Origin of the sequence: Enterobacter sp. WCHEn090032 (genome assembly GCF_003986875.1) — a bacterium.
GTDB lineage: Bacteria > Pseudomonadota > Gammaproteobacteria > Enterobacterales > Enterobacteriaceae > Enterobacter > Enterobacter sichuanensis.
Window position 1 is genome coordinate 1 of sequence record NZ_RXRN01000017.1, and the last position, 89,433, is coordinate 89,433.

Sequence of the window (89,433 nt, forward strand, 5' to 3'; positions counted from 1 at the left end):
CGTGGGAGAGGGCCGGGGTGAGGGCACCTAGCCGCACCCCATCATGCTATGCTGTTGACCGAATTAACGACAACATAGCAGGGGAGAACATGGGTTCCACACGTAAAGGGATGTTAAACGTCCTGATCGCCGCCGTTTTATGGGGCAGTTCAGGGGTGTGCGCGCAGTACATCATGGAGAAAAGCCAGATCTCTTCGCCTTACCTGACGATGATTCGCCTGCTGTTTACCGGCGTGATCCTGCTGACCCTCTCCTTCGTTCACGGCGACAAGATTTTCTCGGTCATCAAACATCGCAAAGACGCCCTCAGTCTGCTGTTTTTCTCGCTGGCTGGCGCCCTTACCGTACAGCTCACCTTCCTGCTGACGATTGAAAAATCCAACGCCGCTACGGCCACCGTGCTGCAATTTCTGTCGCCGACGATTATCGTCGCGTGGTTCGCGCTGGCACGCAAAAAGCGCCCCGGCGTGTTTGTCCTGTCCGCGATCGTGACCTCGCTTGTCGGCACGTTCCTGCTGGTGACCCACGGCGACCCCACTTCGCTTTCCATCTCCCCTGCAGCGCTGTTCTTTGGCATTGCCTCGGCCTTTGCCGCCGCGTTTTACACCACCTACCCGTCAACGCTGATTGCCCGCTACGGCACGCTGCCGATTGTCGGCTGGAGTATGTTGATTGCAGGGTTAATGCTGACGCCGTTTTATGCCGGACGCGGCACCACGTTTGTGATCGACAGCAGCCTGCTGCTGGCGTTTTTCTACCTGGTGGTGATCGGCACGGCGCTGACGTTCAGCCTGTATCTGAAAGGCGCGCAGATGATCGGCGGGCCGAAGGCGAGCATTCTGAGCTGCGCCGAGCCGCTGAGCAGCGCGTTACTGTCGGTGATGCTGCTGGGCGTGGCGTTCACCCTGCCCGACTGGCTGGGGACGCTGCTGATTGTGTCGTCGGTGGTGTTGATTTCGATGGATTCGAGAAGACGGGTTCAGACATCGACGTGACTTATGCGTAATAGTGATAGCGACACATCAGAATGGTGAGAGCGCTATCCGACACCCCGTAAACCAGACGGTCAGTGTCGTTGATCCGCCGGGACCAGTATCCGGAAAGGTTGCCTTTAAGGGGTTCCGGCTTACCCAGGCCATCGAAGGGCTGGCGCTTTGCATCCTCAATCAGTTTATTGATTCTGCGAAGCGTCTTCTTGTCCTGCTCCTGCCACCACAGGTAATCGTCCCAGCCGTTATCGGTCCAAATCAGTAGCCTGGTCATCTATCAGATCCCTCTGCGTGGTTTTTCCCGTGTTTGCCTGTTCGATTGACTCCATCAGTCGGCTGGCGTTGGCAGGCGAACTCATCAGATGGATGGTTTCCATCATTGAGTTGTAGTGCTGCAGAGACATCACTACCGCATCACCCCCGTTACGACGGCTGATGATGGTTGTCTCCACGTTGTCATTCACGTCGTCCAACACATCTTTGAGCCGGCTTCGTGCTTCGGTAAACGTCACAACCTGCATACTTCCTCCTGTACAAGTTACGGTACAAGTATATCGGCAAGATGATTATTTATCAATCAACGTGTCTTTACCTTCCCCGCCACCAGCAGGGCCGTCAGCAGCATCAGCGTGCCGGAAATCACCAGGGGTGACGTCAGCCCCAGATGGTCGAGCGCCACGCCGCCCACCGCCGCACCGCAGGTGTTCGCCAGCTGGATCACCGCCACCTGAATCGACCCGGCTTTCTCCGCCTGATCGGCCAGCGAGCGGGTGATCCACGTCGACCAGCCCACCGGCACCAGCGCAAAGGCAAAGCCCCAGATAATCGCAATCGTCGAGGCGACCCATTTGTCGCTACCCCACAGAATCAGCACCGCGGCACTGACAGCCAGCACCAGCGGCGCCCCCGCCAGCGCTACCTTCAGGGAGCGCTTCAGGAACTGGGACGACAGCGAGGTGCCGACAAAGCTGGCAATACCGAAGCTCAGGAGCACCAGCGTCAGGCCATCGACGTCAAAACCTGCCATAGTCATAAACACCGGGCGGATATAGGTAAAGAAGGCAAACTGCCCGGCAAAAGCCATAAAGATGGCGGTCATCCCCGCCAGCACGCCAGGGCGCTTCAGCAGCGCGAACATGTTCTGCTTATGGTGCGCCGCTTCGCCCGGCAGCGACGGCAGCGCTTTCCATACCCAAATGATGCAGAGCAGCCCCATTACCGCCGCCGCGTTAAAGACATTACGCCAGCCGATAATCCCACCGAGAAAACTGCCCAGCGGCGCAGCGATCACCAGCGCGATGGAGACCGCGCCAAAGATAACGGACAAGGCCTTCGGCACCGTACGCGCCGGCACCAGACGCATGGTGAGCGAGGCAGACATCGCCCAGAAACCGCCAAGCCCCAGGCCAAGACAGGCGCGCCCCAGCAGCAGCAGGGTGAAGCTTTCCGCGAAGGAAACCAGCAGGCAGGAGAGTGTCAGCAGGACGCTGAACAGAATGACCACTTTACGGCGGTCAATCGCGCCAATTACCTGCGTGATAAACAGGCTGGCGAACATTGCCACAAACGCGGTGACGGTAACGGACTGCCCTGCCACGCCTTCAGAAATGCCCAGGTCCTGCGCCATCGGCGTCAGCAGGCTAACCGGTAAAAACTCAACGGTAATCAGGCAGGCGACGCAGAACGCCACGGAAAAAACCGCCGACCAGTTGGGGCGAGTAACCTCTTTGGTCTGCGGTTTGGTCGAGGGCTGGATATGTTCTGTCATGGCGTCACCTGAAGATAAAAACGTGCGGAAAAGTCGCGCAGTTTATCATCAAAAGTGTGATGAATTTAACGTTTAGACAACTTTTGACGTTTTGACAGGGGATCAGTGCAGGTAAAACACCCCCTCTTCCGGCAGGAAGAGCTGGTTATAGCGTAGCTGGAAGGCATTCAGCTCCTGCGGGTCGGGCTCCATTTCGCGCATAAAGCCGAGCGTCAGGCGGATTTGTGCATCGGTGATTGGTGCCGCCAGGCGGGCTTTACGCAGCATGCGGTGCCAGGTATGCAGATTCTCTTCGCTGCCGTCGACGATGCAGACCTGCCAGATCAGCAGCACCTGTGCCGCGTTTTGCAGATGCGCCTCGTCAGGACGTTCAAGGTAGCGGATAAACTCATTGCCGGGCGTTTTACCGAACTGATCGATCATCGATTCTACCGGCATCGGGGTGATCCCCAGCCGTTCGCTCAAGCGTTTGATGGCGCGGCGGGAGTCAGAGGTCAGGACACGAAACCCAACCACAAACACCACGGCAAGCGTTGCCAGCATTATCCAGACCATGCGTTCTCCTTTGAATAGCCGCTCATCATAGCGGGAAACGCAGGGCGTCAACAGCGGGCGGTGCCATAATAGTGAACGGAAAAGACCTTGCAGAAGGGGGTATAAGGCATTAACGCTGGGGATGTTAATATAAAAAAGCCCGGCATCACACACCGGGCAAAGAAGTTACCTGCACACTCAGGCTATTTTTAATTTCTGCGCGCGATTTTCCCGGCGAATTTTACGTTCTTCCAGCACCGCAACCATCGCCATCAGGACGATACAGCCGATGGCTGCCGCATCCAGCGCGGCAAAGGTGCCCGCCCAGCCGGTGAGGCCGAAAATTGGCGTGCCGTCGGCGATCATGCCCAGACCCAGCTTGGCGAAGCTATCGCCGATCAGGTATGCGAAAGTGCCTTTAATCCCGTCGGCGGCGCCGATCGCTTTTTTCGGAACGAAGCCGACTGCCGCCACGCCGATCAGCAACTGGGGACCAAACACCAGGAAGCCGAGCGCGAACAGGGACGCCAGGTAAACGTACTGGTTACTGGCATGCTGGTAAACGCCCAGGGTAGCAATAATCAGCGCCAGCGCGATGCAGGCCACCAGTGCACGACGACCGTTGGCGAGATCCGAGAGCCAGCCCCAGAGCAGCGTGCCGACCAGCGCGCCCACTTCAAACAGGGTGAAGCCCTGAATCGCCACCTCTTTAGAAAGCTTCAGCTCCTGGAAGGCATACACGGTAGACCACTGGTCGATACCGATGCGCACCACGTACAGGAAGATATTCGAGAAGCAGAGCAGCCAGATCACTTTGTTTTTCAGCACGTACTCAACAAAGATCTGCCATTTGGTCATCTCGTTTTCTTCGGTCTCTTTGTCCTCTTCGCTGATCTCCTCGCCGAACAGCTCTTCGGCTTTGCCAAGGCCGTAAGATTCCGGTGAGTCACTGCCGAAGCGCAGGCCGATAAAGCCGACAATCAGGGCGATAATCGACGGGAAGATAAACATGCCGATCACGTGGCCGTCGAACAGGTAGTTTGCACCGAACAGCGCCACGCCAGCCGCACCTGCCCCGCCGAGGTTGTGGGAGATGTTCCACATGCCGAGGTACGAGCCACGCTTACGGCGCGGGGTCCATTTGGTGATGGTGGAGTAGCTGCACGACCCGCCGGTGCTCTGGAAGAAACCGCTCAGGGCGTAGAAGGCGATCATCAGGAACAGGCTGACGGAACCCGCGCCCATGCTGGCGCTGAAGCCGAGCATACAGATAGCGGAGAGGATCAGCATAAACGGCAGGAACTGCTTGGTGTTTTTGCCGTCGGCGTAGTAGGAAACAACGGTTTTCCCCACGCCGTAGGTGATGGAGAAGCCCAGACCGATCATCCCCAGCTGCGTCATGCTCAGCCCGTAGGTCGAAATCATGTCGTTCTGCGCGATGTTAAAGTTTTTGCGGATCAGGTACATGGTCAGGTAGCCGATGAAGACCACCAGATAGGACTGCATGAACGGTTTGAACCACATCTTGCGCCGCACGTCGAGCGGCAGATCCAGGGTCGGCTTGCGCACCTGATTGAGGAAGGCCAGCATGGTTTGCTCCTGAGCTGATTTTTACCTGCGAATGGCAGGCATTGTAAAAATCAGCCCGGAGAGACGCCTGAGACAGCGTCCAGGTAAAACCGGGAAAATTTCTTAGTTTTTCGCCACTCGGGGCGAAAAAGTGAGGCGCATCACGCTTCGCTCGCCTCACGCGGAGCCTGCGCGTGCAAAAACGGCAGCAGCAGCAGCGCAGAGATCCCTGCCGCGATAGCGATCACCGCGAAGAAACCGCTCCAGTGCCAGACGTCGATCACCCGCGCCAGCGGCCAGCCGGAGAGCGACGCGCCGAGGTAGGCAAACAGCCCGACAAAGCCCGTCGCCGCACCCGCCGCCTCTTTGTGCGAACACTCAGCCGCCGCCATGCCGATCAGCATCTGCGGGCCGAAGACGAAGAAACCGGTGGTGAAGAAGCACGCCGCCTGCATCACGTAGCTGGCGAACGGCATCAGCCACAGCGAGCCGACGGAGAGTAATATCCCGGCCGCGAAAATCAGGTTCATCGGGCCGCGGTTGCCGTTGAATAGCTTATCCGAGCCCCAGCCCGCCACCAGCGCGCCGATAAACCCGCCCAGTTCGAACATCGTCACCGCGGAGTTGGCAGTGACCAGGTCCACGCCGAGCGTCTCGGACATGTACAGATTGCCCCAGTCGTTGATGGCTGCACGCACCACGTAGACCAGCACGTAGCAGAGCGAGAGCAGCCAGATATAGGGGTTTAACAAGACGTATTTGGTGAGGATCTCTTTGCGCGTCAGCCCCGCCCCCTCCTGCTGTTGCGCCATTTCCATCTCGTCGTGCCGCCAGTCGCCCACCGCGGGCAGGCCGACGGTTTGCGGCCTGTCACGCAGCCGCCAGCAGAGGAACAGCCCGGCGACAATCGCCAGGCCACCGGCAATCATCATCCCCGCGCGCCAGCCGTAGTGTAGCGCCGCCGCGCCGACCACTATCGGGATCAGCGCCCCGCCGACGTTATGCGCGGTGTTCCAGACGGCCCACCAGCCGCCACGCTCGTTGCGGGAGTACCAGGCGGTGAGCAGACGGGCGCAGACCGGCGCGCCCCAGCCCTGGAAAAAGGCGTTCAGCGCCCACAGCAGGGCAAAGGCCCACAGCGAGGTGGAGAAGCCAAACAGGATATTCACTACGCCGGTCGCAATCAGCCCAACGCCCATGAAGTAGCGGGCGTTGGAGCGGTCGCTGACGATGCCGGAGAAGAACTTCGACAGGCCGTAGGTGATGTAAAACAGCGTCGCCAGCAGGCCGATATCGATGCGGGTCATTACGCCGCTGGCGAGGATCTCCGGCGCGGCGGCGTTGAAGCTTTTGCGGGTGAAGTAGAACAGCGCGTAGCCGAGCCAGATGGTGATCAGGATATGGCGACGCCAGTAGCGGTAGCGGGCGTCGATTTCCGCTTTGTTACCTATCGGCGCGGCGTTAGCCGGGGTTTTAAACATGGTGGTTCCTTAGCGGCAGGCTGACGCTGACGCGCGTCCCGTGGGTACAGGAGATGTTCATCGTGCCGCCCAGTGCCTTCACGCGCTCGCGCATACCCGCCAGGCCAAAGCCCTGCTGCCCGGAGCCCGGCGGCAGGCCGCAGCCGTCGTCTTCAATCACCAGCCTGATGTTCTCATCCTGCTGCCAGCCCTGCAGCGTCACCGCGCTGGCGTTGGCGTGTTTGACAATATTGTTCAGCCCTTCCTGACAGACGCGGAACAGCGTCACGCGCTGGCCTTCGCTCAGGGTGGCTTCATTGATGCGCCAGTCGAGATGGCTGACAATGCCGCGGCTTTCCAGCTCCATCTCACGCATCAGAGAGCGTACCGCCTGCTCCAGCGAGAGATCGTCGAGCTGGCGCGGACGCAGCCTGCCCAGCAGACGTCGCACCGAGTCGTACACGCCAAGAGAGAGCTGTTCGATATGCGCCCCGCCCTGCTTCACGCCTGCGTTTTCCGCCGCCAGACGCTGGACAATGCCCGCCTGGGTGCGGATGGCGGTGATGGTCTGGCCGATATCATCGTGCAGCTCGCGGGCAACCTCCTGCCGCACGCTCTCTTCCGTCTCCAGCAGGCGCTCCGCCAGACGCCGGTTGCGCGCCAGCTCGGTCTGCAGGGACTGGTTCAGCTCGCGCAGACGCTGAATGCCCGCCCCCAGCAGCAATCCGGTCAGGCTCTGGGCCAGCAGGGAGAGCAGCAGATCCACGGGATGATCGTGCCAGGTCTGGCTGGCAATCAGGGCGATGGCGTTCATCAGGGTCGCGATCAACGCCCCCTGCCAGCCGTAGTGCCAGGCCAGGGCGATGATCGGCAGCGCCAGGCAAAAAGGCGTAAAGCGTGAAAGTTCGGCGGGCAGGCCAAGCTGCAGCCACAGGCTCACCACAAACAGCAGCAGATACCAGATGAGATGCCGGGCGCGCCAGTTCACCGGTTGCGAAACCAGCGCCGGGCCAAGCGGTTGCCAGACGGTGCTGGTGAGGTAGTGCCAGATGACGAGGCAGGTCGGAGCAAGGGTCAGGCCACCGGTCAGGGTCAGCAGCAGCGCGTTAAGCATCTCCTTATCACCCGCCCACGGCAGGGACTGCAGCAGTGCGGCGGCAATCAGCGCCGCCCCCTGGCGCAGCAGGGTGCGCCAGTCGCGCTGGTGGCGATAGCGGGAGATAAGCGCAACCGGGAGGAGCGTGAGCAGGCTTCCGGTCATCAATAAGGGCAGATGCGCGAGGGAGACTTCCTGCGCCAGCCAGACCAGCATTAGCCACTCTGCGCCCAGCAGAACAGGCCAGTAGCCGCGCGGGCATTGCAGCATCAGCCCCAGACGCAGGCCAAAGGGAAAGAGCAGTACCGCCAGCTCCGGGCGTTCCACCAGATGCAGGCTGATGCTCCACAGGCAGAACCAGGCGGCGGAAAAGATAAAGAAGCTGGCAACGACGGCGATCAGCCGCGAAAAGACGGGACTCATTGCCAGCTGTCGAACATGCGGCGGGCCAGCTCAACGTCGTTGCTGACGTTGAGTTTTTCCATCAGGTTGGCGCGATGAACGTGAACGGTTTTCGGCGACAGATCCAGCTCGGCGGCAATCGCTTTCACCGACATGCCCTGGGCAAGCTTCTCCGCCACCTGACGTTCACGCCGGGTAAGCGGATCCTGACGCCCGGCCGCCAGCTTGATGGCGATATCCGGCGTCAGATAGCAGCCGCCGGTAGAGACGGTGCGCACGGCGGCAATCAGCTCGTCCGGGCTGCAGCGTTTAGAGAGGAATCCGCGCGCCCCCGCGTTAAGGGCCTGCTCCACCAGCGCCGGGCTGTCGTGGACCGAAAGCATGATCGTCGCCATCCCTTTCGGCAGCTGGCTTAACAGCTCAAGACCCGAGAGATCCGGCATCGAGATATCGCAGATGCATACCTGCACCCCGCGCCCCGGCAGGCCCGCCAGCGCTTCACGACCGGAACCAAACTCGGCCACGACCTGAAAATCCGGTTCGAGGTTTAAAAGCTGGGCAAATCCGGAGCGGACGATAAGGTGGTCGTCGATGAGAGCGATGGTGGTCATGTCTATTCCTGCGGTCTGAAAAGCCGGATGGCGCTGCGCTTATCCGGCCTACAAGAGCGAAAGACGCTTACCTTAAGCGATCTATTCGAAAAACACCGCAATTTTGTTAAACATGGTGGGATCGGACTGGTTGCGCGCCACTTTGGTGACGTCTTCCAGCTTGTCGATCTGCGCCATCATCTGCTCCAGACGCTGGTCGTCATTAACCAGTAGCCAGATGCGGCTGTGCTCGCTGCCCTGAATGGGCAGACAAAGAATGCCTTCCACGTTAAACGCCCGGCGGGCAAACAGCCCGCAGACGTGGGTCATGACGCCAGGGTGGTTGCGGACGGTGAGTTCCAGAATGACGTTTTCATGTTGTTTCTGCATGGCTTATTCCCCCACCATCTCAGTATTTGCCGCCCCTGGCGGCACCATCGGATACACTTTGTGTTCAGGGTCGATACGCACGTGGATCAGCGCCGGGCCCGGACGCGAAATCGCCTCCTGCAGCGCTACGTGGGCATCTTCTTCGGCGTTCAGATCGCAGGTGTGCAGGCCAAAACCGGCGGCAATCTGCATAAAGTTAATCATCCCCGGATAGGTCGCGGCAAACACGCCCTGCTTGTAGAACAGACTCTGCTGCTGGTGTACCAGCCCCAGCGCCTCGTTGTTCATCAGGATAATTTTCACGTCTAACTGGTTTTCGGCGGCGGTGGCCATCTCCTGAATGTTCATCATCAGGCTGCCGTCACCGGAGAAGCAGATGACCTTGCGGTCCGGATTTGCCAGCGCCGCCCCGACTGCCGCCGGCAGGCCGAACCCCATGGTGCCGAGGCCGCCGGAGGTCAGCCACTGGCGCGGACGGTTCAGCGGGTAAGCCTGCGCGGTCCACATCTGATGCTGGCCAACGTCGGTGGTAATAATTGCGCTGTCGTCCACGCAGGCGGCCACGGCGTTAATCAGCCCGTAGTGGCTCAGCGGGTCGCCTTCGGTTGGGATGGCACCCGGGAACTCGCGCTGCAAATCGGCCACCAGCTGACGCCAGTCGGCGCGGTCGGTTGCGTCCGTCTGCGGGATCAGCTGCGTCAGTACTTCCGCCACATCCCCCTGAATCGCCACGTGCGGCTGTTTGATTTTGCCGAGCTCAGCGCGGTCGATATCCACGTGGATAATTTTGGCATTCGGGCAGAACTCCTCGGTTTTGCCAATCGCCCGGTCATCAAAACGCGCGCCCATAACAATCAGTAAATCCGCCTCCTGCAGGATGTAGTTGGTGCTACGTGCGCCGTGCATCCCCAGCATGCCCAGGGACAGCGGGTGCGCTTTTGGCAGCATGCCGAGCGCCATCAGGGTCATGGTGGTGGGCAGGTTGGCTTTTTCAGCGAACTGACGGATTTCATCCGCGGCGTTGATTGCCCCGCCACCCAGATACAGCACCGGACGTTTGGCGGCATTGATCATGGCGGCGGCGTCGCGCACGCTCTCAGCGCTGAATTCCGGCGCGGGGGCACGCTCGCCCGGTTCCGGCAGAACGTCGATCTCAATCTCTGCGGTCTGGACATCCTTAGGAATGTCTATCCACACCGGGCCCGGGCGGCCGGACTGCGCAATGCGGAACGCATCGCTGATAACCTGAGGAAGCTCGGTGATGTCGCGAACTAAATAGTTATGTTTGGTGATGGGGATAGAGATGCCGTAGGTGTCCACTTCCTGGAACGCATCGGTACCGATCATCGAAGACGGCACCTGGCCGGTGATGCAGATCAGCGGAATGGAGTCGAGACGCGCGTCGGCGATGGCGGTCACCAGGTTAGTCGCCCCCGGGCCGCTGCAGGCCATACAGACTGCCGGTTTGCCCTGGGTCCGCGCCATCCCCTGAGCGATAAAGCCTGCGCCCTGCTCGTGGCGCGCCAGCACGTGGCGGATCTGCGTGCTTTGGCTTAACGCATCGTACAGCGGCAGCACCGTGCCGCCCGGGATGCCCGCAACCGTGGTGATGCCCTGCCGTTCCAGTAAGTGAACGATTAACTGCGCGCCAGTAAAACGCGTCCTGGTGGATGTTGTGCCCGAACTTGCCATGCTCCAGTCCTTTTCTTCTGGGCCGACGTTCCGGGGAGGGTCCTAAACGAAAAACCCCGCCCGGTTTGCGCCGGCGGGGTTTTGGATTCGTGTGTTGATCCAGTCCCTACGGCGCATTGCCGACGACCACCACCACACGCACGACGACCACTGCGGCTGGTTGCGCAGTTTTTAGTAGGGTCGCGGTGTTCATGGATGCAGTCATTGGGGACCTGTGTTTGGAATCATTGAGTGGATTTATACAAACACAGGTTTTTCAGCGTGACAATGGAAATATTTTCATCTGCGCAAAAATGCGTCAGGGATCACGTTTCAGTACGTTGCTCGCTCATTCCAGGTGTCACTATAGACGACATTCCCGTCGCAATGCTTCCAGGTGATTTTCTCATAGCGTATCAGAACCGTTTCAAGGTGTGTTCCGGTGTTTGCGCCGGGATACAGGTCTGGTGTGATTGAAGTTATTTTCACACTCTCAAGTTGTATATTAAAATATTCCTGTTCTAAACCAGCCTCGTTAATCTGATACATCTTAATGGTGGCTGACTGGAGCGTTCTTCCCGTACTCAGCGCGCGAAATAAAAGTGGGGTTACGCGATCAAATTCTTTCTGAAACATGATGGGCATGTGTATACGCGTGCCAGTCAATTTCCCGGTATTCCCGTCGACGGGGATGTTGACATTGTGAGTGAGTGATTTGAGTTCAATTGCACCTTCACGCCCTGAGACAAGGCAAGGGCCAACCACAGGTGAACCATTTTCATCTGTAAGAAATAAATAAGCCGGATTTGACATAAAAACTCCTTTTTAAAACGTTCAATCGTATTTATCAAAGCGGCCGAATATTATCGGATGGACAATGATAAATACTACTATAGCGATGAATGTGAGTAATACCCAGTGGTCAGGTATCAACCACAGAAACAAAGAGGCGCACGCAAAAATATAAACGGGAAATAAAATATCCGTAAATAGAATTGAGAGCAGACTCTTAAACATCTTATTAATCCTTTAAGTCGTTATAAATCGCATCGAAATCTTCATAGAACCCCATTTGCACCTTCTTAATGAGTTCAGACAGGAAAGGTTCAAAAAAGTAGTAAAGCATCTCCAGTTGTGCAGCATAGAGAGTGGCGTAATACTTAGGGTCCAGCGTTTTCAGGCGACGGGCAGCAAGCGCGCACTTCTGTTCCGTGCCAATCAGTTGAAATGCCATGACAATGTTAGGTACACGGCGTGCAAGCCGCTCGACGACGATTTCTGAAAGCATGCCAGATTCCGAAAGGTATTTAGCCAGCGCCCATGCTATCGCTAAACGCGCTGCCTTGCTTGTCGGGATGTTTTTAACTAATCCGGTTACTTTTGAGTCCGTCTCGCGAACGCGATTGTTCTCATTTCCATTTTCAGAGTCGGCGATAATAGTCTCAAAATAAAGATAAAGCATGTATGCTATTACATTGCGATAACGGTACAGCGAGAGAATTGAGAGGTACATCCTCTTTTCCTCTGAAAGAAGCTCATCGCATACATCGTGATAGCTGGGGATTAAGCATGATGAGTACCAACTTACACGCTCCATTCCCGAGTATATATCAGAACCTATCCCCTTTAATGCTTTCCATGTCCCGGCAACACCTTGCTGTCCATAAAGAGCCAACTGTCTGTCGCTCTGGAACTTCATCTTTAAATAATCAGCGGCCTGCATAATTTATCCATATCGTTTTTGTGGTTATAGCAATGTACATTGCAAGGCTGCGCAATTCAAACCAATGGAGTAATTTAAATATACATTCATGTAATAAATAAATCTTTTCACCGTTATTTATTACAGCAATAAATGATTCAATTTAAATTTTATGATGGGTATCAATACAACTCATTTATATTATTTTCGTATTTGGTGATGTTATCGTGCAAAATTTATCAGGTACTTCTCCTTAAAAAGGGATAGCCCAGAAAACAAAAAACCCCGCCGGAGCGAGGTTTTTATCAGGGTTTTGCGGTTGGTCGCCGCAGAACACACTGTGTTACGTCAACGCAAAAAGTATACGCGATCGAAAACGAACGCGCAATTGAGGCACGGATTTTGACGTTTTTGAGTATGGATCGCCTTCCAGATTTTGTCCACAAAATACTGTTCATACATACAGTATTTATCTATACTGAAGGTGTTCGCAGTGAGCGAGGGGGCCGCAGTTCTACCGGCGCAACGAAGTCCTGGCTGAAACGGGTGGTGCCGTCAGTGCCTTAACCCCTGAAGTGAGCACACTGTGTTACGTCAATCCAGGTGCTGGCCACAGGCGGCGGAAAGGTACGCCAGCATCGTGCTCCTTTTAACCAAAAGGAGACGCGTATGAGCGTAGTGGATATGGTGATACTTATCCTCAAACTCATTGTTGCAGTACTGCAACTGCTTGATGCTGTCCTGAAATACCTTCGGTGATTCAGGTTCAAGTCGCACCTGAGAGGGGCGGGCAACCGCCCCTCTTTAATAACGAGGGAATGCTATGTCGCGTCTGTTAATTGAGCCTGTTACCCCAGAAGAGCCGGGGTACATCGCCCTTAAGGCGGAGAGTATCGCACTGAATTTCAACATGCTGCGCAGGCTGGAAGAGAACTGGCAACGCGGCGAAAACCGCTTTAACGCGCCGGGTGAAAAGCTGCTGGGGGCGTTTCTTAACGGCAGGCTGGTGGGCGTATGCGGGCTTAACCGCGATCCGTTCAGCCAGCAGCCACGCGCCGGGCGTATTCGCCATCTCTACGTCAGTGAGAAGTGCCGCGGGATGGGCATTGGCAAACAGCTTTTAAGCGTGGTGATGGCCGATGCCAGCATCTGGTTTGATTTTCTCAATACCCATGCGCCGGACAGCGCGTATGGCTTCTATCACCAGGCGGGCTTCAGGCTGGTGTCTGATGAACCGCGGGTGACGCACCGTCTTTTCTGCGCGGTCTGAGCGGCTGGCAGCATCGGGTTGTGAATGTTACAGTTGAGTGACAATTCACCATCCGAGACGCCATGACCATCACCGTTTTCTGCATTTTACTCTTCGCCGCACTGCTGCATGCCAGCTGGAACGCCATCGTTAAAGCCGGAACGGACAAGCTCTATTCTGCGATCAGCGTCAGCGGCTCCGCCACGCTAATCGCTCTGGTATTACTGCCTTTCTCTCCTCAGCCCTCCGCCGCCAGCTGGCCGTTCCTGATCGTTTCCTGCGCCTTACAGGTGGTGTATACGGTTCTGGTCGCGAAGACCTATCAGGTCTCGGATATGAGCCAGACCTATCCGCTGATGCGCGGTACCGCACCGCTGCTGGTGGCGCTGGTAAGCGTACTGGTGCTCGGCGATAGTCTCTCGTGGCTTGCCTGGTCCGGCATCGGGGTGATCTGTCTGTCGATCCTGGCCATGGCGATGAACGGACGCATGCAGTCCCGAAAAGGGATTTGGCTGGCGCTGCTGAACGCCTGTTTTATCGCCGGGTATACGCTGGTAGATGGCACCGGTGTGCGTTTATCCGACACCGCGCTGGGCTACACGCTGTGGACCTTCTTTATGAACGGCTTCTGTCTGCTGTGCTGGGCGATGGTGGCGCGTCGGCGTGAAGCGTCCAGCTATCTCCGTCTGCACTGGAAAAAGGGGCTGCTCGGCGGCGTGGGGACCATGGGTTCTTATGGCCTGGCGCTATGGGCAATGACGCAGGCCCCGCTGGCAGTGGTCGCCGCGCTGCGTGAAACCTCCATTCTCTTTGGGGCGTTGATCGCGTTTGTGCTGTTAAAAGAGAAGGTTGCGGGTCTGCGCATTGCCGCGGCGCTGGGTATTGCGGGTGGCGCGATCCTGCTGCGCCTCGCGTAAATCACTGGCAACATTAGTTGCCGATCTTGTTTACAAATCCTGCCTTTTTCTGTTTCTCCATTCATCTCAGTAATGCTCAATTTGTCATCTCACTGTGGTAGATTCCTCGCGCATTTATGGGAATGCATAGTCACTTATTCTTCATTTTTCTCTTTTGGCAAAAGTATTCTGCGACATGAAAAAACAAAGGAACGTTAACTTATTGTTGATGCTGGTGTTACTGGTGGCCGTCGGTCAGATGGCGCAAACCATCTACATTCCGGCGATTGCCGACATGGCAAAGGAACTCAACGTCCGCGAGGGCGCAGTACAAAGCGTGATGGCGGCCTACCTGCTGACCTATGGCGTGTCGCAGTTATTCTACGGGCCGCTCTCAGACCGTATCGGCCGCCGCCCGGTCATTCTGACAGGCATGTGCATCTTCATGATCGCGACGGTGATTGCCATCACCACCCACAGCCTGACCGTATTGATTGCCGCCAGCGCCCTGCAGGGTGTTGGTACCGGCGTCGGTGGGGTGATGGCGCGAACTTTACCGCGTGACATGTATCAGGGCACCCAGCTCCGCCATGCCAACAGCCTGTTAAATATGGGTATTCTGGTCAGCCCGCTGCTGGCGCCGCTGATCGGCGGCCTGCTGGACACCATGTGGTCCTGGCGCGCCTGCTACGCCTTCCTGCTGGTGCTCTGTGTGATTGTCACCTTCAGCATGGCGCGCTGGATGCCGGAAACCCGCCCTCAGGACGCACCGCGCACCAAGCTCATCGCCAGCTATAAAACGCTGTTCGGCAACGGGTCGTTTACCTGTTACCTGCTGATGCTGATCGGCGGTCTGGCGGGCATTGCGGTGTTTGAAGCCTGCTCCGGCGTGCTGCTGGGCGCAGGTCTTGGCCTGAGCAGTATGGTGGTCAGTATTCTGTTTATTCTGCCGATACCGGCGGCATTCTTCGGGGCATGGTTCGCCGGACGTCAGAACAAGCGTTTCTCAACGCTGATGTGGCAGTCGGTGATCAGCTGCCTGCTGGCAGGCCTGATGATGTGGATCCCGGGGCTGTTCGGTGTGATGACCGTCTGGACGCTGCTGATCCCGGCGGCACTGTTCTTCTTCGGTGCAGGCATGCTGTTCCCGCTTGCCACCAGCGGCGCGATGGAGCCGTTCCCGTTCCTCGCAGGTACGGCGGGCGCGCTGGTAGGTGGTTTGCAGAATATCGGTTCCGGCGCGCTGGCCTGGCTCTCGGCGATGATGCCGCAGACCGGGCAGTCTAGTTTGGGCCTGCTGATGACGCTGATGGGGCTGCTGATTTTACTGTGCTGGCTGCCGCTGGCGTCGCGTGTTCCACATCACGAGCAGCCGGTTTAACTGCATGATGGCCCGGCTTCTCGCCGGGCTTTTCACAGACAGGGGCGATCATGGCCTGTAACAACGGCTCTGGCGCAGGCCGCCAGGCGCCCTCTTCTCCGTCGTAAAACTGGAAATCCGCGTTGATCGCGTACGGAATTTTCGCCTTTTGCAGCTCACAGGCCATAAAGGTAGCGAAGGCCATTTGCGAGGCGGTCGGTGTAAAGCGGTTTGACTCCCCAACGCCCCAGCCCCCCACCCAGCTGACGTGTCCGGTTTTTTGCTGCCAGCGCAGCGCCGTCGTAATGCGACTGTGAATAGCCGCTTTCTCCGCCGCCGTGCCGGACGTCCACGGGTATTTACCGTTATTTTTCAGCGGTCCCCATGGGAAAATATGCCATTCTGCCAGCAGGTAGTTCTGGCTATGGGCAGGCAGCTTCAGGCTGGTTAAATCCTCCGGCGCGGCGCGCAGGCGCGGTGCGATGAAGATCATGCGCTGCGGGTCGATGTCGTGGATTGCTTTGATGCTTTTTTCATAGACGTGGTTTAACGACGCCAGATTGTGATTAAGCTTGTCAGCCGGCTCATAAATAAGGTCAAACCCCAGCAGCGGGAAGCTCTGACCGAAATAGTGCGCCACAGCAATCCACCAGTTGATCGCCTCTTTCTCGTTGTCAGCTTTCGGGTCGTTTTTATACTCATCAGCCTGATAGGCGATAATCGGGATCACGCCATACTGTTCGCAGGCTTCGACCAGCTTACGCAGGTGGATCAGCCGCGCCTCTGTCGGTTCATCCGCCACGCGGATGCGCACGTGGGTAATGCCTTTAGCCCGAAAATCGCGGACCACCAGCGGGTCAAACTCGCGAATACCGCGCTCGGTGCGCGCCCAGTCCACATCCATCCCGACGCCCAGCTGTTGCGCATAACGGGCAGCTGTCAGCGGCGGCTCAGCGGCAATGGCCCAGCCGGAAGAGATCATTAACGCGGTAGCAATGAGAGGCTTTAACACGGTTTACCCTGGATAAATCGAAAGCATTACCTGTATTTAGCACGCTTTTTCACATTTGGTGTAGCGTCAAAGCGTAATAATTCTTCAGCTTACCCGCTCTCTCAGCCAGCCGATAAAGGCGTCAATTTTCGGCCACTGACGGCCAGGTAGCGTTGAGACGTAGTAATGCTGATGGCATTTGAGGGTCTTTTCGCCAAACGGTGCAATCAGCTCACCCCGCTCAAGCCGCTTTTGCACCAGCCGCTTTCTCCCCATCGCCACCCCCACGTCATTCATGGCCGCGATAATGGCCAGGTCCGAGCGATCGAAGCCAATACCCGATGATGGCGGCATCGTCACCGCGAAATGCTGCGCCCAGCTCAGCCACTCATCCGTGCCGGAATCATTGCTCCAGGCCTGACGGTCGTGGAGTAACGTACAATGGCTGAGATTATGGGGATTTTTCAGCAGCTCATGCTCGCGGGCATACGCTGGCGAACAGACGGGCAAAATCGCTTCATCCATCAGAAAGTGATGAGACAGGTGGTTTGATGGCGTATCGTCGAAATAGAGCGCCAGATCAATACCGGTTCGCTGCATGTTCACGTAATCATTGCCGGTCAGGATGGTGAGGGATATCGACGGGTAGCGGCGGGTAAAATCCCCCAGCATGGGCACCAGCCAGCACTGGGCGATTGACGGGCGGGAGTAGACCGTCAGCGTACCGGATAGCGCCTGATTTTTGATGTCCAGAATTTCCTGATTCAGGGTGTCGAGGGACGATTTAAGGGTCCAGTAAACCCGTTTTCCCTCCTGCGTCAGCTCCACTTTACGGTGCGAGCGGACAAACAGCTGAATGCCCAGCTCATCTTCCAGCAGGTTGATGCGGTGGCTCACCGCGCTGGGACTGAGCGAGAGTTCCGCCGCCGCCAGGGCGAAGGACTCATGCCGGGCGGCCACTTCAAAGGTGTACATTTTCGACAGCTGCCAGCCGTTTAACAGCCGGTTTCTGGCGTCATTCGCATCGGTCATCACAATTCTCACACGTTATTTCTGCCCTCAGCATACCGTGCGAGGGTGAATTTATGTGAACCAACGGCGAAATTTCTGCACTTTTTAGAGTTCAGTCACTCAGTTGGTTCAATCTGGCTCACCTGAACGCCAATTTATATCGTTTGTCAGCCCACGCCGTTTTTTCGTCCAATACCCGCAAATGACATAGGGGTGAGGTGAGATATGGGATCGCCGGTCTGGGTTGTGACAACGCTGCTTATCAGCATTGTGTTGATTGTTTTAACCATCGTAAAACTGAAGTTTCACCCGTTCCTCGCGCTGCTGCTGGCGAGCTTTTTCGTCGGCGCAATGATGGGGATGAGCCCGCTGGATATGGTAAACGCCATTGAGAGCGGTATTGGCGGTACGCTGGGCTTCCTGGCGGCGGTGATTGGTCTTGGCACCATTCTGGGCAAGATGATGGAGGTTTCCGGCGCGGCAGAACGCATCGGGATGACCTTGCAGCGCTGCCGCTGGCTGTCAGCAGACGTGATTATGGTGCTGGTAGGCCTGATCTGCGGCATTACGCTGTTCGTGGAAGTGGGCGTGGTTCTGCTGATCCCGCTGGCATTTTCCATCGCCAAAAAGACCAATACCTCCCTGCTTAAGCTTGCCATTCCACTCTGTACCGCGCTGATGGCGGTGCACTGCGTGGTGCCGCCGCATCCGGCTGCGCTGTTTGTCACCAACAAGCTGGGGGCGGACGTCGGCACGGTGATTGTCTACGGTTTGCTGGTGGGCCTGATGGCGTCTCTGGTCGGCGGCCCGCTGTTCCTGAAGCTGCTCGGCAACCGTCTGCCATATAAACCGGTTCCGGCGGAATTTTCAGACCTGAAGGTGCGGGAAGAGCATACCCTGCCGTCGCTGGGCGCCACGCTTTTCACGGTGCTGCTGCCGATTGCCCTGATGCTGGTGAAGACCGTCGCCGAGCTGAATATGGCGAAAGAAAGCACGCTGTATACCCTGCTGGAATTTATCGGCAACCCGATCACCGCGATGTTTATCGCCGTGTTTGTTGCCTACTACCTGCTGGGGATCCGCCAGCATATGGGCATGGGTGCCATGCTGACCCATACGGAGCACGGGTTTGGCTCTATCGCCAATATTTTGCTGATTATCGGTGCGGGCGGTGCGTTCAACGCCATCCTGAAAACCAGCGGGCTGGCGGACTCCCTGGCGCATATTCTCTCGAACCTGCACATGCACCCAATCCTGCTCGCCTGGCTGGTGGCGCTGGTGCTGCATGCCGCCGTCGGCTCCGCCACGGTGGCGATGATGGGGGCGACGGCTATCGTCGCGCCGATGCTGCCGCTCTACCCGAACGTCAGCCCGGAGATCATTACCATAGCCATCGGTTCTGGCGCCATTGGCTGCACGATCGTTACCGATTCTCTCTTCTGGCTGGTGAAGCAATACTGCGGCGCGACCCTGCATGAGACCTTCAAATACTATACGACGGCGACGTTTATCGCCTCGGTGCTTGCACTTGGCGGCACATTCCTGCTTTCTTTCATTATCTGAGCGCGAAGAGACGTATTATGGAAAACGCAACTATCACCACTTTAACCGCACAGTTTCCTCTGGTTGAGGATCTGATTGCCCTGAAAGAAACCACCTGGCTTAACCCGCGTACCACCACGCTGGCTGAGGGGCTGCCCTATGTCGGGCTGACCAAAGCCGACGTGGACGACGCGCATGCGCGTCTCAACCGCTTCGCACCGTATCTGGCGAAAGCCTTCCCGGAGACAGCCGCCACGAAGGGGATAATTGAATCCGAACTGGTCGCCATTCCGGCAATGCAGGCACGTCTGGAGAAAGAATCTGGCAAAGCCATTCCCGGCGCGCTGCTGCTGAAAAAAGACAGCCATCTGCCGATCTCCGGCTCGATTAAAGCGCGCGGCGGCATCTATGAGGTGCTGACCCACGCGGAAAAACTGGCGCTGGAATCCGGATTGCTGAGCGTCGAAGACGACTACAGCGTTCTGCTGGAGCCGCGCTTTAAGGACTTCTTTAGCCAGTACAGCATCGCGGTGGGCTCCACCGGCAACCTGGGGATGTCCATCGGCATCATGAGCGCACGCATCGGCTTTAAGGTGACGGTGCATATGTCTGCCGACGCCCGCGAGTGGAAAAAAGCCAAACTGCGCAGCCACGGCGTCATCGTCGTGGAATATGAGCAGGATTACGGCGTGGCGGTGGAGCAGGGACGCAAAGCGGCGGAAAGCGATCCGAACTGCTTCTTTATCGATGATGAAAACTCCCGCACCCTGTTCCTGGGCTACGCCGTTGCAGGCGAGCGTCTGAAAGCACAGTTTGCCGAACAGGGCCGCGTGGTGGATGCCGAACACCCGCTGTATGTCTATCTGCCGTGCGGCGTCGGCGGCGGCCCTGGCGGCGTGGCGTTTGGCCTGAAGCTGGCCTTTGGTGACAACGTCCACTGCTTCTTCGCGGAGCCCACGCACTCTCCGTGCATGCTGCTGGGCGTCTACACCGGCCTGCACGATGAGATTGCCGTGCAGGACCTGGGCATTGATAACCTGACGGCCGCCGACGGGCTGGCGGTAGGGCGCGCCTCTGGCTTCGTGGGCCGCGCGATGGAACGCCTGCTCGACGGGTTCTACACGCTCTCCGATCAGAGCATGTACGACATGCTCGGCTGGCTGGCGCAGGAGGAAGGGATTCGCCTGGAGCCGTCCGCGCTGGCGGGCATGGCCGGGCCGCTGCGCGTGCATTCCGATGCGAACGTCACTCACCTGGTGTGGGCGACCGGCGGCGGCATGGTACCTGAAGAGGAGATGGCGAAGTATCTGGCTCAAGGGAAGCCATGATGCCGGGTGGCGGCTGCGCCTTACCCGGCCTACAGGTGCAAAATTTGCTGAATATGGGTGATCGCAAACAGCAGTGACAGCGACAGCACGGCCAGGGCGATGAGGAACTTATCCCGCACCGCCTTCGGCTGCACAAAATCGTCCTGCGCCACGTCCATCAGGTTACGGCTGCGGGTATAGCGCCATAAAATGACAGCCACCAGCGCGAGTACGACTACGGAGATCCAGAACGGCACCCCGGTGTGGTGCCAGTTGTGCTTAATCGCCAGGGCAATCAGCGCGCCATACCCCAGCAGCGTACGCAGCCAGGCCAGCGACGTCCGCTCCGGCTGCAGGCCGGGGTCCGCTTCGCGTCGTGCTTTGCGGCTATCCGCCATAAAACACCAGCACCATCACCACGCCCGCCACCGCCAGCAGGATTGCGCTGATGATGAGTAGCCCGCGCGTATAGGGCAGATCCTGCTTCAGACGCATCGCCTTCTCATTGCGCAGCCAGCGCAGGTAGCCATAAATCGCCAGCACGCCCGCGAACAGACACAGCAGCAGAGCCAGCACTTCACGAATCAACGGCGTGGCGAAATCAGGCGCGAGCTGGTCGAGGCCGACACCTGCCGCCAGAAAACCCAGTGCGGTGCGGATCCACGCTAAAAACGTGCGTTCATTGGCCAGAGAGAAGCGGTAGTCCGGCGCTTCGCCGAGGCGGGAAATTTTCATGAAGGTTCCTTGTCGTGCTACGGGCAGGCTTCAGCATAGCGTAAATCGACCAGGACAAGGAGACCGGCATCGGGCGATGCCGGTCGGGAATATTAATGCAGCTCCGGCCAGAATCCCTTATTGGCCTCGATCAGGTCATCCAGAATCGCTTTCGCCACAGAGGCACTCGGTACGGTTTTGGAGAGGGTGATCGCCTGCCAGAGTTTCTGGTACGAGCGCTGCTCCCAGGCATCCACCACCAGTTTTTCCACTGCCACCTGCTGGCTCATCAGCCCTTTCTGGAAGTGCGGAATATCGCCCACCGTGAGCGGCTCCGGCCCGTTATGGCCCACCAGGCACGGTATCTCCACCATCGCGTCGGCATCAAAGTTATGGATCGCCCCGTTGTTCGGCACAATCAGCAGCATCCGCTCCTGGGTATTGAAGGCAATCGCGGTCGCCAGATCGACGATATAGGACGCATGTTCGTCAATCTCCAGCTCACCGGCGGAAGATTTCCCGGCTGCGATAATCGCCCGGCAGGAACTGAACACGTGCTTCTCACGGTGATCCATCACCTCATTGGCGCGGGTTCGCTCGGGACTGGAGTGCGCCACCACGTAGTCCGGGAACAGGTAATATTTCAGGTAAGTGTTCGGCATGGTGTCCGGATCCAGCGCCTGCACGTCTTTGGCTTTGGCGAAGGTATCGTTCCAACTCGCTTCGGTATGGGCGTCGTCAGACGGCGGTACATAGCCGTTTTTAGCGACGTATTCGCGCAGTTTCGGCATCAGATCGTTGCCGTCGAGATCTTCAATCGACGTCCACCAGCCGAAGTGGTTCAGGCCGTAGTAACGCACGCGCATCTCTTTGCGGTCTTTCAGGCCGACAATCTGCGCCATACGCCCTTCGATGCCGATCGGCATATCGCAGATATTGAGAATTTTGGCGTTCGGACGCAGGCGACGGGTCGCTTCCGCGACAATCGCTGCCGGATTGGAGTAGTTCAGCATCCATGCGTTCGGGGAGTACTGCTCCATATAATCCACCAGCTCCAGCACGCCGCCGATTGAGCGCATGCCGTAGGCGATGCCACCCGGTCCGCAGGTTTCCTGGCCCAGCACACCGTGGCGCAGCGGGATTTTTTCATCTTTTTCACGCATCGGGTATTTGCCCACGCGGATATGCGCCATCACGAAATCCACATCGGTAAACGCCGCTTTCGGATCGGTGGTATAGCTGAATTCAATCTCCGGCGCCTGTTCCTTAAGGATGATTTTGCACGCTTCGGCGATGGTCTCCTGGCGTGCGCCGTCGTTGTCATAGAACTTCAGGGCGCGCAGCGGGAAACGGTCACGGTTGGCTAACAGCATCAGGACGATACCAGGCGTAAAGGTGCTGCCGCCGCCTGCAATGACAACTGAGAATTTTTTCATGATATAGCCTCTGTCAGGGTGGTTTGTTCATTCGTTAAAGGGGTTTTCATCAGCGATTCCAGCTGGTCGCGCACCTGAGGAACGTGCAGACCGACAATCACCTGAATGCCGTTGCCGCGTCGCACCACGCCGTGGGCGCCGAGGGCTTTGAAGACGTCATCGCTTTGGGTTTTCGCCATATCGACCAGGGCGATACGCAAGCGGGTAGCACAGTTGTTGATGCTTTCGATGTTGGCCGCACCGCCGAGCGCCTGCAGGAACCCGGCTGCCTGTCCAACCTGCTGGCTGGCCGCTGCCGGGGCGGTGGTGTGCCCGCGCGCCGCCTTATAGTCCGCCTTGCTGTAGAGTTTGATTTCGCTCGCTTCCCGGCCCGGCGTTTTCAGGTTCAGATGCACAATCAGCGTTTTGAAGACCACGAAGTAGATCCCGGTGAAGCAGACGCCAATGCCAATCTGGGTGAACACCGTTGACGCGTGGTTGTGGAACATCGGGATCCAGTTTTGCGGCAGGAACTGGTCCAGCAGGCCGCCGCCCATGTTGCCGACGACGCCGAAGACGTACATCACCGTCGCCATGGTGGCCGCCAGCACGGCGTGGACGGCAAACAGCAGCGGCGAGATAAACAGGAAGGTGAATTCCAGCGGTTCAGTAATGCCCACCAGCACGGCGGTGAGCGTGGCCGGGATCAGCAGCCCTGCGACCTTGACGCGGTTTTCCGGTGAGGCGGTGTACCAGATGGCCAGCGCAATCCCGACCGAGCCAAACACTTTCGAGTTGCCGTGCAGCGCGAATCCGCCTTCCGGGAACAGGGTTTTCAGCGGCAGCGTGCTCTGGCTAAACGCCTGCAGGTGCTGCGCCCAGTAGACCTGAATCCCACCCTCTACCGCCGCCGGGCCGAAGATAAACGGACCGTAGACGAAGTGGTGCAGCCCGGTTGGGATCAGAATGCGTTCCAGGAAGGTATAGACCCAGACGCCCAGCGCACCGGCAGAGCGCAGGAAAGCCTGCAGGGACTCGATGCCCATCTGCACTTTTGGCCAGCCCAGCAGCGTCAGCCAGGCGCAGGGGATCATGACGAAGAACGCGAGGATAACGACAAACGAGCTGCCCTGAAAAATTCCCAGAAACACCGGCAGCGGCTTGTCAAAATAGCGGTTGTGGATGGCGGTAACGATGCCCGAAATGATGATGGCACCGATGATGCTGGTATCGAGCGTTTTAATCCCGGCAATCATCGCCAGCCCGCTGCCTGCCGTCGGTTCGGCGGTGAAATCGACGCCAAAAAAGTGGCCCCAGGTCATGCCCATTGCGTTGATGAAGTAGTTCCAGGTGAGGAAGCTAATCAGCACCGCCAGACAGGCACGGCCCTGCGCTTGCTTCGCCAGGCCAATCGGCAGGCCAACGGCAAAAATCAGCGGCATATTACGAAAGACCGCCCAGCCGCCCTCTTCAATGATGTGAACGATCTGCGCGAAAAGGTTATCAGGGGCCGTTAAGGCTTCGCCAACAAACAGCGGATTGCGAAGCATAATGGCGATTCCCACCACGATCCCGGCGAACGGAAACAGCAACACCGGGGTAAACATGGCACCGCCAAAACGTTGTATTTGACTGAGCATTTTTAAATCCTCACGTAACAACCTGTAGGGGAGAGAGGCCTTTATGGTTTTTTGCTGGCCTGAAGTGAGCATAAGAACTTACTGATGCGCGAACATGGCGTGCCGCTGCGATTCGTGATCGCATTCATGGTTTTATTTTGACCAATCAGGTCTACTTTTTGCGGTAAATATGGACATATCAGGACGCCAGCCACGCCCTGATAAGGGCAGAGAGGTCTACTGGTGATCTACAAATCTATCGCCGACAGGTTGCGGCTGCGGCTGAATTCGTCGGACTACAACATCGGCAGCCCGTTGCCGGGCGAAAAAGCGCTGGCGCAGGAGTTCGGCGTGGCGCGAATGACCATCCGCAAAGCGCTGGATCTGCTGGTGAGCTGGGGCCTGGTTGAGCGGCGGCACGGCAGCGGAACGTTTGTCGCGCGTAAAGACGTTCACCATGAAACCACAAACCTCACCGGGCTGGTGGAGGTGTTGCGCCAGCAGGGGAAAGAGGTGCAGAGCAAGGTGTTGCAGTTCGAAGTAATGCCCGCGCCGCCCGCCATCGCCAGCCAGTTGCGGATTCAGGTGGATGAGCGGATCTACTTTTCCCGGCGGGTGCGCTACGTGGACGGAAAACCGCTGATGCTGGAGGACAGTTTTATGCCGGTGAAGCTGTTCCGTAACCTCTCTCTGGCGCATCTTGAAGGGTCAAAGTTTGATTACATCGAGAAGGAGTGCGGGATCACCATTAGCGGCAATTACGAGAGCCTGACGCCGGTGCTGGCGGATAAACAGCTGGCGGGTTATCTGAATCTTCCGGAACAGACGCCGCTGCTGCGAATCACGTCCCTTTCCTACAGCGACAGCGGCGAGTTTCTCAACTATTCCGTCATGTTCCGAAACACCAGCGATTACCAGGTGGACTACCATCTGCGGCGCATCCACCCGGACGACCTGTTAGCTCATCCCCCAGAACAGCACCGCCAGTAGCTGCGGGGTGATAATGCGCAGGAACATTACCAGCGGATAAACCGTGGCGTAGGAGAGCGCCGCCGCGCCGCTGGTGGCGTGCAGGTTATTGGCAAAGGCCAGTGCGGGTGGGTCCGTCATCGAGCCCGCAAGCATGCCGCAGAGCGTCAGGTAGTTCATTTTAGCGAACATACGCGCCAGTATGCCTACCGTCAGCAGCGGGATTGCCGTGATGAATATGCCGTAGCCGACCCAGCTCATCCCTTCCCCTCTGACCAGGGTATCGACAAAATCCCCGCCGGACTTCAGCCCGACCACCGCCAGAAACAGCACAATACCCAGCTCGCGCAGCGCCAGGTTGGCGCTCGGCGGCATAAACCAGTAGAGCTTACCGATGCAGCCAATACGTCCGAGGATCAGCGCCATAATCAGCGGTCCGCCCGCCAGGCCGAGCTTGAGCGCCACCGGGAAGCCCGGCACATACAGCGGAATGGAGCCGAGCAGTACACCCAACCCGATACCGATAAACACCGGCAGCATCTGCACCTGCTGCAGTTTTTGCTGAGCGTTACCGACCATATCCGCGACGGCGTCAATGGACGACGGCCGCCCGACCAGGTTAAGGATATCCCCAAACTGCAGGCTGGCCTCCGGGCTGGCGACCAGTTCCACACCCGCGCGGTTAAGGCGGGAGATCACGACGTCATAACGCTCTTTCACCTGCAGATCGCGGATTTTCTTGCCGAGAACGTGCTCGTTTGTTACCACCACGCGCTCCACGCGCATATCGGTGCCGCGGGTGGAGAGCGAGGTGTCCACTTCCTGACCGATCACCAGCCGCGCGTTGTTGAGATCGCCGGGCTGGCCGACCAGGTGCAGCAGATCCCCCTGCTGAATAACGGTGCCCGGCGCGGGCACCATCAGCATATCGTCGCGCTTAAGGCGCGAGCAGATAATGTTGGCGCTGTTCAGGATCGGCACGTCCTGGATCGCCATATTGTTCAGATTGGGGTTATCGACCCGAATATTGATGGTTTTGATCGGCATATGGCCGTTGGTGAGCGTGGTTTCGTGGTCTTTCGCCTCTTTATCGACGTTGATGCGAAACAGGACGCGAACCAGCCACATGGAGAGCAGAATGCCGCAAATGCCAAACGGATAGGCCATGGCATAGCTCATCCCCATCTGATCAACAATGCCGGGTTCGATACCCAAATCACGCAGGATTTGCTGCCCCGCACCGAGCGCAGGCGTGTTGGTCACCGCCCCGGAGAAAATGCCCAGCACCACGGGAAGCGGGATTGCGAAAAGTTTGTGCAGAAGCGCGGTCACCAGCCCGCCCATCACCACAATAGCGAGGGCAAAGAGATTGAGACGCAACCCGGAGACCCGAAGGGAAGCGAAGAAGCCCGGCCCCACCTGAATGCCAATGGTATAGACGAACAGGATCAGGCCAAATTCCTGAATAAAGTGGAGCATTTCGGCGCTGAGGACCAGCCCGAGCTTGTCGGCGAAGTGCCCGACAAAAATACCGCCAAACAGCACCCCGCCAATACCAAACCCAACGCCGCGGATTTTGACGTTGCCAATCCATAGCCCAACGACGGCGACCAGGGCCAACACGCTGACGGTTAACGCGATATCACTCATGATCCCCTTCCTTAGCATAACCTTAGTTATGCTAAGGATTCTCTCAGAGCAGGGGGCGGTTGTATGGGCGATGGCGCACAAAAAAGCCGAAGGTAAAAGCAAAACGGTCCCCCTCGGGTGACCGTTTTTAGTGTGTGCACCCTCTCCCTGTGGGCTGAGGAATCCCCAGTAATTTTTTACCTGAAGCGATGAACGTTGCTTCAGCAAAATTAATGACTTACAGCGATGCCCTGGTCCGGCTGTAAATCGCCGAAGCGTTTCCGTAAGGCCGGGGCGAGGCGCAGGGATGCGCCGAGAGGGCGTGGCCTGCAGGGATGCAGGCTCATGCCCGACCCGATAGCCTGGAGGAATAAGCTGAGGGTACCGCGAAGCGGCGATTTACCGCCGGGAGCCCGGGTCGCCAGGGCGGTGGCGATTGAGCCGCCCTGGCACGTTCACTGGTCATGCTGTTACAGAGTAGCAAGGAACATAAAGTGAACGGAATGTCCACCAGAGCCGTATGTTCCCCCTCACCCCAGCCCTCTCCCTCAAGGGAGAGGGGGTTGTCTGTGCAGGCATTATTTTATGGGGATCCCTCAGCCCTGTGGGAAAGGATCGGGCATCAGCCCGCACAGTGCTAACTGTTCAACGCCGGTCGGTCGCTAATGGCGATACGCTGCGGCGCGATAGCTTCCGGCACGTTACGGGTCAGATCAATATGCAGCAGCCCGTTAGTAAACGTTGCGCCGGTTACATCCATATGGTCTGCCAGAGTAAAGCTCAGGCTAAACGGCTGATTAACCAGCCCCTGATGCAGCCATTTGGTCTCGGTCTCTTGTTTTTCCGGCGTACCCTTAACGGTCAGGCGCGTGCCTTCAAGCTGGATATCCAGATCCTCCTGACGGAAGCCGGCCAGCGCCAGGGTGATGCGATAGTGGTTATCGTCGCTTTTTTCGATGTTGTACGGCGGAAACGTCTGTTGCTCAGCGGTGTTTTGCAGGGCATTCGCCAGTTTGTCAAAACCAATCCACTGACGCAGTAAGGGGGATAAATCATAGTTACGCATACTAAATCTCCTTCTGAGAAGCGAGTTCGGCACAGTTTAATTTTGTGCGCAGTTGTTCCTGCAAATCCTGATGGATTCGCATATGCTCCCGTTACGGCAAGCAAGTCTGGGTGGGCCGCTCGGGCGACCCGCAAAATTAGTTAATTTCGATACGACGCGGTTTTTTCTCTTCCGGAATCACACGTTCCAGTTCGATAAACAGCAGGCCGTTAACCAGGTTCGCGCCTTTCACGTGAATGTTCTCGGCTAACTGGAACTTGCGTTCAAAGTTGCGCTCGGCGATGCCCTGGTAGAGGTAGGTACGCTCTTTCTGCTCAGCCGTATGGGAACCTTTCACCACCAGCAGGTTGTCCTGCGCGGTGATCTCCAGTTCGTTTTCTGCAAAACCGGCGACGGCAATGGCGATGCGGTAGTGGTTTTCGTCAACCAGCTCAACATTGTAAGGAGGGTAGCCGTTGCTCTGGCTTTGGTTATTTTCTAAATGGTTAAACAGGCGGTCAAAACCAATTGCAGAACGGTATAGCGGAGAAAGATCGAAGTTACGCATAAATAAAACTCCTGAAATCAGCGAGAAAATAGTGCCTTCCACCATGGACAGGCCTTTGCGCCCCCGAACACCCATCAGGCGTGTTCGTTATCGGGCCACATTCATAAAATGGGTCTGCAACCGGGCTTTTCAAGCACGACAACTGCACTTTTTTTTGCACATTTGTGCATCTCGCTTAGACTGGGACAACAGCACAAAGGGTTAAATTGCGATGGCTGCCACAGTGCGGGGTTATCGGGCTATCCATTTTGGATAAGGCTCGCTATAACCCTGAGTTGCAGGTCTATGCAGTGCCATTAACGATGACTGAGTGATGATGAAAAATGTTCTGATAAAGCTGACGACGTTCAGCGGGGTAGTTTTACTTTGCGGGTGTTCGAGCGTGATGTCTCACACCGGCGGTAAAGAAGGAACATATCCGGGGACTCGCGCCAGCGCGGCGATGATCTCCGATGACGATACCAACTGGGGCACCAAATCCCTGGTTATCCTCGATATGCCGTTTACGGCGGTGGCAGATACGCTTCTGCTGCCGTGGGATATATTTCGTAAGGACGACTCCGTGCGCTCACGGGTAGAAAAAAGCGAGCAGGAAAATCTGGCGACAAACGCCGTTATCCCGCCCGCGGAAATGCCTCCACGCTAGTTCTGCGCGGTTTCCGTTAACCAAAGCTGACGGAAACCGCCTGTCTCTTCCATCCACGCAATAAAGTGCCCGTCTGGCGAAAACACCACCGCATCAGCAGACGGTGGATTGCCGTGATCGGACGTCAAAAACGTCACCTCTCCGGTCCGTGCGTCGCAGCAGGCGATACGATCTTCCATGACAAATCCCAGGCGGTTGCCCGAAGGATGCCAGTTAAATGCCGACTGGATACCGTTTTCTGTATGCGTTAACTGGCGCGGCTCGCCGCCCTCGGAGGAGATCAGCCACAGTTGCACGATACCGTTATCATCGCGCATCAGGAACGCAATCTGCGTTCCTTGCGGATTGCTGCGCACCCAGTGACGCGGCACGTTCACCAGCCCCGGATAGCGGTTCTGATGGGTAAAGGTCAGACGACGCTGCTTCACGCCTGCAGGCGGAGCGGGCAGGGTTGCCGGCGTACCCTGTAGCGGCGCATCACCCGCACGTTTCCAGCCCTGCTCGTCTTCTGGCAGATCGACAACAAACAGTTCAGGCACTTTTTCGCCCTGCGCGGAGAGGGTGTCACCGATAAACGCCAGCCTGCTGTTGCCTACCCAGCCCTCTTCGTAGGCGCGGTTGATCTCATCGCTGCCCGGCTGCGGGTTGGGCGTCGTGCGGCTAACCAGCACGCTCCAGAAGGCACCCGAATACGCCCGAGGATGGTTCCCCTTCGGCTTCACCGGGCCGTAAGGCGCAGCCACGCCGACGTTGCGTAAATCGAGCTTTGGATCGCGCTCATGCAACACATGGTCGTTATAGGTAAAGCTGACGAACTGCCCGTTCGGGCTAAAGACATGGACATGGGTGCCGCCGCGCAGCGCGCCTGCGGTGTAAGGCGCGGTGATATCCATCGCATCCAGATTGCTCACCTGGCCGTGATGCGCAATCACCCCCTGGCGATGGTGAAAATCATAGTGCCAGTCTGCGTCCGGGTTTTTCGGGCCGTGGATAAAGACATATTTCTCTTGTGCGGGATGAACGGTCACCACGCCAACGTGTGCGCCGTCTGTGGCGCGATAAATCACCTCCACCTCGCCCGAATGGACGTTAACCCGCTCAATGGTTTCACCGGTGAACGACGCGCCTGACGGGCGCACGTCGTAGACCAGCCACTGGCTGTCCGGTGTCCAGGTATTGATATTGGTGAGCTGGTGGTTACGGGAAGCGAAGGTGATTTGTTTCATGAAGATACCCTGATGCGCGGTTTTCGCATCAGGGTAAAACATCCGGAAGAATTAGCCTACTCGTTTAACATCGCCTACCAGCAGGATGTAGGAGAGCGCACCGATCAATGCCACGACGGAGATGTAGACCAGCGCCGGGCCAAAACCGTAATCCTGCGCCAGGTAACCAATGACCAGCGGCACGGTGATCCCGCCCAGCCCGCCAACGAAGTTGAACACGCCACCGGTCAGGCCGATCAGACGCATCGGTGCCAGCGACGACACCAGCGACCAGGTAATGGAGGCAAAACCGTTTCCGAAGAACGCCACGGCCATCAGGGTCATAATCCATACCGGATCGTTGGTATAGTTGGCGCCCATGATGCACGTTGAGATCAACAGCCCGCAGATAATCGGTGTTTTACGCGCAGCCCCCAGCGAGAAGCCTTTTTTCACCATTTTGTCCGCCAGCCAGCCCGAAAGCAGTACCCCGAAGAAGGCCGCAAGGAACGGTACGGTGGTCATAAAGCCCGCCTTCAGCGCGGTGATCCCCTTCTCCTGCGTCAGGTAGTTCGGGAACCAGGTGAGAAAGAACCACAGCGTCGACGTAACCGCAAACTGGCCCAGATATACCCCCACAAGCTTACGGTGGAAGACCAGCTTCCAGTCCGCTCTGGTGAGCGGCTGGCGCGCCTCTTTTTTCACCGGCGCATCGCCATCCACCAGACCGCCGCCATCGCGAATGTAGTCCAGCTCGGCTTTAGTGATGCTTTTGGTCAGCCGCGGAGGTTGGTAGACCTTAAACCAAATTAGCGACCAGATAATGCCGATCCCGCCGGTGACAATAAACACCCAGTGCCAGCTCAGCAGCTCCTGGATCCAGATGAGCAGCGGCGTCAGGAACGCCAGGCCAACAAACTGCCCGGAGGTGTAGAAGCCCACGGCAGAAGCACGCTCATGCTCCGGGAACCAGCTGGTCACCATGCGGTTGTTGGTCGGGAATGCTGGTGCTTCAAAAATACCGGTGATGGCGCGCAGGCCAATCAGCGACATCAGCCCGGTCGCGAAGCCCTGGAACAGGGTCGCCACGGACCAGCCTAAAATGGCGATGAAGTAAGTCAGACGTGACCCCACGCGGTCCAGGAACCAGCCGCCGGGGATCTGGCAGAGCGTATACAGCCAGGCAAACGCCGAGAAGACGTAGCCCATTTCCGCTTTGGTGATGCCAAACTCTTCCTGAATATGAGCCGATGCCACGGCAAGGTTGGCGCGGTCGACATAGCAAATGACCACGGTAATAAAGATCATGATCAGCGTCAGGTAGCGGCGACGCCCGATTTTTGCAGCAGTAACTGGAATATCCATCGCAATCTGTCTCCAGATTTTGGGCATAGCGAAGCCGCTCACCATGCCCTGTAATTTACAGAGGGTTATAATTTTGTATGTATGTTTTTTTGCCCGGTGGCGCTTCGCTTACCGGGCCTACGGGAGGGCGATCACCACTCCGCTACGCTGCCGTCCTCATGACGCCACAGCGGGTTACGCCAGTCTGGCGCGTTTTTACTGAGCTCAATGACTTTGGCTTCGTCAATTTCTACGCCCAGGCCCGGCTTCGTTAACGGTTTAAAGAAACCGCCTTCCATGCTGAAGTCTTCTTTGTTTTTCACAAAGTCGAGCAGCTCTGCGCCCTTGTTATAGTGAATGCCCATGCTTTGCTCCTGGAACACGGCATTGCGGGAGACAAAATCCACGTGCAGACAGGCCGCCAGCGCAATCGGCCCGAGCGGACAGTGCGGTGCCAGCGCCACATCGTAGGCTTCCGCCATTCCGGCAATTTTGTAGCATTCGGTGATGCCGCCCGCGTGGGAGAGATCCGGCTGCAGGATCGCAATACCGCCCGCTTCCAGCACACGTTTAAACTCGAAGCGCGAGAACATGCGTTCACCCGCGGCGATGGGAATGTGCGTCTGTTCTGCCAGTTTCGGATAGTACTCTGCCTGCTCGGCCAGCACGGGCTCTTCAATGAACAGCGGGCGATACGGCTCCAGCTCTTTAATCAGCACTTTCGCCATCGGCGCGCTGACGCGTCCGTGGAAATCCAGCCCAAATTCAATCTCGTTGCCGAAGGCTTCACGGATTTGCGCCACGGTATTGACCGCGCGGTCGACCGCTCGCGAGTTGTCAATCACGCCCATCTCTTCACAGCCGTTGAGCTTGAAGGTGTCAAAACCAATGTTGCGCAACTGCGTGATGCCGTCGATCACTTCCGCGGGGCGATCGCCGCCCACCCAGCTGTAGGCTTTGATTTTATCGCGCACCAGGCCGCCCATCAGTTGCCAGACCGGGGCATTCAGCACTTTGCCTTTGATATCCCACAGCGCCTGGTCGATACCGGCGATGGCGCTCATCAGGATCGGGCCACCACGGTAGAAACCGGCACGATACATTACCTGCCACAAGTCGTTGATACGCGCAGGATCCTGGCCAATCAGGTATTCTCCCAGCTCGTGCACGGCGGCTTCAACCGTGCGCGCACGGCCTTCGATCACCGGCTCACCCCAGCCGACAACGCCTTCATCGGTTTCGATTTTCAGGAACATCCAGCGCGGGGGTAAACGGTAAGTGGTAAGTTTGGTTATTTTCATTGCACTGCCTCTCGATACGCTTTCACAAATGCTGCCGCCTGCTGCGCGGTACGTTCTACGGACTGCCCGGCGCGATAAAGATCGCTGCCCAGCCCCGCGCCCACACAGCCTGCTTTTATCCACTGCACCAGGTTTTCTGGCGTGACGCCGCCCACGGCAAAGACCGGCACGCTGGCGGGTAAGACCGCTTTCAGCGCTTTGATGTAATCCGGGCCAAAGGCCGACGACGGGAAAATTTTGAGCGACTGTGCGCCCGCATCGAGAGCGGCAAAGGCTTCTGTGGCCGTGGCGCATCCCGGGCAGACGGTCATGCCGTAACCCACTGCGCGACGAATCACCTCGGGATGAATGTTGGGGGTGACAATAAGCTTGCAGCCCATCTTTGCCAGCCGATCCACCTGCTCCGGTTTTAGCACGGTCCCCGCGCCAATCAGCGCCTTATCCCCAAACGCTTCCACCACTGCCGGGATGCTTTTTTCCCAATCCGGCGAGTTGAGCGGGATTTCTACCGCGTCGAACCCGGCATCGATAACCGCCCCGACATGGGCTAATGCCTCATCGGGCGTGATACCGCGCAAAATCGCGATAAGGGGAAGATCAGTTTGCCACTGCATGAGCGATGCTCCTTATTCCTGCCTGAAATGCCGTGTCACCGGATACCGTTGAGACGTCGTGCCCTGCGCGGCGTAAAGCCTGCTCGTAGCGTGAAGCCAACGATGACCCTGCAACAATCGTGATGGCCTGCCCCTGCGCAACAAAATCGCGCATGCTGGCGACTTCTGCGCCAATCAGCAGGCCGGAAAGAAACTCGCTGACCTGCTCGCGCGGGAGGGTTCCCAGCACGTGCGAGGCGCGGATCTCAAAAAGAGACGGCAGAACATCAGGCGAGGCGAGGCCGCGCTCAAGACCGGCGGTAAAGGCCTCCGGGGACGTTTTCTGCTCGGGTAAGCCAGCACCCACCAGAGAATGATTGAGCAGCAAATGGTGTAACTCGCCGGTCATTACAGTGCGAAAATCGTGGATTTGCTCCGTGTCAGCCTGTACCCATTTGCAGTGCGTACCCGGCATTACGTAGACAGAAGAAGGAGAAAGCGTGCGCGCGCCGAGCAGCTGCGTCTCTTCGCCGCGCATCACGTTGTGGTTATCGTCACGCGAGACGCTCAAACCGGGAATAATCCAGATATTGTCGCCAACGGACGTTAACTGCTCGCCAATAGCGGAGAAATGGACAGGAACAGGCAGATAAGGTGCAACCTTCCAGCCCACGTTACTGCCGACCATTCCCGCCATCACCACCGGCGTCGCGCCATCACGCCAGTTTTGTGTCACCTCAGCTAACACCGCCTCGGGGGATTTCCCGTTCAGACGCGTAACGCCTGCTTCTGATTGCCTGCTCTCCAGGCACTGCTCGCCCTGGTATAGCCAGGCGCGCAGATTGGTCGATCCCCAGTCAATTGCGATGTAGCGTGATGTCATGTGATTTCCTTCAGCCTTCGTGTCGAGCTGGCAATCATGGTGAGTGCTGCCTGCTCTGCCGCATCGCCGTCCTGATGCCGTATCGCATCAAACAGCGCTTTATGTTCCTGAAGCGTTTTCGGCATGTTGGCCTCATCGCCCATCCAGGTACGTTCAAATACTGCTCGCTGTAGCGAGCTGATCGCCACGCTAAGCTGCTGTAACACCGGGTTATGCACCGACTGCAATACCGCCTCGTGATAGCGAATATCCGCCTCGTTGAACGCTTCCCGGTTCTGGTTATTGGCGATCATGTCGTTGAGCGCCGACTCAATCTGCGCCAGATCGCCTGACGTTGCGCGCTCTGCTGCCCAGCGGGCGATGGCGGGTTCGACCAGGTTTCGTACTTCACTCATCGCACCGATAAGCCGCGGGTCGTAGTCATTTTCCAGCACCCACTGCAGGACATCGGTATCGAGGTAGTTCCACTGGTTACGTGGTGCAACAAACGCGCCGCGATAGCGTTTCATTTCAATCAACCGCTTCGCCATCAGCGAGCGGAACACTTCCCGGATAATGTTGCGTGAAGTTTCAAACTCCTCGCACAGTTCAGCCTCTGCTGGCAGCGGCGAACCGGGAACGTATTTGCCACCCACAATCTGAGTGCCCAGCGTGATGACAATGCGATCGGTTTTGTTCAGCGTCATGGAGAGTCCTTGTGCTCTGTAAGTCCATCACTACTTTACCGCGACCGCCGAATTTCGCCTCACTTTTGCAGTACAAACGTGAACCCTTTCGCCTTTGCTGTAGTCGTAATGTAGTACAATCAATTAATGTTGTACTACAATCCAGATCACAAAAAGAACAACTCAATAAACTCAGGGCCAAAAAAAGCCCCGGTTGATAACCGAGGCTGATGATTGAGGGCAATGTGTTACCGGGACAGTACAAATTTCTCAATCGCGTAGGCCACACCGTCTTCGAGGTTGGATTTGGTAACAAAGTTAGCCACCTCTTTCACCGACGGAATGGCGTTATCCATCGCCACGCCCATGCCTGCGAATTCAATCATCGCGATGTCGTTTTCCTGGTCGCCCAGCGCCATGATCTCGTCAGGTTTGATGCCCAACGCGTCGGCCAGCGATTTTACCCCCGTGCCTTTATTGACGCGTTTATCGAGGATTTCGAGGAAGTACGGCGCGCTTTTCAGCACGGTGTACTTCTCTTTCACCTCGGCCGGAATGCGCGCAATCGCTTTATCCAGGATCTCCGGTTCGTCGATCATCATCACTTTCAGGAACTGGGTCGCCGGATCCATCTTCTCGGCTTCGCAGAACACCAGCGGAATGGTCGCAACATAGGATTCATGTACCGTGTAGTAGCTGATATCACGGTTGGCGGTATAGAGCGTATTGCGATCGAGCGCGTGGAAGTGGGAGCCCACTTCACGGGACAATTTTTCCAGGAACAGGTAGTCGTCATAGCTCAGCGCAGTTTGCGCAACCGTACTGCCATCCGCGGCTTTTTGTACCAGCGCGCCGTTATAGGTAATGCAGTAGTCGCCAGGCTGATTCATATGCAACTCTTTCAGGTAGCTGTGTACGCCCGCGTACGGACGCCCCGTGGTCAGGACCACATTCACGCCCTTCGCGCGTGCCGCGGCGATCGCGTTTTTAACGGCTGGAGAGATAGTGTGGTCTGGCAGCAGCAGCGTGCCGTCCATATCGATTGCAATGAGTTTAATAGCCATGAGTTCCCCGGGATAAATGAGTGCTGCCTCATGCTAACGCGATTAAGCACACAAAAATAGAGCTACATTGCGCAACAGGAATACCCCTTTTACGCATCCCGGGGGAATGATGACTTACTCGCGGGTGAGAACGATTTTACCGAACGCGCCGCGATCGAGATGGTCGAGCGCCTGTTCAAGTTCATCAAAGCGGTAGCGGTGCTCAATGACCGGCTTCAGACTCGTGACATCAACAGCCCGGACAAAATCCTCCAGCGCCCGGCGATGTCCCACGCCAATCCCCTGAATGACCGGAGATTTCAGCAACAGCTCGCCAGCAGACAGTGAAATCTCCGCCCCCGCCAGCACACCAATGACCGATATCCGTCCATGAACGGCTACGGCGCGCAGGGAATGCTTCAGGTTCTCCCCGCCCACGGTTTCAATAATATGGTCGATACCGCGATCCTGCGTCAGTGCCAGCGTCGTTTCAGCCCAGTCGCCTTTCAGGCGGTTGATGCCCTGCCTGGCCCCCAGATTTTTAGCCCGCGCCAGTTTTTCATCACTTCCCGACGTGACAAACACCTCTGCGCCGTGCGCTTTTGCAATTTGCAGTGCGAAAATCGCCACCCCACCTGTGCCCTGTACCAGTACCGTTTGCCCGGCGCGCAAGTTTCCACGCTCGATCAGCGCGAACCACGCCGTAAGCCCGGCGCACGGTAAGGTGCTGGCCTCTGCGTCATCCAGGGTTTCCGGCGCGGCCACCAGCGCATCTTCCTTCACAATCACATACTCAGCCAGCATGCCCTGGAAGTAGCCGCCGGACGTTTTATAGGGCAGATTTCGTGCGTCCGCCTGCGGCTTACCGTCGAACCACTCAGGGAAAAAGGTGGAAATAACGCGAGCGCCGGGCTGGAAACGGGTGACGCCTTCCCCCGTGCTGTCCACCACCCCCGCCATGTCCGAGGCCGGCGTAAACGGGAAGGAAAGCGGGATCGGCATAGTGCCTTCAATCACCATTTTATCGCGATAGTTGAGCGCAACGGCATTCACCCTTACGCGCACTTCACCCGGGCCTGGCTCGGGAACAGGCTCCTGAATAAGTTTGAGGCTTTCGCGCCCAAGGGCGTTCATCGACCAGCGTTGCATTGTCTCTGTCATTTTTCTCTCCTGCCATCAAATAAGTGTCAGGACCACAGTCTACCGTTGACGAAAGGTCGCCAGTGGCGATAATTTTTCTCTTAATTGATGACTGAATAGATACAATCTATGACCGATACGCTGAAGGATATTCCTGTTTTTGTGGCCGCCGTTGAGGCGGGAAGTTTTGCGCAGGCCGCTATCCGTCTGCATTTGTCACGCTCAGCGGTCGGAAAAAGCATCGCTCGCCTGGAAGAGCGGCTGGGGGTACGCCTGTTTCAGCGCACGACCCGCAGCCAGAGCCTGACTGATAACGGCGCCCTTTTTTACGAACGCTGCCTGCGCGCGCTGGAAGAAATCCGCGGCGCAGAATCGCTGCTGGAAACAGGAAAACAGCAGGTCAGCGGCCGCCTGCGTGTTGCTATGCCGGTGCTGTTTGGTCGCCAGTGCGTCGCCCCGCTGCTGATAGACCTGGCGCAGGAACACCCCGGGCTTGAGCTCGAAATGTCATTCAGCGACCGCGTGGTGGATCTTGTCGAGGAAGGATTTGATATGGCGGTACGCAACGGCACGCTGCAGGACAGCAGCGTTCTGGTCGCCAGAAGACTGGGAGAACACCGCATGGTGCTGTGCGCCGCGCCGGAGTATCTGCAGAAAAGAGGTCAGCCTGAAACGGTGGCTGATTTGCCCCACCATGCGGCCATTAACTATCTGCGGGCAGGCAGAGTGCTACCCTGGCAACTGATGGATAACGCAGGGGCCTCGCACACCTTTACCCCCCGCTCATCACTCAATATGGATGACTTGCAGGCGATCTGCGACGCGGCGCTGGCCGGACACGGCATTGCATGGTTGCCCTGCTGGATGGCCAGCCGGGAAATTCATCAGGGAAAACTCGTCCCGCTGTTAAAGCAGGCACCGGATGTGCGCTTCGACGTGCATGCGGTCTGGCAACAGACGCCGCATCTGCCGCTGAGAGTCAGAATTGCCGTCGATACGCTCGCCAGCCGTTTACCGTCAGTGCTGTCGCAGGAAATGCCTGCGCCCATAAAAAAGCCGCGCTAAACGCGCGGCCTGAGTAAACCAGTCTGACAACGATTAAATATCGATGTTCGCCGCTTTCAGCGCGTTCTCTTCGATGAAGGCACGACGTGGTTCCACCGCATCGCCCATCAGCGTTGTGAACAGCTGGTCAGCCGCAATCGCGTCTTTGACGGTGACACGCAGCATGCGGCGGCTCTCCGGATCCATGGTGGTTTCCCACAGCTGATCCGGGTTCATTTCGCCCAGACCTTTATAACGCTGAATGGAGAGACCACGGCGGGACTCTTTCACCAGCCAGTCCAGCGCCTGCTCGAAGCTGGCTACCGGCTGACGGCGCTCGCCACGCTCAATGAACGCATCGTCTTCGATCAGCCCGCGCAGCTTCTCGCCGAGCGTGCAGATGCGACGGTATTCCGGGCCGGTCACGAACTCGTGCTCCAGCGGGTAGTCGGTGTCGACGCCGTGGGTACGCACGCGAACAATCGGCTCGAACTGCTGAGCGGCGTTCTGCTGAACATCAAATTTCCACTGGCTACCGTGCTGCTCTTTCTCGTTCAGCTCGCTCACCAGGGTGTTCACCCAGCGGGTAACGGCCTGCTCACTGCTCAGATCGGCTTCGGTCAGGGTTGGCTGGTAGACCAACTCCTTCAGCAGCGCTTTCGGATAACGACGCTCCATACGGCCGATCATTTTCTGCGTGGCGTTGAACTCAGACACCAGACGCTCCAGCGGTTCACCCGCCAGTGCTGGTGCGCTGGAGTTCGCGTGCAGGGTCGCACCATCAAGCGCGATAGCGATTTGGTACTGATCCATCGCATCGTCATCTTTAATGTACTGTTCCTGCTTGCCTTTTTTCACCTTGTACAGCGGCGGCTGAGCAATGTAGACGTGGCCACGCTCAACGATTTCCGGCATCTGGCGGTAGAAGAAGGTCAACAGCAGCGTACGGATGTGAGAGCCGTCGACGTCCGCATCGGTCATGATGATGATGCTGTGATAGCGCAGCTTGTCCGGGTTGTATTCGTCACGGCCAATGCCGCAGCCCAGCGCGGTGATCAGCGTCGCCACTTCCTGAGAAGAGAGCATCTTGTCGAAGCGCGCCTTCTCAACGTTAAGGATTTTACCCTTCAGCGGCAGAATCGCCTGGTTCTTACGGTTACGGCCCTGCTTCGCAGAACCGCCCGCGGAGTCCCCTTCCACAAGGTACAGTTCGGACAGCGCCGGGTCACGTTCCTGACAGTCAGCCAGTTTGCCCGGCAGACCCGCGAGATCCAGCGCGCCTTTACGACGCGTCATTTCACGGGCTTTACGCGCCGCTTCACGAGCACGTGCTGCATCAATGATTTTACCGACAACGATTTTCGCGTCGTTCGGGTTCTCCTGCAGGTAGTCGCTCAGCAGTTCGTTCATCTGCTGTTCAACCGCCGATTTCACCTCTGAGGAGACCAGCTTGTCTTTGGTCTGAGAGGAGAACTTCGGATCCGGCACTTTCACGGAGACAACAGCAATCAGGCCTTCACGGGCATCGTCACCGGTGGCGCTGACTTTCGCTTTTTTGCTGTAACCTTCTTTGTCCATGTAGGCGTTCAGGGTACGGGTCATCGCCGCACGGAAGCCTGCAAGGTGGGTACCGCCGTCACGCTGTGGAATGTTGTTGGTGAAGCAGTAGATGTTTTCCTGGAAACCGTCGTTCCACTGCAGCGCCACTTCCACGCCAATACCGTCTTTTTCGGTGGAGAAGTAGAAGATATTCGGGTGAATCGGCGTTTTGTTCTTGTTCAGATACTCAACGAACGCCTTAATACCGCCTTCGTAGTGGAAGTGGTCTTCTTTGTTGTCGCGTTTGTCGCGCAGGCGAATTGAGACGCCAGAGTTCAGGAACGACAGTTCACGCAGGCGTTTCGCCAGAATGTCGTACTCGAATTCGGTCACGTTGGTGAAGGTTTCAAGGCTTGGCCAGAAACGCACCATCGTACCGGTTTTTTCGGTCTCGCCGGTCACGGCCAGCGGGGCTTCAGGCACGCCGTGCTGATAGATCTGACGGTGAATTTTGCCTTCGCGCTGGATAACCAGTTCCAGTTTCTGCGACAGGGCGTTTACCACGGAAACACCTACGCCGTGCAGGCCGCCGGAGACTTTATAGGAGTTATCGTCGAACTTACCGCCGGCGTGCAGAACGGTCATGATCACTTCTGCAGCGGACACGCCCTCTTCCGGGTGAATACCGGTCGGGATGCCACGGCCGTCATCCTGTACGGAAACGGAGTTATCGGCGTGGATAGTGACGATAATGTCTTTACAGTGACCCGCGAGCGCTTCGTCGATAGCGTTATCTACCACCTCGAATACCATGTGGTGCAGACCGGTGCCGTCATCCGTGTCGCCGATATACATACCCGGGCGCTTACGCACCGCATCCAGCCCTTTCAGGACTTTGATACTGGAGGAGTCATAAGAATTCGACATCAACGTTTCTCGCTCATTTCAACTTGGGTTAATCCGTTATTTTACCCTTTTCCACGGTAAACATCTTCGAATTTTCGTCCGACATGTCCATAACGTGTTCAGCGCTAATGGCGCTGACGAAAACCTGCGACTGCGTGGCTTTTAAGCGGCTGGCAAGCAGCCCGCGACGCGCGTCGTCAAGTTCCGAGGCAAAATCATCTATCAGGTACAGGCAGCGTCGCCCGCTCTCACGGGTGAGAAACTCCCCCTGCGCCAGGCGCAGCGCGCACATCAGGAGCTTGAGCTGCCCGCGCGACAGCGTGTCTTCCACCGGTGCACCGTCGGCACGAATGCGGAAATCCGCCTTGTGCGGGCCGTGCGCGGTGTAGGTCAACATGCGGTCGCGCTCGAAGTTTCTCTCTAACACCTCGGCATAATCCGTCTCTTTCTCCCAGCCGCGCTGGAAGGAGAAGGTGAGAGAGAATTCGGGTAAAAACTGTTTGCAGGTGTCGGCCATGTCTTCGGCAATACCTGCGCTGTATTCGGCACGCCAGCGGCTGATTTGTTCCGCAAGAGGGATAAGTTCCATGTCCCACGGGCGCAGCTGGGCGTAGCGCGTCACCTGGCGCAATGCGGCGTTACGCTGCTTAAGCAGGCGCTTCAGGTTGCTCCAGGCATTAAAGAAACCGGCTTCGTTGTGAAAGCATCCCCAGTCGAGGAACGCTCTTCTGTATTTGGGGCCGCCGTTGAGTAAAGTAAACCCCTCCGGCGTAATCAGCTGCATCGGCATCAGCAGCGCCAGCTCCGCCACCTTGTGGCCGTCGGTACCGTCGATGCGCACCTTGCTGTCGCCCTGCTTGTCTTTGGTCAGGCCGATGGCGGTCTCCCGCTCCTCGCCCTGCAAACGCCCGTGCAGAACAAAAGACTCCTGTTCGTGGCGAATAACGCGACCAATCTGCAAACTGCGAAACGCCCGGCCGTGGCCGAGCGTATAGATGGCCTCAAGCACGCTGGTTTTGCCACTGCCGTTGGCGCCAACCAGGAAGTTAAAGCCAGGGGATAAAGCGAGATCCGCGCTTTCGATATTGCGAAAGTCGCGGATCAACAGACGGGTGAGCGACATTACAGTCTCATTGGCATGACAACATAGGCAGCCGACTGTGATGCGGCATCTTCAATCTGTACGCTTGAAACGGAATCGGTCAGCAGGATGCGCACGTTCTCGCATTTCAGCGCATTCAGCACGTCCAGCACGTAGCTGACGTTAAAGCCGATTTCCATCTCTGCGCCGGCGTAGGTGACGTCCAGAATCTCTTCTGCCTCTTCCTGCTCCGGGTTGTTAGCGGTGATTTTGATCTGATTTTCACTGACGTACAGGCGCACGCCGCGGAATTTCTCGTTGGAAAGAATAGCGGCGCGAGCAAAGGCCTGCTTGAGGCTGTCGCAACCTGCTTCCAGCGTTTTGTCCGGGTTCTTCGGCAATACGCGGCGATAATCCGGGAAACGACCGTCAACCAGCTTCGATGTGAAGACAAAATCACCCACGTGCGCGCGGATGTTGTTGCTGCCGATCTGCACGCGCAGCGGCGTATCGCCGCCGTCGAGCATACGCATCAGCTCAATCACCCCTTTACGCGGCACGATCACCGAATGGTTGGGCAGCGCGTCACCAATCGGCATAGAACAGACCGCCAGACGGTGGCCGTCAGTGGCCACGGTACGCAGCTCTTCACCTTCGGTTTCGAACAGCATACCGTTTAAGTAGTAACGAACGTCCTGATGCGCCATAGAGAACTGCGTGGCTTCAATCAGACGCTTCATCGTCGCCTGCGGCAGGGTGAATTCGACTTCACTTTGCCAGTCGTCCAGGTTCGGGAAGTCCGCAGCGGGCAGCGTGGAGAGCGAGAAACGACTGCGGCCAGAGCGCACCAGCATACGGTCGCCTTCAAGCTGCACAGCGATTTCAGCGCCTTCCGGCAGCCCACGGCAGATATCAAAGAATTTACGTGCCGGAACCGTGGTCGCGCCTGCGTCGTGCGGCTGCGTCAACGTAACGCGTGCGATCATTTCCATTTCCAGATCTGTACCGGTCAGCGACAGCGTACCGTCCGCGACCTGAAGCAGCAGGTTTCCGAGAATAGGCAGCGTTGGGCGGCCACCTAATGGGCCACTCACCTGTTGCAGCGGTTTTAATAAATGTTCACGTTCAACGGTAAATTTCATAGCGTCACGATGATAATGTTCTGATTAGATTGGAAAAATCTTCTTTTATGTCGTGGCTTTCTTCGCGTAACTGCTCAATCTTGCGACACGCATGCAGCACGGTCGTATGGTCACGGCCACCAAACGCATCCCCGATTTCCGGCAGACTGTGGTTGGTTAACTCCTTTGCCAGCGCCATCGCCATCTGACGCGGACGCGCCACCGAGCGGGAACGACGTTTAGACAGTAAATCAGCCACTTTGATCTTGTAGTACTCAGCCACCGTCTTTTGAATATTGTCGATGGTGACCAGTTTTTCCTGCAATGCCAGCAAATCGCGCAGCGCTTCACGCACAAAATCGATGGTGATCGCACGACCGGTGAAGTTGGCATTGGCGATAACGCGGTTCAGTGCCCCTTCCAGCTCACGCACATTGGAGCGCAGACGCTTGGCAATGAAGAACGCCACTTCACCCGGCAGGCGAATGTCATTTTCATCGGCTTTCTTCATCAGGATCGCGACGCGGGTTTCCAGCTCCGGTGGCTCGATCGCCACGGTCAGGCCCCAGCCGAAGCGGGATTTCAGACGATCTTCAACACCGTTGATCTCTTTTGGATAACGATCCGAGGTCAAAATGATCTGCTGATTGCCTTCCAGCAGGGCGTTGAAGGTGTGGAAAAACTCTTCCTGCGATCGTTCTTTATTAGCAAAGAACTGAATGTCATCGATCAGCAGCGCGTCAACGGAACGATAGTAGCGTTTAAACTCTTCGATCGCATTGTTTTGCAGGGCTTTAACCATGTCCTGAACGAAGCGCTCGGAGTGCATATACACCACTTTGGCGTTGGGCTTGCGCGCCATAATGCCATTACCCACCGCATGCAGCAGGTGGGTTTTACCCAGACCCGTGCCGCCATAAAGGAACAGCGGGTTATAAGCCCCGCCCGGGTTATCAGCAACCTGGCGAGCCGCCGCGCGCGCCAGCTGGTTCGACTTACCTTCAACGAAGTTATCGAACGTGTGTTTCACGTTAACGTTAGAGCGGTAGGTTGGCTCAGCCGGTGCCGGGACGTTATCCCAACCCTGGCGAGCAGGCGCGACACGAGGCGCAGGCGCGGGAGCGGCCTGGGCAGGCGCTGCCACATTGACGGTTTCACGAACGGTTTGGGTAACCGGCTTTGTGCCTACTTCAAAGCGCAGCTGTGGGGCATCTGACCCGCAGAAATCGTTCAGCAGTCCATTGATGTTGTTAAGGTACTTGTCCCTTACCCAATCGAGCACAAAACGGTTTGGCGCATACAAAGCCAGCGTGTTATCGCTCAGTTCCGCCTGCAACGGGCGGATCCACATACTGAATTCTGTGGCTGGTAACTCATCCTGCAATCGGGCAAGACACTGCTGCCAAAGCGAAAGTGACACGGCGGACTCCACTCGAACAATAAAAGAAAACTATTGAATATTCATGATTGTTGGCGCACATCGGCATGACCCTGTGTAAAGGGGGACGTGCGAATTGCTATCTGCAATTTATCCTGACCAGGATCCTGGGATCCCGATCGGGACCGCGGATCATAGCCTAAACTGAGCCAGAGATCTTCTGTTTCTCACAGATTCTTCCCGATTTATCCACAGGAAGATCCGGAACCGGGTAAGTGTAAACGATCCTGGCGCGAGTGCCCCGCGATTTAGGCCGCATATTGGAAAATTTAATGAGCACAGACAATTTATTGCTTAAATGATCTAACGAAGATCCGGGACGATCCTTGCGCTTTATCGGTGAGCCCGTATAATCCTCGACCCGGCGCGTGATGCTCATCTCCTGCGTCGTCCGTTGCTCATTTTCCACGCGAAATCGTGCGGAAATACGCAGGGATTTAAGGAAAGAGAATTGACTCCGGAGTGTACAATTATTACAATCCGGCCTCTTTAATCACCCACGGCTTCGGCGTCCGTCATTCGAATCTCGTTCGGGCATCCGAAAAAAGCCATGAATTTATTCAAGTTTAGGTAGAAATCGCCATGAAACGCACTTTTCAACCGTCTGTACTGAAGCGCAACCGTTCTCACGGCTTCCGTGCTCGTATGGCTACTAAAAATGGTCGTCAGGTTCTGGCACGTCGTCGTGCTAAAGGCCGCGCTCGTCTGACCGTTTCCAAGTAATAAAGCTAACCCCTGAGTGGTTAAGCTAGCATTTCCCAGGGAGTTACGTTTGTTAACTCCCGCTCATTTCACTTTCGTCTTCCAGCAGCCACAACGGGCTGGCACGCCGCAAATCACCATCCTCGGCCGCCAAAATTCGCTGGGGCATCCCCGCATCGGTCTCACAGTCGCCAAAAAAAATGTTAAGCGTGCGCATGAACGCAATCGGATTAAACGTCTGACGCGTGAAAGCTTCCGTTTACGTCAGCACGAACTGCCTTCTATGGATTTCGTGGTGGTGGCTAAAAAAGGGGTTGCCGACCTCGATAACCGTGCTCTCTCGGAAGCGTTGGAAAAATTATGGCGCCGCCACTGTCGCCTGGCTCACGGGTCCTGATAGCCCTCATTCGGGTCTATCAACGCCTGATTAGTCCGCTACTCGGGCCGCACTGCCGTTTCACACCAACATGCTCAAGCTACGGAATTGAGGCATTGCGCAGGTTTGGAGTGATAAAAGGCAGTTGGTTGACGGTGAAACGCGTATTAAAATGCCACCCTTTACACCCAGGTGGAGACGATCCCGTCCCTCCAGGACCTTTTGATACCAGAGAACACTAACGATGGATTCGCAACGCAATCTTCTTATCATCGCTTTGTTGTTCGTGTCTTTCATGATCTGGCAGGCGTGGGAGCAGGATAAAAATCCTCAACCACAACAGCAGGTCACGCAGACAACGACCACCGCAGCGGGTAGCGCCGCCGACCAGGGCGTACCGGCCAGTGGCCAGGGGAAACAGATTACGGTTAAGACCGATGTGCTTGAGCTGACAATCAACACCCGTGGTGGTGATGTTGAGCAGGCGCTGCTGTTGACCTACCCGAAAGAGCTGAAGTCTAACGAACCGTTCCAGTTACTGGAAACCACGCCAGAGTTTATCTACCAGGCGCAGAGCGGCCTGACCGGTCGTGATGGCCCGGATAACCCGGCTAACGGTGCGCGTCCACTGTACAACGTCGAAAAAGACGCTTTTGTGCTGGCTGATGGTCAGAACGAACTTGCTATTCCGATGACCTACACCGACGCCGCGGGCAACACCTTCACCAAAACCTTCACCCTGAAACGCGGTGAGTATGCGGTGAACGTGGGCTATACCGTACAGAACGCCAGTGCGAAACCGCTGGAACTGTCGACCTTCGGCCAGCTGAAGCAGTCCATCAATCTGCCGTCTCACCGTGACACCGGAAGCAGCAACTTTGCGCTACATACTTTCCGTGGCGCGGCATACTCCACGCCTGACGCGAAGTATGAGAAATACAAATTCGACACTATTGCCGATAACGAAAACCTGAACGTCAGCGCTAAAGGCGGTTGGGTGGCGATGCTGCAGCAGTATTTCGCGACGGCGTGGGTGCCAAATAACGACGGTACCAACAACTTCTACACCGCGAACCTGGGTAACGGTCTTGCAGCCATCGGCTACAAATCTCAGCCGGTTCTGGTTCAGCCGGGTCAAACCGGTAAGATGGCAAGCACCCTGTGGGTCGGCCCGGAAATTCAGGACAAAATGGCCGCTGTTGCGCCGCACCTGGATCTGACCGTTGACTACGGTTGGTTGTGGTTCATCTCTCAGCCGCTGTTTAAGCTGCTGAAGTTCATCCACAGCTTCCTGGGTAACTGGGGCTTCTCCATCATCGTTATCACCTTTATCGTTCGTGGCATCATGTACCCGCTGACTAAAGCGCAGTACACCTCCATGGCGAAGATGCGTATGCTGCAGCCGAAGATTCAGGCAATGCGTGAGCGTCTGGGCGATGACAAACAGCGTCAGAGCCAGGAAATGATGGCCCTGTATAAAGCAGAGAAAGTAAACCCACTGGGTGGCTGCTTCCCGCTGCTGATTCAGATGCCAATCTTCCTTGCGCTGTACTACATGCTGATGGGCTCCGTTGAGCTGCGCCATGCGCCGTTCGCGCTGTGGATCCATGACCTGTCCGCACAGGACCCGTACTACATCCTGCCGATCCTGATGGGCGTGACGATGTTCTTCATTCAGAAGATGTCGCCGACCACCGTGACCGACCCGATGCAGCAGAAGATCATGACCTTTATGCCGGTCATCTTCACCGTGTTCTTCCTGTGGTTCCCGTCAGGTCTGGTGCTGTACTATATCGTCAGCAACCTGGTGACCATCATCCAGCAGCAGCTGATTTACCGTGGTCTGGAAAAACGTGGCCTGCATAGCCGCGAAAAGAAAAAGTCCTGATCCGTTAAGTTAACGCTAAAATAAGGGCGGTCGATTGACCGCCTTTTTTATTTGTATTGAACGAGAGCAACCATGAGCCATAACGACACTATCGTCGCCCAGGCAACCCCACCGGGACGCGGTGGTGTAGGCATTCTGCGTATCTCCGGCCTGAAGGCGCGCGAGGTCGCCGAAGCGGTACTGGGTAAGCTGCCAAAGCCGCGCTACGCTGATTATCTGCCGTTTAAAGACACCGACGGCACGCCCCTGGACCAGGGCATTGCGCTGTGGTTCCCCGGCCCAAACTCCTTCACCGGCGAAGACGTGCTGGAACTGCAGGGTCACGGCGGCCCGGTCATCCTCGACCTGTTGTTAAAACGTATTCTGACCCTGCCGGGCCTGCGCATTGCGAAGCCGGGTGAATTCTCCGAGCGTGCCTTCCTCAACGACAAGCTCGACCTGGCGCAGGCCGAGGCGATTGCGGACCTGATCGACGCCAGTTCTGAACAGGCGGCCCGCTCCGCCCTGAACTCGTTGCAGGGGGCTTTCTCCGCGCGCGTGAATCACCTTGTGGAAGCACTTACTCACCTTCGAATCTACGTCGAAGCGGCGATCGACTTCCCGGATGAGGAGATCGACTTCCTCTCTGACGGCAAAATCGAAGCCCAGCTCAACCAGGTGATGGCCGATCTCGACGCCGTGCGTGCCGAAGCGCGCCAGGGGAGCCTGCTGCGTGAAGGGATGAAGGTGGTCATCGCCGGGCGTCCCAATGCCGGCAAATCGAGCCTGCTGAACGCCCTGGCGGGCCGTGAAGCGGCGATCGTGACCGACATTGCCGGAACCACCCGCGACGTGCTGCGCGAACACATCCACATCGACGGCATGCCGCTGCACATCATCGACACCGCCGGTCTGCGCGATGCCAGCGACGAAGTTGAGCGCATCGGTATCGAACGTGCCTGGCAGGAGATCGAGCAGGCCGACCGCGTGCTGTTTATGGTGGACGGCACCACCACCGACGCCGTTGACCCGGCAGAGATCTGGCCGGACTTTATCGCCCGTCTGCCGGCGAAGCTACCGATCACCGTGGTGCGTAACAAAGCAGACGTCACCGGTGAAACGCTGGGCATCAGTGATGTAAATGGTCACTCACTTATTCGCCTGTCGGCCCGTACCGGCGAGGGCGTGGACGACCTGCGTAACCATCTCAAGCAGAGCATGGGCTTTGACACCAGCATGGAAGGCGGCTTCCTGGCGCGACGTCGTCACCTGCAGGCGCTGGAAGAGGCGGCGAACCACCTTGTTCAGGGTAAAGCGCAGCTGATAGGCGCCTGGGCGGGTGAACTGCTGGCGGAAGAGCTGCGCCTGGCGCAGCAGAATCTGAGCGAGATCACCGGGGAGTTCACGTCGGACGATCTGCTGGGAAGGATCTTCTCGAGCTTCTGTATTGGTAAGTGACCTACCCTGATCGATGGTGATTTCCTCCAGGGAAATCACCATTGTCCAAATGGCAACTCGCCTAATCCCTTTTCACCCCCTATCCTGCATGCCTGCATCTATGGGGGGTTTATGGCGCGTTTTCTGTTTTGTAGTTTTGCACTGGTTCTGCTTTATCCATCGGGCATTGATATGTATCTGGTGGGATTACCGCACATCGCCCGCGATCTGGGTGCCAGCGAAGCGCAGTTGCATATTGCGTTTTCGGCCTATCTCGCGGGGATGGCGTCGTCGATGGTCTTTGCCGGGAAAATAGCGGACAAAGCCGGACGTCAGCCTGTCGCGATAACCGGTGCCATCATCTTTGCACTGGCCTCCATACTCTGTTCGCAGGCACAGAACAGCACGCTGTTCCTGTCAGGACGCTTTATCCAGGGCATTGGTGCCGGCGGTTGCTACGTCGTCGCCTTTGCGATTTTGCGTGATACGTTAAGCGCCCAACGTCGCGCTAAGGTGCTGTCGATGCTGAACGGCATTACCTGCATTATCCCGGTGCTGGCCCCGGTCGTGGGCTATATGATCATGCTGAAATTCCCGTGGCAGAGCCTCTTCTGGACGATGGCGGCGATGGGTGCGCTGGTGTTTATCCTGTCGATCGCCGTGCTAAAAGAGACCCATCCAGGCTCGCAGAATAGCGGTCATACCGCGACGATTCACCCTGCCGAGAAACTGTTTAACCGCTTCTTCCTCAGCCGTCTGGCCGTGACCACGTTAAGCGTGGCGGTGATCCTGACCTATGTAAACGTTTCCCCGGTTTTGCTGATGGAGACCATGGGCTTCGATCGCGGTGAGTATTCAACGGTGATGGCGTTAACCGCGATGGTGAGTATGGCCGTTTCATTTTCGACGCCGTTTGCGCTGAACGTCTTTCGTCAGCGCACGCTGATGCTGACCTCACAGGTTTTATTCCTCACCGCAGGCATCATCCTGGCGACCGCCAGCACACATGCGGTAATGCTGGTGGGCATTACCCTCATTTGCGCCGGGTTCTCGGTGGGTTTTGGCGTGGCGATGAGTCAGGCGCTCGGTCCGTTCTCGCTGCGGGCAGGCGTGGCAAGCTCGGTGCTGGGTATCGCCCAGGTCTGCGGCTCGTCCCTGTGGATATGGCTTGCGGCGGTCATCGGACTTAACGCGCTCAATATGCTGATCGGGATTCTGATTGGCTGTAGCATGCTCTGCATCATCTTACTTATGGTCATCCAGCCCGCGGCGCATTATGAAGAAGCCCATCAGCAGTCTCGATCTTAACCTGTTGCTTTGCCTGCAGCTTTTGCTGCAGGAGCGCAGCGTCACCAAAGCGGCGAAGCGGATGAACGTGACGCCGTCGGCGGTGAGTAAATCACTGGCCAAACTGCGTGACTGGTTTGACGACCCGCTGTTTGTCAAAACGCCGTTAGGGCTGCTGCCAACGCCGCTGACGGTGAGCCTGGAGCAGGATCTGGCCGACTGGATGCAAATCGGCAACCAGATCCTCGATAAATTCCACCATGACGCCCCGGGCGGGCTGACGTTCGTGCTGGCCGCCGAAACGCCGTTGATGCTGATCCGCTTTAATGCCCTGCTGGAGCAGGTGAACCTGCGCTACCCGCAGGCTACGGTGAAGATGCGCCACTGGGATTACGACTCGCTGGACGCCATTACGCGTGGAGAAGTGGATCTGGGCTTCACCGGCCGTGAAACGCATCCGCGCTCACGTGAATTGCTGAAGCTGATGCCGTGGTTTATCGACTATGAGATCCTGTTCAGCGACCGTCCGTGCGTGTATCTGCGTGAGGATCACCCTGCGCTGCAGGATGAGTGGAACCTCGAGACCTTCCTGCGCTATCCGCATATCAGCATCTTCTGGGAACGCAGCGACACCTGGGCGCTGGACGAGGTGCTCAAAGAGATGGGGCGGGAGAGAAACATTGCCATGAGCGTACCGGGCTTTGAGCAGTCAATGTTTATGGCGGCACAGCCCGGCCATAACTATATCGCTACGGCTCCCCACTACTGCCATCACTACAATCAACTCCACCAGCGGAAGCTGATCGCCCTTCCCATTCCCATTGACGAAGCGCAGGCCGAAAAGCTTACCGTTCCCTTCACGCTGATCTGGCATAAACGTAACAGCCACAATCCGAAAATTCTCTGGTTACGGGAGACCATTAAGGCGCTGTACGGTGCGAGCGATCCAATTTTTGCCTAAGAAAATGTAAAGTTCGGTCCTGAGGCTTCTCATACGCACATTTACTGATTAAAACAGGAGTCAAGTTAAGCGATAATCATGTAACCGTTTAACCGAATACGACCATTATCAAGGAGCGAAAAATGGCAACGCACTTTGCAAGAGGGATACTTACTGAAGGACGTCTCGTATCGGCCAGACTCTCTTCTTCCTGCCTCAGTGAAGCAGGCAAACTTCCGGAACACCGCAGGTCGCGCTTTTTAGCCTCCCGGGCGCTTCTCGCCGAGCTGCTGTTCATGCTGTACGGCACCAGCGAACTGCCGGAGATCATCACCCAACCAGAAGGTCGCCCGGTTTTTGCCGACCCGGAACTCCCTCGTTTTTCCATTGCCTACACGGGCAATATCATTGGCGTCGCACTGACCACCGAAGGGGACTGCGGGCTGGATATGGAACTGCAGCGCGCGACGCGTGGCTTCCACGGTGCCAACCCGCACGATGACTATCCGCTCTCAAGTAATGAGCAGCTTTGGGTGCGCAACCAGAACGATCCCAGCGAGGCCAGAACCCAACTCATCACCCTGCGCCAGAGCATTCGCAAGCTCTGTGGATGCGCCTCAGACGACGCCAGCCAACTGCAACTGCTGCCCGGCTCCGGACGCCTGCGTGCCACTAAAGCCGCGCTGGTAGAAGCGCTCTGTGACGCAGAGGATGTGCTTATTTGGTCCATTGCGGTTACCCCCGCCATCGAGCGCATGAAAATCTGGGAATTTGACAGTCAGCAGGGATGGCGTAGCCTTCCTGATGTGCCCGAGCGCGCCAACGAGCCCGCCGCACGCCTGATGCGATTAACCAGTTTACCGGCAGAAAAAGCATACACTCTTAGCTGATCCATTCAGGGTCATCATGATGAAACAGGAGTAATCATGTCTGATACGTTGAAAGTCGTTACGTTACTGGGAAGCCTGCGCAAAGGTTCGTTTAATGGGATGGTTGCCCGCACGCTGCCGCAACTGGCACCCGCAGGTATGGAGATAAGCGCCCTGCCGTCTATCGGCGACATCCCGCTTTATGATGCAGACGTACAGCAGGAGGAGGGTTTCCCGCAGAGCGTGGAAGCGCTGGCAGAGCAGATCCGCCAGGCCGACGGTGTGGTCATCGTCACCCCGGAGTATAACTACTCGGTTCCGGGTGGTCTGAAAAATGCCATTGACTGGTTATCCCGTCTGCCGGAACAGCCGCTTTCAGGTAAGCCGGTACTGATCCAGACCAGCTCTATGGGGGCGATTGGCGGCGCACGTTGCCAGTATCATCTGCGCCAGATCCTGGTTTTCCTGGATGCAATGGTGATGAACAAGCCGGAATTTATGGGCGGAGTGATTCAGAACAAGGTCGACCCGCAGACGGGTGAAGTGGTGGATCAGAGCACGCGTGACCATCTCTCTGGCCAGCTGACGGCGTTTGGGGATTATATTAAGCGGGTGAAGGCGTAAGGTGAAGTGCGGGCTGATGCCCTCACCCTGTCCCTCTCCCACCGGGAGAGGGTACAAACACTAAAGCCCTTTTCTTCGAAAAGGGCTTGCTGTTTATTTCGCGTCAATAAACACAATCTTCAGTACAAACAGCAGCGCGACAACGATGACGCACGGGCTGAGATCGCGGAAACGGCCGGTACCGATCTTCATTACGCAGTAAGAGATAAAGCCCAGCGCGATACCTTCGGTAATCGAGAAGCTGAATGGCATCATCACGGCGGTAATAAACGCCGGCACCGCTTCGGTTAAATCATCCCACTTCACGCGCGACAGGCTGGAGGTCATCAGCACCCCCACGTAGATCAGCGCACCCGCCGCCGCGTACGGAGGAACCATACCCGCCAGTGGCGAGAGGAAGATCACCAGCAGGAACAGAATACCCACCACAACCGCCGTCAGACCGGTACGGCCACCCACAGACACCCCGGAAGAGGATTCGATGTAAGCGGTAACAGACGAGGTCCCGATTAATGAGCCGGTCACAGAGGAGATACTGTCCACAAACAGCGCCTGCTTCATGCGCGGGAATTTGCCTTTTTCATCTGCCAGACCCGCCTTGTCGGTCACGCCAATCAGCGTACCGGAGGAGTCGAACAGGTTCACCAGCATGAAGGAGAAAATCACGCCCGCCAGGCCCAGGTTCAGGGAACCCGCCAGATCGACATGGCCAACAACGGTTGAGACACTCGGTGGCGCGGAGACGATGCCGTTATAGTGAACGTCACCCAGCATCCAGCCCAGCAGCGTGGTCACTACGATGGAGACCAGCACCGCCGCATGAATATTGCGGGACGCAAGGATAGCGATGATAAAGAAGCCCAGCACGCCCAGCAGGACGTTATGAGAGGTCAGGTGACCAATGCTCACCAGCGTTTCCGGGTTCGCCACGATGACACCGGCGTTTTTCAACCCCATCATCCCGATAAACAGACCGATACCGCTGGTGATGCCCACGCGCAGGCTCACAGGAATGTTCGCAATCATCCAGTAACGCACGCGGAAAATGGTCAGCAGCAGCAGGCCAACCGCGCCCCAGAAGATGGCGCCCATACCCACCTGCCATGGCAGCCCCATCGCCTGAACAACGACGAAGGCGAAGAAGGCGTTCAGACCCATCGCCGGGGCCAGTGCGACCGGCAGGTTAGCGAACACGCCCATCAGAATGCTGCCCAGTGCTGCGATCAGACAGGTAGTCACGAAGACGGCGCTGGTATCCATGCCAGCAACGCCCAGAATTTGTGGGTTAACAAAAACGATATAAACCATCGTCAGGAAGGTGGTGAAACCGGCGATCACTTCGGTGCGTGCCGTCGTGCCGTGCTCGCGCAGTTTAAACACGCGCTCAAGCAGACCCTGACCAGATGTCTGGGTAGTATGTTGTTGACTCATCATCAATTTCCGAACAAGGAGGGAAAATTCGTCGCTATCCTATACCAAAATGCGACAATAGTGGCGGTTACGTGATACTTTTTTCATTGATTTTGCTTATACGGCAACGATTGCGTTCCGGTAAACGGCGGTACGTAAACGTTAAACTTGTTAAAAGGGAAAGGCATGTCCGGAATTGAAGCGGTATTTTTCGACTGCGACGGTACGCTGGTCGACAGTGAGGTCATTTGTTCCCGCGCGTATGTCACCATGTTCCAGGAATTTGGCATTACGCTGGCGCTCGAAGAGGTGTTTAAACGCTTTAAGGGCGTGAAGCTCTACGAGATCATCGACATCATTAACGAAGAACACGATGTCGACCTGGCGAAAGCGGATCTGGAACCGGTGTACCGCGCCGAGGTCGCTCGCCTGTTCGATTCAGAGCTGGAAGTCATTCCGGGGGCAAACGCACTGCTGGATGCCATGACGGTACCGATCTGCGTGGTGTCTAACGGACCGGTCAGCAAAATGCAGCACTCGCTCGGCAAGCTTGAGATGTTGCACCATTTCCCGGAAAAGCTGTTCAGCGGCTACGATATCCAGCGCTGGAAGCCCGATCCGGCGCTGATGTTCCATGCGGCAAAAGCGATGAACGTGAATGTAGAAAACTGCATTCTGGTGGACGACTCCTCTGCGGGCGCGCAGTCGGGGATTGATGCGGGGATGGAGGTGTTTTACTTCTGCGCCGACCCGCACAACAAGCCGATCGATCATCCAAAAGTGACCACCTTTACCGATCTGGCGCAGTTGCCGGCGTTGTGGAAGGCACGCGGTTGGAATATTACTCGCTGAAAAAACAAAGCCGGATGGCGCTAACGCTTATCCGGCCTACAGGGTTCGCAGGCCCGGTAAGCGCAGTGCCACCGGGCATATTCACCTGTATTACTCTTTCGGATCTTTACCCGCCAGCAGCTTGTCCAGCTCGTCGCCGCCCACGTGACGGAAGTCCTGACCTTTCACAAAGTAGAAAATGTATTCGCAAATGTTCTGGCAGCGGTCACCGATACGCTCGATAGAGCGCGCGCAGAACAGGGCCGTCAGTACACTTGGAATCGTGCGTGAATCTTCCATCATGTAGGTCATCAGCTGGCGCACGATGCCTTCATACTCCTGGTCGACTTTCTTGTCTTCACGGTAGATACGCACCGCTTCGTCAAGATCCATACGCGCAAAGGCATCCAGCACGTCGTGCAGCATCTGCACGGTGTGGCGACCCAGCGACTCCAGGCTCACCAGCAGAGGCTGGTGCTGCTGAGAGAACTTCTCCAGCGCCGTGCGGCAGATTTTATCCGCCACGTCACCAATACGTTCCAGCTCGGCGATGGTTTTGATGATGGCCATCACCAGACGCAGATCGCTCGCCGTCGGCTGACGTTTCGCGATAATGCGCACGCAGGCTTCATCGATAGCCACTTCCATCATGTTGACGTTTTTGTCGCCTTCAATGACGCGCTTCGCCAGCTCGCTGTCCTGGTTATGCATTGCCGTAATCGCATCCGAAAGCTGCTGCTCAACCATGCCACCCATGGTCATCACCTGCGTGCGAATACTTTCCAGCTCTGCGTTGAACTGGCCTGAAATGTGTTTATTAAGATTGAGGTTGTCCATGGTTTCTCCACATGCACTGAGGCAAATCAACCGTAGCGGCCAGTAATATAATCTTCGGTTTGTTTCTTCGCGGGCTTGGTGAACAGATCGTCCGTGTTACTGAACTCAATCAGCTCGCCCAGATACATAAATGCCGTGTGATCGGAACAACGCGCAGCCTGCTGCATGTTATGGGTCACGATAACCACGGTGTAATCCTGCTTCAGCTCAGTAATGAGTTCTTCAATACGACCAGTTGAGATCGGGTCCAGCGCTGAACATGGCTCATCCAGCAACAGCACTTCCGGGCGAATCGCGATACCACGCGCAATGCACAGACGCTGCTGCTGACCACCGGAGAGAGAGTAACCGCTCTGGTGCAACTTATCTTTGGTTTCGTTCCATAATGCGGCCTTGGTCAAAGCCCACTGCACGCGCTCGTCCATATCGGCACGGGAGAGTTTTTCAAACAAGCGAACGCCAAAGGCGATGTTGTCATAAATGGACATCGGGAACGGCGTGGGTTTCTGGAACACCATCCCCACTTTGGCGCGCAGCAGGGCGATATCCTGAGCCTGGGTCAGAATATTTTCCCCATCCAGGATGATTTCACCTTCAGCGCGCTGCTCCGGATAGAGTGAATACATTTTGTTAAAGGTACGCAGCAGCGTGGATTTTCCACACCCAGACGGACCGATAAATGCCGTGACCTGGTTCTTCGCGATATCCAGGTTGATGTTCTTCAGGGCATGGAATTTGCCGTAGTAGAAGTTCAAATCACGAACCTGAATCTTACCCGGGGCAGTATCAACCATACTCATTGACTCATTTCCTCATTCGGCGCCGCGATCTGCCGCGCCGTAAAAAATTAACCGTGTTTCTTCTTCGCGAAAATGACGCGCGCCAGAATGTTCAGCAACAGTACGCAAAGGGTAATGATCAGCACCCCGGCCCAGGCCAGCTGCTGCCATTCCGCGAATGGGCTCATCGCAAATTTAAAGATCGTCACCGGCAGGTTGGCGATCGGCTGCATCATGTCCGTGCTCCAGAACTGGTTGGAGAGAGACGTAAACAGCAGCGGCGCCGTTTCACCCGCAATACGAGCCACCGCCAGCAGGATACCGGTCATGATCCCGGAGACGGACGCTTTTAATGTAATCGCCGAGATCATCTTCCATTTCGGCGTACCCAGCGCGTAAGCCGCTTCACGCAGGCTGTCCGGCACCAGTTTCAGCATGTTCTCGGTGGTACGGATAACAATCGGTACCTGCAGCAGCGCAAGGGCAATCACACCCGCCCAGCCGGAGAAGTGTTCCATCTGGGCCACCACGACGGTGTACACAAACAGGCCCACCACGATAGACGGGGCCGAGAGCAGGATATCGTTAATGAAACGAATGACTTCCGCCAGCAAGGATTTACGACCGTATTCCGCCAGGTAGATGCCCGCCATGATGCCGAGCGGCGTACCAAAAACCGTCGCCCACAGGATCAGCAAACCGCTACCCGCAAGGGCATTTGCCAGACCACCACCCGCCGTGTTCGGCGGCGGCGTCATTTCGGTGAACAGCGACAGTGACATCCCGTCAATTCCGCGCACGACGGTGGAGAACAGGATCCAGACCAGCCAGAACAGACCGAACGCCATCGTCGCCATTGAGAGCGTCAGCGCAATGCGGTTTTTCATGCGGCGTCTGGCCTGCATTTTACGGCGGGATTCCGCCAGCTCAGCGGTAGCTTGCATTTCGAGAGTTGCCATTAGCGTGCCCCCTCATTTTTAGCGAGGCGCATAATCATCAGCTTGGAAATCGCCAGAACGATGAAGGTGATAACGAACAGAATCAGCCCCAGTTCCATCAGCGCTGCGACGTGCAGACCTGATTCCGCTTCGGCAAATTCATTCGCCAGCGCAGAGGTAATGCTGTTACCCGGCATATAGAGCGAAGCGCTGTCGAGCTGATAGGTGTTACCGATAATAAAGGTGACCGCCATGGTTTCACCCAGCGCACGACCTAAGCCCAGCATCACGCCCCCGATCACCCCATTTTTGGTGAACGGAAGGACAATGCGCCAGATCACTTCCCAGGTAGTGCAGCCGATGCCATAGGCCGACTCTTTCATCATCACCGGCGTTTGTTCGAAGACATCGCGCATGACCGCCGCAATGTACGGAATAATCATGATGGCGAGGATCACACCTGCCGCCAGAATACCAATACCGAAAGCCGGGCCAGAAAACAGGGCCCCCACAAACGGAATGGCAGAGAGGACATTACCCACCGGCTCCTGGAAGTACGTGGCGAACAGCGGCGCAAAGATAAACAGGCCCCACATGCCGTATACGATACTTGGAATGGCCGCCAGCAGTTCTATGGCGATCCCCAGTGGACGACGGAGCCAGCCCGGCGCCAGCTCCGTCAGGAACAGGGCAATACCGAAGCTTACCGGAACCGCAATCAGCAGGGCGATGAACGAGGTCACCAGCGTACCGTAAATCGGCACCAGTGCACCGTAGATATCGTTCGGCGCATCCCACTCTTTACTCCACAGGAAGGAGAAACCGAATTTCTGAATGCTCGGCCAGGAGGAGAAAATCAGGGACACGATAATGCCGCCCAGCAGCAATAGCACAATCAGCGCAGCCAGTTTGACCAGTGCGCTGAAAATCATGTCACCTTTTTTACCCGGAGGGTTAAATGCAGGCTTGGTTGCAGCCATAAATTACTCTTCTGTTTGAGACGTTTTTACGAATATGCCCGGTGGCGCTGACGCTTACCGGGCCTACAGAGTAAACCGTAGGGCGGGTAAGCGCAGCGCCACCCGCCATCTTCGTTAAATATATCCTGTTAGTACAGCGCTTTACCGCTGCTGTCTTTGACGTTGGTCTTCCATGCAGCACGGATCTGCTCAACCACGTTGTCCGGCAGGGTAGCGTAGTCCAGAGCGTTAGCCTGTTTGCCACCGTTTTTGTACGCCCAGTCGAAGAACTTCAGCACTTCAGCGCCCTGCTCAGGTTTCTTCTGCTCTTTGTGGACCAGAATGAAGGTGGTAGAGGTGATTGGCCACGCACCTTCGCCTTTCTGGTTAGTCAGGTCCTGAGCGAAAGATTTGCTCCAGTCAGCGCCTTTCGCGGCGTTGGCAAAGTTCTCTTCGGTCGGGCTAACCGGTTTGCCGTCGGCAGAAACCAGTTTGGTGTAGGACAGGTTGTTCTGCTTCGCGTACGCATACTCTACGTAGCCAATTGAACCTGGCAGACGCTGTACGAACGCAGCGATGCCGTCGTTCCCTTTACCGCCCAGACCGGTTGGCCAGTTAACAGTAGAGCCGGAACCAACTTTAGATTTCCACTCTTCGTTCACTTTTGCCAGGTAGCTGGTAAAGACGAAAGAGGTACCGGAACCGTCCGCGCGGCGAACCACAGCGATGTTCTGAGAAGGCAGCTTCAGGCCAGGGTTGAGTTTAGCGATCGCTTCGTCATCCCATTTTTTGATTTTGCCCAGGTAGATGTCACCCAGCGTTTTGCCGTCCAGCACCAGCTCACCCGACTTCACGCCCGGCAGGTTGATAGCCAGAACCACACCACCGATCACGGTAGGGAACTGGAACAGGCCTTCCTGAGCCAGTTTGTCATCAGACAGCGGAGCATCTGATGCGCCGAAATCAACCGTGTTAGCGGTAATTTGTTTCACGCCACCGGAGGAGCCGATACCCTGATAGTTAACCTTATTACCGGTTTCTTTCTGGTAGGTATCCGCCCATTTGGCATACACCGGCGCAGGGAAGGTTGCACCAGCGCCAGTCAGGCTTGCTTCTGCAAATACAGAGAACGCGCTCAGAGATAAGGTCGCGGCGACAACAGTTGCGACAGTGGTACGCATAACTTTCATAATGTCTCCTGCAAGATTTTCGTAAATCGTTGTTTAGTGGCTACGATGAGCAAAATAGGACAAACAGGTGACAGATAAATGTACGAATTATGACAGTTTTATGACAATGGAAATTTCACTTAAAGACCAGCAAAATAAAGCTTAATTTTCATCGTGTTAGCCGCATTTATGACAAGACATTTTCAGAAATATTTTCTTTATGTGACACTGAAAAAGTAGCTGAAGATGACAAATTGTCATCAATAAAAACGCGAAAGGATTGATTAAAAACAAACCAGGTGGGGTAAAAAAGCTCCACCCGAAGGTGGAGCCTGGAGGGATTATTCGACGGTGACAGATTTCGCCAGGTTACGCGGCTGATCAACGTCAGTGCCTTTGATCAGCGCAACGTGATAGGCCAGCAGCTGCAGCGGAACGGTGTAGAAGATCGGGGCAATGACCTCTTCTACATGCGGCATCTCGATGATGTGCATGTTGTCGTTGCTGACAAAACCGGCATCTTTGTCGGCGAAGACGTACAGGACACCACCGCGGGCGCGCACTTCTTCGATGTTAGATTTCAGTTTTTCCAGTAGTTCGTTGTTTGGTGCTACAACGATGACCGGCATATCAGCATCAATCAGCGCCAGCGGACCGTGTTTCAGCTCGCCTGCCGCATAGGCTTCAGCGTGGATGTAAGAGATCTCTTTCAGTTTCAGCGCGCCTTCCAGCGCAATCGGATACTGATCGCCACGGCCCAGGAACAGGGCGTGATGTTTGTCAGAGAAATCTTCCGCCAGAGCTTCAATGCGTTTGTCCTGGGAGAGCATCTGCTCAATACGGCTCGGCAGCGCCTGCAGACCATGAACGATGTCATGCTCAACAGAGGCATCTTCACCTTTCAGACGCGCCAGTTTCGCCACCAGCATCAGCAGAACCGTCAGCTGAGTAGTAAACGCTTTGGTAGAGGCCACGCCGATTTCAGTGCCGGCTTTAGTCATCAGCGCCAGATCGGATTCACGCACCAGCGAAGAACCCGGAACGTTACAGATGGCCAGAGAGCCCAGGTAACCCAGCTCTTTTGAGAGACGCAGCGCGGCCAGAGTATCTGCCGTTTCACCAGACTGAGAAAGGGTGATCATCAGGCTGTTGCGACGCACCGCGGATTTGCGGTAGCGGAATTCCGAGGCGATTTCGACGTCGCACGGCACGCCCGCCAGGGATTCAAACCAGTAACGAGAGACCATACCGGAGTTGTAGGAGGTGCCGCAGGCCACGATCTGAATGTGCTCAACCTTGCTGAGCAGTTCGTTCGCGTTAGCACCCAGCTCGCTCAGATCCACTTCACCGTGGCTAATGCGCCCGGTCAGGGTATTTTTGATGGCGTTTGGCTGCTCGTAAATCTCTTTCTGCATGTAGTGACGATAAGCGCCTTTGTCGCCCGCGTCGTACTGCAGGTTAGATTCGATCTCCTGGCGCTTCACCTGCTCGCCTTTGGTATCGAATACGGTCACGCTGCGGCGGGTCACTTCCGCGATATCGCCCTCTTCCAGGAAGATAAAGCGACGGGTCACCGGCAGAAGTGCCAGCTGGTCAGAGGCGATAAAGTTTTCACCCATGCCCAGACCGATAACCATTGGACTACCGGAACGTGCGGCCAGCAGCGTGGACGGGTCGCGGGAGTCCATGATCACCGTACCGTACGCACCGCGCAGCTGAGGGATAGCACGCAGCACCGCGTCACGCAGTGTACCGCCCTGCTCCAGCTCCCAGTGCACCAGGTGAGCAATCACTTCGGTGTCGGTTTCAGAGACGAAGGTATAACCGCGCGCTTTCAGTTCTTCGCGCAGCGGTTCGTGGTTTTCGATAATGCCGTTATGCACCACCACGATGTGTTCAGACACATGCGGGTGCGCGTTGCCTTCTGACGGTTCGCCGTGCGTCGCCCAGCGGGTGTGCGCAATACCGGTACCACCGTGCAGCGGATGTTCTTCCGCGGCCTGGGCCAGCATCTGCACTTTACCGAGACGGCGCAGACGGGTCATATGACCTTCTGCATCGACAACAGCCAGACCGGCAGAGTCGTAACCACGGTATTCCAGACGACGTAAACCTTCGAGAAGGATTTCAGCAATATCACGCTGCGCAACTGCGCCAACAATTCCACACATAATTTTAGATTCCGAATTTAGGCATGATGCCTGCGTTGTCGCTGACCTGTATTTGCCCTTTCCGGGCGCCCCGAGCCTTGTAGAGAGTGGGGTTATTTTTATGGGTACTGCTTTTGGGGGGAGGATTATATTATCCCCTCACCCCGGCCCTCTCCCCAAAGGGGCGAGGGAGAAAAACACCGCACCGAACGATCCCCTCTCCCTTTGGGGAGAGGGTTAGGGTGAGGGGTAAATCCGTTACTTTTTCTTCACCGGGCGTTTCCAGCCCTGCTTGTGTACCTGCGGTACGCGGCTTAATACCAGCTCGTTATCCGCGACGTCACGTGTCACCGTCGTTCCGGCAGCAATCGTTACGCCGTTACCCACGGTCACCGGTGCCACCAGCTGAGTGTCTGAGCCAACGAACACATCATTACCGATGATGGTTTTAAACTTATTCGCGCCGTCATAGTTACAGGTGATTGTGCCTGCGCCAATATTGACGTTGTCACCAATTTCCGCGTCGCCCAGATAGGTTAAATGACCGGCTTTTGAGCCTTTACCCAGACGCGCTTTTTTCATCTCAACGAAGTTACCCACGTGAGCGCCTTCCAGCAGCTCAGCGCCAGGACGCAGACGTGCAAATGGTCCAATGGTACAAGCCGCATCCAGACGGGCATCTTCCACCACGCTGTAGGGGCTAATTTCGCAATCGTCACCGATGACGCTGTTTTTAATCACGCAGCCAGCACCAATTTTGACGCGGTTGCCCAGCGTGACATGACCTTCCAGGATAACGTTAGTATCAATTTCAACGTCGCGCCCGTGAGATAACGTGCCACGCAGGTCGAAACGTGCCGGATCGCGCAGCATCACGCCAGCCAGAAGGAGTTTCTCGGCCTGTTCGGACTGATAAACGCGCTCAAGACGGGAAAGTTGAAGACGGTTGTTCACCCCTTCGGTTTCGCTGATACGTGCCGGTTGTACCGCCACAATCTCGCGCCCTTCCTGGTACGCCATCGCAATGATGTCGGTGATGTAGTATTCACCCTGCGCGTTGTTGTTGTTGAGTTTCGACAACCAGCGTTTTAAATCAGCACCATTAGCAATCAGGATACCGGTGTTGATCTCCTGAATCTCGCGCTGTTCGTCGCTGGCATCTTTGTGTTCAACGATCCCCGTTACGTTGCCGTTTTCACGGGTAATTCGACCGTAGCCGGTTGGATCGTCCAGCACGACGGTTAACAAACCAATACCGCCTTGCGGTTTGGCATCGCGCAGACGCGTCAGCGTATCGGTAGCGATCAGCGGGACGTCGCCGTACAGCATCAGAATGTCTTCGTCATCCGCAAAGAAAGGTGCGGCCTGCTGCATTGCATGACCAGTACCCAGCTGTTCAGCCTGAAGTACCCAGTTGAGCTTGTCGTCGCTTAGCGTCTTTTTAAGCAGATCGCCACCGTGGCCGTAGACCAGGTGAACCTGACGGGCGCCCAATTCATTAGCGGCATCAATAACATGCTGCACCATTGGCTTTCCTGCCAGTGTATGAAGCACTTTAGGCAGATCGGAATACATGCGGGTACCTTTGCCTGCGGCAAGGATCACCACGCTCATCGCACTGTTTGACATACGCATCCTGACGGTAGTTTGAGTGAGAAGTAAAAACGTTTGATGCTTAAAATTCTACATCTTTTTCATCATGAATTAAGCGCCAAAAAAAAAGCCAGCCTGGGATCCAGACTGGCTTTTGTGCTTTTCAAGCCGGTGTTACATCGCTTTTTTGGTCAACTCGATAACGCGCAGTTTCGCGATCGCTTTGGCCAGCTCCGCAGACGCCTGAGCGTAATCCACGTCACCATGAGAGCTGCTAATGTGCTCTTCAGCCTTACGCTTCGATTCCAGGGCTCGCGCTTCGTCGAGATCCTGGCCACGAATAGCGGTATCGGCCAGAACGGTCACACTGCCAGGCTGCACTTCAAGAATGCCGCCGGACAGATAGATAAACTCTTCGTGACCGAACTGTTTAACGATGCGGATCATACCAGGCTTAATGGCGGTGAGCAGCGGTGCGTGACCCGGGAAAATACCCAGCTCACCTTCACTACCCGTTACCTGGATTTTCTCGACCAGACCAGAGAACATTTGTTGCTCTGCGCTGACGACGTCCAGGTGGTAAGTCATTGCCATATCACCCTCCGATTAAGGCGTTAAAGTTTTTTGGCTTTTTCCACAGCTTCTTCGATGGAACCAACCATGTAGAACGCCTGCTCTGGCAGGTGATCGTATTCGCCTTCCATGATGCCTTTAAAGCCACGGATGGTGTCTTTCAGGGAAACGTATTTACCTGGAGAACCGGTGAATACTTCCGCAACGAAGAACGGCTGGGACAGGAAGCGCTGGATCTTACGCGCACGTGCTACCACCAGTTTGTCTTCTTCAGACAGTTCATCCATACCCAGGATGGCGATGATGTCTTTCAGTTCCTGGTAACGCTGCAGCAGGGACTGTACGCCACGCGCGGTGTCGTAGTGTTCCTGACCAACAACCAGTGGATCCAGCTGACGGCTGGTGGAGTCCAGCGGGTCAACGGCCGGGTAGATACCCAGAGACGCGATCTGACGGCTCAGTACCACGGTTGCATCTAAGTGCGCAAAGGTGGTGGCTGGAGATGGGTCAGTCAAGTCATCCGCAGGTACGTATACCGCCTGAACGGAGGTGATAGAACCGGTTTTGGTAGAGGTGATACGTTCCTGAAGAACACCCATCTCTTCCGCCAGAGTCGGCTGATAACCTACCGCTGAAGGCATACGACCCAGCAGTGCAGATACTTCCGTACCGGCCAGGGTGTAACGATAGATGTTATCGACGAACAGCAGAACGTCACGGCCTTCGTCACGGAACTTCTCAGCCATTGTCAGGCCAGTCAGCGCAACGCGCAGACGGTTTCCTGGTGGCTCGTTCATCTGACCGTAAACCAGGGATACTTTGTCCAGAACGTTGGAGTCGGTCATTTCGTGGTAGAAGTCGTTACCCTCACGAGTACGTTCACCTACGCCCGCAAATACGGAGTAACCGGAGTGCTCGATCGCGATGTTACGGATCAGCTCCATCATGTTTACGGTTTTACCTACACCCGCACCACCGAACAGACCCACTTTACCGCCCTTCGCAAACGGACACATCAGGTCGATAACTTTGATGCCGGTTTCCAGCAGTTCCTGAGAGCTGGACAGCTCTTCGTAGGAAGGTGCCGCGCGGTGGATAGCCCAACGCTCTTCTTCACCGATGTCGCCTTTCATGTCGATTGGTTGACCCAATACGTTCATGATACGACCCAGTGTTGCTTTACCTACCGGTACTTCGATCGGATGCTCAAGGTCTTTTACTTCCAGACCACGACGCAGACCGTCGGAAGAACCCATCGCGATGGTACGCACGATACCGCCGCCGAGCTGCTGCTGAACTTCCAGCACCAGGCTCTCGTTACCATTCTGTACCTCAAGCGCGTCGTACACGCGTGGTACGGCGTCCTGAGGGAACTCGACGTCCACCACGGCGCCGATTACCTGGACAATCTTTCCAGTAGCCATCTTGAATCCTCTACGTAATTCGTAAACCTGGTTAAACCGCGGCGGCCCCCGAGACGATCTCGGTGAGTTCCTGAGTAATGCTGGCCTGACGAGCTTTGTTGTAAACCAACTGCAGCTCTTTAATCAGGCTGCCGCCATTATCGGTCGCGGCTTTCATCGCCACCATTCGTGCGGCCTGCTCGCTGGCCAGGTTTTCTACAACGCCCTGATAAACCTGTGATTCAACGTAACGACGCAGCAGGGTATCCAGCAGCGGTTTCGGATCGGGTTCATACAGGTAATCCCAGGCTTTTTGCTTCAGCTCGTCATCTTCTGATGCCGGTAACGGCAGCATCTGAGTGAGCGTTGGAACCTGAGACATGGTGTTAATGAATTTGTTGCTGACAACGTACAGTCTGTCCAGACGGCCTTCATCATAAGCCTGCAACATCACTTTAACCGGGCCGATCAGTTCGGACAGGGACGGGTTATCACCCATACCGGTCACCTGAGCGACAATGTTGCCACCAACGGAGTTAAAGAAAGAGACGCCTTTAGAGCCGATCAATGCGAGATCGCACTGAACGCCTTTTTCAGACCATGCTTTCATATCCGCCAGCAGTTTTTTGAACAGGTTAATGTTCAAGCCGCCACACAGACCACGGTCGGTCGACACCACCAGGTAGCCCACGCGCTTAACGTCGCGTTCTTCCAGGTAAGGGTGCTTATATTCCAGATTACCGTTTGCAAGGTGACCAATCACTTTGCGCATGGTTTCTGCATAAGGACGGCTGGCCGCCATGCGATCCTGCGATTTACGCATTTTGGAAGCGGCGACCATCTCCATCGCTTTAGTGATCTTTTGCGTGTTCTGGACGCTTGCGATCTTACTACGTATCTCTTTTGCGCCGGCCATGAGCTTCTCCTCAATGCCAGGCGGCTTGTCCTGAGACAAGCCGCCGGACGATTACCAGGATTGGGTTGCTTTGAAGGAATCGAGGATAGCTTTCAGCTTGCCTTCGATTTCGTCGTTATAGCCACCGGTCTGGTTGATCTCTTGCATCAGCGGAGCGTGATCACGGTCAGCGTAAGCCAGCAGAGCGGCTTCGAAGCTACCGATTTTCGCCAGTTCCACATCTTCGAGGTAACCGCGTTCAGCCGCGAACAGTACCAGGCCCTGCTGAGCAACAGACATTGGTGCGTACTGTTTCTGCTTCAGCAGCTCGGTCACTTTCTGACCGTGGCTCAGCTGTTTACGGGTTGCTTCGTCCAGATCGGATGCGAACTGAGAGAACGCAGCCAGTTCACGATACTGTGCCAGCGCGGTACGGATACCACCGGACAGTTTCTTGATGATCTTGGTCTGAGCAGCACCACCAACACGGGATACGGAGATACCCGGGTTAACTGCCGGACGAATACCGGAGTTAAACAGGTTGGTTTCCAGGAAGATCTGACCATCGGTAATGGAGATTACGTTGGTCGGAACGAACGCAGAAACGTCACCCGCCTGGGTTTCAATGATCGGCAGCGCGGTCAGAGAGCCCGTTTTACCCTTCACTTCACCTTTGGTGAAGTTCTCGACGTATTCCGCGTTAACGCGGGAAGCACGCTCCAGCAGACGAGAGTGGAGGTAGAATACGTCGCCAGGGAACGCTTCACGTCCAGGTGGACGACGGAGCAGCAGGGAAACCTGACGATAAGCAACAGCCTGTTTAGACAGGTCATCGTATACGATCAGCGCATCTTCACCGCGGTCACGGAAGTATTCGCCCATTGCGCAACCGGCGTATGGAGCCAGGTATTGCAGTGCAGCAGATTCAGAAGCAGTCGCCACAACAACAATGGTGTTAGCCAGTGCGCCGTGCTCTTCCAGTTTACGAACCACGTTAGAAATGGTGGACGCTTTCTGGCCGATGGCCACGTACACACATTTGATGCCGGAATCACGCTGGTTGATGATGGCGTCGATTGCCATCGCGGTTTTACCGGTCTGACGGTCACCGATGATCAGTTCACGCTGACCACGACCGATTGGGATCATGGCATCAACGGACTTATAACCTGTCTGAACAGGCTGATCTACGGACTGACGGTCGATAACGCCTGGTGCGATAACTTCGATTGGGGAGAAGCCATCGTGCTCAACCGGACCTTTACCGTCGATTGGCGCACCCAGGGTGTTAACAACGCGACCCAGCAGGCCACGGCCAACCGGCACTTCCAGAATACGGCCAGTACACTTAACCTTCATGCCTTCGGCGAGGTCAGCGTATGGACCCATCACAACGGCACCTACGGAGTCGCGCTCCAGGTTCAGTGCGATAGCGTAACGGTTACCCGGCAGGGAAATCATCTCACCCTGCATACAATCGGCCAGGCCGTGGATGCGGATAACACCGTCACTTACAGAAACAATAGTACCTTCGTTGTGAGCTTCGCTCACAACATTGAACTGAGCAATGCGCTGCTTGATCAGTTCGCTGATTTCGGTGGAATTCAGTTGCATGCTCCAGTCCCCTTAAGACTGCAAGACGTCTGCAAGGCGCTCAAGACGGCCGCGTACGCTGCCATCAATGACCATATCACCCGAGCGGATGATTACGCCTGCCATTACAGACTTATCGATTTTGCAATTCAGCTTAACTTTGCGTGACAGACGTTTTTCCATCGCGGCGGTAATTTTCGCAAGCTGTTCATGACTCAGTTCAGTCGCAGAAGTGACTTCAACTTCAGCGGTAGCTTCACTAAGGGCACGTAAGTGCTCAAACTGCTCGAGAACATCCGGGAGCACACGGAGACGACCATTTTCTGCCATCACCTTGATCAGGTTCTGGCCGTTGGCATCCAGTTGCTCTCCGCACACGGCGATAAACGACGCGGCGAGAGTTTCAGGTGCTAACGCACCGGAAAGCAACTCGGCCATTTGTTCGTTTTTCGTCACCTCAGCGGCAAACGCCAGCATATTCTGCCAGCGATCGACATTTTGGTGTTCGACAGCAAAGTCAAAAGCTGCTTTGGCGTAGGGGCGAGCTACCGTAACAAATTCAGACATCAGCCCCTCCCTCCTTACAGTTCAGCGACAAGTTTGTCCACGATGTCGCTGTTAGCAGCTTCATCCACGGAACGTTCGATGATCTTCTCGGCGCCAGCAACAGCCAGAATCGCAACCTGCTTACGCAGTTCTTCACGAGCACGTTTACGCTCAGCTTCAATTTCAGCCTGAGCCTGTGTCACGATCTTAGTACGTTCCTGTTCTGCTTCAGCTTTGGCTTCGTCCAGGATCTGCGAACGGCGTTTGTTAGCCTGTTCGATGATAACCTGAGCTTCCGCTTTCGCTTTTTTCAGCTGGTCTGTCGCGTTGGCCTGTGCAAGGTCCAAATCTTTCTTAGCGCGTTCTGCAGAAGCCAGACCGTCAGCAATTTCTTTCTGACGTTTTTCGATGGCAGCCATTAAAGGCGGCCATACATACTTCATGCAGAACCAGACAAAGAGAATAAACGCGATGGCCTGGCCGAGGATTGTTGCGTTCATGTTCACAGCACAATACCTCTTTAATTTCTGTGGCTTAGGGTTTTAAAACTACTACTACGCGACAGCAAACATCACGTACAGACCCAGACCTACAGCGATCATTGGGATAGCATCCACCAGACCCATAACGATAAAGAACTGAGTACGCAGCAGAGGAATCAGATCAGGTTGACGCGCAGCGCCTTCCAGGAATTTGCCCCCGAGGATGCCGATACCGATCGCAGCACCGATAGCCGCCAGACCCATCATCACAGCGGCAGCCATGTACAGCAGATCCATATTCAGGTTTTCCATGACAGTCTCCAGTTTGTTTCAATTAAAACGTAGTAGTGTTGGTAAAAAATCAGTGCTCTTCAGACGCCATCGACAGATAGACGATCGTCAGAACCATGAAGATAAAGGCTTGCAGCGTAATGATCAGGATGTGGAAAATGGCCCACGGCACATTCAGAACCCACTGTGACCACCACGGCAGAAGACCCGCGATCAGAATGAAAATCAGCTCACCCGCATACATGTTGCCGAACAGTCGCAGACCCAGTGAAACAGGTTTGGACAGCAGGCTAACGCCTTCCAGGATCAGGTTGACCGGAATAAACGCCCAGTGGTTGAACGGCTGCAAGGTAAGCTCTTTCACAAAGCCGCTTACGCCTTTCATTTTGATGCTGTAGAAAAGAATCAGGATAAACACGCCCAGCGCCATCGACAGGGTGATGTTCACGTCAGCAGACGGAACCACACGCAGAGCAGGCAGACCGAAGACATGCTCGCCAATCCACGGCAGGAAATCGATAGGCAGAAGGTCCATCAGGTTCATCAGGAAGACCCAAACGAACACGGTCAGGGCCAGCGGAGCAATCAGCTTGCTCTTACCATGGTACATGTCTTTCACGCTGCCATGGACGAAGCCGATGATCATTTCGATGAATGTCTGGAATTTCCCTGGTACACCGCTGGTCGCTCTTTTAGCAACACCGCGGAACATGGCCAGGAACAGAAGACCCAAAACCACCGAGAAGAACATGGAGTCGATGTTGATCGTCCAGAAGGTGGCCGGGGGGTTATGTGGATCCACCAGCGAGAATGTACGCAGGTCCAGCTGAAGGTTATTCAGATGGTGACCTATGTAATCCTGCGGCGTCATATTTTCTGAAGCCATGATGCCTTTTACCCTTTGTTATTGATTACAGCTGGAGCCAGAACTTGTACCACCAGCACCAAAACCCACGTTGCTATCAGCGGCATGAAGACCACTTTCAAAACCGCCAGCGCCATCACCAGTAGAGCAAAGGTCAGCAACACCTTACACACTTCGCCGAGGGCGAAGGACCAGGCCACGCGGCCTTTGGCGGGTGTATGCGCCTGATGACGCCAGGCAAAAATCATAAACAACACGTTTGGCAGCACAACCGCCAAACCCCCGCACACGGCGGAGATGCCCCAGAAGGGGTCTTTGAGGCTAAACAGCAGTCCACTTGCTATCACAGCCAGAAACTGAATGAACAGAAGCTTACGAGCAACGTTTCTACTCAAGAGCGACACAGACATCACGTTTTTACTCCTGCTCCCTTCGAGGTATGCCGCGTGTCGTATAAAACGTCCTTTAAGGCTCAGAGTCAAGCATCAAAAAGCGGTCAAATTATACGGTGCGCACCCGTGATTTCAAACATTAAGTAGCGAAAAGGTGAATAAATGTTTAAATATTTTTCCCCACCGCTATTTTTTAACTTTCGCGCAAAGCACCAACCTTCGACCAAAACTGCAAACAGCGCGAAAACGTTGGCGATAAAGCGTGCACGGGATCACAAAACACACATTTGCGATAAGGTTGTATTTATCAAAGGCGCAAATCGTGAAAATTTATCTTTATGAAATTAAACGCAAAACACCGTAACTATTTTCAAAACAGCCCGGTACACAATAAAAACCTTTTATTGACATTCTTAATAAATAATTAACATTGCGTTCTGGTTACTGCCTTCCACTTTTAGCAGACTTATATTTTCACAGATGACTATCTTCACGGAAAATAACCGCCGCCACGTTAACCGTAAGAAAAACCTTAGTGAAAAAGAGGTTAACGGCTCACCGATAAATCCCCATGACTTGTGCTGTTTTTTAACATGGTCAGAACAGCACAAATTCCACATTTTTTATTAATTTTTTAAAAATTGTTTGGCTTAATTATCACCAGATGACGCTCACCTTCGAGCTGAGGAATGTGTAATTTCTCAATAGACTCGACCGCAAAACCGTCCGGAAGCTGTTCAATTTCCTCGCCAGGTAACTGTCCTTTCAGCGCATAAAAACGGCCATGCTCTGCCGGTAAGTGCTTACACCAGCTCACCATGTCATTAAGAGAAGCAAAGGCACGGCTGATAACCCCGTCAAACGGCGGCTCCGCCGGGAACTCCTCTACCCTGCTCTGCACGGGCGTGATGTTCTCAAGCTTCAGCTCATGCTGTACCTGACGTAAAAAGCGCACGCGCTTGCCAAGGCTGTCCAGTAGCGTGAAATGGCTATCAGGACGAACAATCGACAGCGGAATCCCCGGCAGACCCGGGCCCGTGCCCACATCGATAAAACGCTCACCGTTCAGATACGGCGCCACCACGATGCTGTCGAGAATATGGCGAACCAGCATCTCGTTAGGGTCCCGAACAGACGTCAGATTGTACGCTTTGTTCCATTTGTTCAGCATATCGACATAGGCCACCAGCTGAGTTTTCTGGTGATCGGTGAGCGAAATACCTGCCTGATCCAGCAGACGAGAGAGTTTATTGAGCACGGTGAATACCTGTTGAGATGCTAACTGGCGGGTGGCGCTTCGCTAACCCGCCCTACGGGTTCAGTAGGCCCGGTAAGCGCAGCGCCACCGGGCGATTTTCAAACGTTACGCGCTGCGGCGCAGCATGCCCTGCTTTTTCAGCCACACCAGCAGGATCGAAATCGCGGCGGGGGTGACACCGGAAATACGGGATGCCTGGCCGATCGACACCGGCTTATGATCGTTCAGCTTGGCGATCACTTCGTTGGAAAGGCCTGTCACCTGACGGTAGTCCAGCATTTCCGGCAGAAGCGTATTTTCGTTACGCTGCTGTTTTTCAATCTCATCCTGCTGACGCGCGATGTAACCTTCGTATTTCACCTGGATTTCAACCTGCTCTGCCGCTTCAGCGTCTTCCAGGCCTGGCGCAAACGCGGTGAGTTTCACCAGATTTTCATAGGTCACTTCCGGGCGACGCAGCAGATCTTCGCCGCTGGCTTCGCGAGAGAGCGGCGCAGTTAAGTGAGCGTTCACTTCAGCTGCTGTTTCCGCCTGCGGATTAACCCATGTCGTTTTCAGGCGCTGACGTTCCTGCTCGATACGCTCCAGTTTCTCGTTGAAGCGTGCCCAGCGTTCGTCATCCACCAGACCCAGCTCACGGCCGATTTCGGTCAGACGCAGGTCGGCGTTATCTTCACGCAGCATCAGGCGATATTCCGCGCGAGAAGTAAACATACGGTACGGCTCTTTGGTACCCAGGGTGCAGAGGTCGTCAACCAGCACGCCCAGATAGGCCTGAGAACGGCCTGGCGCCCAACCCTCTTTCTCGGCTGAGAAACGTGCAGCGTTCAGACCGGCAAGCAGGCCCTGTGCCGCCGCTTCTTCGTAACCGGTGGTACCGTTAATCTGGCCCGCAAAGAACAGACCGTGGATGAATTTGCTCTCCAGGGTTGGCTTCAGGTCACGTGGATCGAAGAAATCGTACTCAATAGCGTAGCCAGGGCGAACGATTTTTGCGTTCTCCATCCCCTGCATTGAACGAACAATTTGCATCTGAACATCGAATGGCAGGCTGGTGGAAATACCGTTCGGGTAAATTTCGTTCGAGGTGAGCCCTTCAGGTTCAAGGAAGATCTGATGCTGGTTACGATCGGCGAAGCGCATCACTTTGTCTTCGATCGACGGGCAGTAGCGCGGGCCGATCCCTTCGATCACGCCGGCATACATTGGGCTGCGATCGAGGTTATTGCGGATCACATCGTGGGTTTTCTCGTTGGTGTGCGTGATGTAGCACGGGACCTGTTGCGGATGCTGCGCCGCATTGCCCATAAACGAGAAGACCGGCATTGGGTTATCACCGTGCTGTTGCGCCAGCACGCTAAAATCAATGGTGCGCGCATCAATACGCGGAGGCGTACCGGTTTTCAGGCGACTGACGCGCAGCGGCAGTTCACGCAGACGGCGAGACAGCGGGATAGAGGGCGGATCGCCGGCACGGCCACCGCTGTAGTTATCCAGACCGATATGTATTTTACCATCAAGGAATGTCCCCACGGTCAACACCACGGCTTTCGCGCGGAATTTGAGGCCCATCTGGGTCACCGCGCCAACGACGCGATCGTTCTCGACGATAAGATCTTCAACCGCCTGCTGGAAGATCATCAGATTCGGCTGGTTCTCCAGGGCAGTACGTACCGCCTGACGGTAGAGCACGCGGTCTGCCTGAGCACGGGTCGCGCGCACAGCGGGACCTTTGCTCGCGTTTAGTATCCTAAACTGGATGCCTGCATGATCGATCGCTTTCGCCATCAGGCCGCCAAGTGCATCCACTTCTTTTACCAGGTGTCCTTTCCCAATGCCGCCAATCGCCGGATTACAGGACATTTGTCCCAGCGTGTCGATATTGTGTGTCAAAAGCAGGGTCTGCTGACCCATACGCGCTGCGGCCATTGCGGCCTCAGTGCCTGCGTGACCCCCGCCAATGATGATGACGTCAAAAGGATCCTGATAAAACATGGTGGTCTGCCTCGCGTAAAGCGGTATGAAAATGGATTGAAGCCCGGGCCGTGGATTCTACTCAACTTTAGTCTTTCGAGAAAGCATTGGGATCCTGGGCTATTAAAAAGAAGATCTTTTTATTTAGAGATCTGTTCTATTGTGATCTCTTATTAGGATCGCGAACCTGTGTGGATAAGTCCGATCTCATAAAGAAGATCATGCAGTTAGAAAGGATCGTTTGCTGTGAATGATCGGTGATCTTGGCCAGTATAAGCTGGGATCAGATCGCGACTTTATACACAGGTCAAAATCGACGTTACGGTTGTTCTTTGGATAACTACGGGTTAATACGAGCTTTTAACCAGAGTTATCCACATCCGTTCGCACGATCTTTAATCGTTTTTGAGTAAATTTTTCCATTCCGCGAGCCAGATCTCTGCCGGATCTTCCGGAATGTCATGATCGAGGATGTTGATCTTGAGGGTTTCACCCAACTGTTTTGCCCCACAAGCGGTAACAGCGGCTTCAACTTTCTCGATAGCCCCGCAAAAAGTGTCATATTCACGGCTGCCGATCCCCACTGCGCCAAAACGGACGTTTGACAGGTCAGGCTGTTGTTCCAGCAGTTCGTCATATAAAGGTTGCAGGTTATCCGGCAGATCGCCCGCGCCGTGCGTGGAGGTAATCAGCAGCCAGACCCCGTCAGTCGGGAGATCTTCAAGCAACGGGCCGTGCAGGGTTTGTGTGGAAAAGCCCGCATCTTCCAGCTTTTCAGCCAGATGTTCCGCTACGTATTCCGCACCACCAAGGGTGCTGCCGCTGATAAGGGTAATGTCCGCCATTGATCGCTCGCTCAGATAAAGAGAGGGCCATTGTACGCTGTGAACGAGCTGGGATCTACCTGTGGAAAATGTGGGAATGAATTTGCCCGATCACGGGCGGATGGTACGCATGATCGGGTTTTGCAGGGAGATCAGTGTCTCGGTGGACTGAATTTCATCGATTGTTTGGATCTTGTTGATAAGTACCTGCTGGAGGGCATCGATGGATCGGCACATGACTTTAATAAAGATGCTGTAGTGCCCGGTGGTGTAGTAGGCCTCGGTGACTTCATCCAGCGCGTTCAGCTTCGCCAGTGCAGAAGGATAGTCTTTGGCGCTTTTAAGAATAATGCCAATGAAACAGCACACGTCATAACCCAGCTGCTTAGGGCTGACGTCAATACGCGCACCGGTAATGATGCCCGCCTGCTTCATCTTTTCTACGCGAACGTGAATGGTGCCGGGGCTGACGCCAAACTGTTTCGCCAGTTCGGCGTAGGCGGTACGGGCATTGGCCATTAGCGCCTCCAGAATGCCGCGGTCGAGATTGTCGATCTGATAATTTTCCATAGCTTTTTCTTATGAAGATTAATGATTCCCTCTATTCTAGCGTCTTATTTTGACGAATCAAAAGTGAAGTGGGCTTTTTGTTGATGGGTTATTGAATCAGGTGGCATTTCTGTTGCTTAATCAATACCAACAGGACGCAGGAGTATAAATAATGAAAACCGCTTATATCGCAAAACAACGCCAGATCAGTTTCGTTAAATCCCATTTTTCCCGCCAGCTGGAAGAGAAGCTTGGGCTGATTGAAGTCCAGGCTCCAATCCTTAGCCGCGTGGGTGACGGGACCCAGGATAACCTCTCTGGATGCGAAAAAGCGGTACAGGTAAAAGTGAAAACACTGCCAGATGCCCAGTTCGAAGTGGTTCATTCCCTTGCGAAATGGAAGCGTCAAACCCTGGGACAACACGACTTCAGCGCGGGCGAAGGGCTCTACACGCATATGAAAGCCCTTCGTCCCGATGAAGACCGCCTGTCTCCCATTCATTCCGTGTACGTTGACCAGTGGGACTGGGAACGCGTCATGGGGGATGGCGAGCGTCACGTGGGGACGCTGAAATCTACCGTTGAAGCGATCTATGCCGGGATCAAAGCCACCGAAGCGGCCGTAAGCAAAGAGTTTGGTCTGGCACCGTTTCTGCCGGAGTCGATCCACTTTGTTCACAGCCAGGAACTGCTGAGCCGTTTCCCGGATCTGGATGCCAAAGGCCGTGAACGGGCGATCGCCAAAGAGCTGGGTGCAGTGTTCCTTATCGGTATCGGTGGCAAACTGTCTGATGGTAAACGCCACGACGTGCGTGCGCCGGATTATGATGACTGGAGCACCCCGGGCGAGCGCGACTATGCTGGTCTGAACGGCGATATTCTGGTCTGGAACCCGGTGCTGGAAGACGCGTTCGAGCTCTCTTCTATGGGGATCCGCGTGGATGCTGACGCGCTCAAGCGCCAGCTGGCGGTGACCGGTGATGAAGATCGTCTCACATTAGAGTGGCATCAGGCGCTGCTGCGTGGCGAAATGCCGCAGACCATCGGCGGCGGTATTGGCCAGTCCCGCCTGACTATGCTGCTGCTTCAGTTGCCGCATATCGGTCAGGTTCAGTGCGGGGTCTGGCCGCAGCAGGTACGCGAAAGCGTCGGCTCTCTTCTGTAATTAACGCTGCCAGCGTCTGAGCAGGCGGCTACGTAACCCGGTATCAAAGCGCCAGATATGATCGAAGATGCGCATGATGCCGGGTTTTCCATGGGCGGACATAGCCACCGCGTGGAAACGATGCTGATGTACCCGCTGCAACACCTTCACTTTACTGACCACATCATCCGGCAGCCGCTGGGCAATAAAATCAGAAATCACCACCGCGTCAGCGTCGTACCAGTCGCCACCCTGCATGCGTTCCACAATGCTGCGAAAACAGCTGGCCAGATCGGTACCGCCGCGAAAACGCTGGCTTAAAAAGCGGATCGCCTGTTCGAGCCCCTGCTGGTTCGTCAGTTCATAACCCACCACTTCGCTGGAGAAAAGCATGATGAAGCAGCGACGGCGATCGGCCAGCGCCACGCGCATCAGTGCCAGACAGAACGCCTTCGCACACTGCTCGTTAAACCCGCCCATCGATCCGGATGTATCCACGCAAACAATGAATGGCCCGCGCGGCTGTTCATCAAAATCCTGATGAACGACCGGCCGCTGGCTGACTTTCTCACGCCAGGCTTCGCCGTGCAGGCGATAGGTAAGCAGCTGCTTTTCCACCAGCCGACGGTAAAATTCATACTCCAGCTCGGTCATCCCGAGTGTGCTCAGCTCCGTCGGCAGCAGACGTAAAATGTCATCGCTCTGCTGGAGCCCGTCGACCTGTTCGGGCACGGTAGCCGGTTCGCGCACCAGGGTGCGGAAAGTTTCCATTGGGGCATCTTTCTTTGGGACCGATTTTGCCTCCCTGGAGCGGCCCAGCTGTTCTGCAAGCTTCATCAGCTCGGGCTGCTGCGCCAGAAAATCCCCGTACCTGACGATCAGCTGATAGTCCCCGCGCCGCAGCTGACCGGCGCTCATATCCCAGAGTCGTCCGGCGGCGTTCTCATTTTCCACCAGCACCTGCTCCAGCTGGCCGCTTAAGGTCATGCGTTCCTGCACTTCGCTGAGCAGTTGCTCACGCTCTTCATCCAGCAACTGCTGGTTGAGGGTTGTGGCCTGTACCACCAGGCTGAGGCGCCAGCGCTGTAAAAAGAGCGTGTGCAGCGCAGGGGTAAAGGTGGCGTTATCCGTGACCAGCGCCCGGGCCTGGCTGGCGAACGGCGAGTGAACGTTATCGAGCAGCGTCAGGGTTTGCGGGAGCTGAACGATAAACTGCGACGTGGAGAGCCGCTGGCACTGCTGGTAACAGGCTACCTCTTCCGTTAACTCAGGAGGCACTTCGGTCTCTTTAAACCGCTGGCGCAGGTTTTCCCGCCAGCGTGGGAGATCGTCCGTCATCGCTTTTTTAAGCTTCGGAAATTTTTCAAAGAAGGCTGCCAGCTGCGGCGAAGCCAGAAGGGTAATTACCACCTCTTCGATCAACCCTTCCTCGCTGACGGCCAGCATGACGTTAAGCGTATCCAGAGTTAGCATTGACGCGCCTGTTTGATCTGCGCGCTGACATCCTGCAGGCTGGCTTCGATGCGACCTAACCAGTCGCTATGAATAAAGAGGCATTTTTGCTGCTCGCTGAAGCGGGTGTGCTGCTGGTGCCATTCTGTATCCAGCGCTTCCAGCTGCTGCTTAATCTCTTCAGGAACGCTGTCTGAGGCGGTGCCAGGAAGCGCAAGACGCGATCCCTGCAGGCTGACGTCGCGGATCACCAGGTGCTGGCTACTGTCCACTTCCATATTAAGCGGCTGCGCGAAACCGATGCCGTTGAGTTTTCCCCGGATCTCTCCGCCCTTATCCAGCCACTGGGCCAGCGCCTCACGCTCAAGCGTAATGTGCACGACCTGCATGTCATGCAGCTTGAGCGGCTGCTGAAGCAACAGCGTCAGCGTCGGGCTGGTCAGTTCAGCGGGTAACTCATAGTGCGGTTTACGGGCGAACATTCCCCCCAGACGATTCACCTTCAGCGCGGTTTTATCGCTTTGCTGCTGCTGGAGCTGAATGCGCCGCTGGGCGATGGCCCCCAGCTGGTTGAGCATCGCCTGCTGCCCCCAGGCGTGTCCGGTCATCAAAACCTCAAGCTGCTGCTGCATCAGGTTCATGCCTTCTGCATCGTGCCAGAGGCAATCTTTCAGCAGGATCAGGTCGATGGGCGCAACGGCATCACGCCCGCTGAACAGGGCGCTGGCCTGCAGCAGGCGGATTGCTTTTTTCCAGCGACGATCGGAGACGTAGGGCGCCGAGGGAAGGAGATCGAGCTGCTGACGCAGGAGGTAGATCAGCTCAAAGACCGCGTCCGGCAGTTTGATTTTGCCAATGTCCTGCTGCCACTGGTGATACTCCTCATCCGTCACCTGCAGTGAAGGGGCAACCGGGTTTTCATTCTCATCCTGCTGGCTGACCAGCATGGAACGGAAATTGGATTTATCCTGCACTTTGTCCAGCCACAGGCGGATCAGCATACGGTCATACAGCGCTTCCAGGCTGCTGTCGGCTTCAGGCAGTTCGTTTGAGGCGGCCACCAGCAGGCGCATCGGGATTTTCTCTTCGCTGGCGCCGTTGCGGAACCGACGTTCGTTTATCGCTGTGAGCAGGGTGTTCAGAATCGCCGGTCCCGCTTTCCAGATCTCATCGAGGAAAACAATCTCCGCCTCCGGAAGATACCCCTCGGTCAAACGCTGATAACGCCCCTCATCTTTCAGCGCCTGGATGGAAAGCGGGCCGAAAACTTCTTCAGGGGTAGAGAATCGGGTCATCAGGTATTCGAAGGCGCGGGCATTCTGAAAAGCAAACTTTAACCTGCGGGCTATCAGGCTCTTGGCAATGCCTGGGGGGCCGAGCAGAAACACGCTTTCCCCGCTCAACGCCGCCAGCAAACAGAGGCGGATGGCGTGGCTACGCTCGAAAAGGCCTTTCTCCAGCGCGCTGCTGAGGCGGGAAATTCTTTCTGCTAATAAATGTGAGTGAGCCATAATAGTTTTGCATCCTTTCGCCGTCGTGGCGGCCAATTGAAGCGAGTATAGACGTTTCAGTCAGGGCTGGTAATAGACTGAAGTGCGGCGCAATTTTCTTTGCGCTACATTAATGCGGTTGCATTTAGGGGTTCGATTTTGCAACGAATCGTGCATACTGTGCGCTTTTTGTGGACCAAGGGACCAGGAACACATTTGTTATTCAAACGAAAAGACTAGTCTATGAGCACTGATAATAAGCAATCATTACCCGCAATAACGCTTGCGGCGATCGGGGTTGTCTACGGTGATATCGGCACCAGCCCACTTTATACGCTTCGTGAATGTTTGTCCGGCCAGTTTGGCTTTGGTGTTGAACGCGATGCCGTATTTGGCTTCCTGTCCCTCATCTTCTGGCTGCTGATCCTGGTGGTTTCTGTTAAATATCTCTCCTTCGTGATGCGGGCGGATAACGCAGGTGAAGGTGGGATCCTGACGTTGATGTCGCTGGCCGGGCGTAACACCTCGGCCAGAATGACCTCTGTGCTGGTCATTATCGGTCTGATTGGCGGCAGCTTCTTCTACGGGGAAGTGGTGATAACGCCGGCTATTTCGGTGCTCTCGGCAATAGAGGGGCTGGAGATTATCGCGCCGCAGCTCGATACGTGGGTGGTTCCGCTGGCAATCATCGTTCTGACGCTGCTGTTTGTGATCCAGAAGCACGGTACCGGGCTGGTAGGGAAACTGTTCGCACCGATTATGCTGGCCTGGTTCCTGATCCTGGCAGCGCTTGGTTTACGCAGCATTATCGCTAACCCGGAAGTGCTGCATGCGCTGAACCCCTACTGGGCGGTGCATTTCTTCCTCGAGTATAAAGTGGTCTCCTTCGTTGCGCTGGGGGCGGTCGTGCTCTCCATCACCGGCGTTGAAGCGCTGTATGCCGACATGGGGCACTTTGGGAAACTGCCTATCCGTGTGGCATGGTTTATCGTGGTGCTGCCGTCGCTGGTGCTGAACTATTTCGGTCAGGGGGCGCTGTTGCTCAAAAACCCGGAAGCGATTAAGAACCCGTTCTTCCTGCTGGCGCCAGACTGGGCGCTGGTACCGATGCTGATCCTGGCGACGCTGGCGACTGTCATTGCCTCTCAGGCGGTGATTTCCGGGGTGTTCTCGCTGACGCGCCAGGCTGTGCGTCTGGGGTACCTCTCACCGATGCGCATTATCCATACCTCAGAGATGGAGTCGGGTCAGATCTACATCCCGTTCGTTAACTGGCTGCTCTATTTCGCGGTAGTAATTGTGATCGTCAGCTTCGAGCACTCCAGCAACCTGGCGGCGGCGTACGGTATCGCCGTAACGGGAACCATGGTGCTGACGTCCCTGCTCTCCACCACGGTGGCGTACCGAAACTGGCACTGGAATAAATTCCTTGTGGCAATGATTCTGGTGGGCTTCCTCTGTATCGACGTGCCGCTGTTCTCGGCAAACCTCGACAAGATTGTTTCTGGTGGCTGGCTGCCGCTGACGCTGGGTCTGGTGATGTTCATCGTTATGACCACATGGAAGAGCGAGCGTTTCCGTCTGCTGCGCCGTATGCATGAGCACGGAAATTCTCTTGAGGCGATGATTGCTTCACTGGAAAAATCACCGCCGGTTCGCGTGCCGGGTACCGCGGTATACATGTCTCGAGCCCTGAACGTGATCCCGTTTGCGTTGATGCATAACCTCAAGCACAACAAGGTCCTGCATGAACGCGTCATTCTGCTGACGCTGCGCACCGAAGATGCGCCGTATGTGCACAACGTTCGCCGGGTGCAGATCGAGCAGTTGTCACCGACCTTCTGGCGCGTGGTGGCGAGCTACGGCTGGCGTGAAACGCCAAACGTGGAAGAGGTATTCCACCGCTGTGGTCTGGAAGGGCTGAGTTGCCGGATGATGGAGACGTCATTCTTTATGTCGCACGAGTCGCTGATCATCGGCAAACGCCCGTGGTATCTGCGCCTGCGCGGCAAGCTGTACCTTATCCTGCAGCGTAACGCCCTGCGTGCGCCTGACCAGTTCGAGATCCCGCCTAACCGCGTGATTGAGCTGGGAACGCAGGTCGAGATTTAAGTCTTCGTGCGGCCTGATGCCCTCACCCCGACCCTCTCCCACGGGAGAGGGCGCAAACATAAAAAACGGTAACCTGACGGTTACCGTTTTGCATTTACCCCCCCTCCATTTCACTTAGCGAAACGTTTCGACGTTGATCACAAATCTGTTACGTCACGGTGGTTTTCTGAACACTCTTAAGACTAAACTGATATCAGCGAAACGTTTCGCTAGTGGAGCAAGAAAATGAAGAAAGGCACGGTTCTCAACTCAGAAATCTCATCGGTTATTTCCCGTCTTGGGCATACCGATACGCTGGTGGTTTGCGATGCAGGCTTACCGGTTCCGCGCAGCACAACCCGTATTGATATGGCATTAACCCAGGGCGTGCCCTCGTTTATGCAGGTACTGGATGTTGTGACCGCGGAGATGCAGGTTGAGGCAGCCATTCTCGCCGCGGAAATCAAACAACATAATCCGCAACTCCACGAAACGTTGCTCAGTCACCTTGAGCAGCTGCAACAACACCAGGGAAACACCATAGAAATTCGTTACACAACGCACGAACAATTTAAACAACAAACCGCAGACAGTCAGGCGGTGATTCGCAGCGGGGAGTGTTCCCCGTATGCGAATATTATTCTCTGTGCTGGTGTCACCTTCTGAGGCCATCATGGACGCATTACTGCAACTCAAAGGGATCGATAAATCGTTCCCGGGCGTAAAAGCCCTCTCCGGTGCGGCGCTAAACGTCTATCCCGGGCGCGTGATGGCGCTGGTGGGTGAGAACGGCGCCGGCAAATCCACCATGATGAAAGTGCTGACCGGTATCTATCAACGCGATGCTGGTTCACTCATCTGGCTGGGTAAAGAGACCACCTTCAACGGCCCGAAATCCTCCCAGGAAGCCGGTATCGGTATCATTCACCAGGAGCTGAACCTGATCCCGCAGCTTACCATTGCGGAGAACATCTTCCTTGGCCGTGAATTTGTGAACCGGTTTGGCAAAATCGACTGGAAAACCATGTATGCCGAAGCGGACAAACTGCTGGCGAAGCTGAACCTGCGCTTTAAGAGCGACCGTCTGGTCGGCGATCTCTCTATCGGCGATCAGCAGATGGTGGAAATCGCGAAGGTGCTGAGCTTTGAGTCGAAGGTCATCATTATGGATGAGCCGACCGACGCCCTGACGGATACCGAAACCGAATCCCTGTTCCGCGTCATCCGCGAGCTGAAATCGCAGGGCCGCGGGATTGTCTATATTTCTCACCGCATGAAAGAGATCTTCGAGATTTGCGATGACGTTACCGTCTTTCGCGACGGGCAGTTTATTGCCGAGCGCGAAGTGGCCACGCTGACCGAAGATACGCTCATCGAAATGATGGTGGGACGCAAACTTGAAGATCAATACCCGCACCTGGATAAAGCGCCGGGCGAGATCCGCCTGAAGGTGGACAATCTCTGCGGTCCGGGTGTGAACGACGTGACCTTTACCCTGCGCCAGGGCGAAATCCTGGGCGTGGCGGGCCTGATGGGCGCCGGCCGTACCGAGCTGATGAAAGTGCTTTACGGCGCGCTGCCGCGCACCAGCGGGTATGTCACTCTCGACGGTCGTGAAGTAGTGACCCGTTCGCCGCAGGATGGCCTCGCGAACGGCATCGTCTATATCTCCGAAGACCGCAAGCGCGACGGCTTAGTGCTCGGCATGTCGGTGAAAGAGAACATGTCGCTTACCGCGCTGCGCTATTTCAGCCATAGCGGCGGTACGCTGAAACACAAAGACGAACAGCAGGCGGTCAGCGATTTTATCCGTCTCTTTAACGTCAAAACCCCGTCGATGGAGCAGGCCATCGGCCTGTTGTCCGGCGGGAACCAGCAGAAAGTGGCGATTGCGCGCGGGCTGATGACGCGCCCGAAAGTGTTGATCCTCGACGAGCCGACCCGCGGCGTAGACGTGGGGGCGAAGAAAGAGATCTATCAGCTGATTAACCAGTTCAAGGCCGACGGGCTGAGCATCATTCTGGTCTCTTCCGAGATGCCAGAAGTATTAGGCATGAGCGATCGCATTATCGTCATGCATGAAGGGCATCTCGGCGGTGAATTCACTCGCGAGCAGGCCACCCAGGAAGTTCTGATGGCTGCCGCTGTGGGCAAGCTTAATCGCGTGAATCAGGAGTAAGAAGATGACTACCCAGGCTGTCTCTGGTCGCCGTTATTTCACAAAGGCATGGCTGATGGAACAAAAATCGCTGATTGCCCTGCTGGTGCTGATCGCGATTGTGTCGACCATGAGCCCGAACTTTTTCACCGTTAATAACCTGTTCAACATTCTGCAGCAGACCTCCGTGAACGCCATTATGGCGGTCGGGATGACGCTGGTGATTTTGACCTCAGGGATCGATCTGTCCGTCGGTTCCTTGCTGGCGCTCACCGGTGCGATCGCCGCTTCCCTTGTCGGAATTGAAGTCAATGCGCTGGTGGCCGTGGCGGCAGCGCTGGCGGCAGGGGCGGCAATTGGTGCTGTGACTGGCGTGATTGTGGCGAAAGGCCGCGTCCAGGCGTTCATCGCGACGCTGGTGATGATGCTGCTGTTGCGCGGTGTGACCATGGTTTATACCAACGGCAGCCCGGTGAATACCGGTTTTACTGATAATGCCGATCTGTTTGGCTGGTTCGGTATTGGTCGTCCGCTGGGTATCCCTACTCCGGTCTGGATCATGGCTATCGTCTTCCTGGCGGCGTGGTACATGCTGCATCACACTCGTCTGGGTCGTTATATCTATGCCCTGGGCGGTAACGAGGCGGCAACGCGTCTGTCCGGGATTAGCGTGAATAAAGTCAAAGTTATCGTTTACTCCCTGTGTGGTCTGCTGGCTTCTCTGGCGGGTATCATCGAAGTGGCGCGCCTCTCCTCCGCGCAGCCAACGGCGGGGACGGGTTATGAGCTGGATGCCATTGCGGCAGTGGTGCTGGGTGGTACGAGTCTTGCGGGCGGTAAAGGTCGCATTGTTGGGACATTGATCGGCGCACTGATTCTTGGTTTCCTGAATAATGGTTTGAATTTGTTAGGTGTTTCCTCCTATTACCAGATGATCGTTAAGGCAGTGGTGATTTTGCTGGCGGTACTGGTAGACAACAAAAAACAGTAACTGACGACACTACAGGACATCTTAGATATGAACATGAAAAAACTGGCTACCCTGGTTTCTGCTGTCGCGCTGAGCGCAACCGTAAGTGCTAACGCCATGGCGAAAGACACCATCGCGCTGGTTATCTCTACGCTAAACAACCCGTTCTTTGTCTCCCTGAAGGATGGTGCGCAGAAAGAAGCAGACAAACTGGGTTACAACCTGGTGGTGCTGGATTCCCAGAACAACCCGGCGAAAGAGCTGGCTAACGTTCAGGACTTAACCGTTCGCGGCACCAAAATCCTGCTGATCAACCCAACCGATTCTGACGCCGTCGGTAACGCCGTTAAGATGGCAAACCAGGCGAAAATCCCGGTGATCACCCTGGACCGTCAGGCAACCAAAGGTGACGTGGTGAGCCATATCGCGTCTGACAACGTGCTGGGCGGTAAAATCGCCGGTGACTACATCGCGAAGAAAGCCGGTGAAGGCGCGAAAGTGATCGAACTGCAGGGGATTGCCGGTACGTCTGCCGCCCGCGAGCGCGGCGAAGGCTTCCAGCAGGCGGTGGCAGCGCATAAATTCAACGTACTGGCCAGCCAGCCAGCTGACTTCGACCGTACTAAAGGTCTGAACGTCATGCAGAACCTGCTGACCGCCCACCCTGACGTGCAGGCTGTGTTCGCACAGAACGACGAAATGGCGCTGGGCGCGCTGCGTGCCCTGCAGACTGCCGGTAAATCTGATGTGATGGTTGTCGGATTTGACGGCACGCCGGATGGTGAAAAAGCGGTAAATGATGGCAAACTGGCTGCAACCATCGCTCAGCTGCCTGAGCAGATTGGCGCGACTGGCGTGCAGACTGCTGACAAAGTGCTGAAGGGCGAAAAAGTTCAGGCCAAATACCCTGTTGACCTGAAACTGGTTATTAAGCAGTAAAAGGCGATTCAGGCAGTCGCTGGCTGCCTGAGGGACACCAATAAAGAAAAGTGTGGCATACGCCACCGGGTAACACCGGTGGCGCTCTCAGATGGACAACCCAACCATGAAAACCGCAGGCAACCTCGTCGTCCTTGGCAGTATCAATGCCGATCACATTCTTAACCTTGAATCATTCCCGACGCCGGGCGAAACCGTCACCGGTAACCAGTATCAGGTGGCATTTGGCGGTAAAGGTGCAAACCAGGCCGTTGCTGCGGGGCGCAGTGGGGCGAATATCGCGTTTATCGCCTGCACGGGTGATGACGATACCGGCGAGCGTGTCCGCAAGCAGCTGGCAGGCGATAACATCGATATCGCGCCAGTGAGCGTAGTTGCTGGGGAGTCTACCGGTGTGGCGCTGATTTTCGTCAACGCAGAAGGTGAGAATGTCATCGGTATTCATGCTGGCGCTAACGCTGCATTAACCACTGAGCGTGTTGAGGCGCAACGTGAGCGTGTCGCAAATGCTGAAGCGTTACTGATGCAGCTGGAATCGCCGGTCGAAAGCGTTCTGGCGGCCGCTAAAATAGCGCATGAAAATCAAACCACTGTCGTACTTAATCCTGCGCCTGCCCGTGTATTATCAGACGAATTGTTGGCGCTGGTGGACATCATCACACCCAACGAAACGGAAGCCGAGAAACTGACGGGCATTCGTGTTGAAAATGATGACGACGCAGCGCGTGCCGCGCGGGCGCTGCATGACAAAGGCATTGGTACCGTGATTATCACCCTCGGCAGCCGTGGGGTGTGGGCAAGCGTAAACGGCGAAGGCCGTCGCGTGCCGGGCTTTAAGGTGAAAGCGATTGATACCATCGCGGCGGGAGACACCTTCAATGGTGCACTGGTGACCGCGCTGCTGGAAGGCAAAAACCTGGATGATGCGATCCGCTTCGCACATGCTGCCGCGGCGATCGCCGTTACGCGCAAAGGTGCCCAGCCTTCCGTTCCGTGGCGTAAAGAGATCGATGAAATCTTAAGTCAGCAGGGGTAACGCTTGGCCACAATGAAAGATGTCGCCCGCCTGGCGGGCGTTTCTACGTCGACAGTCTCTCACGTGATTAATAACGATCGCTTCGTCAGCGAGGCGATTCGGGAGAAAGTCGACGCTGCCATTAAAGAGCTAAACTATGCGCCGTCGGCGCTGGCGCGCAGCCTCAAGCTGAACCAGACGCGTACCATCGGTATGCTGATCACCGCCAGTACCAACCCCTTTTATTCTGAACTGGTTCGCGGCGTGGAGCGCAGCTGCTTCGAGCGTGGCTACAGTTTGGTGCTGTGTAATACCGAAGGGGACGAGCAGCGCATGAACCGTAATCTGGAAACGCTAATGCAAAAACGCGTCGACGGGTTACTGCTGCTCTGTACCGAAACGCATCAGCCCTCGAAAGAGATCATTCAGCGCTACCCTTCTATCCCTACGGTGATGATGGACTGGGCGCCGTTCGACGGCACCAGCGATCTTATTCAGGATAACTCTCTGCTGGGGGGCGACATGGCCACCCAGTATCTGATCGATAAAGGCCATACCCGCATTGCCTGCATTACCGGTCCCCTGGACAAAACCCCCGCGCGTTTGCGTCTGGAGGGGTATCTTGCCGCAATGGCGCGGGCGGGGCTTTCTGTTCCTGAAGGTTACCGTATTACCGGTGATTTTGAATTTCACGGCGGCTTCGAGGCGATGCAGACATTGCTGGCGCAAGCCCAGCGCCCGCAGGCGGTCTTTATTGGTAACGATGCCATGGCATTTGGGGCCTATAAGGCGTTGTACCAGGCGGGACTGCGTGTTCCGGACGATATGGCGATAATTGGTTACGATGATATCGAACTGGCCAGCTACATGACTCCCCCGCTGACCACGATCCATCAGCCGAAGGATGAACTGGGTGAACTGGCCATCGATGTGTTGATCCACCGGATGGCACAGCCCACACTGCAGCAGCAACGTCTGCAGCTTACTCCTGTTCTGATGGAACGGGGTTCGGTTTAGACTTTGTTTTGTGGCGTTCTTTGATCAGGTTGCGTCCGTCTTTCGGTTTTAACAGCATAAAGACCAGCGCCGAAACCACGGTGAGCGCACCCATGGTAATAAAGGTATAGTGGAACTGCTCAACGGTGTTCGCACTGTCAAAACCTTCATAAAACCGCAGTACCGCTGCACTCACGGCAACCCCTAAACTGATCGACAGCTGTTGCGTTACGGCCAGCACGCTGTTGCCGCTACTGGCGTTCTCGTCAGTCAGATCGGCAAGGGTGATGGTGTTCATCGACGTGAACTGCGTTGACATCGCCATGCCCAGTACAAACAGCGGCAGGATCAACATCCAGACGGGAAGAGAGGCGGATTGCAGCGAGAACTGCGCAATCATCAGGCCGATAAAGACCGTCACACCAACCAGCGTCTTACGATAGCCAAACCAGCGCAGCACTTGCGTAACGGTTGATTTTGCCAGAATCGAGCCCATTGCCGTGGGTGCCATCATGCAGCCAGCAATCAGAGCCGGGTAGCCGAAACCGACCTGGAGCATCAGTGGCATCAGGAACGGTACGCAACCCGTTCCCAGGCGCGAGGCAATGTTGCCCGCGATCCCGACGGAAAATGTTCGGGTGTTAAAGAGCCCCAGGGAGATTAACGGTGTCGGGTGGCGGCGCGCATGACGTATATAGAGAAGAAACAGCAGAACGCCGGCGAGGATAACGGAGAGTGCAATCCACGTTGCCACAATTTTCTCACCAAACAGCTCCATCCCGCTGGAGAAGAGCACCAGGCTCAGGCCAAACAGGAAAAAACCACCCATATCGAAACTGCGTCTTGGCGTGGTGAAGTTCGGCATATATTTGCGGGCATACAGCAGCCCCGCAACGCCAATCGGAATATTAATCAGGAAGATCCAGTGCCAGCTGGCCCATGTGACAAACACGCCGCCGAGCACCGGGCCAAGTATCGGACCGACCAGGCCCGGCATGGTGACAAAATTGAGCACGGGAAGCAGTTCACTTCGAGGGTAGGCTCGCAGCAAGGCAAGGCGTGCCACTGGCATCATCATCGCGCCGCCAATACCCTGCAATACGCGGAAGATCACCAGCTCTGTTAAGGATGTGGAGAGCGCACAGGCCAGAGAGCCGAGCGTAAACAGCGTCACGGCCAGCATGAAAACTCTGCGGGTGCCGAAGCGGTCAGCCAGCCAGCCGCTAACCGGGATCAACATCGCAACCGTCAGGGTGTAGCTAATGATGGCGGACTGCATTGCCAGTGGGGAACGGTTGAGGCTTTGCGCAATAGCGGGAAGTGCGGTGTTGAGGATGGTGGCATCCAGTGCCTGCATAAAAAACGCCATGGCTGCAATCCACGGCAATCCGGCCATGCTGCGCGCTTTTTTCTTCGTCATTTATTTACCTGCTGGTGGGTTGGTGCGGCCAGTAATGCCTGACACGCACTCAGGGCTTGCTGCCCGTCGCTTTCCTGAATGGCATCCACTATCGCCTGATGCAGATCCAGTTTTACCACTTCGTCCTGGGTAATAGAGGTAAAGTAAGTGTGGTACACCGAATGGAATAAAGAGGCAAAAGAGGTGAGGAACGGATTGGCGCTCATCATATAGATATGTTCATGCCAGGCCATATCGACCTCAACCCAGCGTTCGCGGTTGAAGTGTTTTTTCAGGAACACCATCTCTTCCATCAACGCGTTAAGCTGCGCTTTCTGCTCAGCCGTGCCAAGCGTGGCGGCAAGCAGACAGGCCTGAGGTTCAAGGCTACTGCGCATTACCAGAAAGTGATCGATCACCTGATGAAAGTTGTCTTCCGTCATCCACCAGGAGAGCAGCTCCTGATCGAGAAAATTCCAGTTACTTTGTGGCATCACGCGTGTGCCAATACGAGGGCGTGGAAGCACCATACCTTTTGCCGTCAGGGTTTTCACCGCTTCGCGCACGGCGGTACGGCTTACCCCAAACTGCTCACCCAGCTCCATTTCACCCGGCAGGATGCTTCCCGGGGCATATTTACCCGCTAAAATCCGCTGAGCCAGCTTTTCGGCCAGCACATAGGAGAGGTTTTTTTGGGCGGCCAGCTGTTGCGCGCTTAATGGCATCGCTTTTATTCCTTAAAGATTCATGCTGATAATTATGCCATCTCGAATGTGATTGTGGTTGCAGATACATCAAATAGAACAATTTGTAGCTTGATTTCACCTCTGTTGGTGAAAAAAAACACGGATGGAAACTTTTTTTAAATTTCCTCTTGTCACGTCAGAATAACTCCCTATAATGCGCCTCCACTGACACGGAACAACGGCAC

87 protein-coding genes and 1 other annotated feature are annotated in these 89,433 nt (G+C 55.9%); of the genes, 28 read left to right on the top strand and 59 right to left on the bottom strand.

All coding sequences use genetic code 11. From position 1 onward, the window contains the following. Positions 1-89: 89 nt before the first annotated feature. Positions 90-995 carry a DMT family transporter gene (locus tag EKN83_RS15105; RefSeq protein WP_025757005.1) on the top strand — a complete coding sequence of 302 codons (906 nt, stop codon included), beginning with the start codon at positions 90-92 and terminating at the stop codon, positions 993-995. A gap of 1 nt (position 996) precedes the next feature. Here EKN83_RS15105 and EKN83_RS15110 read toward each other — a convergent pair whose 3' ends face one another. From EKN83_RS15110 to EKN83_RS15180, 13 genes are all read right to left on the bottom strand, one after another. Continuing rightward, positions 997-1,263 carry a Txe/YoeB family addiction module toxin gene (locus EKN83_RS15110; protein ID WP_025757004.1) on the bottom strand — a complete coding sequence of 89 codons (267 nt, stop codon included), beginning with the start codon at positions 1,261-1,263 and terminating at the stop codon, positions 997-999. Continuing rightward, positions 1,235-1,510 carry a type II toxin-antitoxin system Phd/YefM family antitoxin gene (locus EKN83_RS15115; RefSeq protein ID WP_047957416.1) on the bottom strand — a complete coding sequence of 92 codons (276 nt, stop codon included), beginning with the start codon at positions 1,508-1,510 and terminating at the stop codon, positions 1,235-1,237. Before EKN83_RS15115 ends, EKN83_RS15110 begins: the two co-directional genes overlap by 29 nt. A 56-nt stretch (positions 1,511-1,566) precedes the next feature. Continuing rightward, positions 1,567-2,757, bottom strand: coding sequence for a purine ribonucleoside efflux pump NepI (gene nepI, locus EKN83_RS15120; RefSeq protein WP_126801230.1), 1,191 nt, complete (start codon positions 2,755-2,757; stop codon positions 1,567-1,569). A gap of 102 nt (positions 2,758-2,859) precedes the next feature. Further along, a complete protein-coding gene (locus EKN83_RS15125) occupies positions 2,860-3,312 on the bottom strand; it encodes a DUF1198 domain-containing protein (RefSeq protein WP_047957414.1) in 453 nt (150 codons plus the stop codon). A gap of 177 nt (positions 3,313-3,489) precedes the next feature. Next, a complete protein-coding gene (uhpT, locus tag EKN83_RS15130; protein WP_025757000.1) occupies positions 3,490-4,881 on the bottom strand; it encodes a hexose-6-phosphate:phosphate antiporter in 1,392 nt (463 codons plus the stop codon). 140 nt (positions 4,882-5,021) lie between these two features. Further along, positions 5,022-6,341, bottom strand: coding sequence for an MFS transporter (locus EKN83_RS15135; protein ID WP_126801231.1), 1,320 nt, complete (start codon positions 6,339-6,341; stop codon positions 5,022-5,024). Next, positions 6,334-7,839 carry a signal transduction histidine-protein kinase/phosphatase UhpB gene (uhpB, locus tag EKN83_RS15140; protein WP_126801232.1) on the bottom strand — a complete coding sequence of 502 codons (1,506 nt, stop codon included), beginning with the start codon at positions 7,837-7,839 and terminating at the stop codon, positions 6,334-6,336. Before uhpB ends, EKN83_RS15135 begins: the two co-directional genes overlap by 8 nt. Further along, the gene (uhpA, locus tag EKN83_RS15145) at positions 7,836-8,429 is read right to left on the bottom strand and encodes a transcriptional regulator UhpA (RefSeq protein ID WP_045285319.1); all 594 of its coding nucleotides are present in this window, start codon (positions 8,427-8,429) and stop codon (positions 7,836-7,838) included. Before uhpA ends, uhpB begins: the two co-directional genes overlap by 4 nt. A gap of 81 nt (positions 8,430-8,510) precedes the next feature. After that, positions 8,511-8,798, bottom strand: coding sequence for an acetolactate synthase small subunit (gene ilvN / locus EKN83_RS15150; RefSeq protein WP_006808802.1), 288 nt, complete (start codon positions 8,796-8,798; stop codon positions 8,511-8,513). 3 nt (positions 8,799-8,801) lie between these two features. Next, the gene (ilvB, locus tag EKN83_RS15155; RefSeq protein ID WP_126801233.1) at positions 8,802-10,490 is read right to left on the bottom strand and encodes an acetolactate synthase large subunit; all 1,689 of its coding nucleotides are present in this window, start codon (positions 10,488-10,490) and stop codon (positions 8,802-8,804) included. A 106-nt stretch (positions 10,491-10,596) separates the two neighbouring features. Continuing rightward, positions 10,597-10,695 carry an ilvB operon leader peptide IvbL gene (gene ivbL / locus EKN83_RS15160; protein WP_071830013.1) on the bottom strand — a complete coding sequence of 33 codons (99 nt, stop codon included), beginning with the start codon at positions 10,693-10,695 and terminating at the stop codon, positions 10,597-10,599. A 107-nt stretch (positions 10,696-10,802) separates the two neighbouring features. After that, a complete protein-coding gene (locus EKN83_RS15170) occupies positions 10,803-11,282 on the bottom strand; it encodes an Hcp family type VI secretion system effector (protein ID WP_059386245.1) in 480 nt (159 codons plus the stop codon). Positions 11,283-11,490: 208 nt separating this feature from the next. Continuing rightward, positions 11,491-12,192: a hypothetical protein gene (locus tag EKN83_RS15180; protein WP_126801236.1), complete on the bottom strand. Its 702-nt coding sequence runs from the start codon at positions 12,190-12,192 to the stop codon at positions 11,491-11,493. Between the two features lie 648 nt (positions 12,193-12,840). Here EKN83_RS15180 and tisB point away from each other — a divergent pair. The 4 genes from tisB to emrD all read left to right on the top strand — a co-directional run bounded on the left by tisB (position 12,841) and on the right by emrD (position 15,697). Beyond that, a complete protein-coding gene (gene tisB, locus EKN83_RS15185; protein WP_020684667.1) occupies positions 12,841-12,930 on the top strand; it encodes a type I toxin-antitoxin system toxin TisB in 90 nt (29 codons plus the stop codon). A gap of 64 nt (positions 12,931-12,994) precedes the next feature. Further along, positions 12,995-13,441, top strand: a complete 447-nt coding sequence (locus EKN83_RS15190; protein ID WP_045285322.1) for a GNAT family N-acetyltransferase — start codon at positions 12,995-12,997, stop codon at positions 13,439-13,441. A 62-nt stretch (positions 13,442-13,503) separates the two neighbouring features. Next, positions 13,504-14,337, top strand: coding sequence for an EamA family transporter (locus EKN83_RS15195; RefSeq protein ID WP_025756992.1), 834 nt, complete (start codon positions 13,504-13,506; stop codon positions 14,335-14,337). A gap of 175 nt (positions 14,338-14,512) precedes the next feature. After that, entirely contained in the window at positions 14,513-15,697 is a 1,185-nt protein-coding gene (emrD, locus tag EKN83_RS15200; protein ID WP_126801237.1) for a multidrug efflux MFS transporter EmrD, read from the top strand. On the opposite strand, the gene EKN83_RS15205 is transcribed toward emrD, so the two are convergent. Continuing rightward, the gene (locus tag EKN83_RS15205) at positions 15,600-16,688 is read right to left on the bottom strand and encodes a cellulase family glycosylhydrolase (protein ID WP_126801238.1); all 1,089 of its coding nucleotides are present in this window, start codon (positions 16,686-16,688) and stop codon (positions 15,600-15,602) included. The two genes, emrD and EKN83_RS15205, sit on opposite strands and share 98 nt — an antisense overlap. An 84-nt stretch (positions 16,689-16,772) precedes the next feature. Continuing rightward, positions 16,773-17,699 (bottom strand): DNA-binding transcriptional regulator DsdC, encoded by a 927-nt coding sequence (gene dsdC / locus EKN83_RS15210; protein ID WP_126801248.1) that lies wholly within the window; start codon positions 17,697-17,699, stop codon positions 16,773-16,775. A gap of 204 nt (positions 17,700-17,903) precedes the next feature. Here dsdC and dsdX point away from each other — a divergent pair, with 204 nt between their 5' ends. Both dsdX and dsdA read left to right on the top strand, forming a co-directional pair. After that, complete coding sequence (dsdX, locus tag EKN83_RS15215; RefSeq protein WP_025756988.1) at positions 17,904-19,241, top strand: D-serine transporter DsdX; 1,338 nt, start codon at positions 17,904-17,906, stop codon at positions 19,239-19,241. Positions 19,242-19,258: 17 nt separating this feature from the next. Continuing rightward, a complete protein-coding gene (gene dsdA / locus EKN83_RS15220; protein ID WP_126801239.1) occupies positions 19,259-20,548 on the top strand; it encodes a D-serine ammonia-lyase in 1,290 nt (429 codons plus the stop codon). 29 nt (positions 20,549-20,577) lie between these two features. On the opposite strand, the gene EKN83_RS15225 is transcribed toward dsdA, so the two are convergent. The 4 genes from EKN83_RS15225 to EKN83_RS15240 all read right to left on the bottom strand — a co-directional run bounded on the left by EKN83_RS15225 (position 20,578) and on the right by EKN83_RS15240 (position 24,296). Next, positions 20,578-20,925 (bottom strand): DUF202 domain-containing protein, encoded by a 348-nt coding sequence (locus tag EKN83_RS15225; RefSeq protein WP_045285328.1) that lies wholly within the window; start codon positions 20,923-20,925, stop codon positions 20,578-20,580. Beyond that, the gene (locus EKN83_RS15230; protein WP_024907384.1) at positions 20,915-21,262 is read right to left on the bottom strand and encodes a YidH family protein; all 348 of its coding nucleotides are present in this window, start codon (positions 21,260-21,262) and stop codon (positions 20,915-20,917) included. Before EKN83_RS15230 ends, EKN83_RS15225 begins: the two co-directional genes overlap by 11 nt. A gap of 92 nt (positions 21,263-21,354) precedes the next feature. Continuing rightward, complete coding sequence (locus EKN83_RS15235) at positions 21,355-22,677, bottom strand: 6-phospho-alpha-glucosidase (RefSeq protein ID WP_126801240.1); 1,323 nt, start codon at positions 22,675-22,677, stop codon at positions 21,355-21,357. Further along, on the bottom strand, positions 22,674-24,296 hold the full coding sequence (locus EKN83_RS15240) for an alpha-glucoside-specific PTS transporter subunit IIBC (RefSeq protein WP_126801241.1): 1,623 nt from the start codon (positions 24,294-24,296) through the stop codon (positions 22,674-22,676). The genes EKN83_RS15235 and EKN83_RS15240 overlap by 4 nt, the downstream gene beginning before the upstream one ends. A gap of 222 nt (positions 24,297-24,518) precedes the next feature. Here EKN83_RS15240 and EKN83_RS15245 point away from each other — a divergent pair, with 222 nt between their 5' ends. Then, a complete protein-coding gene (locus EKN83_RS15245; RefSeq protein WP_025756982.1) occupies positions 24,519-25,265 on the top strand; it encodes a GntR family transcriptional regulator in 747 nt (248 codons plus the stop codon). On the opposite strand, the gene EKN83_RS15250 is transcribed toward EKN83_RS15245, so the two are convergent. From EKN83_RS15250 to ibpA, 3 genes are all read right to left on the bottom strand, one after another. After that, positions 25,233-26,894, bottom strand: coding sequence for a putative transporter (locus tag EKN83_RS15250; protein WP_045285332.1), 1,662 nt, complete (start codon positions 26,892-26,894; stop codon positions 25,233-25,235). The two genes, EKN83_RS15245 and EKN83_RS15250, sit on opposite strands and share 33 nt — an antisense overlap. Positions 26,895-27,510: 616 nt before the next feature. Beyond that, positions 27,511-27,939, bottom strand: coding sequence for a small heat shock chaperone IbpB (ibpB, locus tag EKN83_RS15255; RefSeq protein ID WP_047957402.1), 429 nt, complete (start codon positions 27,937-27,939; stop codon positions 27,511-27,513). 136 nt (positions 27,940-28,075) lie between these two features. Beyond that, entirely contained in the window at positions 28,076-28,486 is a 411-nt protein-coding gene (ibpA, locus tag EKN83_RS15260) for a small heat shock chaperone IbpA (protein WP_008500162.1), read from the bottom strand. Next, positions 28,480-28,551 (bottom strand) — a sequence feature (ROSE (Repression Of Heat Shock gene Expression) occurs in the 5'-region of heat shock genes and acts as an RNA thermometer to modulate expression.). Its footprint overlaps the gene before it by 7 nt. A gap of 248 nt (positions 28,552-28,799) precedes the next feature. On the opposite strand from ibpA, the gene EKN83_RS15265 reads away from it, so the two are divergent. Next, the gene (locus EKN83_RS15265; RefSeq protein WP_025756979.1) at positions 28,800-29,132 is read left to right on the top strand and encodes a YceK/YidQ family lipoprotein; all 333 of its coding nucleotides are present in this window, start codon (positions 28,800-28,802) and stop codon (positions 29,130-29,132) included. On the opposite strand, the gene EKN83_RS15270 is transcribed toward EKN83_RS15265, so the two are convergent. The 8 genes from EKN83_RS15270 to EKN83_RS15305 form a co-directional block, all read right to left on the bottom strand. Continuing rightward, positions 29,129-30,358 carry a DUF3748 domain-containing protein gene (locus EKN83_RS15270; protein ID WP_185857682.1) on the bottom strand — a complete coding sequence of 410 codons (1,230 nt, stop codon included), beginning with the start codon at positions 30,356-30,358 and terminating at the stop codon, positions 29,129-29,131. The genes EKN83_RS15265 and EKN83_RS15270 overlap by 4 nt on opposite strands. Positions 30,359-30,409: 51 nt before the next feature. Then, positions 30,410-31,747, bottom strand: coding sequence for an MFS transporter (locus EKN83_RS15275; protein ID WP_126801243.1), 1,338 nt, complete (start codon positions 31,745-31,747; stop codon positions 30,410-30,412). A gap of 86 nt (positions 31,748-31,833) precedes the next feature. Continuing rightward, on the bottom strand, positions 31,834-32,982 hold the full coding sequence (gene dgoD / locus EKN83_RS15280; protein ID WP_047957400.1) for a galactonate dehydratase: 1,149 nt from the start codon (positions 32,980-32,982) through the stop codon (positions 31,834-31,836). Continuing rightward, on the bottom strand, positions 32,979-33,596 hold the full coding sequence (locus tag EKN83_RS15285) for a 2-dehydro-3-deoxy-6-phosphogalactonate aldolase (protein WP_047957399.1): 618 nt from the start codon (positions 33,594-33,596) through the stop codon (positions 32,979-32,981). Before EKN83_RS15285 ends, dgoD begins: the two co-directional genes overlap by 4 nt. Then, positions 33,580-34,458: a 2-dehydro-3-deoxygalactonokinase gene (locus EKN83_RS15290; RefSeq protein ID WP_126801244.1), complete on the bottom strand. Its 879-nt coding sequence runs from the start codon at positions 34,456-34,458 to the stop codon at positions 33,580-33,582. The genes EKN83_RS15285 and EKN83_RS15290 overlap by 17 nt, the downstream gene beginning before the upstream one ends. After that, positions 34,455-35,144, bottom strand: coding sequence for a D-galactonate utilization transcriptional regulator DgoR (dgoR, locus tag EKN83_RS15295; RefSeq protein ID WP_003861109.1), 690 nt, complete (start codon positions 35,142-35,144; stop codon positions 34,455-34,457). Before dgoR ends, EKN83_RS15290 begins: the two co-directional genes overlap by 4 nt. Before the next feature lie 227 nt (positions 35,145-35,371). Next, positions 35,372-36,187, bottom strand: coding sequence for a sugar-phosphatase (gene yidA, locus EKN83_RS15300; RefSeq protein WP_045285338.1), 816 nt, complete (start codon positions 36,185-36,187; stop codon positions 35,372-35,374). A gap of 114 nt (positions 36,188-36,301) precedes the next feature. Next, positions 36,302-37,327 carry a zinc-dependent alcohol dehydrogenase family protein gene (locus tag EKN83_RS15305; RefSeq protein ID WP_045285339.1) on the bottom strand — a complete coding sequence of 342 codons (1,026 nt, stop codon included), beginning with the start codon at positions 37,325-37,327 and terminating at the stop codon, positions 36,302-36,304. A gap of 108 nt (positions 37,328-37,435) precedes the next feature. Here EKN83_RS15305 and EKN83_RS15310 point away from each other — a divergent pair, with 108 nt between their 5' ends. Continuing rightward, positions 37,436-38,371: a LysR family transcriptional regulator gene (locus EKN83_RS15310; protein ID WP_025756971.1), complete on the top strand. Its 936-nt coding sequence runs from the start codon at positions 37,436-37,438 to the stop codon at positions 38,369-38,371. A 33-nt stretch (positions 38,372-38,404) separates the two neighbouring features. Here EKN83_RS15310 and gyrB read toward each other — a convergent pair whose 3' ends face one another. Genes gyrB through dnaA form a run of 4 tightly spaced genes read right to left on the bottom strand, consistent with a single transcriptional unit; the run spans position 38,405 to position 44,417 of the window. Beyond that, on the bottom strand, positions 38,405-40,816 hold the full coding sequence (gene gyrB, locus EKN83_RS15315; RefSeq protein WP_047957396.1) for a DNA topoisomerase (ATP-hydrolyzing) subunit B: 2,412 nt from the start codon (positions 40,814-40,816) through the stop codon (positions 38,405-38,407). Positions 40,817-40,844: 28 nt separating this feature from the next. After that, on the bottom strand, positions 40,845-41,918 hold the full coding sequence (gene recF, locus EKN83_RS15320) for a DNA replication/repair protein RecF (RefSeq protein ID WP_013094779.1): 1,074 nt from the start codon (positions 41,916-41,918) through the stop codon (positions 40,845-40,847). Next, positions 41,918-43,018: a DNA polymerase III subunit beta gene (gene dnaN / locus EKN83_RS15325; protein WP_014830028.1), complete on the bottom strand. Its 1,101-nt coding sequence runs from the start codon at positions 43,016-43,018 to the stop codon at positions 41,918-41,920. The genes recF and dnaN overlap by 1 nt, the downstream gene beginning before the upstream one ends. A 4-nt stretch (positions 43,019-43,022) precedes the next feature. Continuing rightward, a complete protein-coding gene (dnaA, locus tag EKN83_RS15330; protein WP_010426558.1) occupies positions 43,023-44,417 on the bottom strand; it encodes a chromosomal replication initiator protein DnaA in 1,395 nt (464 codons plus the stop codon). 600 nt (positions 44,418-45,017) lie between these two features. On the opposite strand from dnaA, the gene rpmH reads away from it, so the two are divergent. From rpmH to EKN83_RS15375, 9 genes are all read left to right on the top strand, one after another. Next, a complete protein-coding gene (rpmH, locus tag EKN83_RS15335; protein ID WP_000831330.1) occupies positions 45,018-45,158 on the top strand; it encodes a 50S ribosomal protein L34 in 141 nt (46 codons plus the stop codon). A 16-nt stretch (positions 45,159-45,174) separates the two neighbouring features. Further along, positions 45,175-45,534 (top strand): ribonuclease P protein component, encoded by a 360-nt coding sequence (gene rnpA, locus EKN83_RS15340; protein WP_024907873.1) that lies wholly within the window; start codon positions 45,175-45,177, stop codon positions 45,532-45,534. Continuing rightward, positions 45,498-45,755 carry a membrane protein insertion efficiency factor YidD gene (gene yidD / locus EKN83_RS15345; RefSeq protein ID WP_001307474.1) on the top strand — a complete coding sequence of 86 codons (258 nt, stop codon included), beginning with the start codon at positions 45,498-45,500 and terminating at the stop codon, positions 45,753-45,755. The genes rnpA and yidD overlap by 37 nt, the downstream gene beginning before the upstream one ends. Before the next feature lie 2 nt (positions 45,756-45,757). After that, positions 45,758-47,401 carry a membrane protein insertase YidC gene (yidC, locus tag EKN83_RS15350; protein ID WP_025756968.1) on the top strand — a complete coding sequence of 548 codons (1,644 nt, stop codon included), beginning with the start codon at positions 45,758-45,760 and terminating at the stop codon, positions 47,399-47,401. Between the two features lie 72 nt (positions 47,402-47,473). After that, positions 47,474-48,838 carry a tRNA uridine-5-carboxymethylaminomethyl(34) synthesis GTPase MnmE gene (gene mnmE / locus EKN83_RS15355; protein ID WP_021242672.1) on the top strand — a complete coding sequence of 455 codons (1,365 nt, stop codon included), beginning with the start codon at positions 47,474-47,476 and terminating at the stop codon, positions 48,836-48,838. Positions 48,839-48,949: 111 nt separating this feature from the next. Beyond that, complete coding sequence (locus tag EKN83_RS15360; protein WP_104556733.1) at positions 48,950-50,125, top strand: MFS transporter; 1,176 nt, start codon at positions 48,950-48,952, stop codon at positions 50,123-50,125. Next, positions 50,094-51,065, top strand: a complete 972-nt coding sequence (gene yidZ / locus EKN83_RS15365; protein ID WP_047959745.1) for an HTH-type transcriptional regulator YidZ — start codon at positions 50,094-50,096, stop codon at positions 51,063-51,065. The genes EKN83_RS15360 and yidZ overlap by 32 nt, the downstream gene beginning before the upstream one ends. 122 nt (positions 51,066-51,187) lie before the next feature. Further along, complete coding sequence (locus EKN83_RS15370; protein WP_126801245.1) at positions 51,188-51,934, top strand: 4'-phosphopantetheinyl transferase family protein; 747 nt, start codon at positions 51,188-51,190, stop codon at positions 51,932-51,934. 36 nt (positions 51,935-51,970) lie between these two features. Next, complete coding sequence (locus tag EKN83_RS15375) at positions 51,971-52,537, top strand: NADPH-dependent FMN reductase (protein ID WP_014833835.1); 567 nt, start codon at positions 51,971-51,973, stop codon at positions 52,535-52,537. A gap of 93 nt (positions 52,538-52,630) precedes the next feature. Here EKN83_RS15375 and adeP read toward each other — a convergent pair whose 3' ends face one another. Beyond that, positions 52,631-53,968 carry an adenine permease AdeP gene (adeP, locus tag EKN83_RS15380; RefSeq protein ID WP_148110458.1) on the bottom strand — a complete coding sequence of 446 codons (1,338 nt, stop codon included), beginning with the start codon at positions 53,966-53,968 and terminating at the stop codon, positions 52,631-52,633. A gap of 165 nt (positions 53,969-54,133) precedes the next feature. Between adeP and yieH the strand changes: the two genes are divergently transcribed. Beyond that, positions 54,134-54,799 (top strand): 6-phosphogluconate phosphatase, encoded by a 666-nt coding sequence (gene yieH / locus EKN83_RS15385; protein WP_025756962.1) that lies wholly within the window; start codon positions 54,134-54,136, stop codon positions 54,797-54,799. Between the two features lie 90 nt (positions 54,800-54,889). On the opposite strand, the gene phoU is transcribed toward yieH, so the two are convergent. From phoU to asnC, 20 genes are all read right to left on the bottom strand, one after another. Then, positions 54,890-55,615 carry a phosphate signaling complex protein PhoU gene (gene phoU / locus EKN83_RS15390; protein ID WP_008500182.1) on the bottom strand — a complete coding sequence of 242 codons (726 nt, stop codon included), beginning with the start codon at positions 55,613-55,615 and terminating at the stop codon, positions 54,890-54,892. A gap of 26 nt (positions 55,616-55,641) precedes the next feature. Next, positions 55,642-56,415: a phosphate ABC transporter ATP-binding protein PstB gene (gene pstB, locus EKN83_RS15395; protein ID WP_008500183.1), complete on the bottom strand. Its 774-nt coding sequence runs from the start codon at positions 56,413-56,415 to the stop codon at positions 55,642-55,644. Positions 56,416-56,462: 47 nt separating this feature from the next. Beyond that, a complete protein-coding gene (pstA, locus tag EKN83_RS15400; RefSeq protein ID WP_008500184.1) occupies positions 56,463-57,353 on the bottom strand; it encodes a phosphate ABC transporter permease PstA in 891 nt (296 codons plus the stop codon). Continuing rightward, positions 57,353-58,312, bottom strand: a complete 960-nt coding sequence (gene pstC, locus EKN83_RS15405; protein ID WP_008500185.1) for a phosphate ABC transporter permease PstC — start codon at positions 58,310-58,312, stop codon at positions 57,353-57,355. The genes pstA and pstC overlap by 1 nt, the downstream gene beginning before the upstream one ends. Before the next feature lie 128 nt (positions 58,313-58,440). After that, positions 58,441-59,481, bottom strand: coding sequence for a phosphate ABC transporter substrate-binding protein PstS (gene pstS / locus EKN83_RS15410; RefSeq protein WP_008500186.1), 1,041 nt, complete (start codon positions 59,479-59,481; stop codon positions 58,441-58,443). Positions 59,482-59,801: 320 nt separating this feature from the next. Next, on the bottom strand, positions 59,802-61,631 hold the full coding sequence (gene glmS, locus EKN83_RS15415; protein ID WP_048990817.1) for a glutamine--fructose-6-phosphate transaminase (isomerizing): 1,830 nt from the start codon (positions 61,629-61,631) through the stop codon (positions 59,802-59,804). A 237-nt stretch (positions 61,632-61,868) separates the two neighbouring features. Continuing rightward, positions 61,869-63,239 (bottom strand): bifunctional UDP-N-acetylglucosamine diphosphorylase/glucosamine-1-phosphate N-acetyltransferase GlmU, encoded by a 1,371-nt coding sequence (gene glmU, locus EKN83_RS15420; RefSeq protein ID WP_025756960.1) that lies wholly within the window; start codon positions 63,237-63,239, stop codon positions 61,869-61,871. Between the two features lie 138 nt (positions 63,240-63,377). Next, positions 63,378-63,797 (bottom strand): F0F1 ATP synthase subunit epsilon, encoded by a 420-nt coding sequence (locus tag EKN83_RS15425; protein WP_006177560.1) that lies wholly within the window; start codon positions 63,795-63,797, stop codon positions 63,378-63,380. A gap of 20 nt (positions 63,798-63,817) precedes the next feature. Continuing rightward, positions 63,818-65,200 (bottom strand): F0F1 ATP synthase subunit beta, encoded by a 1,383-nt coding sequence (gene atpD, locus EKN83_RS15430; RefSeq protein WP_003862362.1) that lies wholly within the window; start codon positions 65,198-65,200, stop codon positions 63,818-63,820. A 31-nt stretch (positions 65,201-65,231) separates the two neighbouring features. Continuing rightward, on the bottom strand, positions 65,232-66,095 hold the full coding sequence (atpG, locus tag EKN83_RS15435) for a F0F1 ATP synthase subunit gamma (protein WP_025756959.1): 864 nt from the start codon (positions 66,093-66,095) through the stop codon (positions 65,232-65,234). Positions 66,096-66,146: 51 nt separating this feature from the next. After that, positions 66,147-67,688 carry a F0F1 ATP synthase subunit alpha gene (gene atpA, locus EKN83_RS15440; RefSeq protein WP_025756958.1) on the bottom strand — a complete coding sequence of 514 codons (1,542 nt, stop codon included), beginning with the start codon at positions 67,686-67,688 and terminating at the stop codon, positions 66,147-66,149. Between the two features lie 12 nt (positions 67,689-67,700). Beyond that, the gene (gene atpH, locus EKN83_RS15445) at positions 67,701-68,234 is read right to left on the bottom strand and encodes a F0F1 ATP synthase subunit delta (protein ID WP_013099407.1); all 534 of its coding nucleotides are present in this window, start codon (positions 68,232-68,234) and stop codon (positions 67,701-67,703) included. 14 nt (positions 68,235-68,248) lie between these two features. Continuing rightward, positions 68,249-68,719 (bottom strand): F0F1 ATP synthase subunit B, encoded by a 471-nt coding sequence (atpF, locus tag EKN83_RS15450; protein WP_003862370.1) that lies wholly within the window; start codon positions 68,717-68,719, stop codon positions 68,249-68,251. Positions 68,720-68,767: 48 nt separating this feature from the next. Next, positions 68,768-69,007 carry a F0F1 ATP synthase subunit C gene (gene atpE / locus EKN83_RS15455; RefSeq protein ID WP_000429386.1) on the bottom strand — a complete coding sequence of 80 codons (240 nt, stop codon included), beginning with the start codon at positions 69,005-69,007 and terminating at the stop codon, positions 68,768-68,770. Between the two features lie 49 nt (positions 69,008-69,056). Continuing rightward, positions 69,057-69,872, bottom strand: a complete 816-nt coding sequence (gene atpB / locus EKN83_RS15460; RefSeq protein ID WP_045285346.1) for a F0F1 ATP synthase subunit A — start codon at positions 69,870-69,872, stop codon at positions 69,057-69,059. A gap of 8 nt (positions 69,873-69,880) precedes the next feature. Then, positions 69,881-70,261, bottom strand: coding sequence for a F0F1 ATP synthase subunit I (gene atpI / locus EKN83_RS15465; protein ID WP_008500194.1), 381 nt, complete (start codon positions 70,259-70,261; stop codon positions 69,881-69,883). 616 nt (positions 70,262-70,877) lie between these two features. Next, positions 70,878-71,501, bottom strand: coding sequence for a 16S rRNA (guanine(527)-N(7))-methyltransferase RsmG (gene rsmG / locus EKN83_RS15470; protein WP_025756957.1), 624 nt, complete (start codon positions 71,499-71,501; stop codon positions 70,878-70,880). A gap of 105 nt (positions 71,502-71,606) precedes the next feature. Further along, on the bottom strand, positions 71,607-73,496 hold the full coding sequence (mnmG, locus tag EKN83_RS15475; protein WP_045285347.1) for a tRNA uridine-5-carboxymethylaminomethyl(34) synthesis enzyme MnmG: 1,890 nt from the start codon (positions 73,494-73,496) through the stop codon (positions 71,607-71,609). 374 nt (positions 73,497-73,870) lie between these two features. After that, positions 73,871-74,320, bottom strand: coding sequence for an FMN-binding protein MioC (gene mioC / locus EKN83_RS15485; protein ID WP_003862381.1), 450 nt, complete (start codon positions 74,318-74,320; stop codon positions 73,871-73,873). Between the two features lie 90 nt (positions 74,321-74,410). Continuing rightward, complete coding sequence (asnC, locus tag EKN83_RS15490) at positions 74,411-74,869, bottom strand: transcriptional regulator AsnC (protein ID WP_008500198.1); 459 nt, start codon at positions 74,867-74,869, stop codon at positions 74,411-74,413. A gap of 151 nt (positions 74,870-75,020) precedes the next feature. Between asnC and asnA the strand changes: the two genes are divergently transcribed. Continuing rightward, on the top strand, positions 75,021-76,013 hold the full coding sequence (asnA, locus tag EKN83_RS15495; RefSeq protein ID WP_045285348.1) for an aspartate--ammonia ligase: 993 nt from the start codon (positions 75,021-75,023) through the stop codon (positions 76,011-76,013). Here asnA and viaA read toward each other — a convergent pair whose 3' ends face one another. Beyond that, positions 76,014-77,465: an ATPase RavA stimulator ViaA gene (viaA, locus tag EKN83_RS15500; protein ID WP_126801247.1), complete on the bottom strand. Its 1,452-nt coding sequence runs from the start codon at positions 77,463-77,465 to the stop codon at positions 76,014-76,016. Continuing rightward, on the bottom strand, positions 77,459-78,955 hold the full coding sequence (ravA, locus tag EKN83_RS15505; RefSeq protein WP_025756953.1) for an ATPase RavA: 1,497 nt from the start codon (positions 78,953-78,955) through the stop codon (positions 77,459-77,461). Before ravA ends, viaA begins: the two co-directional genes overlap by 7 nt. 222 nt (positions 78,956-79,177) lie before the next feature. Between ravA and kup the strand changes: the two genes are divergently transcribed. From kup to rbsR, 7 genes are all read left to right on the top strand, one after another. Then, complete coding sequence (gene kup / locus EKN83_RS15510; protein ID WP_008500202.1) at positions 79,178-81,046, top strand: low affinity potassium transporter Kup; 1,869 nt, start codon at positions 79,178-79,180, stop codon at positions 81,044-81,046. Between the two features lie 225 nt (positions 81,047-81,271). Then, the gene (gene rbsD / locus EKN83_RS15515; protein WP_008503495.1) at positions 81,272-81,691 is read left to right on the top strand and encodes a D-ribose pyranase; all 420 of its coding nucleotides are present in this window, start codon (positions 81,272-81,274) and stop codon (positions 81,689-81,691) included. Positions 81,692-81,698: 7 nt separating this feature from the next. Then, complete coding sequence (gene rbsA / locus EKN83_RS15520; RefSeq protein WP_045285351.1) at positions 81,699-83,204, top strand: ribose ABC transporter ATP-binding protein RbsA; 1,506 nt, start codon at positions 81,699-81,701, stop codon at positions 83,202-83,204. 4 nt (positions 83,205-83,208) lie between these two features. Next, positions 83,209-84,174, top strand: coding sequence for a ribose ABC transporter permease (gene rbsC / locus EKN83_RS15525; protein ID WP_025756950.1), 966 nt, complete (start codon positions 83,209-83,211; stop codon positions 84,172-84,174). Between the two features lie 27 nt (positions 84,175-84,201). Continuing rightward, entirely contained in the window at positions 84,202-85,092 is an 891-nt protein-coding gene (gene rbsB, locus EKN83_RS15530; RefSeq protein ID WP_013099394.1) for a ribose ABC transporter substrate-binding protein RbsB, read from the top strand. Between the two features lie 106 nt (positions 85,093-85,198). After that, a complete protein-coding gene (gene rbsK, locus EKN83_RS15535) occupies positions 85,199-86,128 on the top strand; it encodes a ribokinase (protein WP_126801249.1) in 930 nt (309 codons plus the stop codon). 3 nt (positions 86,129-86,131) lie between these two features. After that, complete coding sequence (gene rbsR / locus EKN83_RS15540) at positions 86,132-87,124, top strand: ribose operon transcriptional repressor RbsR (protein ID WP_025756948.1); 993 nt, start codon at positions 86,132-86,134, stop codon at positions 87,122-87,124. On the opposite strand, the gene mdtD is transcribed toward rbsR, so the two are convergent. Both mdtD and EKN83_RS15550 read right to left on the bottom strand, forming a co-directional pair. Further along, positions 87,090-88,523 (bottom strand): multidrug transporter subunit MdtD, encoded by a 1,434-nt coding sequence (mdtD, locus tag EKN83_RS15545; RefSeq protein ID WP_025756947.1) that lies wholly within the window; start codon positions 88,521-88,523, stop codon positions 87,090-87,092. The genes rbsR and mdtD overlap by 35 nt on opposite strands. Then, entirely contained in the window at positions 88,520-89,227 is a 708-nt protein-coding gene (locus EKN83_RS15550) for a FadR/GntR family transcriptional regulator (RefSeq protein WP_025756946.1), read from the bottom strand. Before EKN83_RS15550 ends, mdtD begins: the two co-directional genes overlap by 4 nt. Positions 89,228-89,433 lie beyond the last annotated feature (206 nt).

Bases quoted from the DNA above. Each gene is read 5' to 3' on its own strand.
- EKN83_RS15105 (WP_025757005.1), top strand. From the start codon at position 90: ATGGGTTCCACACGTAAAGGGATGTTAAACGTCCTGATCGCCGCCGTT.
- EKN83_RS15110 (WP_025757004.1), bottom strand. From the start codon at position 1,263: ATGACCAGGCTACTGATTTGGACCGATAACGGCTGGGACGATTACCTG.
- EKN83_RS15115 (WP_047957416.1), bottom strand. From the start codon at position 1,510: ATGCAGGTTGTGACGTTTACCGAAGCACGAAGCCGGCTCAAAGATGTG.
- nepI (WP_126801230.1), bottom strand. From the start codon at position 2,757: ATGACAGAACATATCCAGCCCTCGACCAAACCGCAGACCAAAGAGGTT.
- EKN83_RS15125 (WP_047957414.1), bottom strand. From the start codon at position 3,312: ATGGTCTGGATAATGCTGGCAACGCTTGCCGTGGTGTTTGTGGTTGGG.
- uhpT (WP_025757000.1), bottom strand. From the start codon at position 4,881: ATGCTGGCCTTCCTCAATCAGGTGCGCAAGCCGACCCTGGATCTGCCG.
- EKN83_RS15135 (WP_126801231.1), bottom strand. From the start codon at position 6,341: ATGTTTAAAACCCCGGCTAACGCCGCGCCGATAGGTAACAAAGCGGAA.
- uhpB (WP_126801232.1), bottom strand. From the start codon at position 7,839: ATGAGTCCCGTCTTTTCGCGGCTGATCGCCGTCGTTGCCAGCTTCTTT.
- uhpA (WP_045285319.1), bottom strand. From the start codon at position 8,429: ATGACCACCATCGCTCTCATCGACGACCACCTTATCGTCCGCTCCGGA.
- ilvN (WP_006808802.1), bottom strand. From the start codon at position 8,798: ATGCAGAAACAACATGAAAACGTCATTCTGGAACTCACCGTCCGCAAC.
- ilvB (WP_126801233.1), bottom strand. From the start codon at position 10,490: ATGGCAAGTTCGGGCACAACATCCACCAGGACGCGTTTTACTGGCGCG.
- ivbL (WP_071830013.1), bottom strand. From the start codon at position 10,695: ATGACTGCATCCATGAACACCGCGACCCTACTAAAAACTGCGCAACCA.
- EKN83_RS15170 (WP_059386245.1), bottom strand. From the start codon at position 11,282: ATGTCAAATCCGGCTTATTTATTTCTTACAGATGAAAATGGTTCACCT.
- EKN83_RS15180 (WP_126801236.1), bottom strand. From the start codon at position 12,192: ATGCAGGCCGCTGATTATTTAAAGATGAAGTTCCAGAGCGACAGACAG.
- tisB (WP_020684667.1), top strand. From the start codon at position 12,841: ATGAGCGTAGTGGATATGGTGATACTTATCCTCAAACTCATTGTTGCA.
- EKN83_RS15190 (WP_045285322.1), top strand. From the start codon at position 12,995: ATGTCGCGTCTGTTAATTGAGCCTGTTACCCCAGAAGAGCCGGGGTAC.
- EKN83_RS15195 (WP_025756992.1), top strand. From the start codon at position 13,504: ATGACCATCACCGTTTTCTGCATTTTACTCTTCGCCGCACTGCTGCAT.
- emrD (WP_126801237.1), top strand. From the start codon at position 14,513: ATGAAAAAACAAAGGAACGTTAACTTATTGTTGATGCTGGTGTTACTG.
- dsdC (WP_126801248.1), bottom strand. From the start codon at position 17,699: ATGACCGATGCGAATGACGCCAGAAACCGGCTGTTAAACGGCTGGCAG.
- dsdX (WP_025756988.1), top strand. From the start codon at position 17,904: ATGGGATCGCCGGTCTGGGTTGTGACAACGCTGCTTATCAGCATTGTG.
- dsdA (WP_126801239.1), top strand. From the start codon at position 19,259: ATGGAAAACGCAACTATCACCACTTTAACCGCACAGTTTCCTCTGGTT.
- EKN83_RS15225 (WP_045285328.1), bottom strand. From the start codon at position 20,925: ATGGCGGATAGCCGCAAAGCACGACGCGAAGCGGACCCCGGCCTGCAG.
- EKN83_RS15230 (WP_024907384.1), bottom strand. From the start codon at position 21,262: ATGAAAATTTCCCGCCTCGGCGAAGCGCCGGACTACCGCTTCTCTCTG.
- EKN83_RS15235 (WP_126801240.1), bottom strand. From the start codon at position 22,677: ATGAAAAAATTCTCAGTTGTCATTGCAGGCGGCGGCAGCACCTTTACG.
- EKN83_RS15240 (WP_126801241.1), bottom strand. From the start codon at position 24,296: ATGCTCAGTCAAATACAACGTTTTGGCGGTGCCATGTTTACCCCGGTG.
- EKN83_RS15250 (WP_045285332.1), bottom strand. From the start codon at position 26,894: ATGAGTGATATCGCGTTAACCGTCAGCGTGTTGGCCCTGGTCGCCGTC.
- ibpB (WP_047957402.1), bottom strand. From the start codon at position 27,939: ATGCGTAACTATGATTTATCCCCCTTACTGCGTCAGTGGATTGGTTTT.
- ibpA (WP_008500162.1), bottom strand. From the start codon at position 28,486: ATGCGTAACTTCGATCTTTCTCCGCTATACCGTTCTGCAATTGGTTTT.
- EKN83_RS15265 (WP_025756979.1), top strand. From the start codon at position 28,800: ATGATGAAAAATGTTCTGATAAAGCTGACGACGTTCAGCGGGGTAGTT.
- EKN83_RS15270 (WP_185857682.1), bottom strand. From the start codon at position 30,358: ATGAAACAAATCACCTTCGCTTCCCGTAACCACCAGCTCACCAATATC.
- EKN83_RS15275 (WP_126801243.1), bottom strand. From the start codon at position 31,747: ATGGTGAGCGGCTTCGCTATGCCCAAAATCTGGAGACAGATTGCGATG.
- dgoD (WP_047957400.1), bottom strand. From the start codon at position 32,982: ATGAAAATAACCAAACTTACCACTTACCGTTTACCCCCGCGCTGGATG.
- EKN83_RS15285 (WP_047957399.1), bottom strand. From the start codon at position 33,596: ATGCAGTGGCAAACTGATCTTCCCCTTATCGCGATTTTGCGCGGTATC.
- EKN83_RS15290 (WP_126801244.1), bottom strand. From the start codon at position 34,458: ATGACATCACGCTACATCGCAATTGACTGGGGATCGACCAATCTGCGC.
- dgoR (WP_003861109.1), bottom strand. From the start codon at position 35,144: ATGACGCTGAACAAAACCGATCGCATTGTCATCACGCTGGGCACTCAG.
- yidA (WP_045285338.1), bottom strand. From the start codon at position 36,187: ATGGCTATTAAACTCATTGCAATCGATATGGACGGCACGCTGCTGCTG.
- EKN83_RS15305 (WP_045285339.1), bottom strand. From the start codon at position 37,327: ATGACAGAGACAATGCAACGCTGGTCGATGAACGCCCTTGGGCGCGAA.
- EKN83_RS15310 (WP_025756971.1), top strand. From the start codon at position 37,436: ATGACCGATACGCTGAAGGATATTCCTGTTTTTGTGGCCGCCGTTGAG.
- gyrB (WP_047957396.1), bottom strand. From the start codon at position 40,816: ATGTCGAATTCTTATGACTCCTCCAGTATCAAAGTCCTGAAAGGGCTG.
- recF (WP_013094779.1), bottom strand. From the start codon at position 41,918: ATGTCGCTCACCCGTCTGTTGATCCGCGACTTTCGCAATATCGAAAGC.
- dnaN (WP_014830028.1), bottom strand. From the start codon at position 43,018: ATGAAATTTACCGTTGAACGTGAACATTTATTAAAACCGCTGCAACAG.
- rpmH (WP_000831330.1), top strand. From the start codon at position 45,018: ATGAAACGCACTTTTCAACCGTCTGTACTGAAGCGCAACCGTTCTCAC.
- yidD (WP_001307474.1), top strand. From the start codon at position 45,498: ATGGCGCCGCCACTGTCGCCTGGCTCACGGGTCCTGATAGCCCTCATT.
- yidC (WP_025756968.1), top strand. From the start codon at position 45,758: ATGGATTCGCAACGCAATCTTCTTATCATCGCTTTGTTGTTCGTGTCT.
- mnmE (WP_021242672.1), top strand. From the start codon at position 47,474: ATGAGCCATAACGACACTATCGTCGCCCAGGCAACCCCACCGGGACGC.
- EKN83_RS15360 (WP_104556733.1), top strand. From the start codon at position 48,950: ATGGCGCGTTTTCTGTTTTGTAGTTTTGCACTGGTTCTGCTTTATCCA.
- yidZ (WP_047959745.1), top strand. From the start codon at position 50,094: ATGAAGAAGCCCATCAGCAGTCTCGATCTTAACCTGTTGCTTTGCCTG.
- EKN83_RS15370 (WP_126801245.1), top strand. From the start codon at position 51,188: ATGGCAACGCACTTTGCAAGAGGGATACTTACTGAAGGACGTCTCGTA.
- EKN83_RS15375 (WP_014833835.1), top strand. From the start codon at position 51,971: ATGTCTGATACGTTGAAAGTCGTTACGTTACTGGGAAGCCTGCGCAAA.
- adeP (WP_148110458.1), bottom strand. From the start codon at position 53,968: ATGAGTCAACAACATACTACCCAGACATCTGGTCAGGGTCTGCTTGAG.
- yieH (WP_025756962.1), top strand. From the start codon at position 54,134: ATGTCCGGAATTGAAGCGGTATTTTTCGACTGCGACGGTACGCTGGTC.
- phoU (WP_008500182.1), bottom strand. From the start codon at position 55,615: ATGGACAACCTCAATCTTAATAAACACATTTCAGGCCAGTTCAACGCA.
- pstB (WP_008500183.1), bottom strand. From the start codon at position 56,415: ATGAGTATGGTTGATACTGCCCCGGGTAAGATTCAGGTTCGTGATTTG.
- pstA (WP_008500184.1), bottom strand. From the start codon at position 57,353: ATGGCAACTCTCGAAATGCAAGCTACCGCTGAGCTGGCGGAATCCCGC.
- pstC (WP_008500185.1), bottom strand. From the start codon at position 58,312: ATGGCTGCAACCAAGCCTGCATTTAACCCTCCGGGTAAAAAAGGTGAC.
- pstS (WP_008500186.1), bottom strand. From the start codon at position 59,481: ATGAAAGTTATGCGTACCACTGTCGCAACTGTTGTCGCCGCGACCTTA.
- glmS (WP_048990817.1), bottom strand. From the start codon at position 61,631: ATGTGTGGAATTGTTGGCGCAGTTGCGCAGCGTGATATTGCTGAAATC.
- glmU (WP_025756960.1), bottom strand. From the start codon at position 63,239: ATGTCAAACAGTGCGATGAGCGTGGTGATCCTTGCCGCAGGCAAAGGT.
- EKN83_RS15425 (WP_006177560.1), bottom strand. From the start codon at position 63,797: ATGGCAATGACTTACCACCTGGACGTCGTCAGCGCAGAGCAACAAATG.
- atpD (WP_003862362.1), bottom strand. From the start codon at position 65,200: ATGGCTACTGGAAAGATTGTCCAGGTAATCGGCGCCGTGGTGGACGTC.
- atpG (WP_025756959.1), bottom strand. From the start codon at position 66,095: ATGGCCGGCGCAAAAGAGATACGTAGTAAGATCGCAAGCGTCCAGAAC.
- atpA (WP_025756958.1), bottom strand. From the start codon at position 67,688: ATGCAACTGAATTCCACCGAAATCAGCGAACTGATCAAGCAGCGCATT.
- atpH (WP_013099407.1), bottom strand. From the start codon at position 68,234: ATGTCTGAATTTGTTACGGTAGCTCGCCCCTACGCCAAAGCAGCTTTT.
- atpE (WP_000429386.1), bottom strand. From the start codon at position 69,007: ATGGAAAACCTGAATATGGATCTGCTGTACATGGCTGCCGCTGTGATG.
- atpB (WP_045285346.1), bottom strand. From the start codon at position 69,872: ATGGCTTCAGAAAATATGACGCCGCAGGATTACATAGGTCACCATCTG.
- atpI (WP_008500194.1), bottom strand. From the start codon at position 70,261: ATGTCTGTGTCGCTCTTGAGTAGAAACGTTGCTCGTAAGCTTCTGTTC.
- mnmG (WP_045285347.1), bottom strand. From the start codon at position 73,496: ATGTTTTATCAGGATCCTTTTGACGTCATCATCATTGGCGGGGGTCAC.
- mioC (WP_003862381.1), bottom strand. From the start codon at position 74,320: ATGGCGGACATTACCCTTATCAGCGGCAGCACCCTTGGTGGTGCGGAA.
- asnC (WP_008500198.1), bottom strand. From the start codon at position 74,869: ATGGAAAATTATCAGATCGACAATCTCGACCGCGGCATTCTGGAGGCG.
- asnA (WP_045285348.1), top strand. From the start codon at position 75,021: ATGAAAACCGCTTATATCGCAAAACAACGCCAGATCAGTTTCGTTAAA.
- viaA (WP_126801247.1), bottom strand. From the start codon at position 77,465: ATGCTAACTCTGGATACGCTTAACGTCATGCTGGCCGTCAGCGAGGAA.
- ravA (WP_025756953.1), bottom strand. From the start codon at position 78,955: ATGGCTCACTCACATTTATTAGCAGAAAGAATTTCCCGCCTCAGCAGC.
- kup (WP_008500202.1), top strand. From the start codon at position 79,178: ATGAGCACTGATAATAAGCAATCATTACCCGCAATAACGCTTGCGGCG.
- rbsD (WP_008503495.1), top strand. From the start codon at position 81,272: ATGAAGAAAGGCACGGTTCTCAACTCAGAAATCTCATCGGTTATTTCC.
- rbsA (WP_045285351.1), top strand. From the start codon at position 81,699: ATGGACGCATTACTGCAACTCAAAGGGATCGATAAATCGTTCCCGGGC.
- rbsC (WP_025756950.1), top strand. From the start codon at position 83,209: ATGACTACCCAGGCTGTCTCTGGTCGCCGTTATTTCACAAAGGCATGG.
- rbsB (WP_013099394.1), top strand. From the start codon at position 84,202: ATGAACATGAAAAAACTGGCTACCCTGGTTTCTGCTGTCGCGCTGAGC.
- rbsK (WP_126801249.1), top strand. From the start codon at position 85,199: ATGAAAACCGCAGGCAACCTCGTCGTCCTTGGCAGTATCAATGCCGAT.
- mdtD (WP_025756947.1), bottom strand. From the start codon at position 88,523: ATGACGAAGAAAAAAGCGCGCAGCATGGCCGGATTGCCGTGGATTGCA.
- EKN83_RS15550 (WP_025756946.1), bottom strand. From the start codon at position 89,227: ATGCCATTAAGCGCGCAACAGCTGGCCGCCCAAAAAAACCTCTCCTAT.